We start from the raw sequence: 115,343 nt of genomic DNA on the forward strand, positions 1-115,343 counted from the left end.
GCCCAGGTGCGGCCGCAGCGGGTGGCGGACGGTCGACACGCTGCAGCCTTCTTCATGCCGCAACAGCGCGCCGATTTCGTTGGGCAACAGCGGGCCGAGGCCGGGATCCTTGACCAGCGACTGGTTCCAGGTGTCGCAGGCGCGCTTGGCCTGCTCGTTGCAGTACAGCAGGCTGCCATCGGCGCCGACCAGCATCACCGGCTCGGCGTCCACGTCCGAGGACAGTGCCGCGCGCAGGCCTTCGCCATGCAGGCGCTCGCCTTCCAGCGCGTACAACGCGGCGATGCCGCCATCGATCAACGGATACAGGTGTTCGAGCAGGTTCAGCGCGTCCTCCGAGGGCCCGCCGTGTTCCGAGCGCCAGCTCAGGCCGAGCACCGCGGCCAGCTCGCCTTCGTGCCAGAACGCCATCTGCACAAACTCGTCCCAGTCGGGATTGGGATCCTGCTGCAGGCGGCGCTGGCTGGCATCGGGATCGGCATGCACGATCTGCGAATAGGTGTACAGGCGCTCGCGCGGATGGCTGCGCAGGAACGGTGCGGCCACGACCAGGCCGGTACCCGGTTCAGCGCTGGAGCGGCGCGAGCGCAGCACGTGGTGCTTGGCGCCGCGCGGCTGGAAGCCATCGAAATCGTAGAACAGGCTGCAGATCGCGTACGGCCGGAACGGCTTGAAGCTGTTGAGGCAGGACTGCCAGAAGCGCGCGAGGTCCAGCGGGCTCTGCCAGTCGAGGGCGTTGCTGCCGGACACGGGATCACGGCGCACCGAATAGGATGCGTAGTCGGTCAACATCAAACTCTCCGATGGCTGGTCGGACGCGGTGCCGGAGACGGCGCCGCGTCGGTGGGGGGACCTTCCGCTGGCTTGCAGGCCGTCGCCCCGGAACCTGTGTCCCGGTGCGTTCGCCCTCCATTGCGCCCTAACGGTATGTAAACATCCGCGCGGACTCAAGTGCCCCTCAACAGAATTTGTCCTGTTGTCCGGCCATCGACCTCAATTTTTGCGGCGTCACTCGGCGCCGTGCATGCGCCGACGCAGAGCCGGGGTCAGCAGGTACAGCAGCAGGCCCAGCCCCACCCCTCCCACCGACAACATCACAAACAGCGGCGCCATGCCCCAGTCGTAGCCGATCATGCCGATGTAGCCGGTCAGCCAACTGCCCAGCCCGATGGTGATGTACCAGCCACCGATGAACAGCGGCGCCATGCCCGGCGGCGCCAGCTTGCTGGTCAGCGAGATCTGGTTGGGCCACACCAGCGCATCGCCGATGCCGAAACAGATGTAGGTGACCACGATCCACAGCCATGACGCGCGCGCGCCCGGCAGGTCGGGCAAGCCCGCTGCGGCCCAGGCGATCGCCGCGTAGCCGATGCCGAGCATCGCCAGCCCCAGTGCGAGCTTGGTCGACGCGCTGGGATCGCGCCCCAGGCGCGCGCGGTACTGCCAGTAGCGCGCGAAAAGGGGCGTGGTGATCAGGAAGGTCACCGTGCTGATCGCCAGCAGCCAGGTCACCGGGACCTCCCAGCCCGACACGCTGCGATCGAGGCTGTCGCGGGTGAACAGGGTCAGCACCCCGCCCTTCTGGTAGAACGCGGCGGCGTAGCACATGGTAAACAGGCCCTGCACCACGATGACGCCGATGCGTTCCCACGCCTGGCGATCGAGCCGCGACCATTGCGTCTGCGCCTGCGCATCCTGTGCCTGGCTGCGGCCGGGCGCTTCGCGGCCGAGGTCGCCAAGCCAGGCCTGCTGCTTCCACAGATACGCCAGCATGCCGATGGTCATGCCGACGCCGGCGGCGCCGAAACCCCAGTGCCAACCGATGCGCTCGCCAAGAAAGCCGACGACGATATTGGCCGCGAACGCGCCCAGGTACAGGCCGAAGAAGAACACCGCGAACGCGCCATCGCGGCGATGGTCGTCGCGGCGGTAGAAGGTCGCGACGATCGACGACACCGTCGGCTTCAGCAAGGCGGTGCCGGCGATGATCATCGCCAGTCCGCCATGGAAGGTGAACGTGGTGCCGCGATACAGCCACAGCACCTCTGTCCCGCCTGCGGCCAACAGGGCCTGCTGCTGCGCGGCATCCGGCCACAGTGCGCCCAGCGGGATGCCGGAGGCCTGCAGGCTCAGTTCCAGCGCATGCGCGCCGCCACCGGCGATCAGCCAGGGCAGCACGGCCGGGCCGGACAGGCAGGCATGGCCGGCAATCAGCAGCAGGCCACCGACCAGGATGCAGCGGCGTTCGCCCCACCAGCGATTGGCGATCCAGCCGCCCAGTACCGGCGCGACGAAGGCCAGGCCGGTGTAGAACCCGTAGAGTTTCAACGCGGTCTCGCGGTCCCAGCCGAAGCCGCCGCTGTCCAGCGATGCGGTCAGGAACAGCACCAGCAGTGCGAGCATGCCCCAGTAGCTGAAGCGTTCCCACAGTTCGGTGAACGACAGCAGGAACACGCCCTTGGGGTAGCCCAGCCAGGTACCGCCGGGCGCGATCATGCCGCCGGCGTCGGGGGTGGTGGCCTGCGCGTGGTGGCGGTTGCCTGCACTTGCGTTCGCGCCGGAGCGCGCGCTCATGCCGCCACCTGGCGCTGCATCACCACGCCGTCGTCCATGCGCAATGCGCAGGCATGGCCGTTGTCGTCGAGTTCGAAGCCGACCTCGAACCAGGCCGGGTGTGGACGCCCGAGGTCGACCGCCATGCGGAACTGCCCGCTGCCGATGCGTTCGATGCGGAAGGCCTGGCCTCCGGCGGCGGTGGCGCGCAATGCGTCGCCATGTTGTTGAATGTCCAGATCGCCCCAGCAGCCTTGATCGCGGTAGTGGCCAGCGTACGCGGCGCCCGTCGCCAGCGGCAACCGTGGCAGGGCACGCGCGGCCTCACGTTGTTGGTCGGCCTGCTGTTGAAGGCACTGGAAGGCCTGCAGCGAGGGTTCCGGATCGCGCCCCCGCGCGAGGTCGATCCCGGCCTGGAACAACGCGCGGGCCAGGAAACCGGCGTCCGAATTGCAGAGCACGCCGATGCCGATCCGGCGGTCCCACAGGAAGCCGGTCGTCGCCTTGAAGCCGGGGATCGAACCGGTATGCACGACCACGGTATCGCCGGCGTCGTCGTGGACGTACCAGCCCAGGGCATAGGACTCGAAGCGGATCGCACCGGCGCCGTCGCCGACCGCGCAGGAGAATTCGCGTTCGGCATGCGGGCCCTGGCTCGGCATCTGCGGCGTGACCAGGTGCTGCACGCTGGCGGCCGACAGCAGGTCGCCGCCACGCGCGTTCCAGAATGCCAGCCAGCGCGCCAGGTCGGCGGCACTGGCATTGACGCCACCTGCAGGTGTGGCCACGCCGTCTTCGTAATGCCAGTCGATGACCACCGGCTGGCCATCGACATGCTGGTGCGGCCGCGCCCAGTTGCCATTGCGCTGGCTGGCCAGGTGGTCGGCATTACTGCGCTGCATGCCCAGCGGACCCCAAAAGGTGCGCTCGGCATACTGCTCCCAGCTGCAGCCGGCGACCTGCGATACCACGGCGCCGGCGATCGAGAACATGTCGGTCTGGTAGGCGTAGCGTTCGCGGAACCCGTGCAGCGACTCGCGATGGCCCAGGCGCGCGATCAGGTCGTCGCGGTCGCGGGCCAGGCTGCGGAAGCGTCCCTCGCTGCTGCGCAGGCCGGCACGGTTGCACAGCAGGTCGCGCACATTGAGCGCGTCCTGCATCTGCCGGTCGCGCAACTGCAGTTGCGGCAGGCAACTGGCGACCGGGGTGTCCCAGTCGAGCTGGCCGCGTTCGACCAGGCTGGCGACGGTGGCGGCCGCGAACGGCTTGCTGCACGAGGCCAGCGCGAACACGGTGTCGGCATCGACCGCGTCGGGCCGGTCGGCAGCCACGTGGCCGAAGCCGCGCAGCAGGCGGGTCTGGTCGTCCTCGACCACGGCGATGGCGATCCCCGGCTGGCGCCAGAGGAGGCGTTGCCGCTCCACCAGCTCGGCATAGGCCGTGTACCAAGGAAATACTTCAGTGTTCGCCACGTGGGCAGCCTCCAATGTCTGGCATAGCATCGGCGCTCGTCGTAAGCAGAAGGCCGTGCGGATGAGTGTTGTGAAAACGCGTGACGTGGTGTTCGACCGTGGGGAGCTGGCCGCGCGCCTGGCGCGCGTGCGCGCGGCGATGGACCGCGATGGCATCGAACTGCTGGTGTTGTCGGACCCGTGCAACATCTACTACCTGACCGGCTATGACGCCTGGTCGTTCTATACGCCGCAGGCCTTGCTGGTCGGTCCCGATGGCGAGCCCTTGTGGTTCGGCAGGCAGATGGATACCACCGGCGTGAGCATGACCACCTGGCTGGAGACGGACAGCATCCTGGGCTACCCGGATGCGCTGGTGCAGAACCCGCCCGCGCACCCGTTCACCGACCTGGCCGAACGCCTGCGCGCACGTGGCTGGGACCGGATGGCGATCGGCGTCGAGATGCACAGCTACTACTTCAGTGCCGGCAGCTTCGAGGTCCTGCAGCGTGAACTGCCGCAGGCGCGCTGGCGCGATGCCAGCCTGCTGGTGAACTGGGCGCGCTTCATCAAGTCGCCGGCCGAGATCGCGCTGCTGCGCCAGGCAGGTCAACTGTTGACCCGGTCGATGCTGGCCGGCATCGAGACGCTGGGCGATGGCGTGCGCGAAGACGCTGCGGTCGCGCGCATCTACGCCAGCCAGATCGCCGATGGCGATGGCCCCGGTGGCGCGTACACCAGCAGCCCGGCGTTCGTGATGTCCGGCGAGCGCACCGCGACCCCGCACCTGCCGTGGACCGAGCGTGCGTTGACGCGCGGCACTGCGGTCAATTTCGAGCTGATGGGCAACCGCCGGCGCTACCAGGTGACCCAGGGCCGCACCATCCACATCGGTCCCGCCCCCGAGCCGCTGCGTCGCCTGGAGGGCATCCTGCTCGATGCGATCGCCGACGTGCTGGGCTTCATCCGTCCGGGCGTGACCTGTGGCGAGGTTGCCGACCGCCTGCAGGCAGCGCTCGCCCGCAATGGCATTGTCAAGGAATCGCGCTGCGGCTACTCGCAGGGCATCGCCTACCCGCCGACCGGTGGCGAACTCACCGCGAGCTTCCGCAAGGGTGACCGCACCGAACTGCAAGCCGGTGCGGTGATGCATTTCCTGCCGGCGCTGTGGCAGGACCAGCACAGCCTGGTCATCAGCGAACCGCTGGTGGTCACCGACAGCGGCTGCGAATGCCTGTGCAGCACGCCTCGGCAGTTGTTCGTCCGCGACTGAAGACGCGCGGATCGTGGCCGACGGGAGCCGCCGGATGCGGGCTCCCGTCACGGCGTCTCCGGACCATGCTGCCGGAACCAGGCGTCTTCGTGCAGCAGCGCATTGCGCAGGCTGGCCGGATGCCGGCGCAGGCCATGGATCTCGTCGGGATACACCACCAGGCTGACGTTGGCGCGCGTGCGCAGGGCGTAGTAGTAGCGCTCGACTTCGGTCAGCGGCGTGATCCAGTCGCGTTCGCCCTGGATCAGCAGCAGTGGCGTGTTGACGCGGTCGGCCAGGCGGATCGGATCACGGCGCCAGATGGCGTCGAGGCCACCGTCTTCCCAGGGCATGCGGGTGAAGTAGCGGCGCAACTGGAAGTAGCCGTAATCGGGCGCGCCCCACTCGCCGGGATACCACGATTGCGCCACCGCGGCGCGGAAGCCGTCGGTGCGCCCCAGCGTCCAGGTGGTCAGCAAGGCGCCGGCACTGACACCGCGCAGGAACACCCGGCGCGGATCGCCCAGGCCTTGCGCGCGCAGCGCCGCCAGCACGCCGACCACATCCATGCCCATCTCGTGCGCGGCCTCGGGCTGGTCGTGCCAACCCGGGTAATGGCGGCGGTCGCTCAGGCGCGAGAACGCGTCGCCATACCCCAGGCTGCCGCGATAGTTGGGTTGCACGACGATGTAGCCCAGGCCGGCGAACAACTCGCGGGTGGGATCGAAGCTGCGGCGTGAGGCGCTGTACGGCCCGCCATGCAGGTCGACCACCACCGGCAGGCGGCGCAGGTCGTGCTGACCGGCCGGGATCGCGACCAGGGCATGGATGCGCCGGCCATCGACATGGGCCGAGGGATAGTCGATCTCGCGCAGCGTCGACAGGCGACGTGCCGACAACGCCTGGTTGACCGTGGTCCAGCGTTGCACGCGGGCGGCGCTGGATGCGGACGCGGTCGTCAGCGGCAGGCTGGCGGCTTCGGGCGGCGCGTCGTGCGCGCTTGGCACGAAGCCGAGATGGCCGTCGCTGGAGAGATCGAAACCGGCACCGGCCGACACCGGCAGCGTGTGCAGCTTGGCGTGCAGCGTGTCGGTGAGATCCACGCGCGCCAGGGTGTCGCGCGCACGCTGCAGGTACTGCACGACCAGGCCGCGACCCTCCGGCTGCCAGGCGAATGCGGCGATGTCGGCATCGAGCGACTGCAGCAGACTGGAGACGCGGCCATCGCGCAGGTCCTGCACGATCAGTTCGTGCTGGTAGACGGTGCTGTCGGCGTCGCCGCGCTGGCGCAGGTAGGCCAGGTAGCGGCCATCGGGCGAATAGCATGGTTCGACTTCGACACGGGCATCTTCGGCGATCCACTGCGTGCGCGTGCCGTCGACATCCAGCCGCAACAGGTCGCGGTTGCGGTTCCACAGCCGGAAGCGCGTGTCGATGCCGCGCGCGACCGAGACCACGATGCTGCGGCCATCGGCCGACCAGGTGGGCGCCGAGGCGCCGCCGGTCTCGGTCGCGACCAGGTCGGCGTCGTCGGGCAAGGCCAGTACGCGCAGGCCGTGGTTGCCGTCATGGTTGCCGTCGTCGAGGGCGCCAACCTGCAACTGCAGGCGTTCGGGCGTGAGGAAACTGCCATCCTCGCGGCGATACGGCACGTGGTCGACGATGACCGGCAGCTGCGATGCCGGCGGCAGCGCAGGCAGTACCGACCACGCGGGTGGCGGCAACGGCGTCGCGACCAGCACCGCGACCTGGCGTTCGTCGCGATCCATCGACCAGTCGATGACGCCGGCCGGCAGTGCCAGCAGGTCGCGTTCGCTGCCGTCGCCGGCAACATCGCGCACACGCAGTCGCGTACCGGCGCCCTCGCCCGCCACGTAGAACAGGCGACGGCCGTCGCGTGACCAGCGCGGCGAAGATGCGCCTGCGATGACCTGCGACTGCAGCGTGCCATTGCTGGCGCGCGTGATCAGGCGCAGTTCGCTGCGACGGCGGTCGTGTTCGCGGTCGGGCGTGCCGATCCTGGCGACGATCGCGCGGCCGCCGGCGGCCACCTGCACGCCCGAGACACTGGCCAGACCCAGCAGATCGTCCGGTTGCACCGCAGGGGCGGATGCGGCGGTTTGCGCAGCGGCGCCACTGCCCCATGCCACGGACACGAGACAGGCAGACAGGCACCACCCGAGCAGGCACCACCCGCGCAGGCGCAGGCCGGCACGACGCACACGGGCGTCGTCGTTGATGTCGGCTGCCCTCATCAGCAGGCCCTCATCGCTGGGTGGCCACGCTGTCCATCAGCGCATCGGCGACGGAGATGAAATCGAACACCGGCAAGCCGGTCTCCTGGCGCAGGCGTGGCGTGAACGGACACAGCGCCGAACATTCGAACAGCAGGCTGCGCACGCGACGGTTGCGGCGCAGGAAACGACGCACGGTGGCGATGACGTCGTCCTCGAGTTGCGCGTAGCTCAGCGCCGGTGCCGGCATCGCCAGTTGCCGCCAGGTCTCGGTGCCTTCCAGGCCACCGATGCGCAGCCGTGCCAGCTCCGCGCGCGACGCGCCACCGGCCCGCAGGAAACGCGCGCTCAGCGCTTGGCTGTCATAGGTGATCACGCCGACATCGCCGTTGCCCGGCGCACTGCGCAAGGCGAGCGGCAGTGCCAGCAGGCTGGAGGTCGCGACCGGGATCTTCAGGCCGGCGGCCAGCACCGGCTGGTACAGCACGGCGAACCCGCAGGTGGTCAGGATCGCCGAGACGCCTTCGCGTTGCAGGCGACGCGCCTGGCGCAGGTAGTCGACGCCGACCTCGGGATCGTTGCGCAGGATCCGCGGCGTGAACGCGCTGCTGGCGGTGGCGTAGCGCACCGGGTAGCGGAAGCTGTCGGGGTTGCCCAGATTGCCAAGCCAGCGCAGCGGCAGGTTGGCCATCTGCACGATGCCGAGCACCGGCGTCGACGGGTCAGATACCGACGTGTCCGCTACCTGCGTCGCGCGCTTGCCGGTCGTGGCACGGGTCATGGCGTCACCACGGCACCGGCGGCCGCCTGCGTCCAGCGGCGTGGACCATAGGGCACCTTCGCCGGCCATTGCTGGTCGAGCGTCATCGCATCGAACAGGCGGCCGTCCTTGATGACCCGGTCGATCCTGGTGCTGTTGCGCAGGTCGACGCTTGGATCGGCATCAAGCACGAGCAGGTCGGCGATCTTGCCTTCGGTGACCGTGCCCAGGTCGCGATCGAGCCCGAGGTAGCGCGCGTTGACGATCGTCGCGGCCTCCAGTGCTTCCTGCGGGCTCATCGACAGGCCCAGCGTCCAGATCTCCCAATGCGTGCCCAGGCCCTGCTCCTGGCCATGGCCACCGACGCCGACCTTGCCGCCGGCGCGCACGATGTCCTTGGCCGCCTCGGCCGACAGCATCACCGGATACTCGCTGAGCGGGCGCGTGCTGTAGCTCTGCTTGCGTGCCAGCCACTGCCAGTTGACCCAGTTGCGCTGCTTGGGATCGTTGGGCAGGTCGCTGGTGGCCAGGTAGTGCTCGAGGATGTAGCGGCCTTGCCCCGGTGTGATCAGCTCGGGGTTGTAGACGATGCCCGAGCGCGCGACGAACTGGACGACGTCGTCGTACAGCGGGATGTCCAGGATCGGATGCTCCCACGCGGTCTGGCCGTCCATGATCATCGCCAGGTTGTACGGGAAATCCATGCCTTCGCCGGTGACCAGGATATTGCCGCGCGTACGCGCGGCCTGGGTCACCCATTGGCGCTGGTCGCGGCGTGGCTGGTAGTACTGCTTGATGCCCAGCGCGCCCCAGTTGGCGAGGCGATCGGCATGGTGCAGCGCCGAGTCCGGATCGACGACGCTGGAGTCGCCGGTGCCGACCAGCGGGTCGGCGGTCGTGAACACGCGCGGGCCGACCAGCTTGCCGGCCTGGGTCAGTTCGGCGACCGGGAAGGTGTCCTCGGCCGGCGTCGCCGGATCGAAGGTGGTGGTCACGCCATAGGCCAGGTAGTTGGCCGACTCGACGCGGCGCTGCGGGATGATGCCCCAGTCCGGGCCACCGAACGGACCACCACCGAAGTGGTGCGCATGCACGTCGATCAGGCCGGGCATGACCACCTTGCCCTGCAGGTCGATGACCTCGGCACCGGCCGGCGGCGTGAGGTCGCTGCCGACCGCGATGATGCGCCGTCCCTGCACCACCACCGTGCCGCGTTCGATGACCTTGCGTGCGTCCATGGTCAGGATGCGTGCATTGACCAGGGCCAGCGTACGCGTGGCCTGCGGTTGCGCGGCCTGCAGTCCGATCGCGGACTGCTGCTGCGTGCCCTCGCCCGGTGGTCCCCAGAACAGCCGCGCGCCCGCGAAATAGGCCAGCGTGCCGGTCTGGCTCCAGGCCGGGAACAGGCCGCCATCGACGCTCAGCTGGCGCACACGGCTGCCACTGGCGTGCTTGTCGATCACGCGTGCGGGGATGGCCGCATCGGCAGCCGGCATCGCGACGACGTAGGCCTGCTGGCCTTCCTGATAGGCGATCCAGCGGCCGTCGGGCGACGGCGCGATATCGATGGCCTCGGGAAAGCCGGCGTGCACGCGACGGTCGCCGCCATTGCCATCGACCGAGAACAGTGCGGTGGACATCTTTGCATCGCGCAGGCCGGCGCTCGCGGCCGGCTCGCCATCGTCCTGGCCCAGGCGCGCGGCGAAGTAGACACGGCCATCATTGCCGGCAAATGCGCGCGGGATCTGCGCGCCGTTGTTGGCCAGGCGCAGCAGTTCGCGTGCGTTGCCCCCCGCGGCCGGCAGTTCGACCAGCGCGAACCAGGGGTTGTTGCCGATCGCATCGCCACGGAAGCTGGCGCCCGCGCCCTGGGTGACCACGATCGTGCGGCCATCGGCACGCCAGGCCGGGTGCAGGTACTCGCCGGCCACGCGGGTCAGGCGTTGCGGCTTGCCACCCTGCGCCGGCAGCTTCCAGACATGTCCGCCCTCGCCTTCCTTCCAGGTCGCGTAGGCAATCCAGCGGCCGTCGGGCGACCACGCCGGGCTGTACTCGAAGCGCAGGGTGCCATCAGCTTCGGGGGCTTGCGCCGGTTGCAGGCGCTCGGGCACGCCATCGGGCAGTGACTTGCGCCATAGCGCGCCGACGGCCTCGAACACCACGCTGCGGCCATCGGGCGACACCGCCGGCCAGCGCGGGAAGCGCACGGTGAATGCGGCGTCCTCGAGCTTGAACGAGGGGCGCACCTGCTCGGACAGCGTGCGGGTCACGCGCGCGGTGAACGGGATCTGCGTGACCCGGCCATCGGCGACGTCGACGCGACGCAAGCCGCCGGCCGCCGAATAGACCAGGTTGCGACCATCGCGTGCCCAGGCATAGCCCGGCAGCACGCGGATCTGGTACATCGTGTGGGTTTCCAGCTGATCCGGTGTCAGCTGCGCCACCAGCAGGCGCTCGGCGCCGGTCTGCAGGTCGCGCAGCCACAGGCCGGTGCTCTGCGAATAGGTCGCGCCCCCGTGGGTGATCGCGCCACCGGGCACGCGCCGCGCGAACGCAAGCCAGCGACCGTCCGGCGACACCGAGGGCGCGAATGCCGACAGCGGTTCCTGGTGGTAATAACGACGACCGGCGGTTTCGCTGACCAGTTCGTCATGCCCGCTGGCCAGGTCCAGGCGACGCAACTGGTGCGCGGTGCCGACCTTGTAGAAGCCTTCGCCGATGACCGGGCGCGAGCTTCGGTGGTAATACAGGTGACGTCCATCGGACGACGGCGAGGGATTGTCGACCAGGCGATCGTCGCCACCGGTCAGTTGCACCGGCGCGGCACCGTCGGTCGGGAAGCGCCAGATCCGGTTGGTGCGCGTCCAGCCGCCTTGCGCATGCGGGTACAGGCGCACGGCGACGACGGACTTGCCGTCGGCGCTCCACGCGGGCTCGGCCATCTGGCTGGCGACATCCAGGAACAGCGGCCGCGGGCGCGTGCCATCGGCGTCCATCAGCCACAGGTTGGGCTGGCCACCACGATCGGACACGAACACGATCTGGCGGCCATCGGGCGAATAGCGTGGGTGGTAGTTCAGCGCGACGCCGCTGTCGCCGGTCAGCAGCTCCGCGGGACCACCGGTCACGGGGACCCGATAGACCTGCGCCAGCAGGTCGAACAGCAGCCAGCGGCCATCGGGCGAGATGTCCACCGACATGCCGGTGCCTTCGCTGACCTGGAAATCGATCTGCCGGGTCTTGCCGCGTGCCTGGGTGGGATCCCAGGGCGCGCTGTCGGGGCTGGCCGGGGTCGGTGCCGCGGTCGCGACGGTAACGGCGCCTGCCAGCACCAGGCCGGCGGCCAGCAGCAGGCCGCGGAACCGCGACGTCGCTTGTGTTGTGTTGCGCATCCCACCACCCTCGAGACAGGCCATCCTGACCCATGAGTAGACTCGCAGCGGCTCGGACCGGGCAACAAGGGGAACACTGAATTTCTTGCGTATGCCCCACGCGCGCAGCGTGCCGCTCAAGGCACGCATGCTTAGGCATGCTGCTCAAACACGCTGATTAAAGTGCAGCACTCAAGGCAGGCTGGTCAGGATGGTTTTGGTCACGGTACGCCGATCAAGGCGCGGCCATGCCTCATGCGCGCGGTGGATCACTTGTCGATGCGACGCTCCGCCGGCGGCTCGATCCCCATCAGGTGGCGGACGAAGTAATCCCATTGCCGGCGCAGGAAGTACGGCGTGCGGTCGACGCGATGGTTGCGGCCGGGCACGATCAGCAGGTCGAAATCCTTGTCGGCGCGGATCAGCGCGTCCACGACCTGCATCGTGTTGACCGGGTGCACGTCGTCGTCGAGTTCGCCATGGATCAGCAGCAGCTTGCCGCGCAGCTTCGACACGTCATGGGTGTTGGCCTGCAGCGCGTAGGCGGCCGGGTCCCATTGCGGGCGGCCGATGAAACGCTCGCCCCACTCCATCTGGTACAGGCGCTGGTCGTGCGAACCGGCCGACGACACCGCGACCTTGTAAAAGTCCGGATAGTCGAACATCGCCCGCGCCGACGAATAGCCGCCGCCGGAATGGCCGAAGATGCCGACGCGGTCGAGATCGATCTGCGGGTAACGTTCGGCCAGTTCGCGGATCGCGGCGACGTGGTCGGCCAGTCCGCCGGCTTCGGCGAAGCCCGCGGCATACGACTGCTCCTGGAACGCGCGCGAGCGTCCCGGCGTGCCCATGCCGTCGATCTGCACGACCATGAAGCCCAGTTCGGCGATCGGCGGCCCGGCGGTGAACTGGCGCGGCGCATAGATCAACTGCGGTCCACCGTAGATGTGGTCGAGGATCGGGTAGCGGCGCGCCGGATCGAAGTTCGACGGCCGGTACAGCACGCCATGGATGTCGGTCTTGCCATCGCGGCCCTTGACCCGGAAACGCTCCGGCGGCTGCCAGCCCATCGCCTTCAGCGCACTGAGGTCGGCGGTTTCGAGCGTGGCTACCGCGGTGCCGTCGGCACGGCGCAATGTCGTCACCGGCGCGGTGTCCACGCGCGAATGGCGGTCGATGAAATGACGGCCGTCGGGCGCGAACTGGATATCGTGCTGCGCATCCTCGTGGGTCAGCAGCTCGAGACCGCTGCCATCGAAGCGCGCGCGATACAGATGCTGGTAGTACGGGTCGCGACCGGTCTCGCGGGCGCGCGCCAGGAAGTAGACCCAGCCGCCCTCGGCATCGACATGCAGCAGGTCGTCGACCCGCCACTGCCCCGAGGTCAGTGCATTGCGCAGCGTGCCGCTGCGGTCGTAGCGGTACAGGTGCTGCCAGCCGTCGCGCTCGGACAGCCAGAACACGCTGTCGTCGATCCGTGTGGTCTGGCGCGGGTCGCCGATTTTCGGCTCGATCCAGGTACGGCTGGCTTCTTCCAGCAGGCGCTGCGAACGGCCGCTGGCGGCGTCGACCACATGCAGGCCGAGCCTGCGGAAACCACGGTCTTCGCTGTAGTAGTAGACCTGCTCGCCATTGTCGGACCACCACAGGCGGTCCTGGTCGATCAGGTCGTAGTGGTCGAGCAACGGCGGCGCATCGACATCGATGCGGCGACCGCTGGCGACTTCGAAGATCGCCAGCTTGGCCAGCGGCACGGCGTCGTCGTCGGGAAAGGCCACGCGCGCGGTATGCAGCACCGGGCGATGGCCGTAGCCGGCAGCGGGCACGGAGTCGATGAACGGCAGTTCCGGGATCCCGCGCTCGTCGACCTGGTAACTCAGCACGCGGCTGGAGTCCGGCGACCACAGCACGCGCGCGACGCCATGCACCTGGTCCGCGGTCGGCAGGCCGCGCACCGCGCTGATCGTGTACAGGTGCGATTCGCTGACCGCGCCCCAGGCGTTGTGCAGGCTGCCATCGCGCGTCAGGGCGCGCGACGATCCGTCGCCGCCGGCGGTCGCGCGGACATGGAGGTTGTGGTCGCGCACGTAGGCGGCCCAGCGGCCATCGGGAGACAGCACTTCGCCCGGCTGCGCGGTACCGATGTCCAGTTTGACGCAACGCGGCTGGCGAAGGTCGCAATCGGCAGTCCCAGGCTTGTCGCCGCGCCACGACACCCGCAGGCTCGCTGTGTCGATGCCCTCGATCTGTTGCAGCGGCAGATCGTCCGCCGACATCGCCTGCCCTGCCTCCGCGGCCAGCGCCGCCGCGAGGCGCGCATGGTCGAAGGCAGGCCGGCGCTCGCCGGTGACGGCATCGACGCGCACGTACTCGCCACCGCCTACGGTATCGCGCCGATACCAGAAGCTGTTGCCGTCGGCCGACCAGGTCGCGTTGACGCTCTGGTTCGGGATCTTGAGTTCCCAGGGCAGCCGCGCGCGGGCCCGCGCATAATCGGCGGCCAGCCCCTGCGCGCAGGCCGTGGCCGGCGCCAGCAGCGTGGCGGCCCCCAGTAACACCGCGATCGAAGCGCCTACAGCGGCGCGCATGCGATCTTGGCCAGCACTGTCCATCAGGGCGTGCCCTCCGCTGCGGCTGCGCGCTTGGCCTCGGCGACCAGTCTGGCGACATCGGCCAGCAGCGCCGGTGCGTCATAGACCAGGCCGCCCTTGACCGTATAGCGCACGCCACCGACCTGCGCGACAGTGCCGTCGGCCTGCAGGCCGGGATAGCCGGTGCCGTACAGCGCCTTGAGGTTCTGCAGCGGATTGCGGTCCAGGATCACCAGGTCGGCGTACTTGCCCGGCTCGATCGAGCCCACGTCCTGCTGCATCCGCAGATGCTCGGCACCGGCCAGCGTCGCGGCATGGATGACTTCGAGCGGCGTGAAACCGGCCTCTTCCAGCATCTCCAGGTTGCGCACGTAGCCGAAGCCCGGGATCGTCCACATGTAGCCGGCGTCGGCGCCGGCCACCACGCGCCCGCCACGGTTTTTGTAATCGTTGACGAAGCGCATCCAGATCTGGAAGTTCTGCCGCCACGAGGCCTCGTCGGTGCTGCTCCAGTCGTAGAAATGCGAGAACAGGCCGGTCGTGCTGGGCACGAAGGTCTTGCGCAGCGTCGGGTGCAGGTAGTCGTCGAGCCATTGCGCGCTGCTGACGCCCATGACGTCACGGTTGGCCTCGTAGACGCTGAACGTCGGCTCGAACGTGAAGTCCAGCGCCAGGAATTCCTCGATCACCGCGTCCCATTTTTCACTGCCCGGCGCGGCGGCCTGGCGCCACAGGCGACCGGATTCGCGGAAGCGCGCATTGACGTCGCTGAAGGAATAATCGGCCGGATAGTCCTGCAGCCGGCGGCCCTCGAACAGCACTTCGGGCAGGCAATACCAGTGCGACAGGCCGTGCAGGCCGGCCTTGGCCGCATCCAGCGCGTTGAAGCGCGGGCAGTTGCGGAAGTTCATGTGCCAGCTGCTGTTCATGCCCTGCTTGGCGGCTTCGTCGAGACCGGCGCGGATCAGTGCCGGCGGACCGAGCACCGAGCCCTCTCCCAGGCCGGCGACGCCGCGTGCCTTGGCCTCGCGGACCATCGCGCGGGTTTCCTTTTCGGTGGGCGCGCGCACGTCGGCCCAGACCTGGATGCGCGGCGCGACGATGGCATTGGCCGCCGAATGCTTCTGCAGGTTCAAGGCCCAGCCGACGTGCTGGTAGGGCTGCATCGAGGTGATCGTGGTGACGCCGTGCGCAAGCAGCAGCTTGAGCGCGTAGTCGGGCGGGATGCTGGCGGCAGCCTCGTCGAGCACGCGCACATGGGTGTCGATCAGCCCCGGCAGCACATAACCGCCGGCGACATCGATGGTCTCGTCACCCGGTGCGGATGCGGGCTCGGTGCCAAGGCTTTCGATGCGATCGCCGCGCACGACCACCGTGGTCGGCCCAACCATGGGGCCGCCGGTGCCGTCGATGACCATCGCATTGCGCAGGATCAGCCGCTTGAACGGGCCGCGGCCTTCGTCATCGCGACGCGGCGCGGCATCACGCCACTCCGTGTTCGCGCCGGTCGCCGTCTGCGCCCGTGCATCAGCGGCGAACAATGCGGGCGCCAGCAGCGCCAGCGCCAGGCAGGCATGCGGTTTCAACAGACGTGGCAGGACCGATGTGCGGGGCAGCGCCGGTCGCGGTGGCATGGACTTCAAGACGGCAATCTCCGGAGTGGGAACACGGCGCCGCAAGACCGCGGCGCCCTGTTAGCGGTGACGATCAGCGGGCCGCGGTCGGCAATCCCGTGCCGAGGTGCTTGCCGAACCAGTCGAGATAACGGGTGAATAGGTCGCGCACGAAGCTCGGTCGCGAGATGCCGTGGTGCTCGCCGGGATAGATCACCAACTGCGTCGGCACACCCTGTGACTGCAGCGCCTGGTACATCTGCTCGCCGCCGACGATCGGCACGTTGAAGTCGGCCAGCCCGCCGACATACAGCGTCGGCGTGCGGATCCGGTCGGCCTGGAAGAACGGGCGCGACATCTTCAGCCAGGTCTCGGTGTTCTTCCACGGCGTGCCGAACTCCTGCTCGTAGCCGTAGACGTACTGGTCGCTGCCATACAGCGAAATATGGTTGCCGGCACCGGCGCCGCTGCTGGCCGCGCGGAAGCGGGTGTCGGTAGCGATCAGGTAGTTGGTCAGGATGCCGCCCTGGCTCCAGCCACCGACCACCAGGCGCTTGGGATCGGCGACGCCGCTGGCGACGACATGGTCAACGCCTTCCAGCAGATCGGCGACATCGCGGGTGCCCCACGCGCCATGGATGCCGCGACCGAACGCGCGCCCGCGACCATTGCCGCCGCGATAGTTGATCTGCAGCACCGCATAGCCATTGGCCGCAAAGACCTGACGCTCGGTGTCGAACACATGCTCGTCCTGGCCATAGGGACCGCCATGGATCCACAGCACCGTCGGCAATCCGCGCGCGCCGGACTTGCCCGGCGGACGGGTCAGCAGGCCATGCACCTCGACGCCATCGCTGGCGGTGAACTGGATGTCCTCGCTGCGCGCCAGCGTCACCTCGGCCAGCAGCGCGGCGTTGTGCGCGGTCAGCGCCCGCAGTTTGCCGGACGCGATCGCATACACCTCGTTGGGACGGTCGTCGTGCGAGAACAGCACGGCCGTGTGGCCGCCGCCGCTGTGCACTGCCGAGATCACGCCATCGGCCGCCGACAGCGGCTGGGTCTTGCCATCGGCCGCCGACACACGCAGCCGGTAGCGGTTGCGCGTGTCGGTGACCAGCACGTCGATCGAACGGCCGTCGGCGCTGAACACCGGATCGGAGACATCGCGATCCAGCGCCTCGGTCAGTACCTGCACCTGCGCCTCGCCACCGGCGACCGGCACCACCGCCAGTCGCGGCTGGCTGTAGAGCCAGTACTTGGGCACATCGCCACGCACGAAGGCAATGCGCGTGCCGTCCGGGCTCCAGGCCAGCGGGCCATCGCTGCCACGGCCGGGAAAATCGGTCAGCTGGCGCGGCGTCGCACCGGCGCGGGCATCGCTGACGTAGAGCTTGCTGGAGTCGCTGCGATCGGCGTCCTTGTCGCGGTTGCCGAGGAAGGCGATGCGCGTACCGTCGGGCGACCACGTGGGCGCCTCCTCATCGGACTCGGCACCGGCATTGAGCACGGTGCTCTGGCGGCTGGCGATGTCGAACAGATGGATGCGCCGGGCGGCCTGCTTCTGGCGGTAGCCGTCGCCATCACTCTTGAACTGGAAGCGGTCGATGACCACTGGACGTGGAATCTCCTCGCCATCGGCGTCTTTCGCCGGTGCCGGTGTCGGGCGATGTAGCAGCGCCAGGCGCTTGCCGTCAGGCGACCACGCGAAGTCGGATACGCCGCCTTCGAGGTCGGTCAGCATCGCGGCTTCGCCACCGCGCCGATCCAGCAACCATACCTGGTCGCCGCGCTCGGCCTTGGGACCTTCGCGCAGGAATGCCAGCGACTGTCCGTCCGGGCTCCAGCGCGGCGTCGACGCCGACTGTTCGCCACGGGTCAGTTGCACCGGAACGCCACCGGACCAGTCGACGCTCCAGACCTGGCGGTTGCGCTTGTCGGCACCGGCATCGATGGTGCCCACGACATAGGCGACGCGGAGGCCATCGGAAGAGACCTGGATGTCGTCGACATCTGCCAGTCGCGACAGGTCGTCGATCTTGAGATCGCGCGCCTGCAACGCGGGCGCCAGCAGGCACAGCAGCAACACAAGCGATTTGCGGAAGAGGAGCATGGCGCGATATCCGGACAAGGAAGGGGCACTCGGCAGATTGGCACGTGGACGCGGCGCGTGATAGGTCCCGGCACCTCGTCCGCAGTCGCCGCGTCATCGTTGGTCAATGCTGTGCTGCGGTCCAAGCGACCGATGCCCCCACCGTCGACGCATCACGACGTGATGGCATCCGTGACTTCAGTAGAAACACGCAGACGGCGGGAGCTCGCAGACTCTATCCCTGTCGTGGCGGAAATCGTCGCCACTGCATAACGACGGGGGAATCTGGCCTGCGCGGACCTTCCGTCAAGAAAAATTCGGGCGTCGGCGGCAACGCGCGCCAAATACTGTGGCCCAAGCACTGCCGAGCTTTTTCCCGTCGCTCCGGGCACGCCTTTCCGGCCTCCTGCTAATGTCGCCGAGTCGAGGGGAACGATGGCCAGAAACAGGTAATAACACCGATGCCTAGAAACCCACGCCGTCACCAAGATAGGGGCTTGCCCCGGGGCCAAGGTGCCGGGGCAACAGGTCGATCCGCGGACGTTGCGAAGGCCTGCTTCCAGGATCAGGCGTCGACAAAACAAAGCGGACATTCATCTGGACCAGTTTTCCACTCGCGGAGCTGCCACGTGTTCGAACAAGACCGGAACTGCAAGCCCCCCTATCGATTGCTGACGATGACCGACATGCTGGGCTCGCTGGACATTCCACGCACTCAGCCCTGCCGCCGGGAAGATGGTTGGCGCCGTTCGCTCGACAGTGGCATCGGCTTCAAGCACGACTGCGATGCCAGCATTGCGCAGGGCGGCTGGGAGTTCCGCTACCTAATGCCGGGTCTGTCGATGGCAATCACCCGCATGGTGCCGACCACGATCATTCCGCGCGGCCACAATTCGAATGGCAACCTGGTGTTCACAGCCGTGCTGGAGGGCGAAGTCGACATCCAGCAGGGTGGGCGCAGCGGGCGATTCGAGAGTGGTTACTGCACGATGTATGGGCTGACCGGCAACAATGAACTCAAGACGGTCTACCAACCCGGTCGTCCGCTGCGCTGGGTCAGCTTCTTCCTCGACCGCACGCGCTTCCATTCGCTGACGGGATTGTGCCCGCAGGACCTCCCGGCCGATATCCGGGACTTTCTGGCCGATGGCATCGACCTATCTCATCGCAACCTGCCGTTGTCGTCCACCGCCGGGCTGATCCTGAGCCAGATGACTCATTGCCCGTACCAGGACTGCTTCCAGCACGGCTTCTTCAATGCCAAGGCGCTCGAGTTCATCTGCGAGATCCTCTCGACTGCGATCAGCCAGCAGATGGATTGCACGCCTGAACAACTGGTCTCGGCACGCGACCGTAGCCGGCTCGACCAGGCCATGAAGCTGCTGCGCGGCAACCTGGAAAGTCCGGTCAACATCGATCAGATCGCAAGAATGGCGGGGCTGACCCGGCAGCGCCTGCAGGCAGGCTTCCACCAGGTCTACGGCGACTCGGTGGCGCGCGTACGTGATCGTCTGCGCATGGCCCATGCCCTTGATCGCCTGCGCGATTCCGAGGACAGGATCATCGACATCGCCCTCGACACTGGCTATGGCCATCCGGCGAGCTTCTCGCGTGCGTTCCGGACCACCTACGGTGTGTCGCCGCAGCAGATGCGCGCGATGTCGCAGTTCGAACGCGCCACGGTCGGGGTGGCGTCCTGAGCCGATCGGCCTGGCTCCGGATGCCCTCCCCGCGCGAATGCGGGAAGGGAGGGGCCGCTGCAACGGCTACTGGACTTGCCCCGGAGTGTCAACGTCAGCGCACGTGGCTACCCGTAGACGTTGAAGATGTTGGCATGGGGTAACGCGGCAATGGCGGACGGTCATGGCGTGCTCCAGTCGCCAATGTCGATCGCTTGCGCGATACGTCCGCACTGTGCGCGCCGGGAGGGGGCAGGCGAAAGCGCATGCCGGGGTCGCGGCATCGTCCACCGGCGCCCCTCACGACGAAGGCGCAGCCATGGGATGCGCCTTCGAAGGTGACGACGTGCGCGGATCCGGTCCGTTGCGTCATGCTGGTCCCTCTCGTCATCGCGCCAGCATGGACGGCTGGCCCGATGTGCGGACGAAGGTCAGGCGGCCTCAGAAATCCATCTGCACATTCAGTGCCAGCGTCCTCGGCGCGCCGATGGCGAAGTTGAAGTAGCCACCCTGCCAGTAGTTGCGATCGAACAGGTTCAGGACCTGTGCGCGGAAGGTCACCGGCCGTTCCGCGATCGTCGTCCGGTAGCTGCCGCCGGCGTTGAACACGGTGTAGCCAGCCGCGGTGACTGTGCGCAGGGTATCGACGCCGGCGACCTTGATCACGAAGTTGTTGACTGTCGTCTCGCCGAAGTACTTGGCATCGGCCTGCACGGAAAGACCTTCGGCCCACGGCACTTCATAGCTGATGTTGGCTGAGGCCATGTGCTTGGCAACACCTTCGACTTCGGCTCCGATGCGTGGTTCGTTCGGTGCCATGTCCAGATAGGTGCCGTCGATGTATTGCAGCGAACCGCCGATCCGGAGACTGTCGCCCAGCATGGCGGTGCCGGCCACTTCAAGACCGTCGTAGCGATGGATGCCGTCCTGCACGTAGATGGGCTTGGCCTCGCCGATGTTGCGGCCATAGCCTGCGCCGCGATCGATGCGGAACGCGGCTGCCGACGCATTCCACGACGCGCTCTCGTACTTGAACCCCAGTTCGTACTGCTTGCTCAGCAGCGGATCGAGGAGGTCGCCTTCGTTGAAGTAGGTGTTGCCGACCGTGCTGCCCTGCTGCAGGGATTCGACGTAGCTGGCATAGATCGTCGTGCCCTCATTGGGCTTGAACATCAGCGCTGCGGTCGGCGTGGTCGAGTTCTTCTTGTACCAGTCATACGAGTGCAGGACGTAGATGCCTTCCGGATCGAGCTGGCGGCGTGTCCAGGCCGAGTACATCTGCGAGTAGTCGGTGTAGCGCAGGCCGGCCAGGAACGACCACTTCTCGCCGAAGTTCAAGGTGTCGCTGATGAAAGCCGCGCGCTGGGTCGTCACGCTCGCCAGGCCATCGGTGGGTTCGCCCGGGAACGGGCTCCAGACCAGCCGCTCGGGCGCGTAGATGTTGCTTTGGTTCAGGCGCACGCTGCCCGGGTAGTAGTTGGTGCGGCCGATGTTGCCTGTGCGGCGCTGCCAGGACACGCCGACCACCGGCTGGTGTTCGATGAAGCCGGTACGGAACTTGCCTTGCAGCAGCGCCTGGCCGAAGTCGGCCGAGAAGATGTTGAGTCCGTCGAAGGTTTCGTTCTGGTAATCGCCTTCGCGGTTCAGGAAGTACATGTATTCCTGCGACAGGCGGAACGTGCTGCGCGAGGTGCTGGCGTTGAGGTGCAGGTTCCAGTCCGGCTTGATCTCCCAGTACATGCCGGCGGTCAGGTAGTGGAACTTGTTGGAGATGTGCGACTGGTTGGAGGCCGGATTGGTCTCGCCGCTCAATGCCGGTGGCAGCTTGTCGCCCACGTAGGGGCTGTAAGGAAGGCCGCCCGGAGTGACACCATCGACGGTCATGACGGTGTAGTACGGACTGGGTCGCGAGGTGTCGTTCAACTGGCCCAACACGTCCACTGTCCATGCCAGGTTGTCGGTGATGCGGCCGTTGAGGGTCAGCGCCAAGGCCTTGCGATCGACGTCGCTGTCGGAATATGTGGTGCCGTGCTCGCGCGAGACGTTCAGGCGGTAGCCCAGGCGTCCATCGCTGGCGAGCGGGCCGCTGAGGTCGACATGCTGGCTGAACAGGCTGTCGGAACGGAAGCCGACGTCGACGTTGAACAGTTCATACGGGGTCGGCTGCTTGGTGCGGTAATTGACGATGCCGCCGGGTGCGCTGAATCCGTACATGAAGCCCGAGGAGCCCTTGAGCAGCTGCACGCTGTCCATGTCTTCGATGGGCAGGTTGACGCCGAATAGGAAGCCACCGGGCACGCCATTGATCTTGATGCTTTCGTCGAAGTCGATCGGCAATCCACGCACGATCAGGCGCGAGGCCCAGCCGTTGTAGTCGCTGCCGGCCGCGCGCGAGACGCCCGCGTCATGGGCGAAGACAGAGACCAGCGAATACGCCTGGCGTTCCTGGATGTCCTCGGCGGTGACCGTGGACAGCGAGAACGGCGTGTCGAGATCCTTGCGTCCACCCAGGGCGCCGCCGGTGGTGCGGCGTGGCGGGCCCTTGGCTTCGACGACGACGCCGGTCAGGTCGGTGACGTCCTCCTTTTTGGTCGTGGTGGGAGCATCCTGCTCGGCCTCCTGTGCCTGTCCGGCGTGCGCCATCGAGGCCATGGCGAGGAGGACGGCAGCGGTACAGGTGTTGAGCGCCGAATGGCGCGCAGTCTTGAGAACCTGTTTACGATCTGTCGCGAGCGCCGGCAGCAGGCGTGTGGCCGAGCGCAGAAAGCACAGTGCATGTGCGGAGACATGAGCATTTCGAGCACCGCACGCGCGCCGGCTGGCAAGCGCAGCAAGATCGTAAACGGGTTCTGAGAACGATCGGGCCTGATGCGGTGGGTGCCAACGCGAAGCCGGGAACGCGGGATGGACGATGGCATGGGTCTGGCAGGATGTGCGCGTAGGCTTGGGCATTGGAGGGACCTGGCTGATCGGTGAGCCCTGACGGGCGTGGAGTCCACGCGGCTGGAACAGGGGATGACGTCCCGGCGGGTGGTGCCATCGAATCTAGAAGCCTTGGTCTCTGGGAACTTTGCAGCCAGGTCGCCACCTGTGCTCATTGGTTAGATTTTCGTGAATCGTCTTGATGTCACCGGCTCCCTGGCCGACCGCATGACTCCGTCAGTCGATGTCGATCGCTCGCCTTTGGCTGGCCGACGTTGGATCAGGTCCTGCCAGATCCGATGGCATGCGATGCTGCCGGAGCTTCGCTGACAGGCACGAGGCAGCGGCTCAAGCTCAACGGCGAATGTAGGTGTAAATACCTATTCCGTCGTTTCCGGGCAGGCCACATCATGCAGGCATGAGCAGGTCCCCGATGTCCAACAACAGCACGCCGCACGTGATGCCCGCCTCCCCGACCCGGATCGTCCGCGGTAGTACACGCCCGGAAGCGTCGGCGCCGCTCAAGCTCGACCGCTACGACCTGAAGATCCTGCGCATCCTGTCGGGCAACGGCCGCATCACCAAGTCTCGTCTGGCCGAATCCATCAACCTGTCGATCACGCCGGCCTGGGAGCGCGTGCGCAAGCTCGAGGCTGCCGGCCTGATCCGCGGCTACCGTGCGCAGATCGACTGGGACCGGCTGTTCAAGACCAGCCAGATGCTGGTCGAGATCACCTTGTCGCGGCACACCGCGCAGGCGATGCGCAGCTTCGAACAGCGCATGGCCGATGCTCCGGAAGTCGCCTTCTGTTACGCCACCGGCGGTGGCGTCGACTACATCGCGATGATCCAGTCGCCGGACATTGACCATTACCAGACGTTCATCGACCAGTTGCTGCACGACGACCTGGGCATCGAGCGCTATTTCACCTACATCGTCACCAAGGCGGTCAAGTTGCCGGGCGAAGGCGAGATGGCGAATGCGGAGCAGTTCCTGGGGTGAAAGCGGTGGTGCCGGGTCTGGACCCGGCCTACCTCATGGTCCACGTGGCCGGTTTAGACCCGGCCTACGCTCAGGGTGCGGGGTGCATCGGGCGGCGGTACGGGGGAGCGTCCGAGTCGGGGATCTCGACGTTCGCCGGCGGCGCCAGTCCGAGCAGGTGTTCGACGAAATAGTCCCAGCTCTTGCGCAGCACGTAACCCTTCTGCCAGAACATCTTGTGCTCGTAGGTCGGCAGGATCAGCATGTCGAAGTCGCGGTTGGACTGGATCAATGCCTCGGCCAGTTGCAGCGTCTGCGCCGGATGCACGTCGTCGTCGATGTAGCCATGCATCAGCAGCAGCTTGCCCTGCAGGCGTTCGGCGATCTCCATGTTGTTGGGGTACGACGGGATCGTCTCCGACGTGCCGTAACTGGTGTTGATCCAGGTGGCGTAGTCGTGGCTGCCGGCGGTCGCGATGCCGACCTTGAAGAAGTCCGGGTGCTGCAGCAGGGCGCGCGCGGCGCGCCAGCCGCCGTTGGAGTGGCCGTAGATACCGGTGCGTTCGATGTCGATGAACGGATGGCGCTCGGCCAGCTGTCGCATCGCGGCGATGTGGTCGTCATAGAAATGCGCGCCGGCACTGACCTCGCCATCGAAGCCTTCGCGCAACGAGCGTGAGCGGTACAGGGTCTCGCGGCCGTCGAACAGCATCACAGCGAAGCCCACCTGGGCCAGCGAGATCGCGCCCAGCCCCTGTTGCAGGAAGCGCGTCGGCGCGAACGTGCCACCCATGTACTCGGGTTCGATGATCGGGTACGACTTGCCGGGATCGAGGTCGTGCGGCAGGTACAGCACGCCGTACAGGTCGGTCTTGCCGTCGGCGGACTTGACCTTGAAACGTTCCGGCGCGCGCCAGCCCAGCGCCTGCAGGCCGCGGATATCGGCACGCACCAGTTCCAGCGACCGCGTGCCATCGGCCGTGCGCAGCGCGCTGACCGGGGGCGTCGAGACCGTCGACCAGGTGTCGATGAAATGCCGGCCGTCAGGCGAGAACGCGACATCGTGGTGGGCGTCCTCGGGCGTCAGCAGGGTCAGCTCGCTGCCGTCGAAGCGGACCCGGTACAGGTGCACGAAATACGGGTCGCGCCCGGCCTCGCGGCCGCTGGCGGTGAAGTAGATCCAGCGTTCGCGGCTGTCGATGCGCTTGATGTCGCGCACGGCCCAGGCGCCTTCGGTGATGGCGTTCTTGAGCTGGCCGGAGTCGCCGTCGTACAGGTACAGGTGGCCCCAGTCGGAACGCATCGAATAGACGATGATCTCCTTGCCGTTGTCGATGTAGGTGAAGCGCTTCTCGGAGGCGATCTCGGACGGCATCGTATCGGTCAGCAGTGCCCTCGCCCGCCCGGTCGCGGTATCGGCGGCGTAGGCGGTCAGCGTCTGGTTGTCGCGCGCGGTCGGCGCGGCGAACACGGTCCTGCCGTCGTCGCTCCAGCGCAGGCCGCCCTTCGGCGTGGGCTCCCAGATCACCAGCGGCTTCGGGATCTGCAGGTCGACGCGCGCACCGTCGCGCATGTCGAAAATCATCAGCTCGGCCTGCTGGATGCGCCGCTCGCCCTTGAACGCGGTGTTCTGGTAATGCACCCACGGGATCTGGTGGCGCTCGCCGGTGATCGGCACGACGAACGGCAGCTTGTACATCATGCGTTCGTCGACGCGGTAGGTCAGGAAGCGATCCCCTTCCGGCGACCACAGGCCGTAGGGCTGGTCGGGGAAGCCGGCGCGCAGCTTCGACAGCGACTGGATATCGGAATCGGGCACGCGGCCATAGGCGTAGTCGGCTTCGCCATCGCGGGTCAGCACGGTTTCGACGCCGCTGGCCAGGTCGATCCGGGCCAGCTGGTGGCCGTCGCGGCGCACCGCCCAGCGTCCGTTCGGCGACGGCACCCAGGTCGGGTCGAGCGCAGCCGGCGCCGCCTTGCGGTTAGAGTCCGGGCGCGCGGCCAATGCGGTCCTGCGCCAGGCCTGGGTGTCGACCTGCCAGTGGCGGCTGCCATCGGGCGTGGTTTCCTCGAACCAGAAGTGGTTGCCGTCCGCGCTCCAGTTCGGCGCGACGCTCATGCCGTGCACGTGACGCTCGATGCGCCAGGGCAGGTACTCGGCGGCATGCTGGTAGCGCTTGCGCAGATCCGTCTCCGGCGTCGCGGCGACTGCATTGAACACGCAGGCCAGCCACAGCGGCACGCACAACAGGCCGGCCGTTCGCCTGTGCCGTGGAGGGGATGTCGGCATGGCCGGGGCGGCGTCGATGGACGTCATCGGGAACCTCTAGAGGATGCGGATGGAGGGCGCGCGCGACGGCGATGCACGTGCGCAGGCATGGGCCATGCGCGCTGCAGCATCGGGATATCGTCGCGATGCCGGCAGCAGGACGCAGGCGGCGCGCGGAACGGGGGAGCATACACGCCCGAGCCGGCGTGCAAACTGCGCGCCGTCGAGTGCCAAGCAGCATCGCTCGCGTACGCGATCTTTCGGTAATCCCACGGATGAGGCTGCATGCAGGCAGTGACTATGCTGCCCGCAAGTGTGTCCTTTCCTGGCACCGTGACGATGGATTCCCGCTTGATGTCCGATCTCGACCCCACGCAGGCTGCGATGACGCCGCCACGCCTTCACGACCCGGTGCCACGATGAACCGGACGCCCGTCAGGCAGGCCATGGACGCACTGTCCGAGGTCGCGCCGCCAGCCAAGCCCGCATCGACGCGCAGCCTCAAGCTCGACCGCTACGACCTGAAGATCCTGCGCATCCTGTCGGGCAACGGCCGCATCACCAAGTCGCGCTTGGCCGAATCGATCAACCTGTCGATCACGCCGGCCTGGGAACGCGTGCGCAAGCTCGAGGCCGCAGGCCTGATCCGCGGCTACCGTGCCTTGATCGACTGGGACGAACTGTTCAAGACCAGCCAGATGCTGGTTGAGGTCAGCCTGTCGCGGCACACCGCGCAGGTCATGCAGGCCTTCGAGAAGCGCATGGCCGAAGCGCCGGAAGTGGCGTTCTGCTACGCCACCGGCGGCGGCGTGGACTACATCGCGATGATCCAGTCGCCCGACATCGACCACTACCAGTCGTTCATCGAGCAATTGCTGCACGACGACCTGGGCATCGAGCGCTACTTCACCTACATCGTCACCAAGGCCGTCAAGCAGCCGGGCCACGCGCCGGCCGACCTCGACCGCATGCTGCGCTGACGCCGCAGGGGCCTGCGGGCTCGCCATCACCGCCTGGACGCCGCCAGATTCCGCCCATGCGCGCTGGGCACCGGGGCATCGCCCGGGCGGACCGCGTAACATGCACGCCGCACCGCAATCACGCGGCGCAATGGGTTCCCTCGCCCCCATTCAAAAAGGACCTGCATGTCATCGTTCACTCCTGCGCCCCCCGGGCACGCGGGCGGCGCCAGACCGCCTGCCGACGCGCTGCACGCACGCCCCCCCCTCCAGCCCCGGGTGCTTGCGGCCCTGGTCGGCTTCCACCTGCTGGTCATCGTGGCCAGCAACTACCTGGTGCAGCTGCCGATCACGCTGTTCGGCTGGCATACCACCTGGGGGGCCTTCAGCTTTCCCTTCATCTTCCTGGCGACCGACCTGACCGTGCGCCTGCTCGGCAAGTCTCCGGCCCGCCGCGTGATCGCCGGTGCGATGCTGCCGGCGCTGCTGCTGTCGTACCTCGTCTCGGTGCTGTTCCAGGAGGGTGCGTTCCGGGGCGTCGCCGCTCTCGGGGAACCCAACCTGTTCGTCGCGCGGATCGCGTTCGCGAGCTTCCTGGCCTATGTCTTCGGCCAGTTGCTGGATATCCAGGTCTTCGACCGGCTGCGACGCGCGGCACGCTGGTGGGTGGCGCCGGCGGCCTCGACGGTGCTCGGAAACCTGTTGGACACCTTCGTATTCTTCGCGGCCGCGTTCTGGCGCGGCAGCCATCCGTTCCTGTCCGAGCACTGGGTGGAGATCGCCACGGTCGATTATGTGATCAAGCTGGTCATCAGCCTGGCGCTGTTCCTGCCGCTGTACGGCATGCTGCTCAATGCCCTGGTCCTGCGGCTGTCGGCGCGCCAGGCCCCCGCATCGCCACGAGAAACACGCGCGGACCCCAGGCCGGACAACAAGAACTGACGCGCGCCCGGGGCAGTCAGGAAAAAGGCGGGACGCCAGGATCGTCACCATGAACGGATATTCCTGACGATGCCCAGCGATGTCCGCCAGCCCTGCCCTGCCGTTTTTCGAACAGTTCCTCAAACACCCCCTGTGCCACGTCGGCGGCGCATGGATCGCGGCCGAGGACGGCCGCACCATCGCGGTGGTCGATCCGGCCAAGCAGCGCGAGATCGGCCAGGTGCCGCTGCTGACGCGCGCGCAGATCGAGGCTTCGATCAGCACCGCCCAGGCGGCGTTCCCGGCATGGAAGGCGGCCAGCCTCGACACCCGTGGCGGCATCCTGCGCCGCTGGGCTGAGCTGATCCTGGAACACAAGGAAGCGCTGGCGCAGCTGCTGAGCCTGGAACAGGGCAAGCCGCTGGCCGAGTCGCGTGGCGAGATCGCCTATGCCGCGAGCTTCCTGCCGTGGTTTGCCGAGCAGGCCCGGCGCCTGGACGGGCGCACGATCCCCAGCCATATCCCGGGCGCGCAGCTGGGCACCCTGGTCGAACCGGTCGGCGTTGCCGCGTTGATCACGCCCTGGAATTTTCCGTCGGCGATGATCACGCGCAAAGCCGGCGCTGCCCTCGCGGCCGGCTGCACGGTCGTGGTCAAGCCGGCGCACGAGACGCCGTACTCGGCGATCGCGCTGGCCCAACTGGCGCAGGAAGCCGGCATGCCCGACGGCGTGTTCAACGTCGTGCTCGGCGATGCGCAGATGGCGATGGAAACCCTGGTCACCGATCCGCGCGTGCGGGCGGTCAGCTTTACCGGCTCGACCCGCGTCGGCCGCCTGGTGCTGCAGGCCACGGCCGGCGACGTCAAGAAGGTCGCGCTGGAGCTCGGCGGCAACGCGCCCTTCATCGTCTGCGCCGATGCCGACCTCGACCACGCGGTGCGTTTCGCGATCGATGCCAAGTTCCAGACCTCGGGGCAAGACTGCTGCGCCGCCGACCGCCTGCTGGTCCACCGCAGCCTGTACCCGGCGTTCGTCGAGCGCTTCGCGGCCGCGGCGGCCGCCCTGCATGTCGGCCCGGCCAGTGATCCCGACAGCATCGTCGGCCCGCTGATGCACCAGGGCGCGTTCGACATCACCCGCGAACGCGTCGCCGAGGCGATCGCGTCCGGCGCCAGGCTGCTGACCGGTGGTGACGCGCATGCACTCGGTGGCTGGTTCCATACGCCGACGGTGTTTGCCGACGTGACTCCGCAGATGCGCATCTGGCGCGAGGAAACCTTTGCCCCGGTCGTCGGCGTGATGCCGTTCGACGATCTGGAGGAAGCGGTCGCCCTGGCCAACGACACCGAATACGGCCTGGCCGCCTACATCTGCAGCCAGCGCATCGACCAGGTCTGGCCGGTGCTGCGGGCGCTGGAATTTGCGATGGTGGCCGTCAATGGCGCCCGCTTCACCGGCGCGCCGGTGCCGTTCGGCGGGACCAAGGCCTCGGGCCTGGGCCGCGAAGGCAGCGGCGACGGCTTCGAGCCCTTCGTCGAGACCAAGTACTTCTGCCTGCATTACGCCCAGCCCTGACCGCGCGCCCCCGCGATCTTCGACAGGTTCCACACAACGTCCACGCTGCGCCCAGGCGCCGCAGACGAATACCGCATTCCATGGAGAGACCACGATGACCGACTTCAACGACCTGCTTGCCCGCGACCGCAAGCACTTCCTGCATCCGTCCACGCATGCCCATGACCATGCCACCGGCGCCCTGCCCGGCCGCATCGTCACCGGCGCGTCGGGCGTGCGAATCCGCGACCATGCCGGGCGCGAACTGCTGGACGCCTTCGCGGGCCTGTACTGCGTCAACATCGGTTATGGCCGTACCGAAGTCGCCGATGCGATGCATCGCCAAGCCACCGAGCTTGCGTACTACCACACCTATGTCGGCCACTCGACCGAAGCGATCATCGAACTGTCCGACCGCGTCATCGCGTGGTCGCCCGAGGGAATGCGCAAGGTCTACTACGGCCTGTCGGGTTCGGACGCCAACGAGACCCAGGTCAAGCTGGTGCGCTACTACCACAACGTGCTGGGCAAGCCGCGCAAGAAGAAGATCATCTCGCGCGATCGCGGCTACCACGGCTCGGGCATCGTGACCGGCAGCCTGACCGGCCTGCCGGCGTTCCACCAGCATTTCGATCTGCCGGTCGAAGGCGTGCTGCATACGCTGTGCCCGCACTTCTACAAGGCACCGGCGGGCATGGACGAGGCCGCGTTCGTGCGCCACTGCGCGGATGCACTGGAACAGCTGATCCTGGCCGAGGATCCCGACACCATCGGCGCCTTCATCGGTGAGCCGGTGATGGGCACCGGCGGCATCATCGTGCCGCCCGCCGGCTACTGGGAAGCGATCCAGGCCGTGCTGGCCAAGTACGACATCCTGCTGATCGCCGATGAAGTGGTCTGCGCGTTCGGTCGCCTCGGCGCGCCGATGGGCAGCCAGCGCTACGGCATCCGCCCCGACCTGATCACCGTGGCCAAGGGCCTGACCAGTGCCTACGCACCGTTGTCGGCGGTCATCGTCGGCGAGCGCGTCTGGAACGTCATCGAGGATGCCTCGACCCGAGAAGGCGCAATGGGCCATGGCTGGACCTACTCGGGCCACCCGGTCTGCGCCGCCGCGGCGCTGGCCAACCTCGACATCCTGGAACGCGAAGGCATCGCGGCCAATGCCGCCGATGTCGGCGCCTACCTCAACCAGCGCCTGCGCGACGCGGTGAGCCAGCACCCGATCGTCGGTGAAGTGCGCGGCGACGGCATGCTTGCGGCGATCGAGTTCATGGCCGATCGCGACGCGCGTACGCCGTTCGATCCCGGCCTGAAGGTGGGCCCCAAGGTCTCGGCCGCCTGCCTGGAGCGCGGCATGATCGCGCGCGGCATGCCGCATGGCGACATCCTGGGCTTCGCCCCGCCGCTGATCCTGACGCGCGCCGAGGCCGACGAGATCGTCGCGGTCACGGTCGACGCCATCGACGCGGTCGCAGCGACGCTTTGACGCGCAAGTGACAGGCTGTCCGGGCGTCGTGCCCGGGCCTTTGCAGAGGGCCTCGCAATGAGGCCCTCATGCGTTGGTAATCGAGCACAGTCGCTGGCGTCAGAGCTTGGCGCACCACGTCGCGTCGATCGACGCGACGTGCGATCCGGTGCAAGCCTGCCACGCGTTGCCAACACCTCGCGATCGCGTCTTTTCCTGCGCTGGCGCATGACGCCTGGCAAGACGCCACGACGCGCGTGTGACGACTGCCCTTGCCCTCGGGACGAGCAACTATCTGACCGGGCGCGCTGGCAGGGGTTCGCTCATGTATCGCGGCTGCTCGGTCAGGATCAACTTCTGGCGCGTGACAACCGGGTGCGCACCGACAACGTCGCTGACCACGATGTAAAAATACTCATCTCCCTCGAGTTGATCGTCACCGAATACAGTGATCGAGTCGAGATGCGCGTAGGTCGCGCCTTCGGCGATTTCGAGCGCCCCTTCGATCGCGGCGTAGTCGCTGCCGGCGGTGGCGGTTCCATCGACCGTGCGATAGCGCAACTGTACGCCGCCGGCAGGCGCAGGCGCGGACAACTCCACGAGTCCCCCTGCAGAGCCCCACGTCGCAGACGTGCCTTCAGGCATCTTGCCTCCCCCCCGGAGCACCAGCCCGGGCAAGGGCGACACGGTGATGTCCTGGACGAGATCGGACTCCACAATGGAATGGATTGCGAAGAATGGCGTGTATGGAGATGGCGGAGTCGCTTCCAGGCGGATCCATGCGCCGGGCGCGACCCACTGGCTATAGCGGAAGTCCGGTGGCTGCAACTGCAAATAGAAAAAGTCCAGTTGATTGTCGACGCGGGCCCGCATCTCCACCGAGATCGGGGTCGTGATGACGGGCTGGCCTGCAGGCAATCTCAGTTGTCCCGAGACTTGCACGCCGCGCTTGAGTCGGATGTCACGCATCGTCGATGATCCGATCGATTCCATGAAAAATGGCTGTGTCACGAACGGCAGCGGAGCAGCGATCTGGAACCGCAAGCTCGCTCCTTTGACCACCGGCATGTGGTACGCGAAGTCCGGAGGAGACAGCGTGATCTGCCTGCTCGTGCCTGCACCGTCAATACCTGTGACGATCATCGAGAACGGGACGGCGGGCGCAGGCGCTCCCTCGAAACGCATGCGTCCCGAAAACACTACGCGGGGATCGTCATTGAGGATTCTGCCGACGGCCTCGCCTTTGTGGACCGTGGCGCCGGTGACGTTCGTGAGCCGCAGCAGGATGGTCTCGTCGTGCTCCTCGATCGCATCTCCATTGACCTGAAGCGACACGTAGGTGACGCGTTGGCCTTCGGCAATCGTGCCCCGGATCGTTCCCGGCTGGACGTAATCCACGCTCGGCTGAGCAGTTCCACCGACGACCGAGACTTCGAAACTCACGCCACCGGCCGGAGCCGCTCCGGACAACCTGACGCTGAACTCCAGATAGCCTGCGTCTCCAGGTTGCGGCTCGTAGATCTCCGAATCGCCAATGGACAGCGTGCCAGGCGGCCCCCTGAACATCGCGATGACAGGCGCCGTGGCATTGAGGCTGCGGACGTTGTCCGCGCGCCCTTCCACGCCACACGCGTCGCCGCAGCGCGTGGAACCGGGGTTGGAGAAATAGCCAAGCCATGGCTGTCCCGAGGTATACGCCATGATCGTGGCAAACGCCATGGGGCCGTTCTGCCGATATCCAAAAGAGTACGGGTACGCGCCGTATTCGATCTGTCCATTGATCGACTGGGTTTCACGGTCGTGCACCGACCCCATGTTGTGCCCGAGCTCATGGGCCAACACATGAGGTCCGCAGGGTGCAACGTTGCTGACGGAAACGCCGGAAGAATCCCAGATCCCATACGGGTTGAGCTCGGCTCCGTTCAACCATGCGACCCCGCAAGTTCCATGGGTATCGCGGTACGGGCGCAACAGGGCGACGAGATCGGCCGCCATCTCGTCACGAAGGCTGTGCAGGTCGATTCCCTGTACGCTGTTGTTGGAGATGGCGTAGAGCGCGTTGTGATTGGTCAGCGTAGGGTCTACAGCGACCCGCCTCATGCCCGCCAGCTTGAAACGCACACGCGTCCCGCTGTCGACATGCGCCTGGTTGGCGATGGCGAACAGGTTGGTCACTTCGGTTTCGGCCGCGGACACGCTGCCGCGCAGCGCGACCAGATCATCCGTGTACAGGGCCAGCACGTCGATTTCGACGAGGCTCAAGCTCTTGGTGGTCCAATTCGAACCTGCCTCCGGGAAGCGCATGCCACCAGCCTTGGCGGCGGTCCATCGATCGGACTCGTGCGGAATCATGTAGTCGGGTTCTGTGGGCCGCGTGATCTCACTGCCCGGCGGCAGCATGCCGCCAGCGGCGGCGATGCTGGTGCTGCCGCTGCTGGTGGTGATCTGCATCATCGAACCGTCCGGGTGCGGCAGCACGCCGAAGATGGCATCCTGACCGACAGTGACCACCATCGCCTGCGGGCCGAGCCGCGTGCTGACGCGCCCCACGACGGTCCAATGACCGCCCGGCTCGACCCGCTCGTGCTCCAGCACTACTGGATAAGCCGTGCCATCCGGGAGCCGTACGTCGAGCCGGGTGTCCAGCCACGCTTGCTCGAGCATGCTGCGTGTCAACATCACGGGACTCGGCTGGTCTCCCCGTACCACCGGCAGCACGAGACTGGCAGGATTTGCCGGTCCAGGTGCCGGACTGCGCCCATTCCATGGGCCGCCCGCTGCTGCTGCCGCCGTTCGACCGTTGCCGTCCTGCCCGTCGATGCTTCGCAAACCCACGCCGATCGTGGCAACGACCACCAGCAATGCAGCCGCCGCCAGCGCGACGCCGGCCATTCCCCATCGTTTCATGACATCCCCTGTCCAGCCCCGACGCTGTTGGACCGGATCATAGCAAGCCTTGGGCTCGCAACCTCGGGGAGCTGCGCCGCATTGCTGGCCGTGAGGGCAGCGATGACACACTGATCGCGACTTGCAGGCTTGCAGGCTTGCCAGGGCGTTACAGCAGTTGCTTCAACCGCTGCGGATCGAGATTGCCACCGCTGACCACGCAGACCACGTTGGCCTGGTCGTCGAAATGCAGGCCACCGCCGAGCAGGCCGGCCACCGCCGCCGAACCGGCGGGCTCGGCGTACAGTTTGCAGCGCTCCATCAGCAATCGCATCGCGGCCACGATCTGTGCTTCGTCGACCAGTTCGATCCTGCTGACGCGCTCGCGCACGGTCTGGTAGCACAAGGCGCCCGCATCCGGCGCTGCCAGTCCGTCGGCGATCGTCGACACGCTCTCCAGCGTGACCGCGCGCCCTGCCTCGAAACTGCGCGACATCGCCGGTGCGCCGGTCGGTTCGACGCCGATCAGCTCGGCGTCGCTGTGGCAGGCCTGCAGCGCCAGTGCCGTGCCACCCAGCATGCCGCCACCGCCGACGCCCATCAGGATCGCATCGGTCTGCGGCAGTTGTTCCAGGATCTCCAGGCCCAGCGTGGCATGGCCCTGCATCAACGCCATGTCGTCGTAGGAGGAGATGAAGGTCAGGTCGCGGTCTGCGGCGAGCTGCCGGCAGAACGCCAGGCACTCCAGCGGCGTGCCATGCAGCAGCACTTCGGCACCGTAGTCGCGTGTCGCCTGCACCTTGGTCGGGTTGGCGGTGGCCGGCATCGCGACGGTGACGGCCACGCCCAGCAGTCGCCCGGCATAGGCCAGCCCCTGCGCGGCATTGCCGGACGAGAACGTGATGACGCCGCGTGCGCGCTGCGCTGGATCCATGGCCATCAACGACCACAACATGCCGCGCGGTTTGTAGGAGCCGGTCTTCTGCAGCAACTCGGCCTTCAGGAACACATTGCAGCCGACCATGCGGCTCAGGGTGTCCGAACGCCACAACGGCGTTTCGTGCAGGTACGGCGCGACCTGGCGCCGGATCTCCAGCAGTTGCGTGCGGTCGAATGTGCTCACGTCGATCGGGCCTTTGCAGGAAGGTTGTCGGGAGGTCTGGGCTGCGCGGACGTGGTCAGCGCACACCTGCAGGCGCATCGCCAGCGCCGTGCGTGACGCGGGCGGCAACGGGCGGGGCCGTGCCCGGCTGATCTGAACCATGGCATCCATCCCGTGCATGGCGCAGGTGGATGCCACGTCCTTCGCGAACGTGCCGGCCATGCCCGCACGTCCGCGAGTGCCGCCTTGCGTTGCCTCAGGGCGCGCCGGCCTGCGAGTCAGCCGTGCGACGCACGACCTTGCCCGGGAAGTTGCCGGTCGGCTTGCCGTCGGCAAACACCGCCGTGCCGGCGACCCAGACGCGGTCGACGCCGGTCGCCAGCTCGCCGGGCGTTTCGATGGTGGCATGGTCCTGGATCGTGTCCGGGTCGAACAGCACCAGGTCGGCGTACTGGCCTGCGCGGATATGGCCGCGGTCGGACAGGCCCATGTGGTCGGCGGCGGCGCCGCTCATCTTGTGTACCGCCTGTTCCAGCGTCAGCAGTTTGCGCTCGCGCACGTACTCTCGCAGGATCCGCGCGAACGCACCGGCACCCCGCGGATGCAGGTCGTCGATGCCGCCATCGGAACAGATGTTGGCGTGCTGCCACAGGATCAGCTTGTCGATGTCGCCCTGATCCATGCTGGTGCCGATGACGCGCGGGATCTGCGTCTCGTCGGCCAGCAGCGTCAGCACGACGTCGACCGGGTCGCGATTCTGTTCCTTGGCGATCTCGGCCACGGTCTTGCCGACCAGCGAGGGATCGGCCGGGTAGCCGCTGATCCACAGGCCTTCCGGAGGCGCCAGGCTCTTGAGCACGAAGGCGACGCTCTTGCGGTTGCCGAAGTCGCGCTCGGGGAACAGCACGCCCAGCGTGGACTGCCAGTAGGGGTATGGATAGACGTCGCCGCTGATCTTGATGCCTTCGGCACGTGCGGCGTCCATCGTGGCGATGAAGCGATCGGCCTGACCCCACCAGTCGGTCATCGCCAGCTTCATGTGCGAGACCTGCACCGGCATGCCGGTCTGGCGGCCAATGTCGATCAGCTCGTCCAGCGCCTTCCACAGGTAGCGGTCCTCGCTGCGCATGTGGCTGATGTAACGGCCACCATGCCTGGCGGCTTCGCGCGCCAGCGTCACCACTTCCTCGTTGGCCGAATAGATGCCCGGGTCGTACTCCAGCCCCGTCGACAGGCCCAGCGAACCGGCGGCCATGTCGGCTTCCAGCTTCACGCGCATCGCCTCGACCTGCATGGCCGTGGCGACGTGCTTGAAGTCCTCGCCCATGACGCCGTCACGGATGCTGTTATGGCCGGTGTAGGACGCGATGTTGACCGCGACCGGGGTCTTTTCGAGTCCGGCGTAGTAGTCCGCCAGCGGATACGTCGAGCCGCCGTCCTGGCCCAGGATCAGCGTGGTCACACCCTGACTGGTCACGGCCACCGCATCGCGGTGGTCGGCCAGCTTGCCGTCGTGGTGGCTGTGGGTATCGATGAAGCCCGGTGCCAGCACCTTGCCGCCGGCATCGACGACGGTCTCGCCCGCCACCGGTTGCAGGTCGCCGACTGCTTCGATGCGATCGCCGACCACGCGGACCGAGACCTTCTGCTCGGGCGCTCCGCTGCCATCGACGACACGCGCGTTGACGATCAGCCAGGACGAGACCTCGCCCACTTTCGGCGGGGTGTCGGGCACGTCGCCGGCATCGGGCTTGCCCGAGCACGCGGACAGCGCGGCCGACAGCAGCATCGCCACTACCCATCCTCGCGCCGGGCGCAGGCGCGCGCCGTCGCGCTGGAGTTGCATGCTCGGGATCTTCAAGGGATTACTCCTTATTTGCGCGTGGCCTGGCGGTTGCCCCAGGGGTTGTACTGGACGAAGCCACGGATGCTGCCGTCGGCGGCCTTCTGGAACTCGATGCTCTGGCGCTCACGCTTGTCCAGCGCGAAGCGCGTGCCCGAGACCGGCAGCAGCGCGGTGCTGTTGCCGCCACTGACCATCAACAGCGTACCGTCTTCGCGCAGGCGCACGTCATAGGTATCGGCGCCCATCGCATAGCTGCCGACCAGGGGCGTCAGGAACGCAGACGTGGACATGGCCGGATCGGCGCGGCGGGTGAAGCGGATCGCCGGGACGTTGGATTCGAGCAGCAGTGACACCCCGGCGATATCGCCGTCGGCGCTGCTATCGAACTGCAACTGCTCGTCGTTGAGGTTGTTCAACGCACCGCCGCCGGCCTTGAAGACGTCGTAGTGGAAGTGCTCCAGCGGCGCCTGCGCGCCATGGAAGCCGACACTGAGGCCGCGGCCCGCCGGCGCGATGGTGACCACGCCGTAGGCCGGATGTTCGTACTCCCCGACGTATTCGGCGATCGCATGCGAGGGCTGCGTGCCCTTGCGCTGCAGGGTCGGCAGCTTGGCCGGGTTCCTGGCCTTTTCGGGGTCGAGCTCGGCGGCCTTGTTGCGGGCCTTGCGATCGGCCAGGCGGCCGCTCCAGTCGATCTGTTCGATGCCCAGCAGCTGGTCGTAGATGCGGTACGGGATGATGTCGCGCAGCTGCGAGCCGCCGAGGTTGGACAGCATCACCACGCCGACGCCGTCTTCGGGCAGGTACGAAATGAACGAGGTGAAGCCGTCGATGTTGCCGCCATGGTAGACGTGGCGATGGCCGCGATAGCTGTTGAGGAACAGGCCCATGCCGTACTGCATGCCGGTGAACTCGGGATCGCGCGGCGGCGCGCGGTCGCTGATCTGCGGCATGCGCATTTCGCGCAGGATCGACGCGCTGACGATCTCGCGTCCGTCGACGGTGCCGTTGCCCAGGTGCAGCTGCAGGTAACGGGTCATGTCGGCCAGCGTCGAGTTGATCGCGCCGGCCGGTGCGATCGCATCGATGTTGGCGTAGTCGGTCAGGACCACGGTCTCATCGTCCTTGACGTAACCCAGCGAGGGCTCCTGCGACGCCGCGAGCGCGGCGATGCTGACCGAGCTGCCGCGCATCGCCAGCGGATCGAAGATGCGCTTCTGCAGCAGCGTTTCCCAGTTGGGCTCGCCGGCCAGCTCGCCGGCCAGGTAGCCGGCGGCCAGGAACATCAGGTTGTTGTACTGGTAGCGCTCGCGCGGCTCGGCATTGGGCTGCAGGTAACGCAGGCCATCCCACATCTGCTTGCGCGGGATCGTCGCGCCGTACCAGACGCCATCGTGGCGCGGCAGGCCGGTGCGGTGCGAGACCATGTCGCGGGCGCTGATCAATGCGGTCGCGGTGGGGTCGTACAGCTGGAAGTCCGGCGCGTATTCGCGGACCGGACGGTCCCAGTCCAGCTTGCCCTGCTCGACCAGCGTGCCCAGCGTCAGCACGGTGAACGACTTGCTGACCGAGGCGATCGGGAACGCGGTCTGCGCGGTCACCGGCAATTGCCTCGCGGTATCGCGATAGCCGAATCCACGCTGGTAGATGACCTTGCCGTCCTTGACCACGGCGATCGCCAGCCCCGGCACCTTCTCGCGGGCCATTTCGGCCTGGATGAAGGCATCCAGTTCCGGCAGCGGTTCGGCCGCACGCACGGGGGACAACGGCAGCAGCAACACCACTGCGAACGAAACAGCGAGCGATCGGATCAAGGGATTCATGCGTGGACCCGCCGCAGCGCTGAGGTCCGCGCTCGCGTGCGGCAAGCGGGAAAGAGACGTACGCAGGCGCGCTGGGGCATGGCCTGCGGAACGGCGGACGTTGCCGACGATAGTGCGCCCTGCCGGAGCCGGCATCCGTGGAACCACCGAAGCGGACCCGCCGCCCATGCCTGACTGATGGCACTTGCCGGCGGGGTTCGCGAGGCACTGCGCAGCGGGAATGCCGGTGGCGATGCCCGCGGGAAACGCTGCGAACGGATCCCGTGCCTTCTTACCAGCCGTTGACGCGTGGCCAGACGGCTTCGATGCGCTGATGGTCGGCGACGACGTGGTAACGGTCATAGGCGGCCGAGGTCAGGCAGGCGTGGTTGGGCACGATGCGCAGCCGGCGGCCGATCGGGAACGCGGCGAAGTCGATGCCGTCGCGGCTCTTGAGGATGCCGTGTTCCTGGTAAGCGGTCTGCACGTACAGGCCGTCGATGGTATCGCCGGTCTCGGCATCGATGACCAGGCCGAAGCCGACATCGCCCTGCGGACCGAGCTTGCTGGTGCTGATGTCCTTGCTGAGCGCCAGCGAGCCAGCGTCGACCACGATCTGGTCGCGCTCGGGATGGTTGCCGATGACCGTGGTCAGCACGCTGACGGCGATGTCGTCACGCTCGCAGCCGCCGATGCCGGCCTGGAACAGGTCGCCCAGCACATAAACGCCGGCACGGACCTCGGTGACGCCTTCCATGTGCGCGGCATGGCGCACCGACGGTGTCGAGCCCAGGCTGACGATTTCGCAGACATGGCCGGCGGCGCGCAGGCGCTCGGCGGCCTCGGTGACGCTGTGGCGCTCGATCTCGGCGATCTGCGCATGTTCGGCCACGGTGCGGCCGGCATAGGAGTGGCCACCATGCGTGAACACGCCCGCCAGACGCGCACCGCCCTGCAGGGCCGAGGCGATCTCCAGCAGCGTATCGGAGTCGGCGAGCACGCCCGAGCGGCCTTCGCCGCAGTCGGTCTCGACCAGCACGTCGAAGACCACGCCCAGCGCCTTGCCGCCGGCCGAGACCTGGCGTGCGGCCTCCGGGTGGTCCACGGCCAGCAGCACGCGAACGCCATCGCGCAGCATCGCCGCGACCCGGGCCAGTTTCTGCGGGGCGATCGCCACCGCATAGAAGATGTCGCGGTAGCCGGCGGCGGCGAAGTACTCGGCCTCGCGCAGCGTCGACACGGTGATGCCGTCGCCCTCGCGGATCGCACGACGGGCGATCTCGACCGACTTGGTGGTCTTCAGGTGCGGGCGCAGGGCGACCTTCAGCGCGTCGGCACGGGCCTGCATGCGGGCGATGTTGCGTTCCATCCGGACGCGGTCGAGCAAGAGTGCAGGCGTGTCGATCTGATCCAGGGTGTTGGCATCGGTCGATGTCATCGGATGGTCCACGTATCCATGTTGGGGTAATCCACTGTAGAAATCATCGTCACCACGGTCATCAGGGAAAGTACTGATTCAACGCTTTGGTGACCTCGGTATGTCGGCCTTTGTGCCTGTCCGGTCGCCCTCGGCCGCTAAGGCCCCGGCATGCCGGGGCCTCCTGCCGCGAACGCCGGCACTACCGGCCCTCAGGGGGCGACCACACTGGCGCTCGGCGAGAGCACCTTGCCCGGCAGCGCCAGCGTGCGCTTGCCGCCGTCGACGACCGGGGTGCCGTTGACGATGACGTGCTCGATGCCGTCCGGGTAGACGCTGGGTTCGAGGTAGGTGGTGTTGTCGCGCAGCCGCGCCAGGTCGAGCACGGTGACGTCGGCCTTCATGCCGACCGCGATCCGTCCGCGGTCGGCCAGGCTCAGGATCTGCGCCGGCAGCCCGCTCATCGAGCGGATCGCCTGCTCCAGCGTGTCCACCCCTTGCGCCTGCGAGTAATGCGCGATGCGACGGGGGAAGCTGCCGAACACGCGGCGGTTGGTGTTGACGTACTTCTTGTCGCCCACGGCCTCTTCCGGCAGCACGACCCAGCCATCGGTCGAGGTCGCGGCCCAGGGCTGGCGGTAGAAGGTCTTGATGTCCTCCTCGTCCATACTGAATGAGCGCATGCGCGCGCCTCCCGGCAGACTGGCATCGCCCTCGCGCTGCAGGGCCAGCACCAGCGCCACGTCGTCGAGCTTGCGTAGCGCCATCAGCTCGGACAGCCGCTTTCCGACATAGGCCGGGTCCGGATACGCCAGCACGACGATGTTCTCGACCCCACCCTTCAGGCTGATGGTGTGGCGGATGTCGCGCGAAAGATCGTCGCGACGCTTGGCATCGGCGGCCTTCAGGGTGGCGTCGACGGCCTGCCGATAGTCGACCAACGCACCGTCGACGTGCTCGCCCTGCGCGCGCGGGGCCGTGCCGAACGCCCAAGGCGGAATCGCGACGAAGTCGCCATCGGAACCGCTGCTGTCATAGGGATAGACATCCATGAACACGCGGCTGCCCTGGTCGCGCGCCGCCTGCAGGCGGTCGACGATCTCCTGCGCATGGCCGCGATAGCCCGGTCCCCAGGCCTTCATGTGCGTGAACACCACGGTCGCCCCGGTCTCGCGTGCCACGCGCAGGGTCTCGTCGATCGAATCGTCGAGCGTCGGCGGCGGCGTGCTGCCGTCCACGCTGGGGCGGTACCACATCGGTGCGATGCCCTGGCTGCGCACGTGCGGGATGAAGATGCCGTTGTAGGCCGGCAGCTCGCGCGCAAGTTCGAGTTGCTCGTCGGCGGTGGAATAGCGGCCGCTGAAATACTCGACGCCCAGCGACAGTCCGAACGAACCATGCCTGGCCAGGTCCTCGTGCAGGATCGCACGCATCCGCGCGATCTCCGCTGCGGTCGCCGGACGGGCCTGATCCCTGCCCATGACCATTGCGCGCAGGCCGTTGTGGCCGTTGGTCAGCGCGATGTTGGGGCCGATGCCGGTGCGCGTCAGCAGGGCGCGCTGCTCGCTGAGCACCATCGACTGCGAGCCGTCGGGATTGCCGACCGTCGTCGTCACGCCCTGGGCGACGTAGTTCTGCGCAGCCCTGCGCTTGGGGTCTTCGGACAGCATGCCCATCAGGCCGCTGTCATCGTCGGCGACGTGCGCATGCATGTCGACGAACCCCGGGCTGACGATGCGGCCCCTGGCGTCGATGACCTTGCGTGCGGTCGTCGACGACAGTTCGCCGATGGCGACGATGGTGTCGCCATCGATGCCGACATCGCCGCGGTAGCGCGGCGCGCCGGTGCCATCGACGATCTCGCCGCCCCGGATCAGGATGTCGAACTGACGCCGCGGCGTCTCGGCGGCGCTGGCGGTGGCACAGGATGCCAGCAGCACGGCGACGGCCAGCGACAGGCGGAACGGCTGCGGGCGCGAGGGGTTGCGGGAGCTCATGTCACTTGTCCTTGTCGGCGACGGCGGAGACATCGCCCAGTGCGAGGCGCGCCAGCGTCTCCGCGGCCTCCTGCAGATCGATGTCGACCCAGGCATTGGCATGCAGGGCGACGACGATGCCGTCGCGACTGAAATTGGAGTACTGCGACAGCGATCCCTTCACGCTGCCACCGTGCTGCGAATAGACGCCGCCACGACCGTCGTCGTTGATGCGCACGATCAGCGCCTGGCGCGGCGGTTTGGGCACCGGTCGCTTGGCTTCTTCGGCGCGCTGGCGTGCTGCAGGCGGATACTGGATATCGGCGGCCAGCTGCGGGCGATACAGCTCGCGCAGCGTCGCGGCCTTCAGCAGGCGTCCACTGTTGAGCGCATGTCCCAGGTGGACCATGTCTTCGTCGGTGGAGATGATGCCGCCGCCGGCGTACTTGTAGCTGACGTTTTCCTGCTGTGCGTTGAGCAGGCCGCCGCTCTTGCGGTCGCGCTCGTAGCCGCGTCCCCGGCGCGGGACGATGCGCGCGGGCACGTCGAACTGGGTGTCGAGCATGCCTGCCGGCTCCCAGACGTGCAGGCGCAGGTACTCTTCAAAGCCCTGGCCGCTGGCGTGTTCGACCACGGCCTGCAGCAGGTTGGTCGCAAACGACGAATAGCTCCAGAACTCGCCGGGATTGAAGTCCAGCGGTTCGTCGCGCCAGCGCTTGGTGGACGCCTCGACATTGTCGAACTGCTGGAACGCCAGCACATCGCCCTCGCCGAACTCGCCGTCCTTGTAATGGCGGATGCCCGAGGTGTGGGTCAGGATCTGGCGCACCGTGATTGGCGCCTGCTTGCGCGGGAACCACGGCGCATAGGTTTGGATGTCGGCGTCGAGGTTGACCTTGCCCTGCTCGACCAGCTGCATCACCGCGACCACAGCATGCACCTTGGACACCGAGCCGACGTTGTGCACGCTGACACCGTTCTGCGGAGCACCCGATTCGATATCGGACACGCCGACGCCGCCGGAAAACACCAGCTTGCCGCCCGACAGGATGGCGGCCGAGACGCCTGGCGCACCCGAGGCCACGCGCAGCCGCTCCAGGTAGCGCAGCACCTGCTGCTGGTCCAGCGCGCCCTGGTGGCTGGCCTGCGCCGCAGGCGTGCCGCGGTCCAGCGCGAAGGCGCTGCCGGCCTGCACGACCAGCAGCGACAGCAGCAGCAATTTCCAGAGGCGGTTTGTGGAACGGGATCTGGACAGTGACATGGCGGTTCTCTTGCGAATGGAGACAGGGAAGGCGAGCGTTGCCGACGCCATCTTGGGCACGGGGGCCGCCCTGCCCTGACGGGCAGGGAGACGACAGCAGGCCCACGGTACGTCAGCCCGAGTGTGTGCCGGGCCCGATGGGCGGGCATCGTGGAAAACACCCAAAAGGCCGGTGTCGCCAGCGGCGGCAAAGTCGCCGGGCGCTGCCCTGCACGGGACGGCGCGATCGTGCGGGGCCGCCATTGCTGCCGTCGCTGCGATGGTCCGCGAGGGCCAGCCGCCGCCCGGCTTCCGGTAGTTCCCCCGATGCCGCCTGTGCGGGCACGAAGGGATACTCGGGGGTGCATCGCGTATAAGCTTCGCGCATCCCTTCTCCTGTCGAGCCCGCCATGTTGTCAACGATTGCGACCCTTTCCGCTTCCAACCCCGCCCCTCGGCGCGTCGCGCACCCGCTGGCGGTGCTGGCCGGCCTGTGTGCGTTGCTGGTCAGCGGACTGGCCCTGAGCGGGCAGGCAGCAAGCGGTCAGTCAGCGGGCCAGGCGGCCTCGACCAGCGACGCGGCCGCATTGCAGGGCTTCGATGCCGAAGTCGAAGCGACGATGCGCGCCCTGAACGTGCCTGGTGTCGCGATCGGCGTGATCCGCGACGGCCAGGTCGTGCTTGCCCGCGGCTACGGCATCCGCGACAGCAGCAAATCCGACGCGGTCGATGCCGATACCGTGTTCGCGATCGGATCGATGAGCAAATCCTTCACTACAGCGGTCATGGCCACCCAGGTCGATGAAGGCAAGCTCGATTGGGACCGCCCGGTCCGCGACTATCTGCCCGACTTCCGCCTGTACGACCCGATCGCCACCCAGCTGGCGACGCCGCGCGACCTGGTCTCGCACCGCACCGGCCTGCCGCGCCACGACTTCATCCGCATGAGCACCTATGTGGATCGCGCGGAAGTGGTCCGTCGCCTGCGCTACATGCCGCCGAGCAAGACCTTCCGTGAGGGCTTCCAGTACAACAACCTGATGTACGTGACCGCTGGTTATCTGTCGGGCGTGATTGCCGGCTCGACCTGGGAGGAGCTGGTCCGCGAGCGCATCTTCCAACCGCTGGGCATGACGCGCTCCAACACCTCGGTCAAGGAGAGCGCCCGCATCGACAACCACGCGATGCCGCACGTGCTCAAGGACGGCAAGCCGGTGGTCACCGCGTTCTACGATTATCAGCGTTTCGGCATCGGCCCCAATGGCGCGGTCAACTCGACCGTCGACGATGTCCTGAAGTACCTGCGCATGCATATCGACCACGGCCGCGCCGCCGATGGCCGCCAGGTCATCTCCGCCGCGCAGATCGACGAACTGTTCAAGCCGGTCACCGTCAGCGGTCCCGACACCAGCTACGCGCTGGCCTGGCAACACGGCCAGCGCCAGGGCGCGAACTATGTCGAGCATGGCGGCGCGATCACCGGCTTCACCTCGCAGATGATCGTGTTCCCGGACCGCAAGACCGGCATCGTCGTCCTGAACAACCTCGGCAGCCGCCTGCCTTCACTGGTCGCATGGCGCCTGGCCGACCGCTTGCTCGGACATGCCGGCGACGACTATCTCGCCAGCCTGAAGCCGAGCCCTGATTCGAGGGCCGGCGCCTCGTCGCGCGGCGAGGCCAAGCTGCCCACGCGGATCACCGGTACCCGCCCGACCCTGCCGCTGGCGGCCTACACCGGCGACTGGACGCACCCGGCCTTCGGCAAGGTCCGCGTCGACGCCAAGGACGGCGGCCTGGTCGTGCATTTCGACGCCATGGACCTGAGCCTGCGCCACTACCACTACGACACCTTCGAAGTGACCGGCTCGGGCGGCCTTGTCAGCTTCCGCCTCGACAACGCCGGCAAGCCCGGCCAGATGCTGCTGCCGCTGGAACCGGAAGTCGAGGACTTCGTCTTCGTCCGTCCCCAGTGAGCGATGTCATGTGGGCGTAAGCCGGGTCTCGACCCGGCATCGATGATTCGCCCGATGGCCGTCACGCATTGACGTGCGTCATGCGCTTGAGCGCGTACGACATTGGGGACGACGCGTGATCGTTCGCCGCGGGTCGAGACCCGCCCTACGTCGGCCGGGCCTTGACCCGGCGTCGATGATCCGTCCGATGGCTATCACGCTTTGACGTGCGTCATGCGGTTGAAGACTACGACGTTGCGGACAATGTACGACGCTACGGACAACGCCCGATCGTTCGCGGCGGGTCGAGACCCGCCCTACGTGCCGTGTGCCCCCGGCTTTCGTGGACCGGCCGGCATCACGGCGTCTTGCTGAGCGCTTCGAACGAGGCGTTACCGAGGCCGTAGCGCTGCCAGTCGTTGTAGTCGAAATGCCACCATTCGTTGGCGATCACGGTGAAGCCTTCGGACTCGAGGGCTTCGCGCAACAGGCGACGGTGCCAGCGCTGCAGCGAGGTGCCGCCCGGATAGTCGGGGTACGAACGCGCGGTGGTCTCGTCGTAGGTCGCGACCATCTCCACGGGCTTGCCGGTCGACAGGTGATACAGGTTCAGGTCGATCGCGGCGCCGCGGTTGTGGCGCGAGCCTTCCGCCGGGTTGGCGACGAACTCCTTCTGCGCGTCCGGGGTGGCGTCGTAGAAGACCTTGGTGACGAACCACGGGCGGTAGCCGTCATGCAGCAGCAGGCCATAGCCCTGTGCGGCCAGCTTGCGGTGCGCGCGCACCAGCGCTTCGGCGGCGGGACGCTGCTGGAACACCTGCTGCTGCGCGTAGAACTTGCTGCGCAGGAAGTTGTTCTCGCTGGCGTAACGCACGTCGAGCTTGATCGTCGGGTCCAGGCTGCCGACTTCGACCAGGTCGCTGGGCAGGAAGTCGCCCTTCTCCACCGGCGGCGTGGCCTTCATCGCTTCGGGCAGCAGTTCGGCGACCGGGCGCAACGGCGTGATGAACTGCTGGGCCGCGCCCTCCTCGGGACCGACGACGCGACGCGGCAGCACGATGCCGCCCATCACCGCACGCGTGACCTTGCCGGCGGCATCGCGCTCGAAACGCAGCTGCTCGCCGACGTACATGCTGCTGTCGGGGAAGGCGAAGGCGTCGGGCGTGCCGGCCACCGTGGTCAACGGATCGAACTCGATCCATTCGACCAGCGTCCACAACTGGCCTTCGCGCTCGAACACATACAGCACGTTGTGGTCTTCACCGTACTCGCCGATCAGGCCGCGCAGCGCGGCCGGTGCATCGGCCGGCTTGCTGGCGGGCCTGCGCGCGTAGCGGCGGCCGTCCAGCGTGATCGCGTCGTCGGCCAGCGTGACCGTGCCGCCGATGCCCAGCGGGCCATCGATGACAACATCCTTGCCCGACAAACGCAGCCGCTGCGGCGAACCGCCGGCCAGGTCCTGCAGCGTCAGCACGCTGGCGCTTTCACTCAGTTCGATGGCGTGGCCATCGTCGGCGACGTAGACGCCGGCCGCCTTCAGCGCCTGCTCCTTGGTCAGCGCGCTGGTCTGCGCCGGGACGACCGCGGCAATCGCGGCGGCGTCGCCCGTCCTGGCGGCCAGCAGTGCGCGCAAAGCGGTGTCGGCGATACGCTCGACGACGGCGTTGACGACATCCTTGCTGGCCATCACGACCACGCCGACCTGCTGCTCGGGCAACACGCTGAGCTGGGTCGAGAAGCCGTAGATCGCGCCGCCATGACCGACGCGGCGGTGTCCGTCGAGCGTACCCATCGAGAAGCCGATGCCGTAGCACGACGTGGCGCAGTCTTCGCCCTGCCACGGCGTCCACATCGCCTTCAGCGTCTCGGGCTTGAGCAATGCGCCGTTGTCGCCGCGGCCCTGCGCCAGCAGCATGCGGATGAACTTGGACATGTCGTTGGCCGAGCTCTGCAGCTCACCGGCCGGGCCGGTGCCGAGCAGGAAGCGCGGCGCAGGCGAGGTGCGCCCGTCGACCGTCCACATCACGCCCTGTGCCTGCTTCGGCGACGGCGGCGGTGCGAACGCGCTGGCGCCCATGCCCAGCGGGCCGAGCACGTGCTGCTGCATGTAGGTCGGCATCGGCATCGCGGCGATCCGCTCCAGTGCCAGCCCGGCGACCGAGACGCCGGCATTGGAATACTTGGCGCGCGTGCCTGGCGCGTAGGCCAGTTGTGTCTGGTTGAGGCTGGCGACCGTGGCCTCCAGGGTCGGACCGCTGGCATCGAAATAGCTGCCGACCGGCGGTTCGCGGACCACGCCGGAACGATGCGACATCAGCTGGTGCAGCGTGATCGCACCGGCGCCCTCGCCCTGCGGCTTGAACTCCGGCAGGATCGTGGTGACCGGCGCGTCGATGTCGAGCTTGCCCTGCTCCACCTGCTGCATGATCGCGATGTCGGTGAACAGCTTGGAGACCGAACCTACGCGGTACAGCGTATCGGCATCGGCGGGCTGACCGCTCGCCGGATCGGCGGTGCCGAAGCCGGCGGTCCAGACCACGCGCTCACCATCGACCAGTGCGATCGACAGCGCCGGGATCTGCTTGTCGGCCATTTCGCGCTCGATGAAGCCACCCAGGGCGGTGCGGATCTCGGCATCGTGCGCGCCGGTACTGCCGACTTCGCCGCCGGCTGCGGCGGGCGCGGCGGAGCCACCACAACCGGTAACCGCGAGCAGGCTCGCGAGACAGGCTGCGATCGTACGCAGCGGGAGAATGGGGATGCGTTGGGTCATTGGGAATCCTGTCGCACTGGCAAAGAGGAAGGTGTCGCACGAGAGACAGCGGAGGTTGCGGCGGTTGTTCGCGTGGACGTCACGCCGGCAGCTGCGTCGGTCGACGCCTCTACGGTAACAGGGACGCCGAGGCGACGTTCGAAGAAGGCCATGGCTGCATGCAGGGCGCGTCGCCAGCTGCGATGCAGCAGGAACTGGTGCGGCTCGTTCGGGAACACCAGTACCTCGGGCGACAGCCCGCGCTTGCGCAGGGCATCCACCAGCCGGACCGACTGGTCGAAACGGACATTCAGGTCGTCGTCGCCATGCACGAACAGCACCGGCGCGCGCCAGCCGGACACATCGGCCAGCGGCGACGACGCGAAGGCGCGCCGCGTGGCCTCCGCCGCGACGCCATCGGCATCATGGCCGCCGGTGAATTCGTCGTACTCGCGGGTGGACCAGTCGTGCACGCCATGCAGGTCGACGCCGGCCGCGAATACCTTGGGCGCCCGCGCCAGGCCCATCGCCGTCAGGTAGCCGCCATAGGAGCCGCCCCACAGGCCGACACGCGTTGCATCGACGTCGTTGCGCGCCGCCAGCCACTTGCCGGCGGCCAGTACATCGGCAAATTCGCTGGCGCCGTTGAGGCCGCCTTCGAGCGCTTCGCGGAAGTCCAGGCCATAGCCGCTGCCGCGTCGATAGTTGATCGACAGCACCACGTAACCCTGCTGGGCCATCGCCTGGTTGAAGGCCTGGGTATGCGAGTAATAGGTCCAGTAGTGGAAGCCCAGCATCATCCGGTCCGGCGGGCCGCCATGCAGGAACAGCAGCGCCGGCCGGCCCCCCGCAGGGACCGCGACATGGGCGGGCGGCAGCAGCAACTGGCCCTGGAAACGCTGGCCATCGGCGGCCGTCAGCGTCACGGCCTGCGGTTCGATCAAGGCAGCACCAGGGGATGGCGCGGTTGGTGCTGGACTCGACGGCCGTGCCAGCGGCTGCAGCCTGCCATCGGCGCCGCGCACCACCGGATGCACCTGCCGCTGCGCGTCCGAGGCGAGGTAGGCGACCGCATCGGCGCCCTGCCCGAGCGGCACCGGCGAGGACTCGATGCCTCGCCCCTGCGTGATCGCCATCGCCGCGCCACCGGACACCGGCACCCGCCACAGGTGCTGGCGATCGGGATCGTCGCGATTGGCGGCGAACACCACCTCGCGGCGATCGCGACTGAGTCGCACCGTCGAGACCTCATAGTCACCGGGCGTCAGCAGCGTGGCCTGGCCACCACTTGCCGCCACGCTGTACAGGTGCAGCCAGCCGTCGCCTTCCCAAGGGAACACCAGGCGATCGCCTGCGCCCCAGAACAGCACGTCGCCTTCGAAGAACTGCGAGCCCCAGAAGAGCTTCGGACTCAAGCCTGCCGCACGTCCGGCCGGTGCGCGCCAGGCTTCGTGGCCGACGCCGGTCCGCGGATCCGCGACGCGCAGCGAGAACGGCACGCCGGCACGCGCAGGCAGGTCCAGCGGCTCGTGGTAGGCCCAACGCAGGAAGGCCAGTTGCGAGCCGTCGGGCGACCACGCCGGGGCGCGATCGCGATCGACGCCGGGATCGAGATAGACCAGGCGCTTGTCGGCCAGCCAGTACACGCCGACGAAGGAATGCTCGCTGCGACCGCTGACGAAGGCGATCGCCTGGCCATCGGGCGACCAGCGCAGCGCCGACAGATCGCCCTGTTGCTCGACGATGCAATCGCTGCGCGATGTCCGCACCAGCCACAGGCACAGCTTGCCGTCGTGCAGGTAGGCAACGTCGGCACCGCCGGGCGAGACTTCGGGTGAATGGCCCTCGGCGATCCTGCGCGCTTGACCAGCGGCCGGATCCAGTCGCCAGAGTTCTCGCTTGGGCGGGATCGGCAAGGCCTCTGGATTGCTGACCGCCGCGATGCCGGTCTTGCCGCCGCGCGCCATGTACAGCACGCGGCCATCGCTGCTCCAGCCCAGGTCGCCGAGCTCCTGGCCGTCATCATGGGTGAACGTGGTCAGGGCACGCGCCTGCCACTCGGGCGCGCGTGCCAGCATCACGTTGCGCACGCCGCGCTGCATCGAGACCCAGGCGACCTGCCGGCCATCGGCCGACGCCGACAGGGCGGATGCCAGCGGCGTGTCGATCAGGCGATCCAGCAGCGCGGTGTCGACGCCGCGATCGGCAGCAACCGCCGCCGGCTGCGCGCCGGTCGACCGTCCGCCCGGCGCGTCTCCTCCCGCCCCTGCGCATTGCCCAGGCAAGGACAGACCCGTCGACAACATCAGCATCACGGCAAACACGGGCGATCGTGGCGACATGCAGAGCCTCAAGGCAGGAACCGGATGGGGCGGAGAACTCGACAACGGCAGGCCGACCACAACAAGCCGGCCACAGCCGTCGGACAGGGATCGCAGCGAGGACGCAACCCCGCAACACGCCGTCGATCGACGGGCTGCGCGAGCGGCGGATCAATCGGTCAGGTTGTAGGCCTCGCGATTGTTGAGGTGCAGGATCATCCGTGCGCCCTGCAGCGCCTCTTCTTCATCGAGCAGGCCTTCGCGCACGTAGACGGCCAAGGCCTGCGCGAGATAGCGCTTGCCCCAACGTGCCGCCAGCCAGTACAGCTCGGGCACGTTGTAGGCATCGCTGCCGAACAGGATCTTCGACAGCGGCACCGCTTCCATGATCTGCAGGTAACGCGCCAGCAGGCCCTGGTGGATGAACGGTGTCATCAACGAGGTTTCGAAATAGACGTTGGTATACAGGTGGCTGAGCCACGTCGCCTCGCCGACCAGCGGGTAGCCGGCATGGATCGGGATCACCTTCGGCATCCGCATCACGCCGTCCTTGTCGAAGCGTGCGAACTCCTCGAGGTAGTACGGGTGCTGGTTGCGCAGGATCACGTATGGCGCCTCGCCATCGCCGGCATGGAACTGCATCGGCATGTCGCGTTCCAGGCAGGCTTCCATCGCGATCGTCAGGAAGCGCTCGCGCAGCTCCTTGCCACGGCGGGCCCCCTCGGCACGGTCGCTGTAGACGGTCTTGCGGGTCTGCTTGTACTGCGTCCACGAGGCCGACGCCGGCGCGTCGTCGTAGACCGGCTTGATCAGGCCGATGTCGGGCAGCAGGTAGGACTTCATGCCATACGAGCGCTGCCCGTAGTTGCCGGTGCCGTCGAGCGCATCGACGACGCGCTTGCTGTAGGCGTCGCGCAGCTCCTCGTAACCGAGGTCCTTGTCGAGCAGATCCTCAAGCAGGGTTTCCACGCGGGCCAGGTAGCGGCTGCGGCTCGGCGCGATCGCGGTGTTGAAGCGCGCCATGCCGGCGGCATCGAGGCCATCGCTGAAGCCGGTGTCGATCATCGCGTTGGCGATCCGGCCATCGCGGAACAGGTCGCCGACGTAGCCGTAGTAGTTGCGGCCGCGCACATTGCGCGCTTCGACCACCTCGGCCAATGTCGGCTTGCAGCCCAGGAAGCCCGCCATCTCCTTGACCATCGCCTTGACGAAGACGCTGCTCTCGAAGTGCCGCAGCACAGTGTTGCGCTTCTTGGCGATGCCGTACTGGGCATCGAGCGCGGCGCGGGTGACGGCATCGCCGCCCTGCCAGCGTTCGTAGACGCCTTGCGGGAAATAGTTCGGCAACGGGAACGCCGCCAGCGCAAGCCGCTCGAGGAAATCGTCCGGCGTGGTCTGCGCATCGCGTTCGGAGATCGGATGACAGTGGCTGTCGTCCACCTCCATCGCTTCGATCTGCGCCTGCAGGCGTTCGCCGAGCGCGCGTTCGCCGGCATTGCGTGCCGGCCGTTCCGCCGCGGCGGCCATGCCCGCCGCGCCACTGCCCAGCAACCCGCCCACCGCGCTGGAGGTTTTCAGAAAACTGCGTCTTGTCGTCATATCCCTGCGTACCATGAATAACCAAAACCGGCGACCATCGCCCCACTGCCGTCGTACACCTTGGACAGATCGTCGACGACCTGGATGCCGGACACGAATTTCAGGCTCTTGTAGCCCAGTTGCCGCTCCACGCGCAGGCGCACCGGTGCGCCATGGCCGATCGGGATGCGTCCGCCGTTCATGCCGTAGGCCAGCAGGGTCTGCGGATGCAGCGCGTCGAACATGTCGATGCTGTCCCACCAGCCGTCCACGCATTCGAACACCACGTAGCGCGCGTGCTGCTGCATGCCGGCCTGGGCCAGGATCCGCGACAGCTGCACGCCGGTCCATTCGCCGATCGCCGACCAGCCGCGTTCGCAGCTGTGCTGCGTCACCTGGGTGCGCGACGGGAACTGCATCAACTGCGCGAGCGAGAACGACTGCGGGTGGTCGACCAGGCCGGTGATCGGCAGCCGGAAATCCACGAAGTCGGCGCGCAGCATGCGCTGGTACTCCTCGTCCTCCGGGTTGGTGGTGCCGATGGTCGGAAAGGTCTTCGAGATCATGCTGCGATCGAGCTCGCGCACCAGCGGCTGGTTGCGCAGCAGGATGCGATGGCTGATGTACGACAGCGTGTCGCCGGCGCCGAGCAGCGCGCCGTGCACGGTTCCGTAGGTCGGCGGCAGCTGCGCATGCCGCAGCAGCGGCAGCGAAGCGGCGGCGGCGACGACGCCGGCACCGGTCAGGAAGCCGCGACGGCTCAGCAGGCGTTTGCTCATCGTGGCGTCTCCCCGTCTTGGCTGTGCGTCTGGCCTGGCGCCGTGGCATCGGCATGACGGCCGGCCTTGTCAGCCCTGCCCCCGGTGATCATGTCACCCACCTCTTTGCGGAAGCCGACCAGGATGACCTGGAACAGGTGCACCAGCACGAACAGCACCAGCGAACTGGCGGCCAGGAAATGGATCGTGCGCGCCGACTGGCGTCCGCCGAACAGGTCGAACAGCCACGGCCAGGCAGCGGTCACCGCCGGCGACATCGTCAGCCCGGTCAGCAGGATGGTCGGGAACAGCACGAAGATCACCGTCAGGTAGGCGAGCTTCTGCATGAAGTTGTAGTCGCCGGACGAGGCATGCACCTTCAGGCGCAGGTGGTCGCGGATGTCCTGGCGGATGTTGTCGAGCTTGAGCTGCATGCGCGTGGGCAGCATGCGCCGCAGCAGGTGCTGGTTGATCAGGCCCGACAGCAGGTAGGCCGCGCCGTTGAACACCAGCAGCCAGGCGGCGAGGAAATGCAGGCTGCGGCCCCAGCCGGTGTAGTCGAGTTTCTCCGGCAGCGGCAAGGTCAGCCATGCCGGATCGCCATAGTAGCCGTCCTCCCCCCAGTACAGGCGCGGGTGCGCCAGCAGGATGGCGAAGCCGCTGAAGACCAGCGTCAGGAAGACGATGACATTGACCCAGTGCGCGATCCGTACAGACAGGCGATGACGCGGGACGCGCGGCGCCGGAAGCGTGGTGTTCGGATCTTCGTTCATGGCATCGGGTCGCGTCTCAGGTGTGTGTCCGCTGCGCATCGGCGGCGGGCGTATGGCGTTCGGACGCGGTGGCGTTCCGATGGCGGCACCGGGTCATGACGATTGTTCCGCCTGACAGTCCCCGGGACTATAGGTGGTTTTACCGGTTTGCCCTTTCGATCATGTACTGATGCGCAAAGGCCTGCAAAAGCCGAAACGGCCGGGCATTGGCATGCCCGACCGGAACGGATCCACGCCCGACGTTACCGGGCGTGGCATAGCACATGGCGATCGTGGGCCGCGTGGGCCCGATACCTGCATGCCCGGCAACTACAGGCTGCCTCGCAGGGTCAGCATGACGTTGCGCGGCTCTCCGTACATGTTGCTACCACCTACGGACGAACCCGTCTTCGGATAGTAGGTGCGGTCGGTCAGATTGTTGAAGTTCAGACCGATGTCCAGATTGTCGTTGATCTTGTAGCCGACGCGAGCGCCCAGGATCGCGTAACTACCCTGGCTGATGTTGGCCAACGGATCATTAGTCGGACGCGTCACGCGATTCTGGGCCACGATGTTGCCGCCGACCGACCAGCGCTCCTCGCCGAACGGAAGCGTGTAGTCCGTCCACATTCGCAGCATGTGCTTGGGCACCCATGTGGCATACGGTTGACCGACACCGGCATCGGCGCGAATCACATTCGTGGTGTTGCGGGTGTAGCCGCCGCTGATGCTCCAGTTGCGCGTAGGGCGCCCAGTCAACTCCAACTCATAGCCCTGGCTGCGGGTCTTTCCACTGGACAGGGAATAGGAATTTCCGCCGTTCTCCTGCGGTGGATAACGGGTGTCTTCCATGGCCTCATTAGTCTTGTCGACACGGAACACCGCGAACGAACCATTCAGCCGACCACCCAGCATTTCCCCCTTGATACCAAGCTCGAAGTTTGCGCCAATAATCGGATCGAGCGTGTCGCCTTCGTACGTCTGCGCGACCTGCGGCGTGAAGATGTCAGCATAGCTCGCATACACGGACCAGACATCGTTGAGGTCATACACCAAGCCAGCATAGGGCGTGATGATGCCGTTCTCGCGAGTGTCCTCGTTGTGGGTGAGCTGCTCGCCCACGGGCCGTCCATAGTCGTAGCGGATCCACTGGTGGGTGAACCATGTCGCGCGAGCGCCCAGGGTTGCGGTCAGGTTGTCGCTGAGGCGCAGACGCGTGGTGCCGTATACGCTCTTCCAGTCGTCGCGCCAGTGCGGGCTGACATACTGCCAAGGTCCCCGGGTCGGATTCGGAACACTGCGCGGATCCCAGTTGAAAACATCGACGGGTCGACCAATGATGTCGTCGAGAGGCGCGATGTTGAATCCGTAGTAATTGACGTAATACGAACTACCGATCAACAGGTCGTGCGTACGACCGAAGAGTTCGAACTGGCCCTGGACTGACAGGTCAGCTGCTTTCTGATTGAACCAGTACTGGGAGTCATTGCCATACAGGAAGGCGCCGTCACCTGTGGCGCGATCGACACCGCCCCAGACGTAGCTGTATTTGTAGTTGCTGCTCGAGTCGAGCGAGGTACCCCCGAACTTGATACTCCAGCCATTCTCGAACTTGTGTTCGATCGCGCCGTAGACGTTGCGGGAGCTGGCGTCGAAGTGGTTCCAGTCCGAACCGAAGAAGGTCGAGCGCGGCAGGCCGAGGCTGCCGCCGTCCGTAAAGCGCGGCATACCGTAAACAAACGGCGTGGACTCGATCTGGTGGTCACTGGCGGTCAGCGTCAGTAGCGTCGCATCGCTCAGATCGTACTCTAGCGCTGCGTAGTAGAGGTTTTCCTTGCGCTTGGCGATATCGTAGAAATAGTCGCGATTACCGTAGGAGGCAACGGCACGTCCGCGCAGGCGACCGTCTTCGGTCAGCGGCCCGGTGACGTCGATCGTGGTGTTCAGATTGCTCCAGGAGCCGTAGCTCAGGCTGCCTTCCAGCGCGAAATGATCCTTCGGCCGCTTACGGATGAGGTTGACCGAGCCGAATGACTTGGCCGCGTTGAGCACGCCGTTGGCGCCGCGCAGGATCTGTACCTGGTCGAACATCGCCATGTTCGGACTGGTGTTCAACCAGGCGAAGCTTTCCATGGTGATGCCGTCCCACTGGAACGAATTCACTTCCTGGCCGCGGATGTAGTAGTAGTGCTCGTCGCTGGTTTCCTGCATCACCACGACGCCGGGCGTCTTCATCATGACGTCGTCTAGCGTGAACAGGTTCTGGGTTTCGAGCTGCTGGCGATCGATGACGGTCACCGACTGCGGCGTCTCGCGCAGCGTGCTGGCGTAGCCACCGATCTCGGCCATCTTGACGCGGGTTGCGGTGACTTCGACGGTATCGAGATCCTTGGCTTCCTGGCTGTCCGTGCTGCTTTGCGCATGCGCGGCCTGCGCAATGAGCAGCGCAGCGGCCAGTGGCAGGAGCTTCGGCATGCCGGTCGTGCGGCGGCGTTCGGAACGACAACGTGGGGTCAACATGCGAAAGGCTCCATCTGGCAAAAGTGAGGTGGCTGTGGAGCCCCGATTCTTTGCCAAGCCCGAAAACCCGCCTATATGCAGAACTACCAGATCTGTAAAAAAACTGATAATCGGCGGAATTCCCTACCCCATTCCGCAGGAATGACGTGTGCACCCTCAACGGCGCGGCTTGGGGGCGGGTCGTTTTCATTCAGCCATCGCGATGTCCTCCACCTCTCCCGGGCCGTCGCGTTCCACGCATGCGCGCATGACCACTTCGCACGGATGGATGCTGCATCAGGCCATTCCGATCGCGACGCGGCGACGCTGTCGCGTTCGCCATCCCCTGCTGTCAATGCGTCGCGTCGCAGACCATCACCCGTCAACGCCAACGCGCCATCAGGCCACGCGCGACCCCGCCGCGCCATCGTCAGCCGACGCGGTGTCCGGGACGTCCTCGTCCGGCACGTCCGACGGATCGGCGCCCTGCGCGATCGCCGCGGTGACGCAGGCATCGCTCCAGACGTTGACGGCCGTGCGTGCCATGTCGAGCACGCGATCGACCGCCAGCACCAGGGCCAGGCCTTCGATCGGCAATCCGGCCGCCGCCAGCACCGTTGCCAGGCCAATAACACCAGCACCGGGCATGCCCGACAGGCCCAGCGTGGTCAGCAACGCCACCAGCACGATGACGATCTGTCCGGAGATGCCGAGTTCGATGCCGTACAACTGCGCGATGAAGATGGCCGCGACGCTTTCGTACAGGGCAGAGCCATTCATGTTGACGGTGGTCGCCAGCGGCAGCACGAACCGGCTGATCCGCTTCTGCACGCCGAAACCGGTCTCCAGCGCATCCAGGGTAATCGGCAGGGCCGCCTTCGACGAAGCCGTCGAGAAGGCGGTCAGCACCGCCGGCGCGACCACGCGGAACAGGGCCAGCGGCTTGACGCCGGAGACGCCGCGCAGCAACAGCGGCAGCACGACCAGCGCATGGAAGGCCAGGCCGATCAGCACCGCGACGATGTACGCGCCCAACTGCACCAGCATGCCGAAGCCGTACTGCAGCAGCGCATCGAGTGCGAGGAAGAACACGCCCAGCGGCGCGAACCGCAGGATCCAGCGCGCCATGCCGATCATCGTCGCGAACACCGCGCCGGCACCATCGGCGACCAGGCGCGCCTGCTGCTCCGGCAGGCGCGCAGCGAAGAAGCCGAACAGCAGCGAGAAGAACACCACGCCGAGCATCTGGTCGCTGGCGGCAGCCGCCAGCGGATTGGCCGGTACGATCGACAGCAGCGTCTGCACGATCTTGGCGCCGCCGTTCTGCGCGGCGGCCGGCACCTCATGGATATGCAGCTGCGACAGGTCGGCACCGACGCCGGGCTGGATCAGGTTGACCACCAGCATGCCGATGATCGCGGCGATCAGGCTGGTGCCGATGACCCAGGTCCCCAGCCGTGCCGACAGCCGGCCGAAGTCCTTGGCGCGGCCGATGCTCATGATCGCGACCACCAGCGACGAGCCGACCAGCGGGATCACCAGCATCTTCAGTGCATTGAGGAACAGGCCGCCGCCGAGCTTGCAGATCGCGATGATGTCGATCGAAGCCGGCAATGCCAGCTTCGGCAGGATCGCGGCCAGCAGCAACGCCGCGGCCATGGCGATCAGGATCTGCCAATGCAGGGCCAGCCCCGGACTGGGCGGCGGCAGGGTCGGACCGGACGGCAGGCTCATGCTGGATTCTCGTGGCCGCAGCCGGGTCGGACGTGGCAGGACATGTGGACGGGCACTCTACGGCGAGGATGAGCGGCATTGCAGCAGAGCCGCGCAGCCGAAGCATCCGTGAAAACCTGCAAAATCGGGACCATGCAGGACCTGTCTGCCCGACCGTCGCGCGGCCGCGTCCCGGTAATCTGCTGCGTGCTCAGACGCCGCGCATTTCCCTCAGCAACTGGGTGCGCGACTGCACGTTGCACTTGCCATAGATCGAATTGAGCTGCGATTCGACGGTGCGCCGCGACCGGCACAGGCGCTCGGCGATCTCGTTGTTGCGCAGGCCCTCGGCGACCAGCAGCGCGACCTTGCGTTCGCTCGGCGACAGCCGTTCCAGCATCGGGTCGGAACGGCTGAGGGTGTCGTCAGCCGACGGCGGGCATTCGATGAAAGTCAGCATGCCGTAGACCGGACGCGACAACACCGAGCCCTGCACCCGCACCGGTTCGATCAGCGCGGTGAAACCCGGGATGCGCGGATGGCGCAGCCGGCGCGAGCCTTCGACCGGGCATTGCCCGACCAGTCCCGGCAGCACTGCATCGCCGGCGCCCGGTTCTTCGGCATCGCCATGGCGTTGCGACTTCGCCCGTCGCGCGGCGGGCGTGGCCTCGGCATGGTTCCAGCGCTGCCACAGGCCGATCGCGCTGTCGGTGGCGAACACGATGTTGCCGTCGGCATCGAACAGCAGCGACGGCGTCGGCCCACCGCACAGCATCTGCTGCATCGCGACGCTGCGTGCGCGTTCGAACTCCAGCGCACGCAGCCGGTAGAGGCCGGCGTCGATGACCGGATGAATCTGCTCAAGGAAGGCCAGCTCGTCGCCGGAGAACCGCGGCTGGCTCGACGAACGGCGGATGCTCATGACCGCCATCGGCCGGGCATGGTCCCAGAACGCGAGGTGCACGAACTCGGCCCACTCTTCCAGCGGTTCGTCCTGCGCGATCCGCCGCTGCAATGCCTGCGGATCCTGCGAGACGATCTGCGAATAGGTGTACAGCGAGACCTGCGGGTTGGCGGTCAGGAACGGCCGCGACACCGCCAGGCTGGTCGCCGGCACGTAGTCCACGCGTTGCGACTGCACGACATGGTGGCGCGCGGTGCTGGGCTGGAAGTTGTCGATGCCCAGCATCAGGCTGCAGGAATGATGCGGCAGCGCATCCTCGAGCAGGTGCCGGCTGGCTTGCCAGACCGACTCCAGGTCGATCGCCCGCTGCAGGGCCAGGGTCGGTGCCGGCATCATCGACGGCTCCCCTTCCATCCCTGCGCGACATGCGCGCAACAGCGTCGTGGCGCGGCCGAACACATCACGACGAGACACATCACGACGGGAGCTGGCATGGGGCACCTGCAGGAGCATGGACGGGCGAGCGACACCAGGCATCGTCGGGCTGGCGATGCATCGTGCTAACGAGATCTGAACGTATGCCATTGGTCATGACGTCAGAATCAGTGAAAACACTTAAAAGTGCCAGCCGTCATTGCCGCAGCGCCGCCGATGCGCCGCCCACCTGTCACCACCCCCTGCGTTCGCCTTGCCCCGCTCCGCCCTTCCCGTGCCGTCAGCGCGATTCGCAGATCCGGCTGCGCAGTGCCGCCCGTGCGTCCGGGGTGCCCAGCAGGGCGACCAGCCCGTCGCCAAGCGATTCGCGCCAGACCGAAAAATCATGACCGCCTTCGAACTCGCGGTAGCACAGGTCGTAACCCTGCGCATTCAACAGGTCGCGGAAGCGCCGGTTGACCAGGGGCATCACCGGGTTCTCCCAGCGGCCGACTTCGAGGTAGAAGCGCAGCGGCAGGCGGGGCGCCGATGCCCGGGCGACGTAGCGATCGTAGGTCCAGCCGACATCGCTGCCCGACAGCACCTGCGCGGACGCCGACGGACGCCACCAGTAGCTGCCTGACTGCGACAGCACGTTGCCGAAGATCTGCGGATGGGTCGTCGCCAGGTGCGTCGATGCCAGGCCGCCCAGGCTGGCACCGGCAACGATGGCGCGCGCGGGATCGCGGCTGATCGGCAATTCGCGCTGCGCCCACGGCAGCAGTTCGTCGGCGACGAAATCCGTCAGCCGGGAGTCCGGGGCAAGCTCGGCGCCGCGCTTGGCCGGGCTCACGCTGTCGAGCGCGATCGCCACCATCGGTGGCAGCACGCCATCGGCGATCAGGTTGTCGAGCAGGTCGGCCACGCCGACGGTCTGCAGGTAGCCCTCGCCATCGAGCAACAGCAGCCACGGTAGCGCGGCGTCGCGCGTGTGGGGGCCCGGCGGCAGGTAGACGCCGACCTGTCGGGCATCGCCCAGCACGCCGACCGGCAGGCGGTGGTGACGGACCTGGCCGCGCGCGACGTTCGCGCGTCGTGCCAGCGCAGGATGATGGCTGGCCTTCGGGCCGACCATCAGCGAGTTCGCGCCTCGCAGCGGACCATTGGTGAGGTCTGCCAGGTACGGCAACGAGCGCGGGTTGCGCGGATCGGAGAAGAAACCGATCTCGCCGCCGGCAGGATGCGGCCGCTTGAACAGCGGCGACGCCTCGGCGTCGCCCTCTGCCTGGGCAGGGTATGGTTCGGCCTGCGCCGGCAGCACGCGCGCGATGAAGTAAGGAAAACGACCGTCTGCGGGCACCTCGTAGCTGCGGTACCAGACATCGCTGCCGGCCAGCCGCTGCAACATGCCCGGCAGTCCGCTGCCGTCGCCGATCATCGCGGGCAACCAGCTGAACACCGCGACCTGCGGTGCCGCCACGGCCACGCCGGGATCGCGCTGCGAGACCACGAAGGTCGCCAGCAGCCTGTCGTCGCGGCCGGGCACGGCTTCGATCAGCGGCGTGCCTTCGCTGGCCAGTCGCGACCAGAACGCCGCTTCAGCGGTCCCGTCTCCACGGGCGATCGCCGCCGCAAGTGCCTGCAGGCGCGGGCTGTCAGGCGTGGCGGGCTTTTCCGTTGGCGCATCGGCGGCACGGGCACCGCCGATCACCGCCAGCCCCGTCAGCATCAGGCCCATCAGTACCAGACCCTTCACCATCGGCGCCCAGCCACCGGCGCGCCGCCCTGCCCTCACGCCCGGCCTCATTGTGCGGGCGGCGTGGCCGGCGCCACGCGATGACCGCCAGCGGCTGTGGGCTTCTCAGGGCGCAACACCAGCCACAGGCCATGGGTCAGTAACGGGATCAGGAAGATCACCGAGAAGTAGATGCCGCTGAAGCGGTAGCCCTTTCCGATCAGGTCGATCAGGCCGAACTTGTCGGCCACCACCACCGCGATCGCCATCGCGCCCAGTGCCACGCCCGGGCGCAGCAGGCGCGGCATGGTCCGGCCCAGGTCCTCGTAGCGACGCGCGAGGCGCTCGTTGAGGCCGTGCAGCATGCCGGCACCGGTCTTGATCAATGCGCCGATGATCACCAGTTGCACGATCACCGACAGCCAGGGCGCGGACAGGCCTTCCAGTACCACCGACACCGGCAGCGCGGCATCGACGATGCCCGGATAGAACGCCGACAGCGCCAGGATGAATGCAAGGCCCGGCAGCAGGATCAGCGGGCCGGCCAGCGCACCGGCGATCAGGGCCTCGCGACGGCTGCGGAAGTTGCGCGCGACGAAGATCAGGATCGGCAGGATCACGATGTTGTAGCCGGTGAAGCTCAGCGCCTCGCGCCCGGCGGTCAGTACGTCCACCGGCGCGGCGGCCAGAGCCTGGCCAAGTTGCCCGGAATAACGCGACAGCACCATCACGAACATCAGGCCATAGGTCAGGTAGAACAGGATCGACCACCAGGAGATCACTTTCTCGATCATGCGGTTGCCGAAGAACACCAAGGCCGCGACCAGCAATACGAAGGTGATTGAATTGACCAGTTCCGGTGTACCCAGGGCATCACCGACCAGCCTTGCGGCCGCGGCCGAGACCACCGACAGCGACAGCAGCAAGGTACAGAAATACCCCAACTCGAACAGGATCGCGAAACGTCCCAGGTAGACGCGGTTGAGGGTCTGGTAATCGAAGGCCTGGAACCGGCGCGCCAGCTCGAACGCGATCATGGTGCCGGCGCTGAAGATCGCCGCGGTGATGCCCAGTCCCAGCAGGCCGGTCGCTGGCCCCTTGGACACGAAGAACTCGACCAGCTCGCGCCCGGTGGCATAGCCGCCGCCGACCATGACCGCCTGGATGACAAGACCGGGCACGACCAGCCGGTTGAAGAAATCTTTCATGTGAATGCAATGACCCTGCGAGCGGATGCCCGGCGTAACCCCAAACGTAGCCGCCCCGCCCCGGGGCTGCCTATCCGCGCAACTACCTATCTGCGGCGGCCGCGACCGCGAACCTGCGCGCCGAGAAGCCACCGAGGTCGATCCGGCTCTCGCCATCCACCGCCCACTGCGCCAGCGCCTCGCCGATTGATGCCGAGTGCTTGAAGCCATGCCCCGAACAGGGCGACGCGATCATCACCGCATCCGATTGCGGGTGGGTATCGAACACGAAGCCGAAATCCGGCGTGACCGTATACATGCAGGTCGCGGTGCGCAGGCATTGCGCGCTGATGCCCGGGAAGCACGGTGCGACCAGGTGCTCGTACATCCAGCGGATCTCGTCGGGGTCGACCCGGCGCTCGATCGCCTGCGCCGTGGTGCTGTCGGCGTACTGCCCGCTGGCGACCTTGATGCCGCCATGCGCGCCGTCGATCGCCGGGAAGCCGTAGATCGCACGCGTGGCACCAGGCGGTTCCCAGATGAAGACCGGGAAGCGGCCCGGCTGGAACGGCGCGATCGGCCCCTTCGGCGCGAACCAGTACAGGATCTGCCGCATGACCGTGTAGTGCGCCGACAAGCCCGGATCCAGCAGGTCCGACAGCCAGGGACCGAGCGTCAGCACCAGCCGCTCGGCGGTGTACTCGCCACGATCGCTGCGCACGCGCACGCCATGGCCATGCGGTTCGAAGCCGAGGATGCGCTCGCCGGTCTGCAGCGTGGCACCGTGCGCCTGCGCCAGTTGCAACTGCGCCTCGACGCAGGCCTCGGGACGCAGGTAGCCGCCCCCGGGTTCCCAGTAGCCGACTTCGTCATCGGCGACCGCGAACTGCGGGAAACGCCGGCGGATCTCCGCGGCGTCGATCACCTCGTGCGCGATGTCGTACTGGCGCGCGGCGCGCAGCGTATTGCCGAAGAAGTCGGCGACGTTGCTGGCACCCGCGCGCGACGGGCTGGAAATGATCAGGACGCCATCGGCATGCAGCAGGTCGCGCCCGGTCTGCGCCTCGATGTCGCGCCAGATCTCGTGCGCGCGCAGCGCCAGCGGCGAGTATTGCGGCCCCTCGCCGATCGCCTGCCGGGTCACGCGCGTATCGCCATGCGTGGAGCCCTGCGCATGCGGCGGCGCGAAGCGGTCGATCCCCAGTACCGACACGCCCCTGCGTGCGAGCTGATAGGTGGTGGCCGCCCCCATGGCGCCAAGACCGGCAACGATGGTGTGAACGTGCATGACGCGTGGTCTCCTCGGTGACGGGCTTCGAGCGGGTGTTCAGTGCGCCCCGGTTTGCCGGACCGTACGCCGCACCCACGGGGCAAACAAGGCCAGCACCACCGCACCGACGGCGATGATCAGCGCCTGCTGCAGGAACAGGCCCGGCAGGCGTTCGATGGCGTCGAGGTCGAGCCAGGACGCGAACACGCCGGCGATCTTGCCGCCCAGGCCGATGGCGACGAACCACGCGCCCATGACCAGGCCGGCCAGTGCCGGCGGTGCCAGCCGGGTGACGTTGCTGAGGCCCACCGGGCTGATACACAGCTCGCCCAGCGTGGTCACGAAATAGATCGACAGCAGCCACCAGGGACTGACGCGGCCGTCGATGGCCGATTGCGCGGCGAACACCAGCAGCACGAAGGCCGCGACCGCGCCGGCCAGTCCCAGCAGCACCTTGTAGGGACCGCTGGGCTGGCGGTCGCCGAGCCGGATCCACAGCCACGAGAACACCGGCGCCAGCAGCATCACCATCGCCGGTGCGACCGACTGGAACCACGATGAGGGGAACTGCCAGCCGAACAACTCGTTGCGGGTCAGGCGGTCGGCGAACAACGCCAGCGAGGCACCGGACTGCTTGAGCGCGATCGAGAACAGGATGACGCCGACGCAGAAGAACCCGATCGCTGCGAAGCGTCGCCACTGGGTGGCCGGCGACAGTGCCGTTGCGTTGGGCGCAGGTGCGATGGGCGCAGACGTTGCAGGAGCAGGCGCTGCCGCGTCCTGCGGATTCGGACGATACCAGGCGAAGATCATCAGGCCGATCAGCATGCCGACGCCGGCCGCGCCGAAGCCCCAGTGCCAGCTTTGCGCGGGATTGAAGCCGGCATCGGCCAGCCAGGCGCGGAACCAGGCACCCTGCGCGAGCGTGCCGCAGACCAGCGGGGACACGAATGCGCCGAGGTTGATGCCCATGTAGAACAGCGAGAAACCGGCATCGCGACGCGGATCGTCGCCGGCATACAGCTGCCCGACCAGCGCGCTGATGTTGGGCTTCAGCAGCCCCGTGCCAATCGCGACGCAGGCCAGCCCGATGTACAGCGCCGTCAGCGAGCCCTGCGCCATCGTGAAATGACCGGCTGCGATGATGATCGCGCCCAGCATCACCGCACCGCGGCCGCCCAGCCAGCGATCGGCGGCATGGCCGCCGAGGATCGAACTGAGGTAGACCGCGAGGATGTAGTTGCCGTACAGCGTCGCGGCGCGTGCCGCCGACCAGCCCAGCCCGCCGTCGGCCACCGGCAGCACCAGGTACAGCACCAGGATCGCGTTGAGCCCGTAGAAGCTGAAACGCTCCCACATCTCGGTCAGGAACAGCGGCGCGAGCCCGCGCGGATGACTGCGGAAACCGATCATGCGGCGGTCATCGCGTGGCGGCCGTGGCCGGCATCACGCGTTCGAAGAACTCGAACACCTTGTCCGACGGACGCGCGCGCTCGCCGGTATGCCCGGCTTCCGGGGCGATCTGGAACTCGACATGCACACCCTGCGCAAGCAGGCGCTCGCCGAGGTCGATGATCGACTCCATGTGGCCGGAGGTATCGCTCTCGCCCATCGTGATCAGCGTCGGTGCGCGCCAGGCCTCGATCCGCGATGTCGACGAGGCGTCGTAAGCCAGGTCCTCGATGACACTGCGTTCGGACAGCCGGATGAACTCGGGCGGCGCGCTGGCCCAGCCATCGGCCTGGTCCTTCTTCAGCTCGACGACCCAGTCGCCGACACCGCTCAGGTGCGCGCCCGCGGCGAAGTACTGCGGCAGCCGCGTCAACGCCAGCCCGACCATGTGGCCGCCATAGGAACCGCCCATGATCGCCACGCGCCGGCGGTCGACGTCGCGGCGACCCTGCAGGTACCTGGCAACCGCTTCAAGGTCGAGCAGCTCGCTGGAGCCGGTCGCGCCGCGGCGCGCGGGGAAACGATAGTCGAGGCCGAAGCCTTCGCCGCCGCGATAGTTGATCTCGACGAACACGTAGCCGCGACTGACCGCGTACTGGCCGAGCGCCGACGATACACCGTTGCCCGGCGACACCCGTCCGACCGGCCCGCCCTTGCTGGCGACGATGACCGGATAACCGCCCGGTGGCGGCGGCGTGCGCGGCGTGCTGACCAGGTGATGGCTGGCGACGCCGTCGCTGGCACGCAAGGTCACGACCTCGGGGGCGACGAACTGCGCCAGCACCCCGCGATGCGCGTCCAGCCATGCCGTCTCCGGCGTCAGCCGCTGTTCGCGGCCATCGGCATGGCGGACGATGCGATGGTTGGGGACGTCACCGTTGTCGTTGCCGAGATAGGCGATAACGCCATCGGCCAGCAGTCGCGGGCTGTGCTGCACGCCGATGCCGCTGGTGATCGCCTGCGGCGCGCTGCCGTCGCGCGCGACGCGCCACAGGTGCATGCGCGCCAGGTCGCCCTGGTTGCTGGCATAGACCAGGCTGCGCTGGTCGGCCGACAGCGATGGCCAGGTCACTTCGCCGCCATCGGGCGTCAATGCGGTCGCCTTGCCGCCATGCCCGCCCTGTCCGTCGTCGACAGCCACCTGGTACACACGCAACCAGCCGCTCTTTTCCCATGGGAACAGCAGCTGCCCGTCGCGTGTCCACAGCAGTTGCGGCTGCGCGTCGCTGGTGGGGTCGTACCAGGTGCCGGTCGCATAGGGCTTGAACACGCTGCCGGTGCCGGTCTCGGCGCGCCAGATGGTGCGCACCGCGCCGGTGGCGGCATCCGCCTGCTGCAACGACCAGGGCGAGGCGTCGCGGACCGGCGAGAAGCGGTATTCGCGCGTCCAGTTACCGGTGCTGCGGACGAAAGCGAGCGACTGTCCGTCCGGCGACCAAGCTGGCGCGATGTCGCGGAAGATGCCCGGATCGACATAGCGATACGCGCGCGTGCCGACGTCGACGATGCCGATATAGCTCTGCCCGGCCTTGCGCGTGCTGCTGAAGGCCAGGCGGGTGCCGTCGGGCGACCAGGCCAGTTGGCCGACGCCGACCGACGGGAAATGCTGCGGGTCCTGCAGCAGCAGCGGCTGCGCGACCAGGCGGGCATCCCCGAGCGCATAGCGATACAGCATGGCGCCGTCGGCCACCGCGAACGAACGCCCGTCGGGCGAGAACACCGGTGCCCCGGCCGGGACGTCAGCCCCCTGCGCCAGCAGTCGCGCGGGTCCCTGCTCGACGTCGACCAGCCACCATTGCCGGCTGTCCTGCGCGGGATACTGCGCGAACGCGCGCAGCACGCCGCCGCAGGCGACGATCAGCGAGCGCCCATCGGTCGAGGGATGCAAGGACACCGGCGGCAACGCACTTGCGGGCAAGGCCAGCATGCGCGCGGCGAAGGCCGGCGCGCTGGCGACCCGGACGCGGCCGTCGTCGATCCAGGCCAGGTGCCGGCCGCCGGGCAATGCCGTCAGCGCATCGCTGCGCAGCGAGCGCGTCGCATGGGCTTCGATCGCCTGCTCGAGCGTGAAGCCCTCGGATGCTGTCCCTGCCTGCGCCGCCTTGGCCTGCGCGTTGCTGTACGGCGACGCCAGCAACATCGCGACGACCACACCGGCACTCCACCACTGCCGACCACCGACTGCACGCATGTTGTCGCTCCGCAGATGAACCCGTGACGTTAGCGACGGGCCAGACAGGCTGAATCTGCAAAACTACCGATTGTGCGGACGGTACTGCGGTCGTGCGTCATGGCGACGCCAGCGGCACCGCGCGGGCGCTGCATGACATCTGCATTGGGATTCCAGCATGGCGCGATCCCGGGATGGCGCGCCCCCCGGGATGCTGCGGTCAGGGCCAGGTGCGCAGCTGTTCGACCAGCGACAGCGTGCCGTTGGCGACCGGATCGAAGCACGGCAGGCCGAACTCGCTGGCGATGCCGTCGAGCAGGACGTTGCGCGCATCGGCCGCCATACCCTTGGTGTTGACGCTGATGCCGACGCAACGCACCGCCGGATTGGTCAGGCGCGCGACGCTGAGGTTCTGGTCGATGCACTGGTGCAGGCTGGGCAGCGGGTAATCGGGATAGCCGTCGATGTGCTCGCGGCCCGCGGCCAGGCACAGCACCAGCGCATCGGGCTGGGAGCCATGCAACAGGCCGGTACTGACGCCCGCATAGGCCGGGTGGAACAGCGAGCCCTGCCCTTCGACGATGTCCCAATGGTCCGGATCGTTGTCCGGCGACAGCCATTCGGCGGCACCGGCAATGAAGTCGGCGACGACTGCATCGATGGCGACGCCACGTCCGGCGATCAGGATGCCGGTCTGGCCGGTGGCGCGGAAGGTCGCACGCAGGCCCTGCGCGTTCATGTCGCGTGTGATTGCCAGCGCGGTGTACTTCTTGCCGACCGCACAGTCGACGCCGACGGTCAGCAGGCGCTTGCCGCTGCGCTTGCGACCCGAGCCGACATCGAAGCTGCGCTCGGCGTAGCGGACGTTGAACAACTGACGGCCATTGCGCTCGGCCGCGACCGCGATCTGCGGCACGCTGCCCAGCTTGGTATGCATGCCGCTGGCGACATCCAGGCCGGCATCGAGCGCAGCCACGATCGCGGTGATCCATTCCGGCGCGAAACCGCCGCCGAACGGCGCGATGCCGATGACCATTGTGCGTACGCCGTTCGCGACGGCCTGTACGGGATCAAGATCGGCAATGCCAAGGTCGATGCCACAGCCCGGCAGGCGCCACTGGCCGGCGCAGCGCTCGGGCTGCCAGTCGAGCAGTCCGAAGCCGGTCTTGGCGTCGAGGGGGCTCTGTGCGGCACCAACAAAAATCAGGTAAGGACCCGCGATATCCAAGGCAACGCTCCATGACAGGGCCGGTCGGACCGGCCATTAAAAAGGCGTGTCGCACCGGGGAAGCACGACACGCCGAAAGACATCAACAAGGAGACCGACTGAAGCCGGGTAGACCATCCTCGCTTGCGCCAGGGAACGCAGCGAAGGACGCGTGCAGATTAGCGACGCGGACCCGCTGCGACATCCGCAGAATCACCTATCCTGCCGTACGGGAACGCCCCGATGCAATCCAATGCAACCCAATCCGCTGCAGTACGGTCGGACGCCGTCGCCCGGCATCGAGCCGGCACGCGCCGGCTCGAGCTTCAGCCCAGCAGGCGGATCAGCTGTCCGCGCCCGGCGACTTCGAGCTTGCGGTAGATCGATGCGACCTGGAACTCGATCGTGCGCCGCGAGCGGCACAGCCGCTGGGCGATCTCTTCGTTGCGCAGGCCTTCGGCCACCATCAGCCCGACGCGGCGTTCCTTGGGCGACAGTTTCTGCAGCAACATCGCCCGCTGGTTGATCGGCGTACCGTCGCGGACCGGATGCGGTTCGTCGAACACCACGACATAGCACGGCAGGCGGTTGAGCCCGGCCGAATCCCAGCGCAGGCTGACCGTGGCCGACAGTTGCGCCAGCAACGGATGCGCGACGCGATGGGTTTCATGGTCGCCGCCATCGGCCGGCGCCCCGTCGACCGCGCTCGCGGCCTCCAGCATTTCATCGATGCCGTCCGGCAGGCGCAGCGCCCGCGAACGCACGTCCAGGCCGTTGTTCCAGACCATGCACTGGCGGCGCGCGGCTTCGTTGGAGAACAGCAGTTGCCCGTCCAGGCCGATCATCATCACCGCCAGCGGCATCTGTTCGAGCGCCAGTTCCAGGCCTTCGCGGCGCATGCGCTCGGACTGCAGTGCGTGCAGCCTGGACAGCCCGGCCTCGATCAGCGGATGCAGGCGCTCAAGGAACGACAGGTCGGTCTGGGTGACGCGGGTCTGGCGGCTGTCCCAGCCCACGCCCAGCACCGCCTCCAGGCGCCCTTCTCGCCAGAACGCCAGTTGCGCGAACTCGTCCCAGCAGCGCTCCGACTCCTGCGCCTGCCAGCGCCCGGCCGCGCCCGGGTCGAGCTCGGCGACATCGGCAAACGTGTAGAAGCGGCTCTGCGGGTGCGCCGCCAGGTACGGCCCCACCACGGTCAGGCTGGTCGCCGGTTCGAACGCCGGTGCCGCCGGATGCACCACGTGGTGTCGTGCGCGTCGCGGCTGCATGTCGTCGATATCGAAGAACAGGCTGCACGCCGAGTACGGCAGCACCTGTCCGATCAGTCGCAGGCAGGACTGCCAGACACTGTCGATGTCCAGCGCACCCTGCATGTCGATCAGCGAGGCCGGGTCGTTGCGCAGTTCAGAAGTCAGGGCGTGGGCGAGCGACATGTTCGGGTCCCGTCAGAAGCTGAGAACCTGTTCACGATCTGTCGCGAGCGCAGCCAGGTGGCGCGTGCTGTGCATGCCAGTGAAAGGCAGGCAGAAAGCGCAATGTACGTACAGATACATGAGCATTTCGAGCACCGCACGCGCGCCAGATGGCAAGCGCAGCAAGATCGTGAGCAGGTTCCAAGGCGTCGCGGCCTCCTTGCCCTGCGCGACGTGCCGGCAACCGGGTCCACACCGATCGCACGTGCAGGCTCCGATAGTCCACGCGCGGTCATCTTTTTGCAATACGGACAATCTGAACACGGCCAGGCCCGCGGATCGGGATCCGCAGGCCCGGGGTGTCATTGCGATGGTGGTGTCGCGGACGGTCGCGGCGGCGTCAGACGCAGCAGCCGTCCCCACCGACATGGCTGTGGGCGCTGGTCGCGGCGGCGCCGCTGGTCAGGCCGGCACGGCTGGCGACTGCATGATCGGCCAGGACCTGCGCGACGCAGGCGGTCAGGCGCTTGCCGGTCGGGATGTGCAGGAACTCGTTGGGACCATGCGCATTCGACTGCGGCCCGAGTACGCCGGTGATCAGGAACTGCGCCTGCGGGAACTTCTCGCCGAGCATGCCCATGAACGGAATCGAGCCACCCTCGCCGTTGTAGGCAACCGGCCGGCCGTAATGCGTGCGCGACGCCGCATCGACCGAGGACGCCAGCCAGTCGGCCAACGGCGGTGCATGCCAGCCACTGCCGGCCTTCTGCACGTCGAAGCTGACCTTGGCGCCGTACGGCGGATCGGTTTCCAGCAGCGTCTTGATGAACGCGCCGGAGCTGCGCGCATCCAGTGTCGGCGGCAGGCGCACGCTGAGCTTCAGCGTGGTCTGCGGACGCAGCACGTTGCCGGCCTGCGTGATCGACGGGATGCCGTCGACGCCGGTGATCGACAGGCTGGGCCGCCAGGTGCGGTTGAGGATCAGCGCATGCGGATCGTCCAGGGCCGGGCGCATGCCGTCGACGAACGGGAACTTGCTGAAGACTTCATCGCCGAGGATCGCCGCAGTCTCGCCGGCCTGGTCGATGCGCTGCTGCGGAATCTCGGCCTGCAGTTCGGACGGCAGCACCTGGCCGCTGTCCTGGTCTTCAAGCCGGGACAGCAGCGTGCGCATGACGCGGAAGCTCGACGGCACGACTCCGGACGCATCGCCCGAATGCACGCCTTCGTGCAGCACCTGCACCTTGAGATCGCCGGCCAGCGTGCCGCGCAGCGAGGTCGTCAGCCACATCTGGTCGTAATTGCCGCAGCCCGAATCCAGGCAGACCACCAGCGATGGCTTGCCGATGCGCGCGGCCAGGTGGTCGACGTAATACGGCAGGTCGTAGCTGCCCGATTCCTCGCAGGCTTCGATGACGACGACGCAGCGTGCGTGCGCGATGCCCTGCGCCTGCAACGCGGCGATCGCGGTCAGCGATCCGAAGATCGCATAGCCATCATCGGCGGCGCCGCGCCCGTACAGGCGGTCGTCCTTCAGCACCGGCGTCCACGGCCCCTTGTCGGCGTCCCAGCCGGTCATTTCCGGCTGCTTGTCGAGATGACCGTACAGCACCACGGTATCGTCGACCTGCCCCGCCACTTCGATGAAGATCAGCGGGGTCCGGCCCGGCAACTGCACCACTTCGATCTGCATGCCTTCGATCGGCTGCCTGCCCGCCCACGCCGTCATCAGCTCCACGGCCTGCGCCATGTAGCCATGGACTTCCCAGTCGGCATCGAACATCGGCGACTTGTTGGGGATGCGGATGTACTGCGTCAGCTCGGACACGATCTGGTCGTCCCAGATCGTGTCGACGAAGGTGGCAAGCTGCTTCGGGTCGGGTTGCCCCAGGGCAGACGACCCGGACGCAGGCTGCTGCAGATCGGCCTGCTGCAGATCGGTGTGTTCTGTCACTTCTTCACGGCTCCATCGAGTTGCACGCGGCTGATCGCCTGCGCGTTGATTTCAGCGTCGGTGTAGGCCGCACGCTGCCAGGTCTTCTGGGCGTACAGGCGGGTACCGCCACGGTAGTAAGGCGACGCGGGATCGGTGGCCTGCGACGACATCAGCAGCGTCCATGCCTGCGGGCCGGAGGCATCGAAGCCGACGACCTGCATGTAGCTGTTGCCGTGCGGCACGACCTCGGTCTTGTCGGCGGAGATGCGCGTGCAGGCGATCGCGAAGTAACCGCTCTCGCCGCAGCCGCCCGGCAGGGCCAGCTTGCTGCCATCGCTGTCGGTCCAGTACTGGTAGCTGCGCAGCGGCGCGTCGAGCGCGATGCCGCGCTTGTCGAGCAGCACCACGGTCTGCGCCAGCGCCTGCGCGACGCCCGGCTGGGTGGTGTCCAGATCGCGCGGCGTACCGACCGGATCGGCAGCGTTGAACGGCGTCAGGTAGCGCTTGTCCGACGGTACCGCACGCGTCAGCTGGGCCCAGAAGGTTTCCCAGATGTGCGCGCCGACCGAATCGGCATTGCCGCGACCATCCCACTTGGCCAGCACCTGGCAGGCCGGGCCGATATTCACCTTGCTGCCATCGGCCAGCGTCACCTGCGGCTTGGCGCAGGTGTCCTTGAGCACCGCCGGGCGGAACAGCTCGGACGTCATGTTGCGGCCGTCCATGACCATGTCACGCACGGTCTCGCTGGTCGCCAGCTTGCCGGGACGGCCATCGCTGCCATCCAGGCGCTCGCGCGCCAGCACCAGGCCCATACGGGTGCGGAACGACTGCACCGCATTGGTGTCGCCCACCACCTTGGGCGAGCTGGTCGACGGCTTGTCGGGATCGGCCAGCCAGTAGCTGTCATTCATGTTGGCGACGAAGCGGCGCGTGGTGACCTGCGGCAGCAGCTTGGCCGGCAAGGCGCCCGGCTGCGCGCTGTCGGGGTCGACGATCCAGTCGCACTGCGAACGCGAGCCGTCGAGGGTCAACGGCGCCACGCCGCATTCCTTCTGCTGCGCATCGGAGACGTAGGGGATCACGCTGAGGTCGCCATACCAGCCGCGCGGATCGTTGCGACCGGCCGCCAGCGTGTTGACCCACGGCAGCGCGACGCCGCGACGATGGATGTCGATGAACGCGTCCAGGCTCTTGGCCTGCGACCAGTCCATCCAGGTAGTGAAAGTCCGCAGGTTGTCGAGGTTGGCCGCACGCACGCTGATCGCATGCTTGCCGTTCCAGTCGCGCGCCAGCATCGGGCCGTAGTGCGAGCGGTACAGCGTGCGCTTGACGTCGACCAGGCTGCCGTCGGCCTGCAGCGTCGGCACCGTCACTTCGGAGGTCTCGAGCTTGCGGACCTTGCCGTCGAAGACGTACGAGGTCGGGTCGCCGTCGACCAGGTTCAATTGGTAGAAGGACATGCGCTGACCGGTCGACACGGTGTGGCTCCAGGCCACGTCCTGGTTGAAGCCGATCAGCACCAGCGGCATGCCCATGATCGACACACCCTGGATGTCGACCTTGCCAGGGATGCGCAGGTGGACCTGGTAGAAGCGGTCCATGCCGATCCACATCCAGTGCGGATTGCCGAACAGCAGGCCGTGTCCGGTGCCGGTCGCATCGCTGCCGAACGCCATCGCGTTGCTGCCCAGCGGGGTCGGATCGACCTTCGGGATCAGCTGGCTGGGATCGAACGCGGACACGCTCGAGGTCTTGGCATCGGCGGCCGACGGCGGCGCCGCATTGGCGATCTCGTTGATCAGCCGGGTTTCGGTCAGCGCCAGCATCAGCGCATGGAAACGGCGGTAGAGGTCGTCGCTGGTGATCGCGCCGACCCAGCCGCCATCACGGCAATCGGCATGCCGGCCGGGATGCTGGCCGGCACGGATTTCCTCGGCATAGCGCGAGAAACCGGCGGCGTAGCCATCGACCAGCTTGTTGAACTCGGGCGACTGCGCGGCGCGGTACCTGGCCAGGTACTCCGCATCGGCGGCGCTGCGGAAATACACGTCCAGCTCGAGGTTGGTCGCCTGCTTGGCCGTCAGTGTCAGCGTGCTCGGCGTCGTCAGCGCGCCGTCGGCGCCGTACCAGCGCGAGCGCTCGCCACGCACGGTGACGAAGGCGTCGGCGAGCGTGCACAGGTTGTCTTCGGCGATGGTGTAACCGTAGCCGTAGCCCAGGCTGTCCCAGTCGTCGGCGGTGATGTGCGGGACGCCGTAGCCGGTACGTACGACCGAGGCGTGATAGCCGTTGGCGGAGCTGGCGGCCTGCTTCGAGGACCCGGCTGCCGCGCCGTCAGGGTTGCCGCTCAGGCATCCCGTCAGTCCAAGGCACGCCAGCAGCAGCGTGCACGATCCCGCCAAAGGCAAGTTCTTCATCCTCATCCGTCCTCGAGTAGCTTGTTGAATTCATCGTCCGGCAGCAGCGAGCCGCCCGTAGTCCAGACCACATGCACCGCATCGTGTCTGACCAGGCTAATGGTATCCGGTGTTTGCCGGGCCAGGGTGTCCAGCCACGGACCCAGGGCCGCGAAGCCGGCCGCAGCGGCCGGTTCCAGGCGCAGGCCGGCGTCGTTCCACAGGGTGCGGATCCATTGCAGCAGCGAACGGTCGCTGACCGCGACCACGCCGTCGATCAACTTGCCGACGACCGCAAGCGCCAGCGGCGACGCCCGCGGCACGGCCAGACCATCGGCGATGGTGTCGTTGTCGAGGCCCAGTTCGGCCACATGCACCGGCTTGGGCACCTCGCGGTCCAGCGCCGCGAACATGCTGGCCGACGCGGTCGGCTCGACGAACACGCAGTGCACGTTCGGGCCGAACAGGTGCTTCAGCCCGAACGTCACCCCGCCCGGCGCGCCACCCACGCCGCACGGCAGGTATACATACAGCGGCTTTGCCGGGCCGATGACGATGCCGCGCGCCTGCAGCTGCAGCGCCAGCTCCTGTGCGGCCACGGCGTAGCCCAGCATCAGCTCGCGCGAGGTCTCGTCGTCGACGAAGTGCGCCTGCGGCTGGGTCGCTGCGGCCTGCCCGGCACGCTCGACGGTCTCGTTGAAGTCGCAGGCGTGCTCGACGACCCGCGCGCCGAGCTTGCGCAGGCGGTCCTTCTTCCAGGCCTTGGCATCGCGCGACATGTGGATCTCGGCGCCGACGCCGAACGCACGCGCGACCAGGCCGATGCTGAAACCCAGATTGCCGGTGCTGGCGACGATGACCGAATGCCGGCCCATCGCAGCACGTGCCTCGGGCGAGGTCAGCGCGGCCGTGATGTCGCCATCGATCGGCAGGCCCTCGGCGCGGGCGATGCGTTCGATCTGGCACAGGAGCTCATGGACGCCGCCACGGGCCTTGATCGAACCGGTCATCGGCAGCGCGTGGTCGGTCTTGATCAGCACCCTAGGCAACGCAGACGCGCCGCCCTGGCCACCGGGCGGCTGGTAGTCGAGCAACGCGGACTGCACGCGGCCGTCCCAGCCCGATTCCGGGAACAGGTGGCGCAGCACCGGTGCGAAGCGCTCGAAGCGTGCGCGCGCGTCTTCCACCTCGGCCATCGTGATCGCATCGGCGGACGGCTGCTGGCGACGCCAGACGGTGGCTTCGCCGCGCACCAGCGACTCGGCACGCGATTTTGCGAGCAGGACCGCACTCATGCGCGCGCGCCCTGCCACGGCAGGTGATCGAGATCGACATTGCCGCCGCTGATGATGACGCCCACTCGCTTGCCTTCCACGCCTACCTTTCCTTCCAGAAGTGCAGCGACCGGGACGGCGCTGCTGGGTTCGATGACGATCTTCAATACTTCCCAGACCAGGCGCATCGCCTGGACGATCGAGTCCTCGCTGACGGTGACGAAATCGTCCAGGGTCTCGCGCAGGATCACGAAGCCGTTCTCGCCGATCGTCGTGCGCAGGCCGTCGGCGATCGTGTCCGGATGCAGGTCGGTGATGCGGGTGCCACGCGTCCACGACTGGTACGCGTCGTCAGCGCGCTCGGGCTCGGTGGCGACGATGCGGATGCCCGGCGCGCGCGCGCGCGCGGCGATCGCGGTCCCCGACATCAGCCCGCCACCGCCGACCGGCGCCAGCACGGCATCCAGGCCCGGCACTTCGTCCATCAGTTCCAGCGTGGCCGTGCCCTGCCCGGCGATCACCGCGAGGTTGTCATACGGATGCACCAGGGTCATGCCGCGCTGGAGCACGATATCGGCCGCAGCGGCCTCACGCGCGGCGATGGTCGGCTCGCAGAAGCGGATCTCTCCGCCCTGGCGCAGCACCGATTCGACCTTGGTACGCGGTGCGTTGGTCGGCATCACGATGCAGGTCGGGATGCCGCGGGTCTTGGCGGCCAGGCTCAACGCCGCCGCATGGTTGCCCGATGAATGCGTGACCACGCCGCGCGCCGCCGTGGCTTCATCGAGCGCGAACACCGCATTGTGCGCGCCGCGCGCCTTGAACGTCCCGATGCGCTGGAAGTTCTCGCACTTGAAATGGATCTCCGCCCCCAGCAGATGGTCGAGGCGATGCGAGGTCAGCACCGGCGTGCGCTTGACGTACGGCGCGATGCGCCGCGCCGCGGCCTCGATATCCTGGATCGTCACCGGCAGGACCGTGCCGGACGTGGAGCGTGGTGGAGACGTGGTAACGGGAGATGGCATGGAGGCGTCCGTGTGGTAATGCGATGTCTTGTGTGTTGCATCAGTCCGGGCCGGCGTCAGTCCTTCAACGCTGGCCTGGCCCCAGATCTAGTCCGTATCGACGCGTGGTTGCGATGCAGCGGTCATGCCCGATCAGTCCAGGTCGACATCGACCGCGATGCCGGCGGCGCGGGCGCGGTCGAGCGCCAGCGCGCAGATCGCAAGGTCCTGCAGCGCGACGCCGGAGCTGTCGAAAACGGTGATGGGGTCGCCAGCCGGCGCTGCGGCGCGGCCATCGATCAGCGCACCCAGCGACTGCACCCGGCGCGACTGCACACCACCAGCGTCCAGAAGGCCCGCGGCAGCGGCATGCTGGAACTCGCCCATGACCTGCGATTGCGCCGGGTCCTCGGCCCACAACGACGCCCTGGCGACCAGCGCGACCGGCAATTCCTGCTTGCCCGGACCGTCCGCCCCCATCGCCGACACATGCGTGCCGGGGCGCAGCAGTCCGTCCGCGAACAGCGGTTCGCGTGAGGCGGTGATCGTGCTGACCAGGTCCGCCCGGGCCAGCGCCTCGTCCAGCGCAGCCATCTCGGCGGGCAGGCCGGCCTGGCGCAGGCGCGTCGCCAGTTGCACGGCCGCGTCCTGGTTGCGGCCGCAGACCAGCACCGCGCGCAACGGGCGCACCACATGGATCGCCAGCGCATCGTAATAAGCCTGGTGGCCCGTCCCGACCAGTGCCAGCACCGAGGCATCCGGACGCGCCAGGTATTTCACCGCCACGGCGTCTGCGGCGGCCGTGCGCAACGCGGTCAGGTGGGTCGCGGCGACGATGGCATCGACACGCCCGGTGCGATCGTCGAGCAGCAGCGTCGTCGAACCGTGGTTGCCGATGCCGAGCGTGCGGTTGCCGGGCCAATAGGTGCCGACCTTGAGTCCGGGCGTCCGCCGCTGACCGTCGTAACCGGCCTTGACGCCAAAGCGCGTGCCTGGATCCGAACCATGGCCGCGCACGGCGGGAAACAGCAGCGATTCGCCACGGTCGAGCGCGACGAAGGCCGCCTCGGTGGCCGCGATCGCGTCCTCGATGCCGACCAGCGCAGCGGCCTGCTTTTCACTGACGAGGGTTACCATCGCGAAGACTCCGGAACACCGACGGAGACCGCCGGACACACAGGGAAACGCACGTCGCCGAAGCGGATCGCCAGCGGCGCTCCGCTCGACGACATATCGAAATCGATCGGCTGCGGCGCGTTACGCGGTCCGTTCCAGCGCAGCACGAAGCCACCGGCACCGTCGCGGCCCAACGCACCCACGCGCTCGGGGCCCTGGTCCAGGCGCAGGCCATCGGCGGACGTGCGCACATGCACCACGCCATAGGCGGGATGGCAGAAATCGCCGACCACGCTGGCATCGGCAAGTCGCGCTGCGCCCGAGTCCGTCGTGGACGTGCGGCCACCCTCGCCTTCGCCTGTGGCAGCCTTCGCGTCCGTGTCTTCGCCCGCGCCGGAGGGACGCAGCCGCGCGATCCAGTCCACCGTCGGCAGGCCCAGCGCCAGGTCCAGCGCCTCGTACAGCAGCGCCGTGGTCGCGTTGCCATCGAGGTTGCGCTGGTTGGCCAGGACCACGACACCGATGCCGCGTTCGGGCAGCAAGGCGATCTGCGCGGCGGCGCCGAGCATGCCGCCGGAATGGTGGATGACCTTCTCGGCCGCGTATTCGCCGACAAACAGGCCCAGCGCGTAGGCCTCGCCCCAGCGGGCGCTCCGCTGGCCGGCGACATCGTCGGTGGAAGGAACAGGCGGACGGTCGACGTCGAAGATGCGCGGCCGCAACAGTTCGTCCACGGTGCGCTCCGACAGCACGCGCCTGCCGTCGATCTGGCCGCGCCCCAGCAGCATGCGCAGGTAGCGGCCAAGGTCGTTGACGCTCGACAGCGCGCTGCCGGCCGAGACCGAGGACTGGTGGCGCCAGGCCGAGGCGACCGCGACGTTGTTGGCGACGACATGCGGCAACGAGACGTTGTCGACATTGCGTGCGGCGCGTGCCGGCGACAGTCCTGCGCCGACGATCTCGCATTCGTTGCAGGCGGCGACACCGCGCGGATCGATGACGCGCTCGAAGTCGGCCAGCGTGCGCGTCATGCCGGTCGCGGCGAACAGGCGCGATCGCGCGGCATCCGCGTAGTCGTGGTCGATCTCGTTGACGATCTGTCCGCCGACGCTGTACATGAAGTTGTCGTACAGCAGGTCGGTGCGGAATGGACGCGCCTGCGGCAGGTGGCGCAGGCGGCCGACCGACTCGCGCCAGCTCAGGCCGGGCACGTCATCCATCCAGTCGGTCGCTTCCACGCCGACGCGATGCGACAGCACGTCCTCGATCCGGGTCTCGGCGCCGACCCAAGGATCGGACAGGCGGAACCATGGCAGATGGTCGACGACGCGGTCGTCCCAGCGCAGGCGGCCCTGGTCGACATAGGTGCCGATGACGGCGGCCGACAGCGACTTGGAGACCGATCCGATCAGGAAACGGGTGTCGGCATCGACGCGGCCGGGCGCGGCGACATCGCGCACGCCCGAGCCGAGCGTGTACAGCGTCCCGTCGGTCGAGACCACCGCGATCGCGATACCTGGAATCGTCCAGACCTTGCGGGCCTCGGCCGCGCGGGCCTCGAGCCAGCTGTAATCGGCCGCCACGGCCTCGCCACACATCGCCGCGCCGGCGGTCATGACCGCACAGGCCAGCAGCAGACGAAGGCAGCGGAGATCAGGCAAGAACGGGATCACTTCAGAAAGGCCGGGACGCACAGTAGAGCAAGCCCCAAGCGGGCTACGCATCGGTAATAACTCCGTATTTGGAAGCGTTTACCTGCGTAGTGGCGTACCTGGGCCGATCTCTGCAACAACATTGAGGGAAGTGCCGGGCCCTGGAATGCAACAGGCCCGCTCTGGGCGGGCCTGCGCAAGACCGCGATCCCGGCTGCGGTTCTCAGACCAGCGCCCGCACCAGTTGCGTCCGGCAGCTCAGGTTGAGCTTGCGGTAGATGGTGTTGAGCTGGTACTCGATGGTGCGCCTGGAACGGTGCAGGTGTTCGGCGATCTCGCCGTTGCGCATGCCCTTGGTGACCAGCAGCGCGACCCGGCGCTCGCAGGGCGTGAGCTGCAGCAGGGCGCGATCGCGGTCGCTGGCGTCCTCGCTGTCGTCGAGCTCGACCTCTTCCTCGTTGGCGAACACCAGCAGGTAGCAGAGCGTCTGCGTGCCGGGCATCGGCAGCTTGCCGCGCTCCACGGTCACCGCCAGCGACGGCAGGGCCGGATGGCGCAGGCGGACGCCGCGGGCGCTGCCGGCATCATCATTGACGGCAATGCCGTCCTGGCCGTCGGCGAGCAGGTGCTCGAACGCCTCGGGCAAGCGGAAGCGGCGCGCCGCCTCAGGCTTGAACATCTTGCGCAGACCGCTGTTCCAGCGATCGAACAGGCGCGACGCTTCCGGCGTCGCGAAGACGGCATCACCATTGCCATCCAGGCACATGACCGCTGGCAGGCTCTCCGGCGCCAGGCGTTCGCAGGCCATCGCACTCATCCGGCGCGCTCCAGCAGGGCCGGTCCCCGCTTTGACGGGTTGGCGGACGCGGTGGCGACGGTGCTGTCATCGGGATGACACCACGCAGGCGTAGAACATGGACACAGGTCGCGATACATGATCGTGGCTCTCCAGTAATTGTCTGCCCCGGCAGGACGCCGCGCCGGTTGCCATGGATTTAGCGATGGCCGGCAACCGAAGGCAATGCATCTTTTCTACTGGGGGGCAATAGAAAAACTGATGCCATTTCATCCGCGCTGATGACTGCTTATGCTCGGGCTCGCCCAGCGCGTGACCACGGGCGTAGCTGCGGGCGCGACCCCGATCGCACCGCCACTCCACGATCTTCGATGGGAGTCTCCGATGCGCGATCCACGCGGCCCCGGCCGCCGGCTGTCCCTTGTCCTGGCGATGGCACTTGCCTTCGCCGCCTCCTCGCCCGCAGTGGCGGTCGACGCTGCCAGTCATTCAAACGCAGCCGGGCACTTCACCGTACCCGGCAGCATGGAAGTCGGCGACGGCGCGCCGCTGCCGTACGAGAACGGCTTCCTGCTGGTGCCCGAGAACCGTGCCAAGCCCGATTCGCGCCTGATCGCGGTGCGCTACCTGCGCTTCCCGGCGCAGACCGCGACCCCGGTGCCGTCGCCGGTGGTGATGCTGCCCGGCGGTCCCGGCAGCCTGATCGACGAAGCCGCCCTGCGCGCCTGGCCGGACACGATCCGGATGATCCGCCACGTCACCCGCAGCCGCGATTACGTGGTGCTGCAGCAGCGCGGCGTGCATGACGGCAGCTATGCCGCGGCGCTGGACTTCCCGACCGCGGCGGCTCCGCTGGGGCAGCCGCTGTCGCCGGACCAGGAGCGCCAGCGTGTGCGCGACGGCCTGCAGGCGGGCCTCAAGCACTGGTCCGGGCTGGGCGTCGACCTGACCGGATACGCGGTGCACGAACTGGTCGCCGACATCGAATCCCTGCGCACGACCCTGGGCGTGGACACCTTCGTGCTGTACGGCACCAGCTTCGGCTCGCAATGGGGCATGTCCTACCTGAAGCTGCACCAGCAGCATGTCGAACGCGCGGTGCTGACCGGGCTGGAACCGCTCGACTACGCCTACGACTCCCCCGACGGCATCTGGCTGGCCCTGCAGCGCATCGGCGATTACGCGGCGAAATCCGACGCGCTGTCGGCCGACCTGCGCGGCGTGCGCCTGACCGGCGTCTACAAGCGCGTCGTCGAGCGCTTGGCCCGCGAACCGCAGCAGGTGCAGATCCAGGATCCCGACAGCGGCCAGCGGGTCACGGTCGCCGTCGATGCCGAGGACCTGCGGCGCGTGCTGTATCCGGTGGGCGGCGAGCTGCGCGGCAACGTCGAAGCCTGGCCGAAGTTCCTGCTCGAGCTCGATCGCGGCGACTACCGCTTCCTGGCCCACCTGGCCGCGCGCAACCGCCGCGCCGACCCGCACAACGGGCTGATCGAACTGCTGATCGACAACGGTTTGGGCATCAGCGCCAAGCGCCAGGCCGTGCTGGACCGCGAGGCCGCCCGCCGCTGGCTCGGCGACATCAACTCCGGCTACACCTATACCCGCGACCTGACCCCGACGCCGAATGTCGGCGACGCCTTCCGGGCCGATTTCGACATCACCGTGCCGACCCTGCTGATCCAGGGCGACGTCGACCAGTCCACGCCGATGGAGAACGCGATCAGCCAGGTGCCCTACCTGAAGAACGGCCGCCTGGTCATCGTCGAAGGCGGCACCCACGGCGTGCGCAAGGAGATCCTGACGCCCGCCTACGTCCCCGGCAACGAGGCCTTCGGCGAGGCGGTGCTGGACTTCATCGCACCGGTTTCATCGACCCCGGCCAAGGTGCAGCTCGCGGCGATGCCCGAGCGGATCGCATTGGCGCCGTTCAAGTTCCAGTCGATGCAAGCGCCCTCGCTGTACGAGCAGGCCCGCAGCAGGGCGTCGCGTTAAAGCTCCCGCGTGGGAGCGCCGCGCAAGACCGACCCTGACGTGCGGCTGTCGACGAACGCGTCGCCCCGCGTCCAGTCGTCGAAGCACCGACGATTGAGAAACCATCGAACCGCGAATCAGTTTTCAGTTAGACCAGCAAGCGGGACACGACGACGGCGATGCCCTTGCAGGCATCGCCGTCGTTGTTTCCAGAGTACGCCACCGCCCTGCACTGCGGTGATCGGCAGTGCAGGCCGGCGACGCCCCGGATCATGCCATCGGGATCAGACCGCGTTCTTTCAGAGCTCGCGCTTGACCGAGATGTAGTACGAGCGACCGAGGATGTCCGACAGGTTGGTCACGTAGTCGTTCTGCCACAGCAGGAACTCCGGACCCTTGTCGAACACGTTGTCGATGCCGAACTTCAGCGTGGTCTTGCGCGTGAACGCACTCTCGCGCAGCCAGCTGTTGGCGGACTTGCTGGTGTCATAGGCCAGCGACACGTTGTTGAGGCTGTAGGAACCGCGACGCGCGCCAAGGAACAGCGGGCCGTCGCCATCGTCGTAGCCACCGATGTAGCGATAGACCCAGCCTGCCCGCCAGGCATCCTTGTTCCAGTCGATCATCGCGTTCGCCCGCCAGTGCAGGTAGGTCGCGAAGCCGGCCAGCGACAACGCCGGCTTGCCATCGCCATTGTCGCCATCGCGGCGGATCAGGCGGCTGGCGGACAGGGCCGTGGTGAAGTTGCCCCAGTTGTCGGTCCTGCGTTCCCAGTTGGCATTGAAGTCGATGCCATCGGTATCGCGGCTGGCGCCGTTGACCGGACGCGCGTAGACGATGATGTCGGCGTCGTAGCCATACAGGTCCTGCGCCGCGCCCGGCGTGCGATCGACCTGCCCCGGCACCACGCCGGTCAGCACGTCGACCGGATTCGGGTTCAGGATGATCGAGGTCTGGCGCACGCGGTAATAGTCGACGCCGAAGGTCAGGCGATCGACCTCGTTGTCCAGCGGCGAGACCACGATGCCGAAGTTGGTGTAGCGCGCTTCCTCCGGCTGCAGGAACGGATTGGTACCGGTGACCACCAGGGCCTCGACCTCGGTGTTCATCGACGGGTCGCGCAAGGTGGTGGTGTACAGCTCGTCGCCACCGGCGCGCAGGTACGACAGCGACGGCGCCTTGAACGACGTACCCCACGACGCGCGCAGGATCACCGGCAACGCCATCGGCAGCTGCCAGCGCAGCGAGGCCTTGGGGTTGTTGGTCGAGCCGAAGTCGCTGTAGCGCTCGGCACGCGCGGCCAGGTTCAACTCCAGCGCCGGTGCGCCACGGGTGTAGTCGTTGGCGCCCAGCAGCGGCACCGAGACTTCGGCGAACAGGGCCTTGACCTGGCGCTCGCCCTTCTGGAACGACAGGCTGTCGGCGTCGTAGCCGACCACGTCGCCCGACAGGTACAGCGCATCGGGCGTGATCCGGTAGGACTCGTCGCGATACTCGGTGCCAACGGCGGCGTTGATGGTGCCGGCCCAGTTGTCCATGACCGGGCCGCTGGTGCGCGCGTCGAAGGACTTCATCGTGTACTGGCGATCATAGTCCGCCGGGATCAGGATGCCGGCCATCTGCGCGGCGGTGTTGCAGCCGTAGCAGAACGGGTTGAACGCATCGGCGCCGGTCCGCGCCAACGCGCTGGTCAGTCCGCTCTTGGAGAACGCGGTGTAATTGGTCTCGCGGTTGTCCTCGCGGAAGTACGTGACCGCGGCCTCGTAGCTCCACTCGCCCAGCCAGCCACGGAAGCCGCCCATCAGGCGGGTCGCGGTGGTGTCGAAGGTCACCCGCGACGACAGCAGCCCGGCGTTGGGCTCGTAGCCGCGGTAGGACATGTCGGTGATGTCGACGCCGAACGGGTTGTAGGGATTGCTGCCCGGCACCGCGCCGATCGAGGCATCGGAGAAGCTGATGACGCTGGTGCCGCCCTGGGTCTTCGACTTCGCGGTCGAGTACAGCACGTCGGCGAACAGCGTGAAATCGTCGCCGAACGGCACCCACTCGGCCTGGCCGAAGAAGTTGATGCGTTCCAGCGGCATCACCAGCGAGCGGTACGGCCGGCTCCAGTTGTCGGTCTCCGGGTTGTACGGGACGTAGTCGGCCGGGTTGTTGCTGTACTGGCCGACGCCGAAGCGCGAAGTATCCAGGCGCACTTCGCCCAGGCCCGGCACGTTGATGACGGCGGGATTGGTCGCGCTGCTGCGGACATCGTAGCCGCCAAAGCGGCGCATGTCCTGGGTGCTGCTGATCTCCCGGTCCTGCGAGTACAGGCCGTTGCGCTTATTGTAGCCCAGCGAGCCCAGCAGGCGCAGGCGCTCGGTGCCGCCGCCGAAGGTCAGGCGCACCTGGTTGTTGGCAGTATCGGTATCGGTGGTGTTGCCGTGGAAGGCCTCGATCTCGACGCCGTCGTAGTTCTTGCGGGTGATGATGTTGACCACGCCGCCGACCGCATCGGAGCCGTACAGCGCCGACGCGCCGTCCTTCAGGATCTCGACCCGGTCGACCGCGCCGATCGGGATCAGCGACATGTCCGCAGCCTGCTCGGCCGAGAAGCGACGGCCGTTCAACAGCACCAGGGTGTACTGGTCGCCGAGGCCGCGCATGTTGACGGTCGAACGCGCGTCATAGCCTTCGGTGTCGCTCCAGCCGGTGAAGGCGACGTCGAAGCGCAGGATGTCCTTGACGTCCTTGAAACCCAGCAGCGCGATGTCCTCGCTGCTGATGATCGCCACCGGGGCTGGGCCTTCTTCGGCGGCGGTGGTGGTGCGGATGTTGGAGCCGGTGACGACGACCTTGTCGAGATTGGTGGCGCCCTCGCCTGCTGGCGGGGTGGCGTCCTGTGCCATGGCCTGCTGTGCACACAACAGGGCGACGACAAGCGGCAACAGCCGCGGAACCTTCGAGTACGCGTGACGCGTGGAACGTGAAGCAACTGCCATTATCTGGAACTCCATCTAGCTGATTGGTGTGGCTGGGGGTCTTTAACGGGTGGCTTGGACGGGCGACTTTGCGTTTGCTTAACAAACGCGTCATCCGTAAAAGCACCTGCACGGCGGTACCCCGGGCACAACAACAACTCTTCCCGTGTTGCGCGCGACAACATGAGAATCTGCCGCAGATGGCGCGGCGATCTTTTGGCTGCAGTCAGGCAGCGGCTGAAACGTAAAAAAAGGAGATGAACAATGACAACTGTTCCGGCAAAGAAGCGCCGCATCGTCATGACGACGATGCGGCGCGAGGTGCACCGATGGCGTTGGATGCGATCGGATTGCGACCGGGTTACAGCCTGCGCTTGATCGAGATGTAGTACGAGCGACCCATGATGTCGGACAAGGTCGGCATGTAACCATTCTGGTAGTAGACGAACACCGGGTCGCGATCCATCAGGTTGTCGATACCGAACTTGATGGTGGTATTGCGCGTCCAGCCACTCTCACGCAACCACTGGTTCTCCGACTTCGACATGTCGTACTGCAGCGACACGCTGGTCAGCGTGTAGGAACCGACCTTCGCCGATGCCTGACCCGGCAGCACGCCATCGAAACCACCGATGTACCGGTTGACCATGCCGGCGCGCCAGGCGTTCTTCTCCCAGTCGATCATCAGGTTGCCTCGCCACTGCGGGTATGGGGTGTAACCGGCGTAGTCGATGTCGCCACGGCCATCGCCAATGTCGACATCACGCTTGAGCAGGCGGCTGGTCGACAGCGTCGTCGTCAGGTTGCCCCAGGTGTCGTTGCGGTGTTCCCAGCTGACATTGACGTCGACGCCATCGGTGCTGCGGTCGCCGCCATTGACCAGGCCTGCGAAGACCAGCAGATCGCCATCCTTGCCGTACAGTTGCTGCGCCCGGCCCGGCGTGCGGTCGACCGAGCCCGGCGACACACCATTGATGACGTCCTGCGCGGTCGGCTGGATGATCACGTCCTGCTGACGCACGCGGAAATAGTCGACCGCGAAGGTCAGACGATCGCGATCATTGTCGAGTGGTGAGATCACCAGACCGATGTTGCTGTAGTTCGCCTCTTCCGGCTGCAGCGCCGGATTGGTCCCGCCCACGACCACGGCTTCGACCGGCAGGTTGGTCAGTGGGTCGATCAACGTCTCATCGCCAACGCGCACGCCGGACACCAGCAACTGGGCCAGGCGCGGCGCCTTGAACGACGTGCCGTAGGAGAAGCGCGCGATGATCGGGATCGCGGTCGGCAGCTGCCAGCGCAACGAGGCCTTGGGGTTGCTGGTCGAGCCGAAGTCGCTGTACTTCTCGGAACGCGCGGCGACGTTCAGCTCCAGCTGCGGAGCGCCATTGGTGTTGTCGCCGGCGCCGACCAGCGGCAGGTTGATTTCCGCGAACAGGGCCTTGACGTCGCGCGTCGCACCTTCGTTCATCTGCGTCCCCGAGTCGAGGATGGTGCCGCTGACGTACATCGCGTCGGGGTTGAAGCGGTAGTTCTCTTCGCGATACTCGAGCCCGGCCGCAGCGCTGACCGTACCGGCCCAGTTGTCGAACAAGGGGCCGCTGGTACGGAAGTCCATGGTCTTGGCGACGTAACGCTCGTTGTTGTGCACGGTGAACACCACGCCAGCCAGCTGGTCGGGCGTGTTGCAGCCATAACAGAACGGGTTGAAGGCATCGGGACCCGTGCGGTTGATCGCCGTGCGCAGGCCTTCCTTGGACCAGGCCGCCGGATCGGTGGTCATGGTCTCTTCGCTGAAATGGCTGAAGGCACCTTCGTAGCTCCAGTCGCCCCACCAGCCGCGGAAACCGCCGACCAGGCGCGTGGCCTTGGTATCGTAGAAGAACAGCGCCGACAGGATCCCCGACAGCGGTTCGTAGGTGCGATAGCTGAAGTTGCTGATGTCGACGCCGAAGGGGTTGTACGGATTGGTCGAGGGAATCGGGCCAAGATCGTTGCCGCTGATGCCGATCACCGTCGAGCCCCCGCGATAGTTGCTCTTCGCATCCGAGTACAGCACTTCACCGAACAGCGTGAAGTCGCTGTCGAACGGCTTGGACTCGACCGACGCGAACAGGTTGGTCCGCTCCAGCGGCATGACCACCGAGCGGTACGGTCGCGTCCACTTGTCGGTTTCCGGGTTGTATGGAATGTAGTCGTCCGGATCCAGGCTGTACTGGCCGACACCGAAGCGCGAAGTATCCAGGCGGAGCTGGCCGCGGCCGGGCACGTTGAACTGCGCGGGATTGGTCGCGGTGCTGCGCCCGTCGCGTCCACCATAGGGACGCAGGTCCTGCGAACGGGTGATGTCGCGATCTTCCGAATACAGGTCGTTGCGCTTGGTATACGACAAGGCGCCGAGGAACTTCAACTTCTCGTCGCCGCCGCCGAAGACCAGTCGCAACTGGTTGTTGGAGACGTCGGTATCGGTGGTGTTGCCGTAATAGGCCTCGACTTCGATGCCGTCGAACTTGGTGCGGGTGATGATGTTGACCACGCCGCCGACCGCATCGGAGCCGTACAGCGCCGACGCGCCGTCCTTGAGGATTTCGATGCGCTCGACCGCGCTGATCGGGATCAGCGAGATATCGGCAGCCTGTTCGGCGGAGAAGCGACGGCCGTTGAGCAGCACCAGCGTGTACTCCTCGCCGAGGCCGCGCATGTTGACCGTCGAACGCGTCGACAGGTAACCCTCGGTCTCGCTGAAACCGGTGAACGCGGCATCGAAGCGCAGCACGTCCTTGATGTCGGTGTAACCGAGCAGCTGCAGGTCTTCCTGGGTGATCACCGCGACCGGCGCGGGACCTTCCTCGGCCGCGGTGGTGGTGCGGATGTTGGAGCCGGTGACAACGACCTTGTCGAGCGTGGTCGTGCGATCGTTGGTCGACGCGGGGGCGTCGCTGGGGTTCTGCGCCATTGCGTGTTGCGCGCAGAGCATTGCGATGGTCAGCGGCAGGAGCCGCTGGAAGTTGCGCACGGGGGTACGCAAGGAACGGGACTGTACTGCCATGAAGGACTCCATCTCGCTGACGTTGGCTGAGGGGAGTCAGGACTTTCCTGCGATGTTAAATTCCCGTCATCCGAGAAATCACCTGTCTCATCCGGATTGATTTGTCAACGTCATTTTCTGCGGTGAAAGCCTGTAATTGCTGTCCTTCCAGGCAGCATTCCGTCGAGATCAGGCCATGTGCCATCGCGGGGCCCAGCACATCGCAAGCAGCACGGCGCGCCGGGATGTTCGGCAACGAAGAGGTGTGGACGGCTGGCAGGCACTCGATCGCAAACGCCGCTTACTTGGGCTAGCGCTGCAGCTGGGCAGGCGTCGAGCTACTTGGAATGCCGATCGGCAGCCGTTGCTTCCCACTCGATCGCATTTATCAACATCATTTGCTGCGGCGTACCGCAGGCAAATGGCCTTCCAGCAATCAGTCAGTCGTGATCAGGCCAGGCACGGCAGCGGGCGCCAACCTGTCGAAGGTGGCCTGCTGGGTCTTCAGCATGCCTTTCTCGACCCAGGCGGCGAAGCGCGCGGCCGGGGAATCGGCGGCGACGGCACGCAGCGCGAACACGCGGTGATGGGCGCTGGCAATCGGCGGCAGGTCGACCGCGGCGACGAGATCGCCGCTCATCAGCATCCGGTTGACGCTGATCGCACGCCCGACCGCCACGCCCTGCCCGTACACGGCCGCCTGGTAAGCCAAGTACGCCAGGTTGAAATGGCGCTCGGACTTGATCGAGAAGTCGCGGCGGTCGCCGGCGGCGATCAGCCACTCCTGCCACTCGGAGCCGCTGACCTCGCCTTCCTGCCAGGCATCGTCGTCGTGCATCAGCACCACGCTGCGCTCGCCGGGCGGTTGCGCGTCCAGGTGCCGGCGGTAGGCGCGCGAGCAGACCGGGAAGGTGTATTCCTGCACGGTCGCCAGCTCCACCAGGTCCGACGCCTCGGCATGCATGTAGTCGATCAGCACGTCGATACGCTGCTGCTCCATCCAGCTGGCGGACGGGCCGGAAATCTCCGCACGCACCATCAGCTCGATGCCGGGGCAGTCGCGGTAGAACTCCTGCAGGTTCGGCATCAGCCATTCGGTGGCCAGCGATGGCGAACAGCTGACCACCAGCGCGGCGCGACCGGAGCTGTCGATCCGGCCCAGCGCTTCGGTCAGGCCCGTCGAGACGTTGTTCATCGCATCGAGCACGGTGCGACCGGTCGTGGTCAGCACGATCTTGCCCTTGTGCCGGCGGAACAGTTCGACGCCAAGCCGGGATTCCAGGCGCAGCACGCGCTGGCTGACCGCGCCCTGGGTGACGTTCAGATGCTGGGCGGCGGCGGTGATGCTGCCAAAGCGCGCAGCGGCACGGAAGATCCACAGGTCGGACAGCAGTTGCGCGTCGAGGCGATAGGCATCGCGCTCGTCTTCCCCTGTCTTCCTGTCTTCGCTCATCGGTGGTGACACTCATCGCACGTGTTTACTGCGTGCGCAAAGATAACCGAATGGATCCACCCTGCACATGGGCCATTGTGCAGGGTGGACCGGCGTTCAGCTGGTCTGCGTGCGCCGCGGACGCATCCGCGGACGGCGCATCCGGGTGTCATCCCGGCGGCAACATCCGGCCGACAGGCGATGCCCGCTCAAGGCCGCGGCAGCACCGTCAGTTCGATATGGCTGCCGGCGTGGATGCGCTGGGTGGCCTTGCGGTAATCGCCGGGCACGGCGCGGGCGATGTTGTCGACGAAGGTCTGCGGATTGCGGTCGTACAGTGGGAACCAGCTGCTCTGGACCTGCACCATGATCCGGTGCCCGGGCAGGAAGGTGTGGCTGGCATGCGGCATGCGGATGCGGTACGGCAGCGTCGCATCGGGCGTGATCGGCCGGGCCACCGAGAAGTCCTCGCGGTAGCGCCCGCGCAGGATGTCGGCCGACACCATCAACTGGTAGCCGCCCAGTTGCGGATGCAACGGCTCCTCGTCCGGCCAGGCGTCGATCAGCTTGACCACCCAGTCGGCGTCGGTACCGGTCGTCGAGGCCTGCAACTGCGCGACCACGTCACCGGTCAGCGTCATCGCCTCGGTCAGCGGTTCGCTGACATAGGTCAGCACGTCCGGCCGCGATGCGAACGGGCGCTGGTCGTCGACCAGCCAGATGCCCCAGGTGGAATCCTGCGACGCCTGCGGGATGATCGGCTGGACGCGGTACGGCACCGGCTTGGCCGGATCGGAGATGTATTCGTCGTAGCCGCCCTCTCCGGCGCCGGTGCCGGCAGCGAACGAGAGCGTGCCGCCCGGGTGCAGGTACAGGCGCTTGGTGGCCGCCGCGCGTGGTGGCCAGCTCTGGTAACTGCGCCACTGGTTGTCGCCGGTCAGGAAGGTGCGCACCGGCGGGATCGGCGTGGCCGGCTTGCGGCCTTTCAGGTGCTGGTCGAAGAACGGCAGCATCGCGTCGAACAGGAAGTCCTGGGTGGTGTCCCGGCCCAGCGGCAGCGCGCCGATGCTGGCGCCGCCGACGGTGTGGAACCAGGGATCCTGCTGGCCATGGAACCAGGGCCCGATCAGCAGGTAGTTGCGATCGTTGCGGGCGTCGGTCTTTTCCATTGCCGTGTAGGCGGCGATCGGCCCATAGATGTCTTCCTGGTCCCAGGTCCCGTGCACGGTCAGCACCGGCACCTTTGTCGGGTGCGCGGCGAGCAGGCGGTCGACGGCCTGCGCTTTCCAGAAATCGGTATACGCCGGGTTGTCGATGCTGCGCAGCCAGGCCGGGAAGCGGTCGACGCCGAGCTTGCGCGCCATGTCGTTGGCCGAGCCGGTCGCGAGGTACGCGGCATAGGTGTCGCGGCCACCGGTCGGCGGCTCGCTGGCGCCCTTGACCGTGGTCTGGCGGTAGACGTACTCCAGCGAGAACTGGCGGAACGCGCCGTTGTGGTACCAGTCGTCGCCGATCCAGCCGTCGACCATCGGGTTCATCGGGATGGCGGCCTTCAGCGCCGGATGCGCATCGAACAACGCCATCAACGCGGTCCAGCCTTCGTACGACACGCCGATGATGCCGACCTTGCCGTTGTTGTCGGGGACGTTCTTGACCAGCCAGTCGATGGTGTCCCAGGCATCCGTCGCCTGGTCGACCGGACCGTCGTTCAAGGGCCCGCGCAACGGCAGGTTCATCGTGTAGTGGCCTTCCGAACCGTACTTGCCACGCACGTCCTGGTAGACGCGGATGTAACCGTTCTGGAGCAGCGGCGCGTCCGGCAGCGGGACGGCGGCGGCCACGCGCGGGCTGTTGGGCCGGTGCGTGTAGGCGGGCCGGCTGGCGGCGTCGTAAGGCGTACGGGTCAACACGATGGGCATGCCGGCGTCCGGCGTCGGCGCATCGCTGCGCTTGGGGCGCCAGATCACCGTGAACAGCTTGACGCCGTCGCGCATCGGGATCATCGCCTCCTCGCGCACGTAGTCGGCGCCGGCCGGTGCGTTGAGGAAGGTCGCCGGAATATCCGAGGTCCGCACATCGAACCCTGTTGGCGGCTGGCCTGCCTGCATGCGGCTGGCGGGCGCGCTCTGTGCAGCGACGTCGCTGGCGACGAAGGCGATCACGGCCAGCGAGGCCGTGCAACACATCGCCAGCCACGGGCGGAGGAAAGATGACATCAGGCGACTCCTGGAAGAACGACTTGGCCGTTGACGGGCCATGGTTTCAAAGACTCGGCACCTGTTCACGACCTGCCGCAAGCGCAGTCGGATGACAAGCGCAGCAAGCGCGTGGACAGGGCCTCAAAGCAGCACGCGCAACAACTGCGTGCGGCTGGAGACATCGAGCTTGCGGTAGACCGAATTGAGCTGGAACTCCACGGTGCGTCGCGAACGGCACAGGCGCTCGGCGATCTGCTCGTTGCGCAGGCCTTCGGCGGCCAGCAGCGCGACGCGGCGTTCGCGCGGCGACAGGCACTTCAGGCGGTCGCTGCTGCTGGCGCGCTCCTCGAAGCACAGCAGATAGCGTCCGGCCCGCTCGGCCGGCGACTGCACGCCAGCATGCACGGTGACCGTCAGCGCATCGACCAGCGGATGCACCATCGACCAGCGTGCCGGCATCGCGGCATCGTCGCGACTGCGCTCGGGGCTGTCGTTGCCCTGCCCCGCGAATCCCATCAGCGCATCGATCGTCGCGGGCAGCCGCAACGACTGGATCGGACCGCATCCGCCACTCTCGTCGAGATTGCGGTTCCAGCGATCGCACAGCACGCGCGCACGCTCGGTCGTGAACAAGGGAGTGCCATCTCCGTCCAGGCACATCAGTGCGGGTACTACGTCTGGATTGGCATCGTCAAACATGTGTGGCTCTCCATCAAAGGAACTGTCGCCGCGGCACGCGCGGATCCGGCTGTCATCGCCTCCCTTGCCACCGCCCCTGGCGGTGCCACGACGCCCCTTGGCGTCATGAGGTCCCTACCCTTCCTGCAGCGCCCATGCGCCGTTCACCATCCCTCGAATCCTGCAATCGCCGCGGCGTCGAAACGCCCCGCGGCCACATCGTCCAGCGCAGCGGCGAGGATCGACACCCCCTCGTCCGCCTCGGCACGGGTCAGCGTCAACGGCGGAATGATTTCCAGCACGTTGGAGTCCATGCCCACGTAATAGAGCAGCAGCCCGGTCTCGAAGCAGCGGTAGACCACCTGCGCGGTCTCGCGCGTGGCCGGGGTGCGTGCGGTGCGATCGCTGACCAGGTCGACGCCGATCGCCAGGCCGCGTCCGCGGACCTCGCCGATCAGCGGCTGCGTCGCCGCCAGCGCCTGCAACTGCGCCCGCAGGTGGTCGCCGACCGCGGCCGCGTTGTCGGCAAGGCGGTCGCGCTCGATGGTCTCGAGCACGGCCAGTCCCGCGGCGGCGCAGACCGGATTGCCCTGCAGCGTCTGCATTGCATAGGCCGCGGCGATATCCAGGATGCGCGCCGGGCCGACCACCGCCGACAGCGGCAGGCCACCACCCAGTCCCTTGCCGAAAGTGACGATATCGGGCGTCAGCCCTTCGTGCTGGAAGCAGTGCAACAGGCCGCTGCGCCCCAGGCCCATCTTGACCTCGTCGCAGACCAGCAGGATCCCGTGGCGCGCACACAACTGCGCCAGCGCCGCCAGGAATCCAGGCGGCGGCAGGCGGTAGCCGCCATCGCCCTGCAAGGGTTCGATGAAGGCGGCGGCAATCGTCGACGGCGGGACATCGGTGGCGAAACGGCGCTCGATGTCGGCCAGCACCGATGCGCCGCTGTCATCACCGCGGAAGCCATCGGGAAACGGCACCAGTACGCGGCGCGCGGCGTCGACGGGATCGATCGGCGTCTTGTGACCGGAGATCGCGATCGTCGCGGCGCTGCCGCCGTGGTACGAGCCTTCGAAACACAGCACGCGTTCGCGGCCGGTCGCCAGTCGTGCGGCGCGCAGCGCGGCTTCATTGGCATCGGAACCGGAGTGGCCGAACCAGACGCGACGCCCGCCTTGGGCGTCGTCCTTGGACGATGCCGGCGTGATCGCCAGCAGGCGCTCGGCCAACTCGGTCGCGGGCTGGTTGGCATTGGTCAGCACGGTCGCGCCGCCCGGGCTGCGCACCGCGCGCTCGACCGCCTCGACATAGGCCGGATGCCCGTAGCCCAGTGAGGCCGCGCCGCAGGACGACGAGAAATCCAGCAGCGTGCGGCCGCTGTCGTCGAACACCCGGCAGCCCTGCCCACCGGTCAGCGCACTCGGGAAGAAGCGCAGCTTCTGCAGCCGCGCATGCACGGCGAGGTCGCGGGCGTAGAGGCTGGAGAGGCTGGGCGTGGTCATGTCGCTCAATACGCCTGCAGGTAGGCCGCGCAGATCGCCGCCTCGTCCTTGCCGTCGAGATAGGCGATCTCGCCACGCTTGTGCGTCAGGTAGATGTCCGCAAAGCCCGGCGGGAACCAGCTGCGCACGGTCGCATCGGCTTCGAACGCGGACAACGCCGACTCCAGCGACTGCGGCAGGCGGACCAGTCCGCGCGAGGCCAGCACCTCAGTCGACAGCAGGCTCAGGTCGTCCTGGGTCGCGGCGGGTACCGGCAAGGCATCGCGGATGCCCTGCAGGCCGGCGGACACCAGCGCGGCCAGCACCAGGTGCGGATTGGCGGTGGCATCGGCGGCGCGGAACTCGACATTGAACTGGCGCGCGCGGCCGGCGTCGTCGCGGGCCGAGGTCGGACAGATGCGCAGCGCGGATTCGCGATCGCGGAAGCCGAGGTTGTTGAACGCCGCGCTCCAGCGATGCGGCACCAGGCGGCCGTACGAGATCACGCTGGGCGCGGTCAGGCCGACGAAGGCCGGCAGGTACTTGAGGATGCCGGCCGCGAACGCGCCGCCCTGTGCGGACAGGCCATGGGTGCCGGCCGGGTCGTACATCACCGGCTTGCCGGCATCGTCGAGCAGGCTCAGGTGCACGTGCACGCCGTTGCCGATGCCGCCCGGCGCCAGCAGCGGCGCGAAGCTGACCTTGCGGTCCTGGGTACGGGCGACTTCGCGCACCAGCTCGCGCAGGATCACGGCCTGGTCGGCGGCCGCGATGCCGCGTGCGGGATCGTTGGTGACTTCGTACTGGTCGCGGCCGAACTCGCGCAGGAAGGTATCGGGTTGCACGCCGGCCTGGCGCAGCGCGCCCATCAAGGTCTCGCCGAAGCCCTGTCCGCGCAGGAAGCCATCGAGCGAGAACGCCGCACCGGTGTCGCCGGCCGCGTCCTGGCCAGTTGCGGCCTGGCTGGGCGTGAACACGAACTCGTGCTCGAACGCCACGTACACCTGCAGGCCGGTCTCGGCGTGCAGGCGCGCCAGCGCATCCTGCGCGATCGTGCGCAGGCAGCATTCCCAGGCCGTGCCATCGGTATGCGCGACGTTGCCGAGCGCGAAATGGACGCGCTGGCCGCTGTCGAGTTCGACCTCGACCTCGGCATCACGCGCGGGACGCAGCACCAGGTCGCCGAGCGAACCGTAAGGGCTGGGTACGATATGGTCGAAGCAGCTGATCAGCGCATTGGCCGGCGTCCAGCCGACGCCGGACGTGAAGCGCTGCTCGCGCTGCGCCTGCGGGTAGCCCTTGCCGCGTGTCCTGCCGGACAGGTCGTTGAGGCAGGCGATCATCAAGGGCTCATGACGCATGGGGGCTTCCTTCCAGCAAGAGGGGCGTGGCCGGGTCGTGCGCATTGATGCGCAGCCGATCCCAGGCTTCGATACGGAGACGGGTGTTGTTCCAGTCGCGCTCGGACACCATCACCACGGCGGCTTCGATCAGCGCCAGCGGTGCGGTGTAGCTGTCCCAGGCGGTGTCGACGCCGACCGGCAACGCGAACACGCGGCTGGCGTGGCGCGAGATCGGCGACAGCCACTGGTCGGTGATCAGTACGATGTGCGGCGCGGCCTGCATGGTCGCGACTTCGGCCAGGCGCTCCAGGCTCTTCTGGTAACGGCGGAAATCGATCATCACCAGCACGTCGCGCTTCTTCATGCGCTGCAGGTATTCGGGCCACTGTTCCGGATCGGACGGTACCAGTTGCACGTCCGCGCGCAGGAACTGCAGGCTCGTCGCCATCACGCTGGCGAGGCCATGGCTGACCCGGCCGCCGATGATGAAGACCGTGCGCGAGGGATCGCCGAGCAAGGCGCAGAACGCCTGGAATTCTTCATCGCTGACGCTTTCGGCGGCATCGGCGACACGTTCGGCGATGCGCCGGAAGTAGTCGGCCAGAAAGCCCTGCTGCGGCTGCGGGCGCGGACCGCGCAGGTCGACCGGCGAGCGCGCGCTTTCCTTGAGTTCCTCGATCAGCTGGCGCTGGAATTCCTGGTAACCGGCGTATTCGAGCTTGCTGACGAAACGGGTGATCGACGGCGCGCTGACCTTGGCCTTGCTCGCCAGTTCCTGGATCGTGCCGAGCCCGCTGAACGGGAAATCCGCCAGCACGACCGTGGCGATGCGACGCTCGGCCGCGGTCATCCCGGGAGCGAGTTGCTGCAGCGTGGACTTCACGGATTTCACTGGCATCGCGTGGGCTCCGAGGCCGTCAAGGGCCCCTTGCCACTGAAAATAACAAATCTTTTATGAGAAAAACAATAGATGTGATTGTAAATTTTCATTCAAGACGATAAGTTTCCGTCAAGCCTGACTCGAAAATTGCCAATGCCCGTCAGCCAGACCGCTGCCCCGCCCGCCCGTTCGACGTCGTTGCCGATGCTGCTCCCGGCAGCCGGCTGGGCCGCCCTGATTCTTGTCGTCGCCCTGGTCGGACACCTGCTGGGCGGTGGCGCCGAGCGCACCCTGACCCTGTTCATGATCACCCTGGCGGCTACGGTCGGCATGGGCGTCTACTGCGGTAACTCGGGCGTGCTCAGCTTCGGGCACCTGTCCTTCATGGCCGTCGGCGCCTACGTCTCGGGCCTGCTGACATTGCCGGTCGTGCTCAAGCACGCGGTGCTGCCGCACCTGCCTGACTGGCTGGCGCAACTGCAATGGGGGCTGCCGGCGGCACTGGTCGCGGCCCTGATGGTCGCGGTCGGCGTGGCGCTGCTGACCGGCCTGCTGATCTCAAGGCTTGAGGCGGCGTCGGCGACGATTGCGACGTTGGGCCTGCTGATCATCATGCATGGCCTGATCATCGGCGCACGCGACCTCACCCGCGGCAGCCAGGCCTTCTTCGGCGTGCCGCGCGACACCGGTCTGTGGCTGGCGGCCGGCGCGGCGATCGCGGTCGTTGTGCTGGCGCGCTTGTTCCGCGATTCGGTGCCCGGCCTGAAGCTGCGCGCGGCGCGCGACGACGCCCTCGCCGCACGCTCGACCGGCATCGCGATCGAACGCCAGCGTCTGCTGGCCTGGGTCATCAGCGGTGCGATGGTCGCGGTCTCGGGTGCGCTGCTGGCGCACTTCCTCGGCACGTTCTCACCACAGAAGTTCTACTTCACCGACACCTTCCTGTTGCTGGCGATGCTGATCGTCGGCGGCATGGGCAGCGTCAGCGGTGCCGTCGCCGGCACCGCGCTGATCACGCTGATCGCCGAGCTGCTGCGGCACGCCGAAGGCGGCCTGCAACTGTTCGGCATGCAGACGCCACCCTTGTTCGGTGCCGCGCAGATCGGCATCGCGCTGGCGATCCTGCTGGTCATGAGCCGGCGCCGCGAAGGCCTGGTCGGCGATCGCGAATGGGACGAGGTGCTGGCCGCGCGCCGGCAGCACGCACCGGCGCCAGTAGACACCCCTGTCGACGCCGCCAGCGACGGCATCGCGCCAGCGCCTGTCCCCGGCAACGCCACAACACATTCCGCGCCTCCGGGCCAGCGCCACAGCCGTCTCGAAGGCCAGGCGCTGACGCGCCGCTTCGGCGGACTGGTCGCGGTCAATGCGGTCGACGTCAATCTGCAGCAGGGCGAGATCCTCGGCCTGATCGGGCCCAATGGCTCGGGCAAGTCGACCCTGCTGAGCCTGCTGTCGGGCGTGCTCGCGCCCAGCGAAGGACGCCTGCAACTCGATGGTGCGCCGCTGCTGGGCCTTCCGGCGCAGGTGTTCGCACGCCGCGGCATCGCACGCACGTTCCAGAACACCCGGCTGTTCGACAGCCTCAGCGTGCGCCAGAACGTGCTGGTTGCCGCGTTGCACGGCTGGCCGAAGACGCCACGTCACGATGCCGAGGCCCGCGCCGACCAGTTGCTGGCCGAACTCGGCCTGTCCGCACAGGCGTCGGCACGCGCCGATGCGCTGTCCTATGGCGAACGCCGCCGGGTCGAGATCGCGCGTGCGCTCGCGTTGTCGCCGCGCTTCCTGTTCCTCGACGAACCTGCCGCCGGCATGAACCACGACGAGACCGCCGACCTGATGCGACGCCTGCAGGTCCTGCGGCAGCGCTACGCGCTCGGCATCGTCATCGTCGACCACGACCTGCCGCTGATCACCGGCCTGTGCGATCGCGTGATCGTGCTCAACGAAGGCCGGCTGATCGCTGCCGGCACGCCGCACGCGGTACAGCGCGATCCGGCCGTCGTCGAGGCCTACCTCGGTCGTCGCCACGCCGCGGCCACGCCCGACGCGCCAGACGCATGACAACGCCCGCCCTGCTGACACCCAGCCCTGCTGAAGCCGCTCCGCCCGTCCAGCCCCACGCATCCCGTTTGCCAGGAGAGTCCCGATGACCGACCACCCCATGCCGCCGTCTTCCCTGCAGGTGCGCCGTGCATCGACGCTGCGTCCACGCAGCTTGCTGGGTGGTGTCGCGCTGGGCGGCGTGCTGATGCTTGCCGGCTGCGCCAAGCAGGCCCCGGCGGTCGATGACGGCAGCGTGCGCATCGGGGTCGCGACCGCGCAGACCGGGACGCTGGCGCCGTTCGACGTGCCGGTGATGCGCGGCCTGCGCCTGGGCATCGAGCAGCTCAATGCCGCCGGCCCCACGCAATATGTCCTGGTCGAGAAGAACGTGCGCTCCGATGCTGCGCAGACCGCGATCGCCGCCCAGGAATTGATCGACGACCATGTCGACCTGCTGATCCTGCCGTGTGACCAGGACCTCGCGATCGCCGCCGCCGCGTTGGCTGCCGACGCCGAAGTCCCGGCGTTCTCGACCTGCGCGTCGAGCCCGACGCTGGCGCCGAGCGGCCAGGGCTGGCTGTTCGGGAACGTGCCCGCCGACAACATGCAGGCCACCGCATCGGCGACCTGGGCGCATGCGCAGGGCTTTCGCAATGCCGCCATCGTGCAGTCGCCCGATACCCAGTACACCACCCTGCCGCTGTACTTCGCGCAGGTGTTCAAGCAGCTCGGCGGCAACGTCGTCGGCGACATCGTCTACAAGACCGGCCAGCAGAACTTCGCTGCAGAGATCAGCCGGATCAAGGCGCTGACGCCAGCGCCCGACGTCATCATGACCGCAGCCTACGAGCCCGACTTCCCGGCCTTCATCCGCCAGCTGCGTGCGGCCGGCGTGACCGCGCAGGTCATCGGCTCGGATGGCATCGACACGCCGACGATCCTCGGCCTGGGCGCCGCCGCCGAAGGCGTGGTCTACACCACCGCCGGCTTCGCGGGCGACGACCCGGCGTATGCGGGCTTCCTGCAACAGTTCGAACAACGCTACGGCGCGCCGTCGGACACGGTCTTCGATGCCGTCGGCTACGACCTGTCGCGCGTGATCGCCGCCGCAGTGGCCGCCGCCGGCCCGCAGGCGACGCCGAAGGCGTTGCGCGATGCGATCGCGTCGCTGTCGAACGTCAAGGGCATCACCTCGCCGATCACCTACCTCGGCACCGACGGCATGCCGCAGCGCGAGGTCGCGCTGGTCCGCATCGGCGCATCGGGCCGCAGCCTGGTCGCGCACCTGCAGCCCGATCCGGCGCTGGTCCCGCCACCCCGCTTCTGATGCCGGACGCCACGCCCATGTCATCGCCCAGCCCCTCCGCATCACGGCACCCCGGTCCTGCAGACGGCCCACCGCAGACAGGCCCGGCGCAGGCACGTGCCGATCGACTGCTGCGCGTGCACGAGCTCAAGGTCGCGTATGGCGCGGTCGAGGCCGTGCAGTCGGTCTCGTTCGAGGTCAACAAGGGCGAGATCGTCGTCCTGCTGGGTGCCAACGGTGCCGGCAAGTCGTCGACGCTCAACGGCATCGTCGGACTGGCGCCGGTGACCGCCGGCCAGGTCAACTTCCGCGACGAACAGATCCAGGGCCTGCAGACTGAAGCGCTGGCGCGCCGCCGGCTGACCCTGTGCCCGGAAGGCCGTCGCGTGTTCTCCGGCTTGACCGTCGAGGAAAACCTGCGCCTGGGCGGCTATGCGCTGTCCGGTCGCGCGCAGGCACAACAACACCTCGACGAGATGCTGACGCTGTTCCCGATCCTCGCGCAGCGGCGCCGGCAGATGGCCGGCACGATGTCCGGCGGCCAGCAGCAGATGCTGGCGATCGCGCGCGCACTGATGTGCGATCCCGAACTGCTGCTGCTCGACGAGCCCTCGCTGGGACTGGCGCCGCAGATCGTCGAGCAGGTGTTCGAACTGGTCGCCGCGCTGCGCACGCGCGGCGTGACCATCCTGCTGGTCGAACAGAACGTCGCGATGTCGCTGGAGATCGCCGACCGCGGCTACGTCATGGCGTCCGGGCGCATCGTGGCCGCGGCCGACGCCGCGACGCTGCGCGATTCCGATGTCATCGCCCAGACCTATCTGGCGCACTGAGGGCTAGGCACCGATGGATTACTTCCTGCAACAACTGATCAGCGCCACCGCCCTCGGCGGCACCTACGCGCTGCTCGCGCTGGGCCTGGCGATCGTGTTCTCGATCGTCGGCCTGATCAACTTCGCCCATGGCGAACTGATGACCGTCACCGCCTACGCGATCGTACTGTCGATGGGAGCTGGCCTGCCGTTCGTGTTCGCGGCGCCGCTGGGCATCGTCTGCGCGATGGTGGTGGCGATGCTGCTCGAACGCATCGCATTCCGGCCGGTGCGCAAGGCCAGCGGCGCGACCCTGCTGGTCACCAGCTTCGCCGCGGCGATGATCCTGCAGATCCTGTTCCAGAACCTGATCTCGCAGCGTCCGCTGCCGGTCACCCTGCCCGCCCTGCTGACGTCGACGGTCCAGCTCGGCGGCTTCGTCGTCGGCGTCAACCAGATCCTGTCGATCGTCATCGCCGGCGCGACGATGCTGCTGCTGAACCTGTTCCTGACCCGTACCCTGCTGGGGCTGTCGATGCGCGCGATCGCGCTCGACTTCGGTGCCACCCGGCTGATGGGCGTGCGCGCGAACGCGGTGATCTCCGGTGCGTTCGCGGTGTCCGGCCTGCTCGCAGGCATCGCCGCGATCCTGTGGGTCTCGCAACGCGCCTCGGTCGATCCGTACATGGGTTTCACGCCAGTACTGAAGGCCTTCATTGCCGCGATCATCGGCGGCCTGGGCAGCTTGTCCGGCGCCGTCGTCGGCGGCCTGGTGCTGGGTTTCATCGAGATCTTCTTCGCCGCGTACCTGCCCGATGCCTGGCAGGAGTTCCGCGAGCCGCTCGCGCTTGGCGTGGTGATCCTGATCCTGCTGGTACGGCCCAACGGCCTGCTGCCAGCGCCCAAAACCGACAAGGTCTGAACGACACGGACCGACACGGTCTGACCTTCCTGGACCCGCAAGGTCTGACTTCAATCCTCTCAAAGTACAGGCATGGACACGCGCACCCCTTCTTCCCTTCCGCCACTGCTGGGCCGCAGCGAACCGCCGCCGCTGCAGGTCAGCAATCCCCACGGCCCCTCGCCGTTCCTGCTGGTCTGCGAACACGCCGGCAATGCCATCCCGGCCACGCTCGACGCACTGGGCCTGCCCGATGACGAGCGCGTGCGCCATATCGCCTGGGACATCGGCGCCGCCGCCGTCGCGAAGGGCATCAGCGACGCGCTCGACGCGCCACTCTTCCTGCAGCCCTATAGCCGGCTGGTCATCGACTGCAACCGCCCCTGGGATGCGCAGACGCTGATCCCGCAGGTCAGCGACGGCACCGAGGTGCCGGGCAACAGCGGGCTCGACGACGCGCAGCGGCGCCAGCGCTGGGACCTCGTGCACCAGCCGTTCCATGGCGCGATCGCCCAAGCCCTCGACCAGCGCCCCCTGCGTGCGCTGGTGACCGTGCACAGCTTCACGCCCGTGCTGCGCAGCAATCCCGAACCGCGTGCGCTGCACCTGGGCCTGTTGTACGACCTGCGCGACAGCCGCCTGGCCGATGCGATGTTCGATGCCCTGGTCGCCGCCGAGCCCGAACTGCTGGTCGAACGCAACCAGCCCTATGCGATCGAAGGCCTGTCCGACTACGCTATCCCGGTGCATGGCCTGCAGCGCGGCATTCCCAACGTGCTGATCGAGATCCGGCACGACCTGATCTCCACCCCGGCCGGCCAGGCCGAATGGAGCCAGCGCCTGACGCGCGCCCTGGCCGCCATTCCCATCGACGCCCTGCTGCAGGATTCCCGCTGATGTCCAATGACTCTGCCACGCCCGCTTCGTCAGGCCCTGCTCCGTCCGGCTCCGTTGCGAACCGCGCCAGCGTGCACCTGTCCACGACCTCGCGCGAGATCCCGCTGCAGCCCGGCCGGGTGGCGTTGCTGTTCATCGACGTGCAGAACTGGTCGACCCATCGCGATGGCGGCGAGTTCACCGAGCTCGATGCCGAGACCCTGCAGCGCGACTACCGCTACTACTTCGACCGCCTGGAGCGCACCGCGCTGCCGAACATGCAGCGTCTACAGGCGGCCTGCCGCGCGGCCGGCATCGAGGTCATGTACACCACGATCGAAAGCCTGACGCTGGACGGACGCGACCGCGGGCTGGACTACAAGATCAGCGGTTTCCATGTGCCCAAGGGCTCGTGGGACGCCAAGGTGCTCGACGCCATCGCGCCGCAGGGCGACGAGATCGTGCTGCCGAAGTCGTCATCGAGCGTGTTCGTGTCGACCCACATCGATTACGTGCTGCGCAACCTCGGTGTGGCCCAGCTGATCCTGTGCGGCGTGGTCACCGACCAGTGCGTGGAATCGGCCGTGCGCGACGCCTGCGACCTGGGCTACCTGGTCACCCTGGTGCCCGACGCCTGCGCGACGATGACCGCCGAGCGCCACGACAATTCGCTGCGGACCATCAAGGGCTATTGCCGCCAGCGCGATACCGATGTGCTGATCGCCGAAATCGAGTCGATGGCGCAGGGCTGACAGCGGACGCGACCCCACGGATCGCAGGCCTGGCGAGTCACGCCAGACGAGACCCTGCCGGCACGTACCGACGAACGCTTCGGTACGTGCCGGTCCATCGCCGGATCGTGTCGACGCGCGACCAGGTGTCGCGACTCGCGCCCAGGCGCGTTGCTACCGACGACTGTGCGCTACTGCAAACCCAGGCAAGACGCGCGGCGCTCGCGCACGCGAGCGGACTCGACGCGCCTCAGTCCTCGTCGTCGGCCGGACGCGGCTCACCTTTCCACATCAGGCTGGCGTCGCGGTAGGCATGTCCGTTCGACAGCAGCGGCGCATCGCGGCCGCGCAGGTGCTTGTCGAAGAACGCCAGCGCATAGTCGTTGACGATGGTGTGGGCGAGCCGTGGATGGATCGCACCGGGCGTGTCGTTGCCGCGACTGAACAGCGGATGGTCGGAGAAATGGCCGTGGTCGGCGCCCTCGATGCGCAACCAGTACCAGTCCGCGCGGCTGCGCGCGAACATCGTCCAGAAATGCGTATCGGCTGACGCGTATTCTTCGCGCAGCGAGGCATCGACCGGCCCGCGCATCGCCTCGGCGATCGCCGGCACGCCATTCATCACCATGACCGGACGCGGCGAGCCCTTGGGCACGACCCCATTGGCACCCAGCAGGCCGTAGGGCCAGCCGTCCTCGTTGATCGCCGCCTTGATGCGTGGCTCGTCGAGACTGGCCTGCAGCGACACCACGCCGCCCATCGACCACCCCATCGCACCGGCGTGGTCGAGATCGAGCCGCTTGTGGAAACGGCTGCCCGGATCCGCGTCCAGCCTGGCCAGCTCGTCGAGCACGAAGCTGACGTCGCGCACGCCATCGAGGACGTTGCGCGCCGTGCTGCCGTCGCTGAACATGCGATCGAAGCGCTCGCGCGACGACAGGTTCGCGGTCGCGGCCTTCTCGCTGGCATCGAAGGCGGCATCGCTCTTGCCGCGCGGCGATTGCGCATGGTCGATGAAGGTATAGCCATCCGGGAACGGCTGGCGGATCACGCCGTTGAAGCCTGGATGGCCGACCGCGACGACCACGTAGCCGTGGCTGGCCAGGAACTCGGTATGGAAAGTCGCTGTGAAGTGCGGGTTGCCGCCGCCATGGTTGTAGACCAGTACCGGGTACCGGCCGCCGCCCGCAGGCAGGGCCGCTTCGACAACCGAATTGGTGCGCACATGGCGGACCTTGCGCAGCCAACCCAGCTGGCCACGCCAGTCCTTGTCGGGCTCGCCGTGGTCGGCGGCCCGGGTCTCGACGATGTAACGCTCGGGATGCAGCAGGTACGGGGCTTTCGCGGCATCGTCGGCCACCGTGGCCGGGTACCAGATCTGCACCGGCAGACGGCGGCGGTCGTCGGGATCCAACGTCCGCGGCTCGTCGCGCGCGGCATCGACCCAGAACGTCTCCAACGTGCCGGTCGCATACGGGCCGCGCGGCTCGCCAGCGAACACATCGGCCGGAATCGCCGGTTCCGGCTTCTCGCGCTTCTCCGGCCGTTGCGCGACCGCCGGCAACGCGGCGACAGCGATCAACAGCAACGCAACACGATGCAGGACATGGCGCATGCGACTCTCCTCAGGATCCGTGCGAAGCCCGCTGCGGGCGCATGGCGCGCAGCCGGGCTCCGTTCAGGCGCTCAGCGTGGAATGACGGGCAGGACGATATGCGAGGGATAGCGGCTGGAATGCAGGACGCGTTGCTCGGCGACCTTGAGTTCGGCGTCTGCTCCGAACGCGTGCCCGGTGTTCGGGTTGCGGTCGTACTTGGGGAAGTTGGAGCTGGAGACGTCGACGCGGATGCGATGCCCGGCCTTGAACAGGTTGCTGGTGGCCCACAGGTCGATCGTGTACTCGTAGACCTCGCCCGGGGTCAGCAGCTCGGGCTGTTGGAACGACTTGCGATAGCGCGCGCGGATGATGCCGTCGGCGAGGTTGTAGGCCTTGCCATCGGGATGCACGTCGACGAGCTTCGCGGTGAAGTCGGTATCGGGGGCCGACGACACCGCGTACAACGTCACCGAGATCAGCCCGGTGACTTCCACGGGCTTGTCCAGCGGCGCGCTGGTGAACACCAGCACGTCGTCGCGGCGGCCGCTGGCGGCCTGGTCGTAGGGCCCTGCGTAACGCTCCGGCGTCAGGTTGCCGCCCAGGGTCATGACCGGGTCGGCAGGATCGTAGCGATAGGCGCTGGCGGCGCCTGCGTCGGTGTCGGCGGCGCGCGGCTTGCGCGTGTCCAGACGACCATCGCCATCGGCGGTATTGGCCTTGCCATCGCTGTGGAAGTAGTACCGCGTGTAGCGGGTGCGCGCCAACGGCCATTCCTGTTCGTCGCGCCAGCGGTTCTCGCCCATGACGAACAGGCGGACCGGCGCCTCGCGCAGAAAGCCGGTGTCCTGCTGCTTGAGCCAGTGGTCGAACCAGCGCACCTGCATGGCCTTGAGGTCGAGCAACGAGTCCGGGCCGAACTCCAGCTCGCCCAGCCGGGTCGCGCCATTGCGGCCGACCTTGTGGTCCCAGGGACCGATCACCAGCTTCTGGCCGCGGCGCGCGGTCGCGCTGCGACTGTCGCGCACCGCGGTCGCATAACTGCGCAAGGTGCCGCCCAGGATGCCGTCGTACCAGCCGCCGACGTTCAGGGCCGGCACGTCGAGCTGCTTGCCGACGCGCTCCACGTCGACCGGATGCCAGTACGCGTCCAGCGACGGATGCGCGACCCAGTCGCGCCAGAACGGGATGTCCAGGCCGAAGGCGGCATCGGTGGTCTTCAGCGGCAGGTGCCGGTACATCGCATCGATGTCCAGCGGCTGCGCCTGGTTGCTGCGCCCGGCCATCAGCAGGCCCCAGTTGACGCGCGACATCATCGCGAAGGCGCCCCCCGGATAGACCACGTCGGTGTAGTAGTTGAACGGCGCGACCGCGGGCGCGATCGTAACCAGCGCGGGCGGATGCAGCGGTGCGGCCAGCCATTGCGAGGCCGCCAGGTAGGACCCGCCGGTCATGCCGATGCGGCCATCCGACCAGGGCTGCGTCGCCAGCCAGGCGATGGTGTCGAAGCCGTCGGTGCCCTCGTTGATGTACGGATAGAACGTGCCGTTGGAATCGTAGCGGCCGCGCACGTCCTGCTGCACGAACACGTAGCCGGCATCGACCCAGCCCTGCGCGCTCGACAGCATGTCGTCGCCGTTGCCGTAGGGGTAGCGCGACAGCACCACCGGATGCCTGCCCTCGCCGACCGGACGATAGATGTCGGTCGACAGCGTCACGCCGTCGCGCATCGGCACCATGGCGTTGTACTGCACCTTGATCCGCGCGGGATCGACCTTGGCCGGCTTGGCTGCGGCTGCCTGCGCCTGCGCTGTCTGGGCAGTTGCGGACGACGCGGCGAAGACGCCAACCAACGCCAGCAACGCGGCCAGGGCGAGGCGGGACGGAATCGATGCCGGCAGGATCGGTGCAGGGTCAGGCAATGTGGAGCTCCAGCAAAGGTCGGGACGGGTCAATTTCAGGCAGAACAGGCAAAACAGGCAGGCAACAGGTCAGGCATCGCCAACAGGCCTGCTGCAGGAGATGTCCGTATCACTCGGGATGCATCGGGCGGCGATACGCCGTGCCCTCGTAGTCGGGCACGCGCACACCGGTCGGTGGCGTCTCGTGGCGCAGGTGCTGGACGAAGTAGTCCCAGGCCTTGCGGATCATGTAGCCATCCTGCCAGAGGTTCTTGTGGTCGCGACGCGGCAGCACCAGCAGGTCGAAATCCTTGTTCTCGCGGATCAGCGCGTCGGCCAGCTGCATCGTCAGCGCGATGTGCACGTCGTCGTCGATCTCGCCATGCGCCAGCAGCAGCTTGCCCTTCAGGTTGCCGGCCAGGTCCATGTTGGTCTGGTTGTCGTAGCTGTCGGGATAGTCCTTGGGATGGCCGTACCAGCGGTTGTGGCCGTAGACGAACAGGTAGTTGTCGTGGCTGCCCGCCGTGGCGACGCCGGCCTTGTAGAAGTCGGGGAACTGCAGCAGGGCGCGCGCGGCGCGATAGCCGCCCCAGGAGTGGCCGTAGATGCCGGTGCGCTCGATGTCGATCCAGCGGTGGCGCTTGGCCAGCTGCTGCATCGCGGCGATGTGGTCCTCCAGCATGATCGGTGCGGCGACTGCCTTGCCGAAGCCCAGGTCCTGCATCGACTGGCGGCGGAACGGCGTCGGACGGCCATCGAACATCATCACCACGAAGCCCAGCTGCGCCAGGCCCAGCGCACTGGCCTTGTCCTCGAGGAAGCGACGCGGCGCGTACAGGCTCTGCGTGCCGGTGTACTGCGACTCGACGATCGGATAGGACTTGCCCGGATCGAAGTCGTACGGCAGGAACAGCGTGCCGTAGAGGTCGGTCACGCCGTCGGCGGCCTTGGTCGAGAAGCGCTGCGGCGGCGTCCAGCCCAGGGCCTTGAGCCCGCTGATGTCGGCCTTGCCGAGCTCGGCGATCTGGCGGCCGTCGTTGCCGCGCAGCACGTGCGTCGGCGGCGTGTCGACGGTCGAATAGGTATCGACGAAGGACTGGCCGTCCGGCGAGAACTGCACCGAATGCTGCGCGTTCTCCGGGGTCAGCAGCTGCAGCTCGCCGCCATCCAGCGACACCCGGTACAGGTGCGAGTAGTACGGATCGCGTCCGGCCTCGCGACCGCCGGCCAGGAAGTACAGCCAGCGGCCTTGGGCATCGATGCGTACCAGCGAGTGGATCGCCCAGTCGCCGGCGGTGATCGCGTTCTTGAGGCGGCCGGTCGCGGTGTCGTAGAGGTAGTAGTGCCCCCAGTCGCTGCGCTCGGAATAGAACACGATCTCGCTGCCGTCACCGACCAGGTGGAAGCGCAGGGCTTCGTCGACGTCCGGGCGGTAGGTCAGCTCGGTGGTCTCGGTCAGCACGGCCCTCGCCTTGCCGGTGACCGGATCGGCCTCGTAGACGGTGATCGACTTGTAGTCGGGGGTTTCCGGCGCGGCAAAGACCTTGCTGCCATCGCGGTTCCAGCGCAGGCCGCCTTCCGGCGTCGGCACGAAGGCCATCACCGGCTTCGGGATCTCGAGGTTGGTGCGGCGACCATTGCGCATGTCGAACACCATCAGCTCGGCGCGCTGCACCTCGTCGTCCGGGTAGGCGGTGTTCTGGTAGTGCACCCAGGGGCGCTGGTGCTTGGCACCGGGATCGGTGCTGATGACGAACGGCAGCTTGTACAGATGGCGCTCGTCGACGCGGTAGGTCAGGTAGCGCTCGCCATCGGGCGACCACAGGCCGTACGGGATCGGCGGATCGCCGGCGAGCTTCTTCGACAGCGAGCGCAGGTCGCTGTGCGGCACCAGCGCGTAGACGTAATCGGGTTCGGCGTCGGTGGTCAGCGGTGTCGCCTGCCCCGTCGCCATCGCGATCCGGTGCAGGTTGCCGTCGACGACGCGGATCGCCCACTTGCCGTTCGGCGAGACGTCGAGGTCTTCCGGATGCGCGGGCGCACCCTCGCCTGCCGCAGCGGTCGTGGCCGCCGCTTCGCTGCGGGCGCCGCTCGCCAGGTCGATGCGGAGTTCACGCTTGCCGGTGGCGGTATCGAGCACCACGCTGACGCGTTTGCCGTCTTCGCTCCAGTCGGGGCTGACCGACATGCCGCGCACGTGGCGCTTGATCGTCCACGGCAGGTACTGCGACGCCTTCTCGTAGCGCGCGGTCAGATCGGGCGCCGATGCCGGGGGTGCCGCCAGCGCCGCCCCCGCCGTGCCGCCGAGGACCGTCAGCAGGACGACGGCGCGCGCCGTCAGCGACGATGAGGCAGACCCTACCGGGTGGGACGCGCGGAACACCTGGAACAACGAATGGAGCGGCGAAAGCAGGCGCGATGGCACGATGGGTGGTCTCCTGTCAGGCGGCACGATCAAGCGGAACAACGTGGCCTGCATGCATGGCACGACCAGTCGACCGTACATCATCGCGGGCAGCCGCCAGGGCGACATCCGAAAAATTACGTATATTGGCTGCGGGCTGCGACCAGGCCACAAGCTGCGAGAGGCCTTGTACCGCTGACAGCCTCGGCGCGGAAGCTCTAGCGCGACATGTAAGCGCTGGGCGACTGCCCGAACGCGCGCGTGAACATCGCCGTGAACGCACTTGGGCTTTCGTAGCCGACATCGAAGGCGACCGCACCGATCGGACGCCCGATCGACAACTGCGACACCGCCTCCATCAGGCGCACCTGCTGGCGCCACAACGCGAAGCCCATGCCCAGCTCTTCGCGGAACGTGCGGGTGAAGTTGCGCCGGCTCATGCCGGTCAGGACCGCCCACTGGTCGATGGTCCGCGTATCGGCAGGATTGTCCAGGATCGCCCGGCAGACCGCCTTCAGGCGTGGCTCGCTCGGCATGCCGACCACGTTGGAGACCGTCGGCATGCGCGCGATCTCACCGAGCAGCAGGTCGACGACGCGGGCTTCGCGGCTGTCGGGCGCATAGCCTTCGACGAACCCGACCGCCTCGATGATCAGCGCACGCAGGAAATCGGAGACTTCCAGCACCCTGCACTGGTCGGGCGCGGGCGCATGCGCGGCGTCGATGTACAGCGTGCGCAACGAGGCCGGGCCGCGATACGAAACCTCGTGCAGCATCCCGGCAGGCAACCAGACGGCACGACGGGGCGGGATGACCAGGCTGCTGCGCTCGGTGGTGACGGCCATGACACCCGACGAGGCGTACAGCAACTGCGCCCGCGAATGGCTGTGCATCGGGTCGACGAAGGCGACGCCGTATTCATCTTCCAGTCCGACGACAGGCCGGCTGTCGTCGCGATAGTCCTGACTGTGCTTCATCGACGAGGGTCCGGAATCAACGCTCAAGATCAGATCGCAAATGCGATCAGGAATCAATATGCCCCGTGGATTCACCTGAGTGCGCCGTTCAACTGGCGCTGGCGATCCGGCCGCCCGGAACACAGGCAAGCGGGTGGTCACCGACAGACGACCCGACCGCCAGGCGGACTGGCGGATGGACAGGCAAGCGTCCGCGCCTGGTACCGGCCATCCCGCCACCGGAACGTCCCTTGCCGCTCGCGCGGAGAGGCCCGGGCCCTGCTGCAACTGGGGGTGAGCCCGATTTGGCCCTAACGCACAGACATTGCGCCCATCCCGGCTAAAGCCTGTTCCGGCGCCATCGCTAGGCTCGAATCCACAGGCGGTGACATCCGGGGCGACCCGGGCAGCACCTCCGAATGGAAGCGGCACCGGCAATGGAACGCTGATATTGCACTCCGGCGCGGCCGTCCACCACACGACCCTGCCGGCCACCAGCCCTGGGGAGGGTCCGTTCGGAGACAGACCATGTTGATCCGCGACCTGCCGACACCGCCATACACGCAGAGCGATGCTGCCGCCGCGCATCGCGCCTTGCGCCACGCCCCCGACCTCGACAGCCTCTGGCGTTCCTGCGTCGACGTCTTCGATGCGTCCCTGCCCTACGCTGCCTGCGAGCTGTTCTTCGACTTCGAAGGCTTCAAGCCGCGCCGCGCCCTGCAGAACGTGCGCGCGCCGAATCCTTCCAGTGCGCAGCCGCCGGTCAGCCTCAGTGTCGCCGGTCCGTTCCTGGCGCGTCACCCGCGCCGACAGATCTACTCGTACTCGCAGATCCTGCGCAACGACCCCGGCGCACGCCGTCGCCGGCAATTGCAGATCCAGGGCTGTCGATGGAACGAGTTCGTGCAGTCCGCGTTCTGGCGCGACGACCAGCTCGACACCGTCCTCAGCGTCGCCTGCAGCGACAAGGACCAGACGTTCTCGCGCCAGGCCACCGAACTGCTGCAGGACATCTACCGTGATGTCGACGACAGCCTGCAGAGGCTGCGCGCGCTCGATGCCGAACGCCAGCGGCATGTCACGCTGGAATGCCTGCTCGACTGCCTGCCTTCCGCGGTGCTGCTGATTTCCGCCGATGGCCGCGTGCTGTTCGGCAACGACATGGCCCGGCAAGCGTGTCGACGCTGGAATGAAGGACTGCCCGATCCGGCCTGGCAACTGCAGGCCGACAGCGGTGCGCTGTTCGCACCCCATCCGCTGCCCTCGCTGGAATCGTTGCGCGCCCGTGGCGCCGCGACCATCCGTCATCCACAGATCGCGACCCTGTCGCTGCGCGTCTCCGCACAGACGCAGACCGCGCGTCCGGACATGTGCAACTGCCATCTGGTCGAACTCGTCGACGTCAAGGCCCTGCGCACCGATGCCGCGCCGCAGGACACCGTCAGCGACACCGCCTCCCACGGCACCTACCTGCAGACGCTGACACCACGCGAGCGCCGCGTCGCGCAACTGGTCGCCAACGGCATGCGCAACGAGGAAATCGCAAGCAAGCTGTGCCGGTCGCGGCGCACCATCGAATTCCAGGTCTCGTCGGTTTACCGCAAGCTCGGAGTCTCCAGCCGGATCCAGTTGAGCCGTCTGCTCAGCGAATAGCTGCGAGCCCGGCCCCATACCCGCCGACACGTCCACCAACACGTTTGCCCACCGCATCGATGCACAGCACCTGTTAACAGCTGTTAGGCAGTCACAGGTCACACCTTTGGATGCATCCAGCACGGAGGCGCTTCGAGCAGGCGGTTTCACGGCAAGCCATATTCAAGCGATCAGATTTTCCGCACGCCGCCAGAACGCGAACCGCGGCACCCCATCCTCTCAAAGGTTGCACAGAAAACGCTGCACCCACATCGCACCACCCGATCCATTGCAACGTCCAATGCACCGTTCCCAGCCAGGCCTGCGGCCCAGCCAAAAAAAGAGGCGCGGTAAGCACGTATCGCGAATCGTCTTCGCCTGCGTTCGACAGGAGTGTCACCCACTTACGGACACCCCGGCCTCCGCACGTCTTCGACGTGATCGCGGAGCGCATCTGCATGCCGCACTAAATCCGCATTCTTATTACAGACATAATATTTACGTGGAATTTCTTATTTATTTATGAAAGCAGCGGACATAGCGTAATCACACGACTGGAAAGGGAGGTTCCAGCGTTCGGCCCACGCCGATTCCGCACGTCAACAGACCCGCAACGGGTCACAGCCAGTCAGGGAATCGCCATGCTGCACCGTGGAACCACATCGACATCCTGTCGTACCCGTCACCCCAGCTCATCCCCCGCCCGCAAACATCCCCATGCCGCGCTGCGCCTGTTGCCGCTTGCGGCCGCCCTGCTGATCGCCAACCAGGCCGCCGCGCAATCGACCAGCGAAGAAGACAAGGCACGCGTCGAACGCGAGACCAAGACCCTCGACTCGGTCCAGGTCGTCGGCGTCGCGGTCGCCCGTGAAACCACGATCGGCCGCATGCCGTTGGCCCTGCGCGAAATCCCGCAATCGGTGACGGTCATGGATGCCGGTCGCATCGAAGACCAGAACCTGCGCAGCCTCGATGACGTGATGATCCAGACGCCCGGCATCATCCTGGGCGCAGACAGCAGCATCGAGAACACCATCTATGCCCGTGGACACGAGATCGAATCGATCCAGTACGACGGCATGACCACGACCACCGCCGCCGAGACCGTGGCCAGCCCGAACATGGCGATGTATGAAGCCGTCGAAGTGCTGCGCGGCTCCAACGGCGTGCTCAACGGCATCAACGGCTTCGGTTCCATCAACATGCGCCGCAAGCGCCCGATGGACTACTTCCAGCTCAATACCGGCATCGCCGCCGGCCAGTGGGACCGTTACCACTTCGACATCGACGTCACCGGTCCGCTCGACGACTCCGGCCGGATCCGCGGCCGCGCGGTGCTGGCCCAGGACGAGAAGCACTACTTCTACAACTACGCCGACTTCTCGGAAACCCTGCTGTACGGCACCGTCGAGATGGACCTGACCGACAAGACCACGTTGCGGATCGCCTCGCACTGGCAGGACACCGACGCCCATCCGAACACGCCCGGCGTGCCGTTCTACTATGACGGCAGGGACATGGGCCTGCCACGCTCGACCCTGCTGAGCCCGAGCTGGGCCAACTTCGTCTACGACACCAAGAACCTGTTCGTCGAGTTGAACCACCAGATCAACGACGACTGGTCGGCGAAGTTCATGGTCAACTACCTCGACACCAACAGCACCAACGATTACGCGTACTGGTGGGGCGGCATTGATCCCGCGACTGGGTTTGCGTCCCGCGACTGGATGGACATGTTCGGTGAGCAGCTGCAGCTGCAGCGCGAGCAGTCGGCCTTCGACTTCACGCTGCAGGGTGCTTTCAATTTCTGGGGCCGCGAGCACAAGGTACTGTTCGGCGCCAACCGTCAGATCCAGCACAACTCCTGGTACTACGCCGACACCACTGAAGACATCCTGGTGGACGGCGCAACGTTCGACGTCCGCAATTTCGATCCCAACAGTGTCTACCACCCCGGTTGGCAGCCGATCGACTACTACCGCCCGGATAACTACATCGCGCAGACCGGCCTGTTTGGCCAGATCGCCCTGCAGGCCACCGACGACCTGACCTTCATTCTCGGCGCGCGTTTCAACTGGTGGAAGACCTATGGGGTCACCTATCGCGTGGACCCGGCGGGGGACGAGGTAGACGAAATCAGCGATGTCAAGTTGGACGCCGAGATGTCTCCGCTGGTCGGCGTGACCTGGCGCATCAACGATACCTGGTCGATGTACGGTAGCTATACCGACTACCTGACGCCGACTGCGGCCATCAACGATCAGCGCCGGGTGTTGCCGCCCGCCGAATCGGCCAACATGGAAGTCGGTATCAAGGGCGAACTGTTCGATCGCCGATTGATCGCATCCTTCGCTGTCTTTCGCCTGGAAGAAAGCAATCGCCCCATTTCCGACCCGCGATACCCGCCGGGTGGTGAGATCAGCTACTCCATCGCCAGCGGCAAGACCCGCAGCGATGGCTTCGAGGTCGAGCTCAATGGCCTGATCACCAACGATTGGAGCATGAACTTCGGCTACACCTACAACACGACCAAGAACGTCAGGACCGACGAGGACCCGGAAGATCCTGAATCCGGCGTCGGCCAGCCGTTCGCGACGTTCACGCCCAAGCATATCGTCAAGCTGTGGTCGAACTACCGCCTGCCGTTCGCGCAGGACCGGCTGTCGATCGGCCTGGGCGTGATCGGGCAGAGCAAGATCGACCGGCCGTTCATCCATTACTTTCCGGACGATACGTTCTCCGAGTACGTCCTGCACAAGGGTGGCTACGTGGTGGCCGACATCCGCGTCAACTACCTGTTGAACGAGACCTGGACCCTGGGCTGGAACTGGAACAACATCTTCGACAAGACCTATTACGCCGGTTCTGTCGGTTCCAATCCCAGCGGCAACCACTTCTATGGCGAACCCCGCAACGTGATGTTCACGCTGCGCGGCAAGTTCTAGACCTGCAACGCCCCTGCGGCAGGTGTCACCGGCCCACCGGCGACACCTGTCGTGACCTGGATGCACGACTGCGCGGCCATGCCGTGCCACATCACACCCCGCTGCGATCATCCGCCCACACGGGCGCGATCGCTGCGCGGACATGGAACCGACCGATGACGACCCGATCCCTGCTGGCGAGCCTGCTGGCCGCGCTGTCCCTGTCGCTGATCGCCAGCACGGCGTCGGCCCGCCCGGCGACGATCGCGGATCTCGAACGCATCGAGACCATCGGCGACGCCCACATCTCGCCCGACGGGCGCGATGTCCTCTACACCGTGACCACCACCGACGTCGCCGCCGATACCCAGCGCACCAGCATCTGGCGCGTCGGCTGGGACGGTGCGACACCGGTCCGGGTCACCCGGCCCGAGGACGGCGCCAGCGCGCCCCGCTGGAGCCCGGATGGCCGCTGGATCAGCTTCATCCAGTCCCAGGGCGACGCCCCGGGCCAGCTCTGGCTGCTCGACCGCCGGGGCGGCAGCGCGCCGAAGCGCGCGACCGATGTCGGCGGCGGCATCGATCATTACGTCTGGTCGCCGGACAGCCGCCGGCTCGCCCTGGTGCGCCGTGTCGAGACGCCATTGCGCAAGGGAGCCGACGGCAAACAGATCCCCGAGCCCTGGGTCATCGATCGCGTGCGCTTCAAGGAGGACGCCGGTGATGGCTACCTGCACAACCGCATCAAGCCGCCGCGGATCTATCTCTACGACCTGCAGGCGCAAACGCTTGACGCCCTGACGGCCGGTGGCGAGTTCGAGGAAGACAGCCCGAGTTGGTCGCCCGATGGCGATCGCATCGCCTTCGTCAGCAACCGCCAACCCGACTGGCAACACAGCGACTATGGCGACATCTTCGTGGCGCCCACACGCGCCGGTTCGACGCCGACGCGGCTGACCGACTTTCCCGGCTACGAAGGCGCGCCCGCATGGAGCCCGGACGGGCGCCAGATCGTCTTCGCGCACGGCAGCGATCCGCAGTACTGGATGTACAACCAGCTCGATCTCGCCAGCGTGCCGGCGGCAGGCGGACCGATCCGCCGCCTGGCGACCGCGCTCGACCGCGACATCGGCGATCCGGTGTTCAGCCCCGACGGCCGCACGATCCGCTTCCTGGCCGCCGACGATCTCGAACACGTGCTGGCGCAGGTTCCGGCCAACGATGGCAAGGTCGAGCCGCTGCTCAAGGGCGGCCATTACATCGCATCGATGAGCCAGTCGCGGGATGGCCGCATCGCCGTGGTCGCCGCCAGCGAAGGTGTCCCCCCCGAGTTGCATGCGCTCGAGAACGGCAAGCTGCGTGCGCTGACCCGGCACAATGCCGAATGGACGCGCGGACTCGACCTGGTCAAGCGCGAAGCGATCGCGTTCCGCGGCGTCGATGGCGAAGACGTCCATGGCCTGCTCGCACGCCCGGTCGGCTACCAGGCCGGCCGCCGCTATCCCACGGTGATGTGGCTGCATGGCGGCCCTTACGGTCGCGACGAATACGGGTTCGACCCCACCGTGCAACTGCTGGCGGCCAATGGCTATGCGGTGGTGCAGGTCAACTACCGCGGCAGTCTCGGTCGCGGCCGGACGCACGGCCGCGGCATCTTCGGCGACTGGGGCAATCGCGACGTGACCGACTCGCTGGCCGGCATCGAGTATGTGGTCGGCATGGGCATCGCCGATCCGCAGCGGCTCGGCGTCGGCGGCTGGAGCTACGGTGGCTTCCTGACCGATTTCATCATCGTCAGCGACACCCGCTTCAAGGCCGCGGTGTCCGGCGCCGGCTCGCCGACCAAGACCTCGCTGTACGGCACCGACCTGTACGCGCATGGCAACGAACTGGAATGGGGCACGCCCTGGGACAACACCGAGATGTGGATGCGGGTATCGCGACCGCTGTTCCAGGCCAACCGCGTGCGCACGCCGACGCTGTTCCTGCACGGCGCCAAGGATTACAACGTGCCGGTCAGCGGCAGCGAGCAGATGTACCGCGCCCTGAAGACGCTGCGCATCCCGACCCAACTGGTGATCTATCCCGA

The 115,343-nt window shown here is 67.3% G+C and carries 71 protein-coding genes (2 of these 71 cut by a window edge); 18 read left to right on the forward strand and 53 right to left on the reverse strand.

What is annotated here, in order from left to right:
• The 3 genes from ACYX7E_RS13290 to ACYX7E_RS13300 form a co-directional block, all read right to left on the reverse strand.
• Positions 1–789, reverse strand: partial view of a helix-turn-helix transcriptional regulator gene (locus ACYX7E_RS13290; RefSeq protein WP_462081064.1) — the 5' portion only. It extends 315 nt beyond the left edge of the window; only the first 789 of its 1,104 coding nucleotides appear in the window; its start codon is at positions 787–789; the stop codon falls past the left edge of the window.
• A gap of 219 nt (positions 790–1,008) precedes the next feature.
• Complete coding sequence (locus tag ACYX7E_RS13295) at positions 1,009–2,574, reverse strand: peptide MFS transporter (protein ID WP_462081065.1); 1,566 nt, start codon at positions 2,572–2,574, stop codon at positions 1,009–1,011.
• Entirely contained in the window at positions 2,571–4,025 is a 1,455-nt protein-coding gene (locus ACYX7E_RS13300) for a serine hydrolase (protein ID WP_462081066.1), read from the reverse strand. Before ACYX7E_RS13300 ends, ACYX7E_RS13295 begins: the two co-directional genes overlap by 4 nt.
• 61 nt (positions 4,026–4,086) lie before the next feature.
• On the opposite strand from ACYX7E_RS13300, the gene ACYX7E_RS13305 reads away from it, so the two are divergent.
• Positions 4,087–5,277: a M24 family metallopeptidase gene (locus ACYX7E_RS13305; protein WP_462081067.1), complete on the forward strand. Its 1,191-nt coding sequence runs from the start codon at positions 4,087–4,089 to the stop codon at positions 5,275–5,277.
• A 47-nt stretch (positions 5,278–5,324) separates the two neighbouring features.
• Here ACYX7E_RS13305 and ACYX7E_RS13310 read toward each other — a convergent pair whose 3' ends face one another.
• From ACYX7E_RS13310 to ACYX7E_RS13335, 6 genes are all read right to left on the reverse strand, one after another.
• Positions 5,325–7,511, reverse strand: a complete 2,187-nt coding sequence (locus ACYX7E_RS13310) for a S9 family peptidase (protein ID WP_462081068.1) — start codon at positions 7,509–7,511, stop codon at positions 5,325–5,327.
• Between the two features lie 10 nt (positions 7,512–7,521).
• A complete protein-coding gene (locus ACYX7E_RS13315; protein WP_462081069.1) occupies positions 7,522–8,271 on the reverse strand; it encodes an aspartate/glutamate racemase family protein in 750 nt (249 codons plus the stop codon).
• A complete protein-coding gene (locus tag ACYX7E_RS13320; RefSeq protein ID WP_462081070.1) occupies positions 8,268–11,642 on the reverse strand; it encodes an amidohydrolase family protein in 3,375 nt (1,124 codons plus the stop codon). Before ACYX7E_RS13320 ends, ACYX7E_RS13315 begins: the two co-directional genes overlap by 4 nt.
• Before the next feature lie 248 nt (positions 11,643–11,890).
• Positions 11,891–14,209, reverse strand: a complete 2,319-nt coding sequence (locus ACYX7E_RS13325; protein WP_462081071.1) for a S9 family peptidase — start codon at positions 14,207–14,209, stop codon at positions 11,891–11,893.
• 23 nt (positions 14,210–14,232) lie between these two features.
• Positions 14,233–15,846, reverse strand: a complete 1,614-nt coding sequence (locus tag ACYX7E_RS13330; RefSeq protein WP_462081156.1) for an amidohydrolase family protein — start codon at positions 15,844–15,846, stop codon at positions 14,233–14,235.
• Between the two features lie 73 nt (positions 15,847–15,919).
• Positions 15,920–17,935 (reverse strand): S9 family peptidase, encoded by a 2,016-nt coding sequence (locus tag ACYX7E_RS13335; protein ID WP_462081072.1) that lies wholly within the window; start codon positions 17,933–17,935, stop codon positions 15,920–15,922.
• A 440-nt stretch (positions 17,936–18,375) separates the two neighbouring features.
• Here ACYX7E_RS13335 and ACYX7E_RS13340 point away from each other — a divergent pair, with 440 nt between their 5' ends.
• Entirely contained in the window at positions 18,376–19,614 is a 1,239-nt protein-coding gene (locus ACYX7E_RS13340) for a helix-turn-helix domain-containing protein (protein WP_462081073.1), read from the forward strand.
• A gap of 420 nt (positions 19,615–20,034) precedes the next feature.
• Here the strand turns inward: ACYX7E_RS13340 and ACYX7E_RS13345 are convergent, their stop codons facing one another.
• Positions 20,035–22,245 carry a TonB-dependent siderophore receptor gene (locus ACYX7E_RS13345; protein WP_462081074.1) on the reverse strand — a complete coding sequence of 737 codons (2,211 nt, stop codon included), beginning with the start codon at positions 22,243–22,245 and terminating at the stop codon, positions 20,035–20,037.
• Between the two features lie 688 nt (positions 22,246–22,933).
• Between ACYX7E_RS13345 and ACYX7E_RS13350 the strand changes: the two genes are divergently transcribed.
• On the forward strand, positions 22,934–23,518 hold the full coding sequence (locus ACYX7E_RS13350) for an Lrp/AsnC family transcriptional regulator (RefSeq protein WP_462081075.1): 585 nt from the start codon (positions 22,934–22,936) through the stop codon (positions 23,516–23,518).
• 70 nt (positions 23,519–23,588) lie between these two features.
• On the opposite strand, the gene ACYX7E_RS13355 is transcribed toward ACYX7E_RS13350, so the two are convergent.
• Positions 23,589–25,814, reverse strand: coding sequence for a S9 family peptidase (locus ACYX7E_RS13355; RefSeq protein ID WP_462081076.1), 2,226 nt, complete (start codon positions 25,812–25,814; stop codon positions 23,589–23,591).
• A gap of 371 nt (positions 25,815–26,185) precedes the next feature.
• Here ACYX7E_RS13355 and ACYX7E_RS13360 point away from each other — a divergent pair, with 371 nt between their 5' ends.
• The 4 genes from ACYX7E_RS13360 to ACYX7E_RS13375 all read left to right on the forward strand — a co-directional run bounded on the left by ACYX7E_RS13360 (position 26,186) and on the right by ACYX7E_RS13375 (position 30,690).
• On the forward strand, positions 26,186–26,746 hold the full coding sequence (locus ACYX7E_RS13360) for an Lrp/AsnC family transcriptional regulator (RefSeq protein WP_462081077.1): 561 nt from the start codon (positions 26,186–26,188) through the stop codon (positions 26,744–26,746).
• 258 nt (positions 26,747–27,004) lie between these two features.
• Positions 27,005–27,667: a 7-cyano-7-deazaguanine/7-aminomethyl-7-deazaguanine transporter gene (locus ACYX7E_RS13365; protein WP_462081078.1), complete on the forward strand. Its 663-nt coding sequence runs from the start codon at positions 27,005–27,007 to the stop codon at positions 27,665–27,667.
• Positions 27,668–27,746: 79 nt separating this feature from the next.
• Positions 27,747–29,222, forward strand: coding sequence for an NAD-dependent succinate-semialdehyde dehydrogenase (locus ACYX7E_RS13370; protein WP_462081079.1), 1,476 nt, complete (start codon positions 27,747–27,749; stop codon positions 29,220–29,222).
• A gap of 94 nt (positions 29,223–29,316) precedes the next feature.
• Positions 29,317–30,690, forward strand: coding sequence for an aminotransferase (locus ACYX7E_RS13375; protein ID WP_462081080.1), 1,374 nt, complete (start codon positions 29,317–29,319; stop codon positions 30,688–30,690).
• A gap of 270 nt (positions 30,691–30,960) precedes the next feature.
• On the opposite strand, the gene ACYX7E_RS13380 is transcribed toward ACYX7E_RS13375, so the two are convergent.
• The 7 genes from ACYX7E_RS13380 to ACYX7E_RS13410 form a co-directional block, all read right to left on the reverse strand.
• On the reverse strand, positions 30,961–33,576 hold the full coding sequence (locus ACYX7E_RS13380) for a reprolysin-like metallopeptidase (protein ID WP_462081081.1): 2,616 nt from the start codon (positions 33,574–33,576) through the stop codon (positions 30,961–30,963).
• Between the two features lie 148 nt (positions 33,577–33,724).
• On the reverse strand, positions 33,725–34,678 hold the full coding sequence (locus ACYX7E_RS13385) for a threonine ammonia-lyase (RefSeq protein ID WP_462081082.1): 954 nt from the start codon (positions 34,676–34,678) through the stop codon (positions 33,725–33,727).
• Positions 34,679–34,913: 235 nt separating this feature from the next.
• Positions 34,914–36,518, reverse strand: coding sequence for an N-acyl-D-amino-acid deacylase family protein (locus tag ACYX7E_RS13390; RefSeq protein WP_462081083.1), 1,605 nt, complete (start codon positions 36,516–36,518; stop codon positions 34,914–34,916).
• A gap of 11 nt (positions 36,519–36,529) precedes the next feature.
• The gene (locus tag ACYX7E_RS13395; protein WP_462081084.1) at positions 36,530–38,326 is read right to left on the reverse strand and encodes a serine hydrolase; all 1,797 of its coding nucleotides are present in this window, start codon (positions 38,324–38,326) and stop codon (positions 36,530–36,532) included.
• A 271-nt stretch (positions 38,327–38,597) separates the two neighbouring features.
• On the reverse strand, positions 38,598–39,743 hold the full coding sequence (locus ACYX7E_RS13400) for an alanine racemase (RefSeq protein WP_462081085.1): 1,146 nt from the start codon (positions 39,741–39,743) through the stop codon (positions 38,598–38,600).
• A 191-nt stretch (positions 39,744–39,934) separates the two neighbouring features.
• Complete coding sequence (locus tag ACYX7E_RS13405) at positions 39,935–41,719, reverse strand: N-acyl-D-amino-acid deacylase family protein (RefSeq protein ID WP_462081086.1); 1,785 nt, start codon at positions 41,717–41,719, stop codon at positions 39,935–39,937.
• Position 41,720: 1 nt separating this feature from the next.
• Complete coding sequence (locus tag ACYX7E_RS13410; RefSeq protein WP_462081087.1) at positions 41,721–42,959, reverse strand: serine hydrolase domain-containing protein; 1,239 nt, start codon at positions 42,957–42,959, stop codon at positions 41,721–41,723.
• A 389-nt stretch (positions 42,960–43,348) separates the two neighbouring features.
• Here ACYX7E_RS13410 and ACYX7E_RS13415 point away from each other — a divergent pair, with 389 nt between their 5' ends.
• Complete coding sequence (locus ACYX7E_RS13415; RefSeq protein ID WP_462081088.1) at positions 43,349–44,911, forward strand: serine hydrolase; 1,563 nt, start codon at positions 43,349–43,351, stop codon at positions 44,909–44,911.
• 337 nt (positions 44,912–45,248) lie between these two features.
• Here ACYX7E_RS13415 and ACYX7E_RS13420 read toward each other — a convergent pair whose 3' ends face one another.
• From ACYX7E_RS13420 to ACYX7E_RS13530, 23 genes are all read right to left on the reverse strand, one after another.
• Positions 45,249–47,663, reverse strand: coding sequence for a serine hydrolase (locus tag ACYX7E_RS13420; RefSeq protein ID WP_462081089.1), 2,415 nt, complete (start codon positions 47,661–47,663; stop codon positions 45,249–45,251).
• The gene (locus ACYX7E_RS13425) at positions 47,660–49,984 is read right to left on the reverse strand and encodes a prolyl oligopeptidase family serine peptidase (protein ID WP_462081090.1); all 2,325 of its coding nucleotides are present in this window, start codon (positions 49,982–49,984) and stop codon (positions 47,660–47,662) included. Before ACYX7E_RS13425 ends, ACYX7E_RS13420 begins: the two co-directional genes overlap by 4 nt.
• Before the next feature lie 150 nt (positions 49,985–50,134).
• Positions 50,135–51,562: an amidohydrolase family protein gene (locus tag ACYX7E_RS13430; protein WP_462081091.1), complete on the reverse strand. Its 1,428-nt coding sequence runs from the start codon at positions 51,560–51,562 to the stop codon at positions 50,135–50,137.
• Entirely contained in the window at positions 51,559–52,320 is a 762-nt protein-coding gene (locus tag ACYX7E_RS13435; RefSeq protein ID WP_462081092.1) for a molybdopterin-dependent oxidoreductase, read from the reverse strand. The genes ACYX7E_RS13430 and ACYX7E_RS13435 overlap by 4 nt, the downstream gene beginning before the upstream one ends.
• Entirely contained in the window at positions 52,317–53,072 is a 756-nt protein-coding gene (locus tag ACYX7E_RS13440) for a cytochrome b/b6 domain-containing protein (protein WP_462081093.1), read from the reverse strand. The genes ACYX7E_RS13435 and ACYX7E_RS13440 overlap by 4 nt, the downstream gene beginning before the upstream one ends.
• Before the next feature lie 309 nt (positions 53,073–53,381).
• Positions 53,382–55,571 carry a TonB-dependent siderophore receptor gene (locus ACYX7E_RS13445; protein ID WP_462081094.1) on the reverse strand — a complete coding sequence of 730 codons (2,190 nt, stop codon included), beginning with the start codon at positions 55,569–55,571 and terminating at the stop codon, positions 53,382–53,384.
• 378 nt (positions 55,572–55,949) lie between these two features.
• Positions 55,950–57,284, reverse strand: a complete 1,335-nt coding sequence (locus ACYX7E_RS13450) for a dicarboxylate/amino acid:cation symporter (protein ID WP_462081095.1) — start codon at positions 57,282–57,284, stop codon at positions 55,950–55,952.
• A 190-nt stretch (positions 57,285–57,474) separates the two neighbouring features.
• Positions 57,475–58,563: a helix-turn-helix transcriptional regulator gene (locus tag ACYX7E_RS13455; protein WP_462081096.1), complete on the reverse strand. Its 1,089-nt coding sequence runs from the start codon at positions 58,561–58,563 to the stop codon at positions 57,475–57,477.
• A 319-nt stretch (positions 58,564–58,882) separates the two neighbouring features.
• Complete coding sequence (locus ACYX7E_RS13460) at positions 58,883–60,340, reverse strand: alpha/beta hydrolase (protein ID WP_462081097.1); 1,458 nt, start codon at positions 60,338–60,340, stop codon at positions 58,883–58,885.
• A 44-nt stretch (positions 60,341–60,384) separates the two neighbouring features.
• Positions 60,385–61,524: a YkvI family membrane protein gene (locus ACYX7E_RS13465; RefSeq protein WP_462081098.1), complete on the reverse strand. Its 1,140-nt coding sequence runs from the start codon at positions 61,522–61,524 to the stop codon at positions 60,385–60,387.
• An 82-nt stretch (positions 61,525–61,606) separates the two neighbouring features.
• Positions 61,607–62,791 (reverse strand): N-methyl-L-tryptophan oxidase, encoded by a 1,185-nt coding sequence (gene solA / locus ACYX7E_RS13470; RefSeq protein WP_462081099.1) that lies wholly within the window; start codon positions 62,789–62,791, stop codon positions 61,607–61,609.
• Between the two features lie 39 nt (positions 62,792–62,830).
• On the reverse strand, positions 62,831–64,186 hold the full coding sequence (locus ACYX7E_RS13475; protein WP_462081100.1) for a peptide MFS transporter: 1,356 nt from the start codon (positions 64,184–64,186) through the stop codon (positions 62,831–62,833).
• Positions 64,187–64,193: 7 nt separating this feature from the next.
• Positions 64,194–66,416, reverse strand: a complete 2,223-nt coding sequence (locus ACYX7E_RS13480) for a prolyl oligopeptidase family serine peptidase (protein WP_462081101.1) — start codon at positions 66,414–66,416, stop codon at positions 64,194–64,196.
• A gap of 199 nt (positions 66,417–66,615) precedes the next feature.
• The gene (locus tag ACYX7E_RS13485) at positions 66,616–67,623 is read right to left on the reverse strand and encodes a DUF1611 domain-containing protein (protein ID WP_462081102.1); all 1,008 of its coding nucleotides are present in this window, start codon (positions 67,621–67,623) and stop codon (positions 66,616–66,618) included.
• Positions 67,624–67,928: 305 nt separating this feature from the next.
• Entirely contained in the window at positions 67,929–69,035 is a 1,107-nt protein-coding gene (locus ACYX7E_RS13490; protein ID WP_462081103.1) for a helix-turn-helix transcriptional regulator, read from the reverse strand.
• A 12-nt stretch (positions 69,036–69,047) separates the two neighbouring features.
• Positions 69,048–69,443, reverse strand: a complete 396-nt coding sequence (locus ACYX7E_RS13495; RefSeq protein ID WP_462081104.1) for a hypothetical protein — start codon at positions 69,441–69,443, stop codon at positions 69,048–69,050.
• On the reverse strand, positions 69,415–70,905 hold the full coding sequence (locus tag ACYX7E_RS13500; RefSeq protein WP_462081157.1) for a M20 family metallopeptidase: 1,491 nt from the start codon (positions 70,903–70,905) through the stop codon (positions 69,415–69,417). The genes ACYX7E_RS13495 and ACYX7E_RS13500 overlap by 29 nt, the downstream gene beginning before the upstream one ends.
• A 59-nt stretch (positions 70,906–70,964) precedes the next feature.
• A complete protein-coding gene (locus ACYX7E_RS13505) occupies positions 70,965–73,370 on the reverse strand; it encodes a penicillin acylase family protein (protein ID WP_462081105.1) in 2,406 nt (801 codons plus the stop codon).
• 2 nt (positions 73,371–73,372) lie between these two features.
• Positions 73,373–74,644, reverse strand: coding sequence for a D-serine ammonia-lyase (locus tag ACYX7E_RS13510; protein ID WP_462081106.1), 1,272 nt, complete (start codon positions 74,642–74,644; stop codon positions 73,373–73,375).
• Positions 74,641–75,648 carry a threonine ammonia-lyase gene (locus ACYX7E_RS13515; protein WP_462081107.1) on the reverse strand — a complete coding sequence of 336 codons (1,008 nt, stop codon included), beginning with the start codon at positions 75,646–75,648 and terminating at the stop codon, positions 74,641–74,643. Before ACYX7E_RS13515 ends, ACYX7E_RS13510 begins: the two co-directional genes overlap by 4 nt.
• Positions 75,649–75,780: 132 nt before the next feature.
• Entirely contained in the window at positions 75,781–76,764 is a 984-nt protein-coding gene (locus tag ACYX7E_RS13520; RefSeq protein WP_462081108.1) for an ornithine cyclodeaminase family protein, read from the reverse strand.
• Entirely contained in the window at positions 76,758–78,404 is a 1,647-nt protein-coding gene (locus tag ACYX7E_RS13525) for a serine hydrolase domain-containing protein (protein ID WP_462081109.1), read from the reverse strand. The genes ACYX7E_RS13520 and ACYX7E_RS13525 overlap by 7 nt, the downstream gene beginning before the upstream one ends.
• A 214-nt stretch (positions 78,405–78,618) precedes the next feature.
• A complete protein-coding gene (locus ACYX7E_RS13530; RefSeq protein ID WP_462081110.1) occupies positions 78,619–79,212 on the reverse strand; it encodes a helix-turn-helix transcriptional regulator in 594 nt (197 codons plus the stop codon).
• A 363-nt stretch (positions 79,213–79,575) separates the two neighbouring features.
• On the opposite strand from ACYX7E_RS13530, the gene ACYX7E_RS13535 reads away from it, so the two are divergent.
• Positions 79,576–81,186 (forward strand): alpha/beta hydrolase, encoded by a 1,611-nt coding sequence (locus ACYX7E_RS13535; protein WP_462081111.1) that lies wholly within the window; start codon positions 79,576–79,578, stop codon positions 81,184–81,186.
• A gap of 278 nt (positions 81,187–81,464) precedes the next feature.
• On the opposite strand, the gene ACYX7E_RS13540 is transcribed toward ACYX7E_RS13535, so the two are convergent.
• From ACYX7E_RS13540 to ACYX7E_RS13575, 8 genes are all read right to left on the reverse strand, one after another.
• On the reverse strand, positions 81,465–84,056 hold the full coding sequence (locus ACYX7E_RS13540) for a TonB-dependent receptor plug domain-containing protein (protein ID WP_462081112.1): 2,592 nt from the start codon (positions 84,054–84,056) through the stop codon (positions 81,465–81,467).
• A gap of 433 nt (positions 84,057–84,489) precedes the next feature.
• Entirely contained in the window at positions 84,490–87,177 is a 2,688-nt protein-coding gene (locus tag ACYX7E_RS13545) for a TonB-dependent receptor plug domain-containing protein (RefSeq protein WP_462081113.1), read from the reverse strand.
• Between the two features lie 415 nt (positions 87,178–87,592).
• Entirely contained in the window at positions 87,593–88,609 is a 1,017-nt protein-coding gene (locus ACYX7E_RS13550) for a LysR family transcriptional regulator (protein ID WP_462081114.1), read from the reverse strand.
• Positions 88,610–88,797: 188 nt separating this feature from the next.
• Positions 88,798–90,804 carry a CocE/NonD family hydrolase gene (locus ACYX7E_RS13555; RefSeq protein WP_462081115.1) on the reverse strand — a complete coding sequence of 669 codons (2,007 nt, stop codon included), beginning with the start codon at positions 90,802–90,804 and terminating at the stop codon, positions 88,798–88,800.
• Between the two features lie 123 nt (positions 90,805–90,927).
• On the reverse strand, positions 90,928–91,485 hold the full coding sequence (locus ACYX7E_RS13560) for a helix-turn-helix transcriptional regulator (protein ID WP_462081116.1): 558 nt from the start codon (positions 91,483–91,485) through the stop codon (positions 90,928–90,930).
• A gap of 143 nt (positions 91,486–91,628) precedes the next feature.
• A complete protein-coding gene (locus ACYX7E_RS13565; RefSeq protein ID WP_462081117.1) occupies positions 91,629–92,969 on the reverse strand; it encodes an aspartate aminotransferase family protein in 1,341 nt (446 codons plus the stop codon).
• A gap of 5 nt (positions 92,970–92,974) precedes the next feature.
• The gene (locus ACYX7E_RS13570) at positions 92,975–94,309 is read right to left on the reverse strand and encodes a type I glutamate--ammonia ligase (protein ID WP_462081118.1); all 1,335 of its coding nucleotides are present in this window, start codon (positions 94,307–94,309) and stop codon (positions 92,975–92,977) included.
• A complete protein-coding gene (locus ACYX7E_RS13575; protein WP_462081119.1) occupies positions 94,299–95,189 on the reverse strand; it encodes a MurR/RpiR family transcriptional regulator in 891 nt (296 codons plus the stop codon). The genes ACYX7E_RS13570 and ACYX7E_RS13575 overlap by 11 nt, the downstream gene beginning before the upstream one ends.
• Positions 95,190–95,375: 186 nt before the next feature.
• Here ACYX7E_RS13575 and ACYX7E_RS13580 point away from each other — a divergent pair, with 186 nt between their 5' ends.
• From ACYX7E_RS13580 to ACYX7E_RS13605, 6 genes are all read left to right on the forward strand, one after another.
• The gene (locus ACYX7E_RS13580; protein WP_462081120.1) at positions 95,376–97,235 is read left to right on the forward strand and encodes a branched-chain amino acid ABC transporter ATP-binding protein/permease; all 1,860 of its coding nucleotides are present in this window, start codon (positions 95,376–95,378) and stop codon (positions 97,233–97,235) included.
• Between the two features lie 85 nt (positions 97,236–97,320).
• Positions 97,321–98,544 carry an ABC transporter substrate-binding protein gene (locus tag ACYX7E_RS13585; protein ID WP_462081121.1) on the forward strand — a complete coding sequence of 408 codons (1,224 nt, stop codon included), beginning with the start codon at positions 97,321–97,323 and terminating at the stop codon, positions 98,542–98,544.
• Between the two features lie 17 nt (positions 98,545–98,561).
• Entirely contained in the window at positions 98,562–99,356 is a 795-nt protein-coding gene (locus ACYX7E_RS13590; RefSeq protein ID WP_462081122.1) for an ABC transporter ATP-binding protein, read from the forward strand.
• Between the two features lie 13 nt (positions 99,357–99,369).
• Positions 99,370–100,257, forward strand: coding sequence for a branched-chain amino acid ABC transporter permease (locus tag ACYX7E_RS13595; protein ID WP_462081123.1), 888 nt, complete (start codon positions 99,370–99,372; stop codon positions 100,255–100,257).
• Positions 100,258–100,329: 72 nt separating this feature from the next.
• A complete protein-coding gene (locus ACYX7E_RS13600; protein ID WP_462081124.1) occupies positions 100,330–101,133 on the forward strand; it encodes an N-formylglutamate amidohydrolase in 804 nt (267 codons plus the stop codon).
• On the forward strand, positions 101,133–101,864 hold the full coding sequence (locus ACYX7E_RS13605) for a cysteine hydrolase family protein (RefSeq protein WP_462081125.1): 732 nt from the start codon (positions 101,133–101,135) through the stop codon (positions 101,862–101,864). Before ACYX7E_RS13600 ends, ACYX7E_RS13605 begins: the two co-directional genes overlap by 1 nt.
• Before the next feature lie 229 nt (positions 101,865–102,093).
• Here the strand turns inward: ACYX7E_RS13605 and ACYX7E_RS13610 are convergent, their stop codons facing one another.
• From ACYX7E_RS13610 to ACYX7E_RS13625, 4 genes are all read right to left on the reverse strand, one after another.
• On the reverse strand, positions 102,094–103,458 hold the full coding sequence (locus ACYX7E_RS13610; protein ID WP_462081126.1) for an alpha/beta hydrolase family protein: 1,365 nt from the start codon (positions 103,456–103,458) through the stop codon (positions 102,094–102,096).
• A 71-nt stretch (positions 103,459–103,529) separates the two neighbouring features.
• A complete protein-coding gene (locus ACYX7E_RS13615; RefSeq protein ID WP_462081127.1) occupies positions 103,530–105,359 on the reverse strand; it encodes a CocE/NonD family hydrolase in 1,830 nt (609 codons plus the stop codon).
• 109 nt (positions 105,360–105,468) lie between these two features.
• A complete protein-coding gene (locus ACYX7E_RS13620) occupies positions 105,469–107,763 on the reverse strand; it encodes a S9 family peptidase (protein ID WP_462081128.1) in 2,295 nt (764 codons plus the stop codon).
• Between the two features lie 197 nt (positions 107,764–107,960).
• Positions 107,961–108,719 carry an AraC family transcriptional regulator gene (locus ACYX7E_RS13625; protein WP_462081129.1) on the reverse strand — a complete coding sequence of 253 codons (759 nt, stop codon included), beginning with the start codon at positions 108,717–108,719 and terminating at the stop codon, positions 107,961–107,963.
• Between the two features lie 507 nt (positions 108,720–109,226).
• On the opposite strand from ACYX7E_RS13625, the gene ACYX7E_RS13630 reads away from it, so the two are divergent.
• The 3 genes from ACYX7E_RS13630 to ACYX7E_RS13640 form a co-directional block, all read left to right on the forward strand.
• Positions 109,227–110,351: a helix-turn-helix transcriptional regulator gene (locus ACYX7E_RS13630; protein ID WP_462081130.1), complete on the forward strand. Its 1,125-nt coding sequence runs from the start codon at positions 109,227–109,229 to the stop codon at positions 110,349–110,351.
• 620 nt (positions 110,352–110,971) lie between these two features.
• Positions 110,972–113,275, forward strand: a complete 2,304-nt coding sequence (locus ACYX7E_RS13635) for a TonB-dependent siderophore receptor (RefSeq protein ID WP_462081131.1) — start codon at positions 110,972–110,974, stop codon at positions 113,273–113,275.
• 155 nt (positions 113,276–113,430) lie between these two features.
• Positions 113,431–115,343: the 5' portion of a S9 family peptidase gene (locus ACYX7E_RS13640; RefSeq protein ID WP_462081132.1), read on the forward strand. 130 nt of this gene lie beyond the right edge of the window; only the first 1,913 of its 2,043 coding nucleotides appear in the window; it begins with the start codon at positions 113,431–113,433; the stop codon falls past the right edge of the window.

This window comes from Luteimonas sp. RIT-PG2_3, from assembly GCF_054902115.1.

Bases quoted from the DNA above. Each gene is read 5' to 3' on its own strand.
- ACYX7E_RS13295 (WP_462081065.1), bottom strand. From the start codon at position 2,574: ATGAGCGCGCGCTCCGGCGCGAACGCAAGTGCAGGCAACCGCCACCAC.
- ACYX7E_RS13305 (WP_462081067.1), top strand. From the start codon at position 4,087: ATGAGTGTTGTGAAAACGCGTGACGTGGTGTTCGACCGTGGGGAGCTG.
- ACYX7E_RS13310 (WP_462081068.1), bottom strand. From the start codon at position 7,511: ATGAGGGCAGCCGACATCAACGACGACGCCCGTGTGCGTCGTGCCGGC.
- ACYX7E_RS13315 (WP_462081069.1), bottom strand. From the start codon at position 8,271: ATGACCCGTGCCACGACCGGCAAGCGCGCGACGCAGGTAGCGGACACG.
- ACYX7E_RS13320 (WP_462081070.1), bottom strand. From the start codon at position 11,642: ATGCGCAACACAACACAAGCGACGTCGCGGTTCCGCGGCCTGCTGCTG.
- ACYX7E_RS13325 (WP_462081071.1), bottom strand. From the start codon at position 14,209: ATGCGCGCCGCTGTAGGCGCTTCGATCGCGGTGTTACTGGGGGCCGCC.
- ACYX7E_RS13330 (WP_462081156.1), bottom strand. From the start codon at position 15,846: ATGCCACCGCGACCGGCGCTGCCCCGCACATCGGTCCTGCCACGTCTG.
- ACYX7E_RS13335 (WP_462081072.1), bottom strand. From the start codon at position 17,935: ATGCTCCTCTTCCGCAAATCGCTTGTGTTGCTGCTGTGCCTGCTGGCG.
- ACYX7E_RS13340 (WP_462081073.1), top strand. From the start codon at position 18,376: ATGCCTAGAAACCCACGCCGTCACCAAGATAGGGGCTTGCCCCGGGGC.
- ACYX7E_RS13345 (WP_462081074.1), bottom strand. From the start codon at position 22,245: ATGGCCTCGATGGCGCACGCCGGACAGGCACAGGAGGCCGAGCAGGAT.
- ACYX7E_RS13350 (WP_462081075.1), top strand. From the start codon at position 22,934: ATGAGCAGGTCCCCGATGTCCAACAACAGCACGCCGCACGTGATGCCC.
- ACYX7E_RS13355 (WP_462081076.1), bottom strand. From the start codon at position 25,814: ATGACGTCCATCGACGCCGCCCCGGCCATGCCGACATCCCCTCCACGG.
- ACYX7E_RS13360 (WP_462081077.1), top strand. From the start codon at position 26,186: ATGAACCGGACGCCCGTCAGGCAGGCCATGGACGCACTGTCCGAGGTC.
- ACYX7E_RS13370 (WP_462081079.1), top strand. From the start codon at position 27,747: ATGTCCGCCAGCCCTGCCCTGCCGTTTTTCGAACAGTTCCTCAAACAC.
- ACYX7E_RS13375 (WP_462081080.1), top strand. From the start codon at position 29,317: ATGACCGACTTCAACGACCTGCTTGCCCGCGACCGCAAGCACTTCCTG.
- ACYX7E_RS13380 (WP_462081081.1), bottom strand. From the start codon at position 33,576: ATGAAACGATGGGGAATGGCCGGCGTCGCGCTGGCGGCGGCTGCATTG.
- ACYX7E_RS13395 (WP_462081084.1), bottom strand. From the start codon at position 38,326: ATGAATCCCTTGATCCGATCGCTCGCTGTTTCGTTCGCAGTGGTGTTG.
- ACYX7E_RS13400 (WP_462081085.1), bottom strand. From the start codon at position 39,743: ATGACATCGACCGATGCCAACACCCTGGATCAGATCGACACGCCTGCA.
- ACYX7E_RS13405 (WP_462081086.1), bottom strand. From the start codon at position 41,719: ATGAGCTCCCGCAACCCCTCGCGCCCGCAGCCGTTCCGCCTGTCGCTG.
- ACYX7E_RS13410 (WP_462081087.1), bottom strand. From the start codon at position 42,959: ATGTCACTGTCCAGATCCCGTTCCACAAACCGCCTCTGGAAATTGCTG.
- ACYX7E_RS13415 (WP_462081088.1), top strand. From the start codon at position 43,349: ATGTTGTCAACGATTGCGACCCTTTCCGCTTCCAACCCCGCCCCTCGG.
- ACYX7E_RS13420 (WP_462081089.1), bottom strand. From the start codon at position 47,663: ATGACCCAACGCATCCCCATTCTCCCGCTGCGTACGATCGCAGCCTGT.
- ACYX7E_RS13425 (WP_462081090.1), bottom strand. From the start codon at position 49,984: ATGTCGCCACGATCGCCCGTGTTTGCCGTGATGCTGATGTTGTCGACG.
- ACYX7E_RS13430 (WP_462081091.1), bottom strand. From the start codon at position 51,562: ATGACGACAAGACGCAGTTTTCTGAAAACCTCCAGCGCGGTGGGCGGG.
- ACYX7E_RS13435 (WP_462081092.1), bottom strand. From the start codon at position 52,320: ATGAGCAAACGCCTGCTGAGCCGTCGCGGCTTCCTGACCGGTGCCGGC.
- ACYX7E_RS13440 (WP_462081093.1), bottom strand. From the start codon at position 53,072: ATGAACGAAGATCCGAACACCACGCTTCCGGCGCCGCGCGTCCCGCGT.
- ACYX7E_RS13445 (WP_462081094.1), bottom strand. From the start codon at position 55,571: ATGTTGACCCCACGTTGTCGTTCCGAACGCCGCCGCACGACCGGCATG.
- ACYX7E_RS13450 (WP_462081095.1), bottom strand. From the start codon at position 57,284: ATGAGCCTGCCGTCCGGTCCGACCCTGCCGCCGCCCAGTCCGGGGCTG.
- ACYX7E_RS13455 (WP_462081096.1), bottom strand. From the start codon at position 58,563: ATGATGCCGGCACCGACCCTGGCCCTGCAGCGGGCGATCGACCTGGAG.
- ACYX7E_RS13460 (WP_462081097.1), bottom strand. From the start codon at position 60,340: ATGGTGAAGGGTCTGGTACTGATGGGCCTGATGCTGACGGGGCTGGCG.
- ACYX7E_RS13465 (WP_462081098.1), bottom strand. From the start codon at position 61,524: ATGAAAGATTTCTTCAACCGGCTGGTCGTGCCCGGTCTTGTCATCCAG.
- solA (WP_462081099.1), bottom strand. From the start codon at position 62,791: ATGCACGTTCACACCATCGTTGCCGGTCTTGGCGCCATGGGGGCGGCC.
- ACYX7E_RS13475 (WP_462081100.1), bottom strand. From the start codon at position 64,186: ATGATCGGTTTCCGCAGTCATCCGCGCGGGCTCGCGCCGCTGTTCCTG.
- ACYX7E_RS13480 (WP_462081101.1), bottom strand. From the start codon at position 66,416: ATGCGTGCAGTCGGTGGTCGGCAGTGGTGGAGTGCCGGTGTGGTCGTC.
- ACYX7E_RS13490 (WP_462081103.1), bottom strand. From the start codon at position 69,035: ATGTCGCTCGCCCACGCCCTGACTTCTGAACTGCGCAACGACCCGGCC.
- ACYX7E_RS13495 (WP_462081104.1), bottom strand. From the start codon at position 69,443: ATGTCGGTGGGGACGGCTGCTGCGTCTGACGCCGCCGCGACCGTCCGC.
- ACYX7E_RS13505 (WP_462081105.1), bottom strand. From the start codon at position 73,370: ATGAAGAACTTGCCTTTGGCGGGATCGTGCACGCTGCTGCTGGCGTGC.
- ACYX7E_RS13510 (WP_462081106.1), bottom strand. From the start codon at position 74,644: ATGAGTGCGGTCCTGCTCGCAAAATCGCGTGCCGAGTCGCTGGTGCGC.
- ACYX7E_RS13515 (WP_462081107.1), bottom strand. From the start codon at position 75,648: ATGCCATCTCCCGTTACCACGTCTCCACCACGCTCCACGTCCGGCACG.
- ACYX7E_RS13520 (WP_462081108.1), bottom strand. From the start codon at position 76,764: ATGGTAACCCTCGTCAGTGAAAAGCAGGCCGCTGCGCTGGTCGGCATC.
- ACYX7E_RS13530 (WP_462081110.1), bottom strand. From the start codon at position 79,212: ATGAGTGCGATGGCCTGCGAACGCCTGGCGCCGGAGAGCCTGCCAGCG.
- ACYX7E_RS13535 (WP_462081111.1), top strand. From the start codon at position 79,576: ATGCGCGATCCACGCGGCCCCGGCCGCCGGCTGTCCCTTGTCCTGGCG.
- ACYX7E_RS13540 (WP_462081112.1), bottom strand. From the start codon at position 84,056: ATGGCACAGGACGCCACCCCGCCAGCAGGCGAGGGCGCCACCAATCTC.
- ACYX7E_RS13545 (WP_462081113.1), bottom strand. From the start codon at position 87,177: ATGGCAGTACAGTCCCGTTCCTTGCGTACCCCCGTGCGCAACTTCCAG.
- ACYX7E_RS13550 (WP_462081114.1), bottom strand. From the start codon at position 88,609: ATGAGCGAAGACAGGAAGACAGGGGAAGACGAGCGCGATGCCTATCGC.
- ACYX7E_RS13555 (WP_462081115.1), bottom strand. From the start codon at position 90,804: ATGTCATCTTTCCTCCGCCCGTGGCTGGCGATGTGTTGCACGGCCTCG.
- ACYX7E_RS13560 (WP_462081116.1), bottom strand. From the start codon at position 91,485: ATGTTTGACGATGCCAATCCAGACGTAGTACCCGCACTGATGTGCCTG.
- ACYX7E_RS13565 (WP_462081117.1), bottom strand. From the start codon at position 92,969: ATGACCACGCCCAGCCTCTCCAGCCTCTACGCCCGCGACCTCGCCGTG.
- ACYX7E_RS13570 (WP_462081118.1), bottom strand. From the start codon at position 94,309: ATGCGTCATGAGCCCTTGATGATCGCCTGCCTCAACGACCTGTCCGGC.
- ACYX7E_RS13575 (WP_462081119.1), bottom strand. From the start codon at position 95,189: ATGCCAGTGAAATCCGTGAAGTCCACGCTGCAGCAACTCGCTCCCGGG.
- ACYX7E_RS13580 (WP_462081120.1), top strand. From the start codon at position 95,376: ATGCTGCTCCCGGCAGCCGGCTGGGCCGCCCTGATTCTTGTCGTCGCC.
- ACYX7E_RS13585 (WP_462081121.1), top strand. From the start codon at position 97,321: ATGACCGACCACCCCATGCCGCCGTCTTCCCTGCAGGTGCGCCGTGCA.
- ACYX7E_RS13590 (WP_462081122.1), top strand. From the start codon at position 98,562: ATGTCATCGCCCAGCCCCTCCGCATCACGGCACCCCGGTCCTGCAGAC.
- ACYX7E_RS13595 (WP_462081123.1), top strand. From the start codon at position 99,370: ATGGATTACTTCCTGCAACAACTGATCAGCGCCACCGCCCTCGGCGGC.
- ACYX7E_RS13600 (WP_462081124.1), top strand. From the start codon at position 100,330: ATGGACACGCGCACCCCTTCTTCCCTTCCGCCACTGCTGGGCCGCAGC.
- ACYX7E_RS13605 (WP_462081125.1), top strand. From the start codon at position 101,133: ATGTCCAATGACTCTGCCACGCCCGCTTCGTCAGGCCCTGCTCCGTCC.
- ACYX7E_RS13610 (WP_462081126.1), bottom strand. From the start codon at position 103,458: ATGCGCCATGTCCTGCATCGTGTTGCGTTGCTGTTGATCGCTGTCGCC.
- ACYX7E_RS13625 (WP_462081129.1), bottom strand. From the start codon at position 108,719: ATGAAGCACAGTCAGGACTATCGCGACGACAGCCGGCCTGTCGTCGGA.
- ACYX7E_RS13630 (WP_462081130.1), top strand. From the start codon at position 109,227: ATGTTGATCCGCGACCTGCCGACACCGCCATACACGCAGAGCGATGCT.
- ACYX7E_RS13635 (WP_462081131.1), top strand. From the start codon at position 110,972: ATGCTGCACCGTGGAACCACATCGACATCCTGTCGTACCCGTCACCCC.